Annotated in this window: 102 protein-coding genes, 2 tRNA genes, 1 pseudogene and 1 CRISPR repeat array (1 of these 106 only partly in view); of the genes and pseudogenes, 55 read left to right on the forward strand and 50 right to left on the reverse strand. The window is 69.6% G+C overall.

Annotated features, from left to right (window positions below; translation table 11 throughout):
- Positions 1–285: helix-turn-helix transcriptional regulator (locus tag KF737_RS02500; RefSeq protein WP_296450025.1), on the forward strand; the 285-nt coding region annotated here is incomplete at its 5' end.
- A 10-nt stretch (positions 286–295) separates the two neighbouring features.
- Here KF737_RS02500 and KF737_RS02505 read toward each other — a convergent pair.
- From KF737_RS02505 to KF737_RS02520, 4 genes are all read right to left on the reverse strand, one after another.
- On the reverse strand, positions 296–1429 hold the full coding sequence (locus KF737_RS02505; RefSeq protein WP_296450027.1) for an ABC transporter permease: 1134 nt from the start codon (positions 1427–1429) through the stop codon (positions 296–298).
- Positions 1430–1586: 157 nt separating this feature from the next.
- Positions 1587–2504, reverse strand: a complete 918-nt coding sequence (locus tag KF737_RS02510) for an ABC transporter ATP-binding protein (protein WP_296450030.1) — start codon at positions 2502–2504, stop codon at positions 1587–1589.
- 196 nt (positions 2505–2700) lie between these two features.
- Positions 2701–3669, reverse strand: a complete 969-nt coding sequence (locus KF737_RS02515) for an HlyD family efflux transporter periplasmic adaptor subunit (protein WP_296450032.1) — start codon at positions 3667–3669, stop codon at positions 2701–2703.
- The gene (locus KF737_RS02520) at positions 3666–4304 is read right to left on the reverse strand and encodes a TetR/AcrR family transcriptional regulator (RefSeq protein WP_296450034.1); all 639 of its coding nucleotides are present in this window, start codon (positions 4302–4304) and stop codon (positions 3666–3668) included. The genes KF737_RS02515 and KF737_RS02520 overlap by 4 nt, the downstream gene beginning before the upstream one ends.
- Positions 4305–4580: 276 nt before the next feature.
- Here KF737_RS02520 and KF737_RS02525 point away from each other — a divergent pair, with 276 nt between their 5' ends.
- Positions 4581–5252: a M23 family metallopeptidase gene (locus KF737_RS02525; protein ID WP_296450036.1), complete on the forward strand. Its 672-nt coding sequence runs from the start codon at positions 4581–4583 to the stop codon at positions 5250–5252.
- Positions 5253–5550: 298 nt separating this feature from the next.
- Positions 5551–5847 (forward strand): 50S ribosomal protein L28, encoded by a 297-nt coding sequence (rpmB, locus tag KF737_RS02530; RefSeq protein ID WP_296450038.1) that lies wholly within the window; start codon positions 5551–5553, stop codon positions 5845–5847.
- Between the two features lie 132 nt (positions 5848–5979).
- Here rpmB and KF737_RS02535 read toward each other — a convergent pair whose 3' ends face one another.
- Together KF737_RS02535 and cobT are read right to left on the reverse strand one after the other, a co-directional pair.
- Positions 5980–6975: an esterase-like activity of phytase family protein gene (locus tag KF737_RS02535; protein ID WP_296450040.1), complete on the reverse strand. Its 996-nt coding sequence runs from the start codon at positions 6973–6975 to the stop codon at positions 5980–5982.
- A complete protein-coding gene (gene cobT / locus KF737_RS02540) occupies positions 6972–8924 on the reverse strand; it encodes a cobaltochelatase subunit CobT (protein ID WP_296450042.1) in 1953 nt (650 codons plus the stop codon). The genes KF737_RS02535 and cobT overlap by 4 nt, the downstream gene beginning before the upstream one ends.
- Positions 8925–9040: 116 nt before the next feature.
- On the opposite strand from cobT, the gene KF737_RS02545 reads away from it, so the two are divergent.
- Entirely contained in the window at positions 9041–9220 is a 180-nt protein-coding gene (locus tag KF737_RS02545) for a DUF1328 family protein (RefSeq protein ID WP_296450044.1), read from the forward strand.
- 121 nt (positions 9221–9341) lie between these two features.
- Here the strand turns inward: KF737_RS02545 and KF737_RS02550 are convergent, their stop codons facing one another.
- Entirely contained in the window at positions 9342–10520 is a 1179-nt protein-coding gene (locus KF737_RS02550; RefSeq protein WP_296450046.1) for a DUF3089 domain-containing protein, read from the reverse strand.
- A 142-nt stretch (positions 10521–10662) separates the two neighbouring features.
- On the opposite strand from KF737_RS02550, the gene KF737_RS02555 reads away from it, so the two are divergent.
- Both KF737_RS02555 and KF737_RS02560 read left to right on the forward strand, forming a co-directional pair.
- The gene (locus tag KF737_RS02555) at positions 10663–13227 is read left to right on the forward strand and encodes a PQQ-binding-like beta-propeller repeat protein (RefSeq protein ID WP_296450048.1); all 2565 of its coding nucleotides are present in this window, start codon (positions 10663–10665) and stop codon (positions 13225–13227) included.
- Positions 13228–13374: 147 nt separating this feature from the next.
- Positions 13375–13650 carry a helix-turn-helix domain-containing protein gene (locus tag KF737_RS02560; RefSeq protein ID WP_296450050.1) on the forward strand — a complete coding sequence of 92 codons (276 nt, stop codon included), beginning with the start codon at positions 13375–13377 and terminating at the stop codon, positions 13648–13650.
- A 139-nt stretch (positions 13651–13789) separates the two neighbouring features.
- Here KF737_RS02560 and KF737_RS02565 read toward each other — a convergent pair whose 3' ends face one another.
- Positions 13790–16669: a DEAD/DEAH box helicase gene (locus KF737_RS02565; protein WP_296450052.1), complete on the reverse strand. Its 2880-nt coding sequence runs from the start codon at positions 16667–16669 to the stop codon at positions 13790–13792.
- A gap of 105 nt (positions 16670–16774) precedes the next feature.
- Here KF737_RS02565 and KF737_RS02570 point away from each other — a divergent pair, with 105 nt between their 5' ends.
- Positions 16775–17197, forward strand: coding sequence for a hypothetical protein (locus KF737_RS02570; RefSeq protein WP_296450054.1), 423 nt, complete (start codon positions 16775–16777; stop codon positions 17195–17197).
- Positions 17198–17412: 215 nt separating this feature from the next.
- On the opposite strand, the gene KF737_RS02575 is transcribed toward KF737_RS02570, so the two are convergent.
- The 3 genes from KF737_RS02575 to KF737_RS02585 all read right to left on the reverse strand — a co-directional run bounded on the left by KF737_RS02575 (position 17413) and on the right by KF737_RS02585 (position 18905).
- A complete protein-coding gene (locus KF737_RS02575; RefSeq protein ID WP_296450055.1) occupies positions 17413–17868 on the reverse strand; it encodes a hypothetical protein in 456 nt (151 codons plus the stop codon).
- A gap of 140 nt (positions 17869–18008) precedes the next feature.
- Entirely contained in the window at positions 18009–18557 is a 549-nt protein-coding gene (locus KF737_RS02580) for a PIN domain-containing protein (RefSeq protein ID WP_296450058.1), read from the reverse strand.
- Between the two features lie 9 nt (positions 18558–18566).
- On the reverse strand, positions 18567–18905 hold the full coding sequence (locus tag KF737_RS02585) for a hypothetical protein (protein ID WP_296450060.1): 339 nt from the start codon (positions 18903–18905) through the stop codon (positions 18567–18569).
- 337 nt (positions 18906–19242) lie between these two features.
- Here KF737_RS02585 and KF737_RS02590 point away from each other — a divergent pair, with 337 nt between their 5' ends.
- The 5 genes and pseudogenes from KF737_RS02590 to cas4 all read left to right on the forward strand — a co-directional run.
- Entirely contained in the window at positions 19243–21525 is a 2283-nt protein-coding gene (locus KF737_RS02590) for a CRISPR-associated endonuclease Cas3'' (protein ID WP_296450063.1), read from the forward strand.
- 97 nt (positions 21526–21622) lie between these two features.
- Positions 21623–22312: a type I-C CRISPR-associated protein Cas5c gene (cas5c, locus tag KF737_RS02595; protein ID WP_296450065.1), complete on the forward strand. Its 690-nt coding sequence runs from the start codon at positions 21623–21625 to the stop codon at positions 22310–22312.
- Positions 22309–24087, forward strand: coding sequence for a type I-C CRISPR-associated protein Cas8c/Csd1 (gene cas8c / locus KF737_RS02600; RefSeq protein WP_296450067.1), 1779 nt, complete (start codon positions 22309–22311; stop codon positions 24085–24087). The genes cas5c and cas8c overlap by 4 nt, the downstream gene beginning before the upstream one ends.
- 14 nt (positions 24088–24101) lie before the next feature.
- On the forward strand, positions 24102–25121 hold the full coding sequence (gene cas7c, locus KF737_RS02605; RefSeq protein WP_296450068.1) for a type I-C CRISPR-associated protein Cas7/Csd2: 1020 nt from the start codon (positions 24102–24104) through the stop codon (positions 25119–25121).
- A gap of 8 nt (positions 25122–25129) precedes the next feature.
- Positions 25130–25588, forward strand: a pseudogene (gene cas4, locus KF737_RS22430) (CRISPR-associated protein Cas4); the annotation flags it as partial.
- A gap of 67 nt (positions 25589–25655) precedes the next feature.
- A CRISPR array of direct repeats spans positions 25656–29264; the repeat unit is 31 nt; unit sequence GTCGCCCCCTCACGGGGGTGCGGATCGAAAC.
- A 139-nt stretch (positions 29265–29403) separates the two neighbouring features.
- Here the strand turns inward: cas4 and KF737_RS02615 are convergent.
- From KF737_RS02615 to KF737_RS02630, 4 genes are all read right to left on the reverse strand, one after another.
- Positions 29404–29802: a hypothetical protein gene (locus tag KF737_RS02615; protein ID WP_296450071.1), complete on the reverse strand. Its 399-nt coding sequence runs from the start codon at positions 29800–29802 to the stop codon at positions 29404–29406.
- A 31-nt stretch (positions 29803–29833) separates the two neighbouring features.
- The gene (locus KF737_RS02620; RefSeq protein WP_296450074.1) at positions 29834–31567 is read right to left on the reverse strand and encodes an amidohydrolase family protein; all 1734 of its coding nucleotides are present in this window, start codon (positions 31565–31567) and stop codon (positions 29834–29836) included.
- A gap of 14 nt (positions 31568–31581) precedes the next feature.
- Positions 31582–33312 carry a thiamine pyrophosphate-binding protein gene (locus KF737_RS02625; protein WP_296450075.1) on the reverse strand — a complete coding sequence of 577 codons (1731 nt, stop codon included), beginning with the start codon at positions 33310–33312 and terminating at the stop codon, positions 31582–31584.
- Between the two features lie 110 nt (positions 33313–33422).
- Positions 33423–34238 carry a helix-turn-helix domain-containing protein gene (locus KF737_RS02630; RefSeq protein ID WP_296450077.1) on the reverse strand — a complete coding sequence of 272 codons (816 nt, stop codon included), beginning with the start codon at positions 34236–34238 and terminating at the stop codon, positions 33423–33425.
- Between the two features lie 325 nt (positions 34239–34563).
- Here KF737_RS02630 and KF737_RS02635 point away from each other — a divergent pair, with 325 nt between their 5' ends.
- The 3 genes from KF737_RS02635 (at position 34564) to KF737_RS02645 (ending at position 38975) form a co-directional block, all read left to right on the forward strand.
- Complete coding sequence (locus tag KF737_RS02635) at positions 34564–36963, forward strand: TonB-dependent receptor (protein WP_296450080.1); 2400 nt, start codon at positions 34564–34566, stop codon at positions 36961–36963.
- Between the two features lie 142 nt (positions 36964–37105).
- Positions 37106–38398, forward strand: a complete 1293-nt coding sequence (locus KF737_RS02640) for an MFS transporter (protein ID WP_296450082.1) — start codon at positions 37106–37108, stop codon at positions 38396–38398.
- A 34-nt stretch (positions 38399–38432) separates the two neighbouring features.
- The gene (locus KF737_RS02645; protein ID WP_296450084.1) at positions 38433–38975 is read left to right on the forward strand and encodes a hypothetical protein; all 543 of its coding nucleotides are present in this window, start codon (positions 38433–38435) and stop codon (positions 38973–38975) included.
- Positions 38976–38990: 15 nt separating this feature from the next.
- Here KF737_RS02645 and KF737_RS02650 read toward each other — a convergent pair whose 3' ends face one another.
- The 7 genes from KF737_RS02650 to KF737_RS02680 form a co-directional block, all read right to left on the reverse strand.
- A complete protein-coding gene (locus tag KF737_RS02650) occupies positions 38991–39410 on the reverse strand; it encodes a nuclear transport factor 2 family protein (RefSeq protein WP_296450086.1) in 420 nt (139 codons plus the stop codon).
- A 20-nt stretch (positions 39411–39430) separates the two neighbouring features.
- Positions 39431–40894 (reverse strand): NAD(P)/FAD-dependent oxidoreductase, encoded by a 1464-nt coding sequence (locus KF737_RS02655; RefSeq protein ID WP_296450088.1) that lies wholly within the window; start codon positions 40892–40894, stop codon positions 39431–39433.
- 25 nt (positions 40895–40919) lie between these two features.
- On the reverse strand, positions 40920–42641 hold the full coding sequence (locus tag KF737_RS02660) for an amidohydrolase family protein (RefSeq protein ID WP_296450089.1): 1722 nt from the start codon (positions 42639–42641) through the stop codon (positions 40920–40922).
- Positions 42642–42652: 11 nt separating this feature from the next.
- Complete coding sequence (locus tag KF737_RS02665) at positions 42653–43999, reverse strand: MFS transporter (protein WP_296450091.1); 1347 nt, start codon at positions 43997–43999, stop codon at positions 42653–42655.
- 18 nt (positions 44000–44017) lie between these two features.
- Positions 44018–46423, reverse strand: coding sequence for a TonB-dependent receptor (locus KF737_RS02670; RefSeq protein ID WP_296450093.1), 2406 nt, complete (start codon positions 46421–46423; stop codon positions 44018–44020).
- Between the two features lie 441 nt (positions 46424–46864).
- Positions 46865–47923: a hypothetical protein gene (locus KF737_RS02675; protein ID WP_296450095.1), complete on the reverse strand. Its 1059-nt coding sequence runs from the start codon at positions 47921–47923 to the stop codon at positions 46865–46867.
- 76 nt (positions 47924–47999) lie between these two features.
- Entirely contained in the window at positions 48000–49520 is a 1521-nt protein-coding gene (locus KF737_RS02680) for a hypothetical protein (protein WP_296450097.1), read from the reverse strand.
- A gap of 201 nt (positions 49521–49721) precedes the next feature.
- Here KF737_RS02680 and KF737_RS02685 point away from each other — a divergent pair, with 201 nt between their 5' ends.
- The 4 genes from KF737_RS02685 to KF737_RS02700 are packed head-to-tail and all read left to right on the forward strand — an operon-like array spanning position 49722 to position 53419.
- Positions 49722–50288: a hypothetical protein gene (locus KF737_RS02685; protein ID WP_296450099.1), complete on the forward strand. Its 567-nt coding sequence runs from the start codon at positions 49722–49724 to the stop codon at positions 50286–50288.
- A complete protein-coding gene (locus KF737_RS02690) occupies positions 50285–51661 on the forward strand; it encodes a 7-cyano-7-deazaguanine synthase (RefSeq protein WP_296450101.1) in 1377 nt (458 codons plus the stop codon). The genes KF737_RS02685 and KF737_RS02690 overlap by 4 nt, the downstream gene beginning before the upstream one ends.
- Positions 51658–52827, forward strand: a complete 1170-nt coding sequence (locus KF737_RS02695; RefSeq protein ID WP_296450103.1) for an XRE family transcriptional regulator — start codon at positions 51658–51660, stop codon at positions 52825–52827. The genes KF737_RS02690 and KF737_RS02695 overlap by 4 nt, the downstream gene beginning before the upstream one ends.
- Positions 52828–52834: 7 nt before the next feature.
- Positions 52835–53419 (forward strand): hypothetical protein, encoded by a 585-nt coding sequence (locus KF737_RS02700; RefSeq protein ID WP_296450106.1) that lies wholly within the window; start codon positions 52835–52837, stop codon positions 53417–53419.
- Here KF737_RS02700 and KF737_RS02705 read toward each other — a convergent pair.
- Positions 53416–54396, reverse strand: a complete 981-nt coding sequence (locus KF737_RS02705; protein WP_296450108.1) for a DUF2971 domain-containing protein — start codon at positions 54394–54396, stop codon at positions 53416–53418. The two genes, KF737_RS02700 and KF737_RS02705, sit on opposite strands and share 4 nt — an antisense overlap.
- 195 nt (positions 54397–54591) lie before the next feature.
- Between KF737_RS02705 and KF737_RS02710 the strand changes: the two genes are divergently transcribed.
- The 3 genes from KF737_RS02710 to KF737_RS02720 are packed head-to-tail and all read left to right on the forward strand — an operon-like array spanning position 54592 to position 57017.
- Entirely contained in the window at positions 54592–55818 is a 1227-nt protein-coding gene (locus KF737_RS02710; RefSeq protein ID WP_296450109.1) for an RES family NAD+ phosphorylase, read from the forward strand.
- A 12-nt stretch (positions 55819–55830) separates the two neighbouring features.
- Positions 55831–56391 (forward strand): hypothetical protein, encoded by a 561-nt coding sequence (locus KF737_RS02715; RefSeq protein ID WP_296450112.1) that lies wholly within the window; start codon positions 55831–55833, stop codon positions 56389–56391.
- Complete coding sequence (locus KF737_RS02720) at positions 56388–57017, forward strand: hypothetical protein (RefSeq protein ID WP_296450113.1); 630 nt, start codon at positions 56388–56390, stop codon at positions 57015–57017. Before KF737_RS02715 ends, KF737_RS02720 begins: the two co-directional genes overlap by 4 nt.
- 7 nt (positions 57018–57024) lie before the next feature.
- Here the strand turns inward: KF737_RS02720 and KF737_RS02725 are convergent, their stop codons facing one another.
- Complete coding sequence (locus KF737_RS02725; protein ID WP_296450115.1) at positions 57025–57228, reverse strand: helix-turn-helix domain-containing protein; 204 nt, start codon at positions 57226–57228, stop codon at positions 57025–57027.
- Between the two features lie 137 nt (positions 57229–57365).
- Here KF737_RS02725 and KF737_RS02730 point away from each other — a divergent pair, with 137 nt between their 5' ends.
- Positions 57366–58253 (forward strand): restriction endonuclease, encoded by an 888-nt coding sequence (locus tag KF737_RS02730; protein WP_296450117.1) that lies wholly within the window; start codon positions 57366–57368, stop codon positions 58251–58253.
- Here KF737_RS02730 and terL read toward each other — a convergent pair whose 3' ends face one another.
- From terL to KF737_RS02745, 3 genes are read right to left on the reverse strand one after another with little or no spacing between them, the layout of a single operon-like run.
- Positions 58254–59759: a phage terminase large subunit gene (terL, locus tag KF737_RS02735; protein ID WP_296450121.1), complete on the reverse strand. Its 1506-nt coding sequence runs from the start codon at positions 59757–59759 to the stop codon at positions 58254–58256.
- Positions 59752–60153 (reverse strand): DUF5681 domain-containing protein, encoded by a 402-nt coding sequence (locus KF737_RS02740; protein ID WP_296450122.1) that lies wholly within the window; start codon positions 60151–60153, stop codon positions 59752–59754. Before KF737_RS02740 ends, terL begins: the two co-directional genes overlap by 8 nt.
- Positions 60140–61489: a DNA methyltransferase gene (locus tag KF737_RS02745; protein ID WP_296450124.1), complete on the reverse strand. Its 1350-nt coding sequence runs from the start codon at positions 61487–61489 to the stop codon at positions 60140–60142. Before KF737_RS02745 ends, KF737_RS02740 begins: the two co-directional genes overlap by 14 nt.
- A gap of 336 nt (positions 61490–61825) precedes the next feature.
- Between KF737_RS02745 and KF737_RS02750 the strand changes: the two genes are divergently transcribed.
- The 3 genes from KF737_RS02750 to KF737_RS02760 are packed head-to-tail and all read left to right on the forward strand — an operon-like array spanning position 61826 to position 64280.
- Entirely contained in the window at positions 61826–62263 is a 438-nt protein-coding gene (locus KF737_RS02750; RefSeq protein ID WP_296450126.1) for a DUF3489 domain-containing protein, read from the forward strand.
- Positions 62260–62691: a DUF2924 domain-containing protein gene (locus tag KF737_RS02755; protein ID WP_296450127.1), complete on the forward strand. Its 432-nt coding sequence runs from the start codon at positions 62260–62262 to the stop codon at positions 62689–62691. Before KF737_RS02750 ends, KF737_RS02755 begins: the two co-directional genes overlap by 4 nt.
- Positions 62688–64280 (forward strand): recombinase family protein, encoded by a 1593-nt coding sequence (locus KF737_RS02760; RefSeq protein ID WP_296450129.1) that lies wholly within the window; start codon positions 62688–62690, stop codon positions 64278–64280. The genes KF737_RS02755 and KF737_RS02760 overlap by 4 nt, the downstream gene beginning before the upstream one ends.
- A gap of 243 nt (positions 64281–64523) precedes the next feature.
- Here the strand turns inward: KF737_RS02760 and KF737_RS02765 are convergent.
- Positions 64524–64600 (reverse strand) — tRNA-Pro (locus KF737_RS02765).
- Positions 64601–64744: 144 nt separating this feature from the next.
- Between KF737_RS02765 and KF737_RS02770 the strand changes: the two genes are divergently transcribed.
- The 4 genes from KF737_RS02770 to KF737_RS02785 all read left to right on the forward strand — a co-directional run bounded on the left by KF737_RS02770 (position 64745) and on the right by KF737_RS02785 (position 67094).
- Positions 64745–64818: transfer RNA gene (locus tag KF737_RS02770), tRNA-Gln, on the forward strand.
- A 213-nt stretch (positions 64819–65031) separates the two neighbouring features.
- Positions 65032–65403, forward strand: a complete 372-nt coding sequence (locus KF737_RS02775) for a response regulator transcription factor (RefSeq protein WP_296450132.1) — start codon at positions 65032–65034, stop codon at positions 65401–65403.
- Between the two features lie 44 nt (positions 65404–65447).
- On the forward strand, positions 65448–66143 hold the full coding sequence (locus KF737_RS02780; RefSeq protein ID WP_296450134.1) for a response regulator transcription factor: 696 nt from the start codon (positions 65448–65450) through the stop codon (positions 66141–66143).
- 192 nt (positions 66144–66335) lie between these two features.
- Complete coding sequence (locus KF737_RS02785) at positions 66336–67094, forward strand: ATP-binding protein (protein WP_296450136.1); 759 nt, start codon at positions 66336–66338, stop codon at positions 67092–67094.
- Positions 67095–67230: 136 nt separating this feature from the next.
- Here the strand turns inward: KF737_RS02785 and fixJ are convergent, their stop codons facing one another.
- The 4 genes from fixJ to KF737_RS02805 form a co-directional block, all read right to left on the reverse strand.
- Complete coding sequence (gene fixJ / locus KF737_RS02790; RefSeq protein WP_296450138.1) at positions 67231–67848, reverse strand: response regulator FixJ; 618 nt, start codon at positions 67846–67848, stop codon at positions 67231–67233.
- A complete protein-coding gene (locus KF737_RS02795) occupies positions 67808–69328 on the reverse strand; it encodes a nitrogen regulation protein NR(II) (protein WP_296450140.1) in 1521 nt (506 codons plus the stop codon). The genes fixJ and KF737_RS02795 overlap by 41 nt, the downstream gene beginning before the upstream one ends.
- Positions 69329–69487: 159 nt before the next feature.
- Positions 69488–70033: a GNAT family N-acetyltransferase gene (locus tag KF737_RS02800; RefSeq protein ID WP_296450142.1), complete on the reverse strand. Its 546-nt coding sequence runs from the start codon at positions 70031–70033 to the stop codon at positions 69488–69490.
- A complete protein-coding gene (locus KF737_RS02805; RefSeq protein WP_296450143.1) occupies positions 70030–72162 on the reverse strand; it encodes a S9 family peptidase in 2133 nt (710 codons plus the stop codon). The genes KF737_RS02800 and KF737_RS02805 overlap by 4 nt, the downstream gene beginning before the upstream one ends.
- Before the next feature lie 193 nt (positions 72163–72355).
- Between KF737_RS02805 and KF737_RS02810 the strand changes: the two genes are divergently transcribed.
- Positions 72356–73210, forward strand: coding sequence for a serine protease (locus KF737_RS02810; RefSeq protein WP_296450145.1), 855 nt, complete (start codon positions 72356–72358; stop codon positions 73208–73210).
- Positions 73211–73250: 40 nt separating this feature from the next.
- On the opposite strand, the gene KF737_RS02815 is transcribed toward KF737_RS02810, so the two are convergent.
- The 5 genes from KF737_RS02815 to KF737_RS02835 form a co-directional block, all read right to left on the reverse strand.
- A complete protein-coding gene (locus KF737_RS02815; protein WP_296450148.1) occupies positions 73251–73643 on the reverse strand; it encodes a helix-turn-helix transcriptional regulator in 393 nt (130 codons plus the stop codon).
- A 198-nt stretch (positions 73644–73841) separates the two neighbouring features.
- The gene (locus KF737_RS02820) at positions 73842–74291 is read right to left on the reverse strand and encodes a MaoC family dehydratase (RefSeq protein WP_296450149.1); all 450 of its coding nucleotides are present in this window, start codon (positions 74289–74291) and stop codon (positions 73842–73844) included.
- A 70-nt stretch (positions 74292–74361) separates the two neighbouring features.
- The gene (locus KF737_RS02825; protein WP_296450152.1) at positions 74362–74655 is read right to left on the reverse strand and encodes a type II toxin-antitoxin system RelE/ParE family toxin; all 294 of its coding nucleotides are present in this window, start codon (positions 74653–74655) and stop codon (positions 74362–74364) included.
- 3 nt (positions 74656–74658) lie between these two features.
- The gene (locus KF737_RS02830) at positions 74659–74841 is read right to left on the reverse strand and encodes a CopG family transcriptional regulator (RefSeq protein WP_296450154.1); all 183 of its coding nucleotides are present in this window, start codon (positions 74839–74841) and stop codon (positions 74659–74661) included.
- A 43-nt stretch (positions 74842–74884) separates the two neighbouring features.
- A complete protein-coding gene (locus KF737_RS02835) occupies positions 74885–76426 on the reverse strand; it encodes an acyl-CoA synthetase (RefSeq protein ID WP_296450155.1) in 1542 nt (513 codons plus the stop codon).
- Between the two features lie 207 nt (positions 76427–76633).
- Between KF737_RS02835 and KF737_RS02840 the strand changes: the two genes are divergently transcribed.
- The 4 genes from KF737_RS02840 (at position 76634) to KF737_RS02855 (ending at position 80350) form a co-directional block, all read left to right on the forward strand.
- Entirely contained in the window at positions 76634–77890 is a 1257-nt protein-coding gene (locus KF737_RS02840) for a serine hydrolase (protein WP_296450157.1), read from the forward strand.
- 56 nt (positions 77891–77946) lie between these two features.
- Positions 77947–78828 carry a crotonase/enoyl-CoA hydratase family protein gene (locus KF737_RS02845; RefSeq protein WP_296450159.1) on the forward strand — a complete coding sequence of 294 codons (882 nt, stop codon included), beginning with the start codon at positions 77947–77949 and terminating at the stop codon, positions 78826–78828.
- Between the two features lie 388 nt (positions 78829–79216).
- Positions 79217–79636, forward strand: a complete 420-nt coding sequence (locus KF737_RS02850) for a MucR family transcriptional regulator (protein ID WP_296450161.1) — start codon at positions 79217–79219, stop codon at positions 79634–79636.
- A 216-nt stretch (positions 79637–79852) separates the two neighbouring features.
- Positions 79853–80350: a PAS domain-containing protein gene (locus KF737_RS02855; RefSeq protein ID WP_296450163.1), complete on the forward strand. Its 498-nt coding sequence runs from the start codon at positions 79853–79855 to the stop codon at positions 80348–80350.
- On the opposite strand, the gene KF737_RS02860 is transcribed toward KF737_RS02855, so the two are convergent.
- Positions 80347–80772 (reverse strand): SufE family protein, encoded by a 426-nt coding sequence (locus KF737_RS02860; protein ID WP_296450165.1) that lies wholly within the window; start codon positions 80770–80772, stop codon positions 80347–80349. The genes KF737_RS02855 and KF737_RS02860 overlap by 4 nt on opposite strands.
- A gap of 44 nt (positions 80773–80816) precedes the next feature.
- Positions 80817–81569, reverse strand: a complete 753-nt coding sequence (locus KF737_RS02865) for a sensor histidine kinase KdpD (protein WP_296450167.1) — start codon at positions 81567–81569, stop codon at positions 80817–80819.
- A gap of 269 nt (positions 81570–81838) precedes the next feature.
- Between KF737_RS02865 and KF737_RS02870 the strand changes: the two genes are divergently transcribed.
- Entirely contained in the window at positions 81839–83386 is a 1548-nt protein-coding gene (locus tag KF737_RS02870; protein ID WP_296450168.1) for a HAMP domain-containing sensor histidine kinase, read from the forward strand.
- Positions 83387–83662: 276 nt separating this feature from the next.
- Here KF737_RS02870 and KF737_RS02875 read toward each other — a convergent pair whose 3' ends face one another.
- Positions 83663–84514, reverse strand: a complete 852-nt coding sequence (locus KF737_RS02875) for a hypothetical protein (protein ID WP_296450171.1) — start codon at positions 84512–84514, stop codon at positions 83663–83665.
- A 180-nt stretch (positions 84515–84694) separates the two neighbouring features.
- On the opposite strand from KF737_RS02875, the gene KF737_RS02880 reads away from it, so the two are divergent.
- The 3 genes from KF737_RS02880 (at position 84695) to KF737_RS02890 (ending at position 88123) form a co-directional block, all read left to right on the forward strand.
- Positions 84695–85027, forward strand: coding sequence for a DUF1491 family protein (locus KF737_RS02880; RefSeq protein ID WP_296450172.1), 333 nt, complete (start codon positions 84695–84697; stop codon positions 85025–85027).
- Between the two features lie 65 nt (positions 85028–85092).
- Positions 85093–86790, forward strand: coding sequence for a class I adenylate-forming enzyme family protein (locus KF737_RS02885; protein ID WP_296450174.1), 1698 nt, complete (start codon positions 85093–85095; stop codon positions 86788–86790).
- Positions 86791–86872: 82 nt separating this feature from the next.
- Positions 86873–88123, forward strand: coding sequence for an LLM class flavin-dependent oxidoreductase (locus tag KF737_RS02890; protein WP_296450176.1), 1251 nt, complete (start codon positions 86873–86875; stop codon positions 88121–88123).
- Positions 88124–88132: 9 nt separating this feature from the next.
- Here KF737_RS02890 and msrA read toward each other — a convergent pair whose 3' ends face one another.
- The 3 genes from msrA to KF737_RS02905 form a co-directional block, all read right to left on the reverse strand.
- The gene (gene msrA / locus KF737_RS02895; RefSeq protein WP_296450178.1) at positions 88133–88648 is read right to left on the reverse strand and encodes a peptide-methionine (S)-S-oxide reductase MsrA; all 516 of its coding nucleotides are present in this window, start codon (positions 88646–88648) and stop codon (positions 88133–88135) included.
- 81 nt (positions 88649–88729) lie between these two features.
- The gene (locus KF737_RS02900) at positions 88730–89071 is read right to left on the reverse strand and encodes a type II toxin-antitoxin system PemK/MazF family toxin (protein WP_296450180.1); all 342 of its coding nucleotides are present in this window, start codon (positions 89069–89071) and stop codon (positions 88730–88732) included.
- The gene (locus KF737_RS02905; protein ID WP_296450181.1) at positions 89068–89304 is read right to left on the reverse strand and encodes a hypothetical protein; all 237 of its coding nucleotides are present in this window, start codon (positions 89302–89304) and stop codon (positions 89068–89070) included. Before KF737_RS02905 ends, KF737_RS02900 begins: the two co-directional genes overlap by 4 nt.
- 87 nt (positions 89305–89391) lie before the next feature.
- Here KF737_RS02905 and KF737_RS02910 point away from each other — a divergent pair, with 87 nt between their 5' ends.
- The 5 genes from KF737_RS02910 to KF737_RS02930 all read left to right on the forward strand — a co-directional run bounded on the left by KF737_RS02910 (position 89392) and on the right by KF737_RS02930 (position 95149).
- The gene (locus KF737_RS02910) at positions 89392–90999 is read left to right on the forward strand and encodes a peptide chain release factor 3 (RefSeq protein WP_296450184.1); all 1608 of its coding nucleotides are present in this window, start codon (positions 89392–89394) and stop codon (positions 90997–90999) included.
- A 7-nt stretch (positions 91000–91006) separates the two neighbouring features.
- On the forward strand, positions 91007–91912 hold the full coding sequence (locus KF737_RS02915; protein WP_296450185.1) for a class I SAM-dependent methyltransferase: 906 nt from the start codon (positions 91007–91009) through the stop codon (positions 91910–91912).
- The gene (locus tag KF737_RS02920) at positions 91909–92646 is read left to right on the forward strand and encodes a 16S rRNA pseudouridine(516) synthase (protein WP_296450187.1); all 738 of its coding nucleotides are present in this window, start codon (positions 91909–91911) and stop codon (positions 92644–92646) included. Before KF737_RS02915 ends, KF737_RS02920 begins: the two co-directional genes overlap by 4 nt.
- Positions 92647–93055: 409 nt before the next feature.
- Positions 93056–94426 carry a hypothetical protein gene (locus KF737_RS02925; RefSeq protein ID WP_296450188.1) on the forward strand — a complete coding sequence of 457 codons (1371 nt, stop codon included), beginning with the start codon at positions 93056–93058 and terminating at the stop codon, positions 94424–94426.
- Positions 94427–94483: 57 nt separating this feature from the next.
- Positions 94484–95149 (forward strand): TonB family protein, encoded by a 666-nt coding sequence (locus tag KF737_RS02930; protein WP_296450190.1) that lies wholly within the window; start codon positions 94484–94486, stop codon positions 95147–95149.
- Between the two features lie 9 nt (positions 95150–95158).
- Here KF737_RS02930 and KF737_RS02935 read toward each other — a convergent pair whose 3' ends face one another.
- From KF737_RS02935 to KF737_RS02950, 4 genes are all read right to left on the reverse strand, one after another.
- Positions 95159–95917: an ABC transporter permease gene (locus KF737_RS02935; RefSeq protein WP_296450192.1), complete on the reverse strand. Its 759-nt coding sequence runs from the start codon at positions 95915–95917 to the stop codon at positions 95159–95161.
- On the reverse strand, positions 95914–96666 hold the full coding sequence (locus tag KF737_RS02940; RefSeq protein ID WP_296450193.1) for an ABC transporter ATP-binding protein: 753 nt from the start codon (positions 96664–96666) through the stop codon (positions 95914–95916). The genes KF737_RS02935 and KF737_RS02940 overlap by 4 nt, the downstream gene beginning before the upstream one ends.
- Before the next feature lie 207 nt (positions 96667–96873).
- Entirely contained in the window at positions 96874–97869 is a 996-nt protein-coding gene (locus KF737_RS02945; protein WP_296450195.1) for an ABC transporter substrate-binding protein, read from the reverse strand.
- Between the two features lie 581 nt (positions 97870–98450).
- Complete coding sequence (locus KF737_RS02950; protein WP_296450197.1) at positions 98451–100250, reverse strand: ABC-F family ATP-binding cassette domain-containing protein; 1800 nt, start codon at positions 100248–100250, stop codon at positions 98451–98453.
- A 249-nt stretch (positions 100251–100499) separates the two neighbouring features.
- Between KF737_RS02950 and KF737_RS02955 the strand changes: the two genes are divergently transcribed.
- A complete protein-coding gene (locus tag KF737_RS02955; RefSeq protein WP_296450199.1) occupies positions 100500–100964 on the forward strand; it encodes a YcgN family cysteine cluster protein in 465 nt (154 codons plus the stop codon).
- Positions 100965–100973: 9 nt separating this feature from the next.
- Here KF737_RS02955 and KF737_RS02960 read toward each other — a convergent pair whose 3' ends face one another.
- Entirely contained in the window at positions 100974–101696 is a 723-nt protein-coding gene (locus KF737_RS02960) for a PEPxxWA-CTERM sorting domain-containing protein (RefSeq protein WP_296450201.1), read from the reverse strand.
- A 311-nt stretch (positions 101697–102007) separates the two neighbouring features.
- Here KF737_RS02960 and KF737_RS02965 point away from each other — a divergent pair, with 311 nt between their 5' ends.
- Entirely contained in the window at positions 102008–102961 is a 954-nt protein-coding gene (locus tag KF737_RS02965) for a J domain-containing protein (protein WP_296450202.1), read from the forward strand.
- 35 nt (positions 102962–102996) lie between these two features.
- Here KF737_RS02965 and KF737_RS02970 read toward each other — a convergent pair whose 3' ends face one another.
- Positions 102997–103527, reverse strand: coding sequence for a hypothetical protein (locus KF737_RS02970; protein ID WP_296450205.1), 531 nt, complete (start codon positions 103525–103527; stop codon positions 102997–102999).
- Positions 103528–103558: 31 nt separating this feature from the next.
- Entirely contained in the window at positions 103559–104065 is a 507-nt protein-coding gene (locus KF737_RS02975; RefSeq protein WP_296450207.1) for a hypothetical protein, read from the reverse strand.
- Positions 104066–104545: 480 nt separating this feature from the next.
- Here KF737_RS02975 and KF737_RS02980 point away from each other — a divergent pair, with 480 nt between their 5' ends.
- The 9 genes from KF737_RS02980 to KF737_RS03020 form a co-directional block, all read left to right on the forward strand.
- Positions 104546–104866: a hypothetical protein gene (locus KF737_RS02980; RefSeq protein WP_296450209.1), complete on the forward strand. Its 321-nt coding sequence runs from the start codon at positions 104546–104548 to the stop codon at positions 104864–104866.
- A gap of 59 nt (positions 104867–104925) precedes the next feature.
- A complete protein-coding gene (locus tag KF737_RS02985) occupies positions 104926–105618 on the forward strand; it encodes a response regulator transcription factor (protein ID WP_296450211.1) in 693 nt (230 codons plus the stop codon).
- A gap of 10 nt (positions 105619–105628) precedes the next feature.
- Positions 105629–107035: a sensor histidine kinase gene (locus KF737_RS02990; RefSeq protein ID WP_296450213.1), complete on the forward strand. Its 1407-nt coding sequence runs from the start codon at positions 105629–105631 to the stop codon at positions 107033–107035.
- Positions 107036–107114: 79 nt separating this feature from the next.
- Positions 107115–108491 carry a hypothetical protein gene (locus KF737_RS02995; RefSeq protein ID WP_296450215.1) on the forward strand — a complete coding sequence of 459 codons (1377 nt, stop codon included), beginning with the start codon at positions 107115–107117 and terminating at the stop codon, positions 108489–108491.
- 58 nt (positions 108492–108549) lie between these two features.
- Positions 108550–109629, forward strand: coding sequence for a c-type cytochrome biogenesis protein CcmI (ccmI, locus tag KF737_RS03000; RefSeq protein WP_296450217.1), 1080 nt, complete (start codon positions 108550–108552; stop codon positions 109627–109629).
- Positions 109626–110117, forward strand: a complete 492-nt coding sequence (gene ccmE, locus KF737_RS03005; protein ID WP_296450218.1) for a cytochrome c maturation protein CcmE — start codon at positions 109626–109628, stop codon at positions 110115–110117. The genes ccmI and ccmE overlap by 4 nt, the downstream gene beginning before the upstream one ends.
- Positions 110114–112081: a heme lyase CcmF/NrfE family subunit gene (locus tag KF737_RS03010; RefSeq protein WP_296450220.1), complete on the forward strand. Its 1968-nt coding sequence runs from the start codon at positions 110114–110116 to the stop codon at positions 112079–112081. The genes ccmE and KF737_RS03010 overlap by 4 nt, the downstream gene beginning before the upstream one ends.
- Entirely contained in the window at positions 112078–112530 is a 453-nt protein-coding gene (locus KF737_RS03015; RefSeq protein WP_296450222.1) for a cytochrome c-type biogenesis protein, read from the forward strand. Before KF737_RS03010 ends, KF737_RS03015 begins: the two co-directional genes overlap by 4 nt.
- 151 nt (positions 112531–112681) lie before the next feature.
- Positions 112682–113145, forward strand: partial view of a Do family serine endopeptidase gene (locus KF737_RS03020; protein ID WP_296450224.1) — the beginning only. Its footprint extends 1123 nt past the window's final position; only the first 464 of its 1587 coding nucleotides appear in the window; the start codon lies at positions 112682–112684; the stop codon falls past the right edge of the window.

Raw genomic sequence — 113145 nt, forward strand, 5'->3', positions numbered from 1 at the left:
GTGCTGGTCTGCGTGACCGACCTGGAGGCCCCTTCGCGCCTGTCCGAGCGGCGCCTGCGCGAGATCTTCGACCTCAGCCCCGCCGAGGCCCGCGTGGCCGCCGCGCTCTCCCAGGGCGACACGCCCCGCGAGGCCGCCGGGCGGCTGGGGGTCAGCTTCTACACCGTGCGCGGCCACCTGGCGCGCATCTTCGAGAAGACCGGCGTCGGCCGCCAGGCCGAGCTGGCCCGCCTCCTGGCCGCCGCCGGCGACCCGTGGCTCGGCGCCGCCGGGGCGGACGAGTAGGGGCCCGCTCCTAGTCCAGCGTCCGCCGGTAGCGGGCCATGGCCAACGCGGTGACGACGCAGACGAAGGCCGTGAGCGCCGCGAGCTCGCGCCACTGGTCGCTTAAGGCCTGGCTCTTCAGCAGCGAGCCGCGGACCACGCGCAGGAAGTGGGTCACCGGGATCGCCTCGCCGATCCACTGCGCCCACGCGGGCATGCCGCGGAACGGGAACATGAAGCCCGACAGCAGGATCGAGGGCAGGATGTAGAAGAAGCTCATCTGCATCGCCTGCAACTGCGAGCGCGCCACCGTCGAGATCAGGAAGCCCAGCGCCAGCGAGCCGGTGATGAAGAGCGCGACGCCGAGCGTGAGCCCGATCCAGCCGCCGCCCATCGGCACGTGGAACAGGACCGCCGCCATCGCCAGGATGATCGCCGTCTGCACCAGCCCCACCATCACGTAGGGCGCGAGCTTGCCGATCATCACCTCCAGCGGCTCCAGCGGCGTCGACAGCAGGGTCTCCATCGTCCCGCGCTCGGTCTCGCGGGTGACGCTGAGCGCCGTCATCATCACCAGCGTCAGGCTGAGGATGATGCCCAGCAGGCCCGGCACGATGTTGTAGGCGGTGATGGCCTCGGGGTTGTAGCGCCGGTGGACGACCACCTCGAACGGCGCGGGCGCCGGGCCGCGGGCCGCGAGCGCGCCGGTCAGGTCGTGGGCCAGCGCCTGGTCGGGCAGGGCGGCCAGCGCCGCCACCGCGCCGCCCGTCGCGGAGGGATCGGTGGCGTCGGCCTCGACCAGCACCTGCGCCTTGTCGCCCCGCGCCACGCGGCGGCTGAAATCGCCCGGGATCGTCACGGCGAACTGCGCGTCGCCCGTCCGCAGCAGCCGGTCCAGCTCGGCCGGCGAGCGGGCCTGGGCCACGAAGTCGAAGTAGAGCGAGTTCTTCAGCGCCGCGGTGATCGAGCGGGCGTACCGGCTGTCCTCCTGCATCAGCACGGCGGTGGGCAGGTGGCGCGGCTCGGTGTTGATCGCGTAGCCGAAGAGCGTGAGCTGCACGACGGGGATCGCCAGCATCATCGCGTAGGTGATGCGGTCGCGCGTGAGCTGCTTGAACTCCTTGATCAGGACGGCCAGCACCCGGTTCCAGCTCAGGCCCGTCATGCGGCCCGCTCCCGATCGTCATGGCCGGGCTTGTCCCGGCCATCCAGACACGCAGAGGGAACGAAGCCTGTCGCCGCGTGACCGCCACGGTCACACTGGCCCCGCCCGCGCTTCTGGATGGCCGGGACAAGCCCGGCCATGACGTTCATGGGGGACGTCATTGGACGTTGTCCTCGCTGCGGTCCATGAGCTGGATGAACACGTCCTCCAGCGTCGGGTGCGCCTCGGTCCAGGCGTAGCCCTGGCCCCGGAAGGGCTGGATCGCGGCCTCCAGCGCCGCGCGGTCGGTCCCGCTGACGTGGATCGCCTGGCCGAAGGCGGCGGCGGTCTCGACGCCGGGCTTGCCGGCCAGGTCGTGCGCCAGCTTGTCGGCGTTCGGCCCCTCGCCGTGGAAGGTGATGAGGCCCGAGGCCGCGATCACCTCCTCGGCCGTCCCGCGGGCGATCAGGCGGCCGTAGCTGATGTAGGCGATCTCATGGCACCGCTCGGCCTCGTCCATGTAGTGGGTGGAGACCAGCACCGTCAGGCCCTCGGCGGCGAGCGCGTGGATCTCGTCCCAGAAGGTGCGCCGGGCCTTGGGGTCGACGCCGGCGGTGGGCTCGTCGAGCAGCAGCAGCCTGGGCTCGTGCAGGGTAGCGGTGGCGAGCGCCAGCCGCTGCTTCCACCCGCCCGACAGCGTGCCCGCCAGTTGCCCGCGCCGGGAGGTCAGGCCCAGCCGCTCCAGCGCCGCGTCCACGCGCTCTCGCCGCCGGTCGAGGCCGTAGACGCGGGCCGTGAACGCCAGGTTCTCGGCGATGGTCAGGTCTTCGTAGAGCGAGAACTTCTGCGTCATGTACCCCGTGCGCAGCTTCACCTCGTCGGCCTCGGCGATGATGTCGTAGCCCAGCGCCTGGCCCGACCCCGAGTCCGGCGTCAGCAGCCCGCACAGCATCCGGAGCGTCGTGGTCTTCCCCGACCCGTTCGGCCCCAGGAACCCGCAGATCCGCCCTTCCTCGACCTGGATCGTCACGTCGTTGACCACGTGCTTGTCGCCGAAGCTCTTGTTCAGCCCATGCACGTCGATCGCCAGCGTCATCCTCCTCTCCCCCCGTGAAGCGCAGCGGAACGGAGAGGGAGAGGGCAGGGAGAGGGCGGCGCAGGCGGGCCTGCATCTCCGGCGGTTCCTCGACGGCCCTCGGGCAACCCGCAGCGCAGGGCTGAAGCGCCGAGCCGCCCTCTCCCTGCCCTCTCCCTCTCCGCTTCGCGGGGGGAGAGGAGAGGTGCGCGCCGGGTCACGACAACGGCTCCACGTCCACCGGCTGGCCGGGGTTGAGCCTCACCGACGGGCGGGCTTCCACCAGGTAGACGAGCCGGTCGCGGGCCTCGCGGCTGTAGATCACCGGCGGGGTGAATTCCGGGCGCGGGCTGACGAACTCGATCGTCGCCGACAGGCCCTTGGCGCAGCCGTCGCAGGCGAAGCGCACCACGCCGCCGACGCGGTAGGCCGACAGCGACCGCTCGGGCACGAAGAACCGCACCTTGATCCGCTCGTCCGGGAGCAGCGACAGGATCGGCTGGTTGGCGGGCGCCCATTCGCCGGCGTGGAAGAAGATGTCCTCGACGCGGGCCTTCTTCGGCGCGCCGGGCGCGACCTCGCCCAGCCGGGCGCCGGCGCCGGCGACGGCGGCCCGGGCCTGCTCGACGCGGGCGTCGGCGGCGCGGATCTGGTCCTCGCGGGCGCCCAGGGCGGCGGCGTCGCGCTGTTTCCTGGCCGCGCGCACCTGCGCGTCGGCAGCGTCGGCGGCCGCCTTGGCGTCGTCCAGCCGGGCCGGGGCGTACCAGCCCTGGCGCACCAGCGGCGTGATGCGGCGCAGGTCCGCCTGCGCGTCGCGGGCGCGCGCCTCGGCGGCGGCGATGTTGGCCTCGAGCACGGCAAGCTCGGCGGGCCGCTGGCCCTTGCGCGCATCGACGGCCTGGGCGCGGGCGGCCTCGGCCTCGGCGGCCGCCTGGTCGTAGGCGCTCTTCACCTGGGCCGGATCGACCACGAACAGCGGCTGGCCGGCCGCCACCTCCTGCCCGCGCCGCACATGGACCACGCGCACCGTCCCGGCCACCGGCGCGGCCAGGTACAGCGGCTCGCCCTCGACGTAGCCCGAGAGCGTCTTCGTCTGCCCGAAGCGGGGGAGGCCGATCAGGAACCCGACGATCACGAGCCCGGTCAGGACCAGCCCGGCCACGAGGATGCGCTGGCGGTGGTTCATGCGCGGGCGCCTTGCGTGAGCATGCCGTTCAGCAGCGTCTCGACGTGCTGGGTCATGACGGCGGGGATGTCGAAGGGCCGGGCGCCCACCGGCACGAAGGTCTCGCGCCAGAGGACGGTCATCAGCAGCGGCGCGACGAGCTGGATCGCATAGGTGCGCGCGTCGCCCGGCTTCACCTCGCCCCGCGCCTGGGCGGCCTCGATGGCGAGGGTCATGGCGCCCAGCGCCTGGGCCACCAGCTCGTCGTGCCAGACGCGTGCGATCTCGGGGAAGTTGCCCGCCTCGGCGATCACCATCTTGGCCACGCCGCCGATCGGCGTGCCCGCCACCACGCCCGCCACCATCTGCGCCACGCCGCGGATCAGGTCCGGGATCGGGCCGGGATGGGCCGCCGCCATCGCCTTCACCGCCGCGATGTTCGGGCTGACCGCCTGGGTCACGACGGCGCGGAAGATGTCCTCCTTCGTCTCGAAGTAGAGGTAGACCGCGCCCTTCGAGACGCCCGCGCGCCGCGCGATGTCGTCCAGCTTCGCCGCGGCGAAGCCCTTCTCGGCGAACACCTGCAGCGCCGCCTCGACGATCTCGCCCGGGCGGTCGGCCTTGCGGCGGCGGAATTTCGGTTCGCCGGCGTCCATCGTCCAAACGTCTAAATAACTGACCAGTCAGTAATTAACGTAGACCCGGGGCGCGCGCAACTGTCCCAGGCGCGATCGGTCGCATGGTGAATCTGACGTCGGCGCCTATTTTCCGCCCCGGTCCGCCGTCAGGACCCACATCGTTCGCCGCGTCCCCCATTCTCGCGGCGCCCCAGTCAATCCGCCTCGAAGCCGGCGTCCCGTCCGGCGAAGGCGCATCTTTGAGTAAGGGTCCTGATGCGGTTGTCAGGCGTTCGTGCGCGTCTCCGGGACCTGGTGGAAGACCGGCCCGTCCTCCTCCTCTCCATCGCCGGGATGGTCGCCGCGGGCGCCGCGGCGGCGAGCCCGCTCAGCCAGCCGGAGATCCGCGCGGGCGTCGAGAAGGCGGTCGCGGTCATCGCGCCGCAGAAGGCCGCCGAGGCCGCCGCGCCGCTGGAACTGGTCTGGCAGGGCAAGGACGTGGACGGCGACGGCCGCGACGACTTCTGCAACCCCACCGGCCGGGAGGCCCGCGGCCACGACGCCTACGGCGAGGGCGAGTTCGGCGCGCGGCGCGACGGCGGCTCGCGCCGCCACGAGGGCGTCGACTTCATGGCCAGGGCCGGCCAGACGGTGGCCGCGCCCATCTCGGGCTATGTCAGCAAGATCGGCTACGCCTATCCGGGCGACGAGACGCTGAAGTTCGTCGAGATCACCAATCCGGCGCTGCGCTACGCCGCCCGCGTCTTCTACGTGAACCCGAAGGTCCAGATCGGCGACGCGGTCGCCGTCGGCCGCCCGATCGGCACGGCCCACAGCCTGCAGCGGAAGTACCCGGGCGGCATGACCGACCACGTCCACCTGGAGATCATCGACCGGGCCGGCGACCGCATCGACGCCGCCAAGGTGATCGTGGCGGCCTACCAGCGCCCCGACGCCGCGCCGGCCAGGCTGGCCGCGGCGGACTAGGGCCGGTCCGCCTCGGGGCAAGGCTGGATGAACCTGTCGCGAGAGTCGGAACGGGGGCGAAACGAATCGCGACCGAATCACTGACTCGCAGCGATTCAGCTTCTGTTCCCTACGAGATATTGTAGTTGAGTCGCTTCGGCCCACAACGAACCGTCGCCGTCCCGCCTGATGGAGCGATGTCGCAGGGCGTTGCGGGCCGGCTCGCCTTGACGCGGGCGGGCCCTTCCTCTAAATCGCCCGCTCTTCGCGCGGATGGGAACGTCCGCCGCATTTCTATTTCTGGCTAAGGTTCTTCGTCATGTCGCGTCGCTGCGAGCTCACGGGTGTCGGCCCGATGGTCGGCCACAACGTCAGCCACTCGAACATCAAGACCAAGCGTCGGTTCATGCCGAACCTGGTCGCGATCAAGGTCCAGTCCGACGCCCTCGGCCAGACCTTCAGCCTGCGCATGACCAATGCGGCGCTGCGCACCCTGGACTTCAAGGGCGGCCTCGACGCCGTGCTCCTGAAGGCCAGGGACGAGGTGCTCTCGGCCCGCGCGCTGAAGATCAAGCGCCAGTTGAAGGCCAAGCTCGCCGAGCAGGCCGCGGCCTGAGCGCCCGACACGATCGTCGTTCCGAAGGGGCCGCCGCAAGGCGGCCTTTTCATTTGCGACTCCCCCTCTCCCGTCTACGACGGGAAAGGCAGTCGTGCCCATCTACCTCAGGACATCTTCGAGCGCCGGCCTTCACCGCTTGCCTTGCGGCCGCCAGTCGAACGCCAGGAGCAGCGTGCGCTGGCCGGTCGGCTTGCCGTCGTAGAAGCCGAAGTTGTCGTCGGCGATCAGGTAGAAGCGGATGGCGCCGTCGGGCCGGGGCACGGCCGCCAGGCCCTCCAGGTTGTCCACCGTCAGCGGCCGGGTGATCTCCATCTCGTCGACGAGGCGGCCCGCGCGATCCAGCACCTTCAGCTTGATGACGTTGCCGCGCAGGGGCGAGAACGAGCGCAGCAGGTAGGCGAGGCCGCCGCCCGGCACGTTGTCCATCGCCACCAGTTCCGAGCCGTCCAGCGGCAGGTCGCGGTCGCGTACGCAGGCGGCCGAGAGGCGGCAGAGGTAGGTGTGGCCGCTGTCCTCCAGGCCGACGCGGTAGGCGTCGGGGGCGACGTCGGGCGCGTCGACCAGCGCCTCCATGCCCTTGTTGTCGGTGTAGCGGATGTCGGGCTTGGGCGCCCCGCGCGGCGGGCCGCCGCCCGCGGGGAACACCAGCACGCGGTCATGCTGCTCGAAGCTGACCAGCAGGTCGCCGGTCGCCAGCCGCGCCACGCCCTCGGCGTCGTACTCGCGCGGGCCGCCGGCGAAGAGGTCCACGCCCTTCGGGTCCTTCAGCGAGACCAGCGTCGCGGCGGCGAGGCCCGTCAGCCGCCCGGCGCCGTCCAGCACGACCTGCGCCTCCAGCATGTCGGACTGGTCGCCCATCGCCAGCAGGCGGCCGTCCGGCGTGACCTTCAGGTCGGACATGCCGTGCAGGCGGCTGGTCTGGCGCGAGGTGATCGAGACGCCGCCTGCGTAGAGGAAGTTGCCGATGCGCTCGCGCGACGGGTTGGTGGGATCCAGCGGCACGGCCTCGGCGTCGACCTGGATCGCCGCGCCCACCGGGACGGGCGACACGGGCAGGGGCGCGACCGGCGCGACGCAGCCGGCGAGCAGCAGCAGGGCGGCCAGGAGCCCCGCCGCGGCCCTCACGCGGTGGCCCTCCGCACTTCCTTGAAGGTCGAGCGCCGCATCGAGGGGCTGCCCTGCGGCCCCTGGGTGTTCGGCGGGGGCGCGAGCAGGCTGGCGGTCTTGCGCGTCACCTTGCGGACCTCCTCGTCGAAGAGGTCGGCCAGTTGCTCGACCATCGCGCCCGCCAGTTGCTCGACGTCCACGATGGTCACGGCGTTGCGGTAGTAGCGGGTCACGTCGTGGCCGATGCCGATGGCGATGAGCTGCACCGGGCTCTTGGCCTCGATCTCGCCGATCACCTCGCGCAGGTGGCGCTCCAGGTAGTGGCCGGAGTTCACGCTCAGCGTCGAGTCGTCCACCGGCGCGCCGTCGGAGATGACCAGCAGGATGCGCCGCGCCTCGGGCCGCCCGATCAGGCGGTGGTGCGCCCACATCAGCGCCTCGCCGTCGATGTTCTCCTTCAGCAGCCCCTCGCGCATCATCAGGCCGAGGTTGCGCCGCGCGCGCCGCCAGGGCGCGTCGGCCGCCTTGTAGATGATGTGGCGCAGGTCGTTCAGGCGGCCGGGCTGGGCGGGCTTGCCGGCCTTCAGCCAGTCCTCCCGCGACGACCCGCCCTTCCAGGCGCGGGTCGTGAAGCCCAGGATCTCGGTCTTGACGCTGCACCGCTCCAGCGTGCGCGCCAGGATGTCGGCGCAGACCGCCGCCACCATGATCGGCCGCCCGCGCATCGAGCCCGAGTTGTCGATCAGGATGGTCACCACCGTGTCGCGGAACTCGGTGTCCTCCTCCTCCTTGAAGGCGAGGGAGGCGGTCGGATCGGTGATCACGCGGGTCAGCCGCGAGGTGTCCAGCAGCCCCTCCTCCAGGTCGAACGACCAGGCGCGGTTCTGCTGCGCCAGCAGCTTGCGTTGCAGCCGGTTCGCCAGCCGGCTCACCACGTTCGACACCGACGCGAGCTGCTGGTCGAGGTAGGCGCGCAGGCGCGTCAGTTCCTCGGGATCGCAGAGCTCCTCAGCCGCCACCACCTCGTCGTGCGCGGTGGTGAAGACCTTGTAGGTCACCGGCCGGTTGTCGCCCGACGGGTCGGGGCGCGCGGGCGTGTCGCCGTCGCCCATCTCGGGCGGCTCGTCGGCGTCCTCGGCGTTCGGGTCTTCTTCCGACTGCTGCATCTGGCTGTCGGAGTCGTCGGCCTCGCGCGTCTGGCTCTCGTCCTCGTCCATCGCCGACTGCTGCGGCGACTGGCTCTCGCCGTCGCCGTCCTCGTCGCTTTCGGAGGCCTCGGATTCGCCCTCGTCGTCGCCCTCGGCGTCGTCCGGCTGCTCGGGCGCGTCGGAGAGGTCGTCGCCCATCGAGAGGTCGCGGATGATGGTGCGCGCGATCCGCGCGAACGCCTTCTGGTCCTGCAGCGAGCCTTCCAGCCTGTCGAGGTCGGCGCCGGCCTTGGCCTCGACCTCGTCGCGGAACATGTCGACCAGGGCGCGCGCCATCGGCGGCGGCGGCTCGCCGGTCAGGCGCTCGCGCACCATCAGGCTGACGACGTCGGCCAGCGGCGGATTGGCCATGGCCTCGGTCTCGTTGAACACGCGCCGCTGCCAGGCGTGGTTCATCACCGCCTTCAGGTTCTCTTTCACGCCGCCCATGGCCGTCGCGCCGATCGCCTCGATGCGGGCCTGCTCCAGGGCGTCGTAGATCGGCTGGCCGCCGCCCGACGCCGGCCGCGTCTTCGCGTGCGCCGCCGGGTCGTGGTGGGCGATGCGCAGGGCCATCTGGTCGGCGAGCCCGCGGATGCGCGCCGCGTCGTCCGGCGTCAGGTCGCGCGGCGGGTGGGGCAGGACGGCCCGGTTGCCCGAGAGCTGCGGGCCCTCGCCCGAGTAGACGATCTCCAGGTCCGGCGTCTCGGCGAGCGAACGCGCGGCGTGCGCCAGCGCACGCTTGAAGGGCTCGAGGGGGCTTTCCGGGTTCTTGGCCATCTCCGCCGGTCTTAGATCACCGATGACCGGACGTGAAACAAGGAATCGTGCGGGCGGGAACAGCGGGGCCGTAGCGGCGTTTCGCAGGCCTTGGATACCTGTTCGAGGAGAGCGTCATGCTGAAGTGGGCTTTGATCTTCGCCGTCGTCGCTATCATCGCCGCGGCCCTGGGCTTCGGCGGCATCGCCGGCGCGGCGGCCGGCATCGCCAAGTTCCTGTTCTTCCTGGCCGTGATCGGCTTCGTGCTGTTCCTGGCGCTCGGCATCTTCGCCGGCCGCAAGCTGACCGGCAGGTAGCCTCCGCAAAGCCCTCTCCCCCTTGCGGGGAGAGGGTTGGGAGAGGGGGTGTCGGCTCGGCGCTTCGTCGCGTCACCCCACCCCCGGCCCCTCCCCGCAAGGGGAAGGGGAGCCGGTCGTGCTACTTCTTCGCCAGGTACGCCTTGGACTCGGCAGCCACCACGTCGACCAGGTTGCCCATGGCGATGTTGGCGTCGATCAGGTGCAGGCCCCAGTCGGCCGCCGGCCCGCCCGGCCCCATCACGTCGCCCGGAATGTCGTCGGTCCGCGGATCGGACGGGACGGCGTTCACGTGGACCTCCAGGTAGTTGAAGCCGTTCTTCGAGACGCACTGGCCGGTCAGCAGCCCCGGCAGCGCCACGAACGGCGTCTTCGGGTTCTCCTTGCCCTTCACCCACGGCGGGTTCCCGGCGCCGGAGTCCGCGATCTGGGCCGCCGTGTTCGACAGGTAGGCCTTCAGCTCGCCCTTGCCGCCCGCGAGGTTCGCCGGGTTGGTGCAGACCGCCTCCATCGCCGGGTCGTTCGCGATCCGCCCGAAGCGGCTGTTCGCGGGCGGCGGGATGGTGTCGCGGAAGGTGGCGTAGGCGATCACGCAGCCGGTCTGGCTGGCGCTCCGGCAGGTCGGGATCGACTTGAAGACGCCCGTGTCCTTGCCCTTCTCCACGCCCAGGCTCGTGCCCAGCAGCAGCGCCGAGACGAGCTGCTTCTGCACCGGCTTGCCGTCGATCTCGGCGGCGATCATCCGGGTCAGCACGCCCGAGCCCTGGCTGTGCCCGATCAGCACCACGCCGCGGCCCTTGTTCTCATGCGCGAGATAGTAGTTCCAGGCGTCGACCACGTCGGCGTAGCCCACCGCGCGGGTGGCCGGGTCGGCCGAGCCGGGCAGGGGCTTGCCGGCGATCGCCGCGCGCAGGCCCGTCAGCGTGAACTGCCGGTAGAGCGGCGCGTAGATCCGGCACTTGGACCCGAACCGCGCGAGCTGGGCCCGCACCACGTTCAGTTCCTCGTCGTTGGCGATCATGTCCGACACGACGCCCGGGTCGTTCGATACGGTCGGGTAGACGTAGAAGCAGTCGATCGGCGCCTTCGGGTCGGCCTTGAACGCCTCGACGCTCGACGAGCCGTCGGCCTTGATCACCGCGGTCGTCATGTCGACCGCGCAGGCGTCGCCGGCCTTGCCGGGCCAGCACAGCCAGGCCTGGGGCTTGCCGTAGTCGTTCGGGGTCATCTGCGCGGCGGCGGGCCCGCCCGCGAGCAGCGCCGCGCCCATCGAAGCGGCGGCCAGAATCCGAGCGGTCATCCGAGCGTTCAACATCTCCCCGAGCCCTTCTGTTTTCGAAGTTTGCGTATGATGATCGCGCGTCGGCGGCGGCCGGTCCAGTCCCCATGACGCACGCGCAAACCCTGCTAAGGTCCGCTCCGAGAGACTCGGGGAAACGGGCATGGCGACTGAGAAGGAAGCGGGCTGGCCGGCGCGCATCTGGGCGGCGATCGGCGGCGGCCTCGTGGCCCTCGTGGGCGCTCTGCTGCTCGCGGGCGGCGGCTGGCTGATCTACCTCGAGGGCTCGCCCTATTACCTGCTGGCCGGCGCGGCGGTGATCGCCACGGGCGTCATGCTGGTGCGCCGCCATCCCGCGGCGGGGCTGGTCTACGCCGCGACGCTGGCCGTCACCCTCGCCTGGGGGCTGTGGGAGGGCGGCTTCGCCTTCTGGCCGCTGCTGCCGCGCCTGTTCGCGCCGGCGGTGCTGGGCCTCTTCGTGCTGCTGGTGATCCCGGCCGCGCCCAAGGGCCGCCTGCGCACGCAGTCGGCGGCGGCCGTGGCGCTGCTGTCCGTCCTGCCGATCGGCGTCCTGGGCGCGACCCTGCCGGCCACCTTCACCTGGGGCCAGGCCGATGTCCCGGCGCCGGCGACCACGGCGCCGCCCCCCGCCGTCGCCCAGTCCGACTGGCGCTACTACGGCCGCGACCCGGGCGGCTCCCGCTATGCCCCCGTCGACCAGATCAACCGCGAGAACGTCGACGACCTGAAGGTCGCCTGGACCTTCCGCACCGGCGAGAAGCCGCAGCGCGGCAGCCAGGACCAGAACACGCCGCTGCAGGTGGGCGACACCGTCTACCTCTGCACGCCGACCAACGTGGTCATCGCCGTCGACGCCGACACCGGCCGCGAGAAGTGGCGCCACGATCCGAAGGTGAAGCCGCACTTCTGGAACCGCTGCCGCGGCGTCGGCTACTGGGACGGGACCCAGCCGAAGGTCGCGCTCGCCGGGCCGGTCACGGCGGACCTGGCGTCGAAGCCGGCCGTGAAGGGCGGGACGGTCATCGTCGGCGCCGCCGCCACGAACGCTGCGCCCGCCCCGAAGGCCGCGCCCGCGACCCAGGCGGTGACGCCCCCGGCGAAGGCCGCCGCGGCGCCGGCTCCGGCGCCCGCCGCGACGAAGGCTGCGGCCGCTGCGCCACCGGCCGGCCCGCTCTGCGCGCGCCGGATCATCTCCTCGACCATCAACGCGGAACTCTTCGCCCTCGACGCCGCGACGGGCGAGCGCTGCCCCGGCTTCGGCACGAACGGCATGGTCGACCTGAAGGTCGGCATGGGTCCGATCAAGACCGCCTTCTACTTCCAGACCTCGATCCCGACCGTCGTCGGCGACCTGGTCGTCATCGGCGGCTGGGTGGCGGACAACCAGGAGCTGGCCGAGCCTTCGGGCGTGGTCCGCGCCTTCAGCGTCAGGACCGGCGAACTGGTCTGGGCCTGGGACCTCGGCAATCCCGACATCACCAAGCTGCCGCCCGAGGGCCAGACCTACAGCCGCGGCACGCCCAACGTCTGGTCGACGCCCGCCTTCGACCCCGACCTGGGCCTCGTCTACCTGCCGACCGGCAACGCCACGCCCGACTACTGGGGCTCGCACCGCTCGGCCGCCTCGGAGCGGTACTCGTCGTCGGTCGTCGCCCTGGACGTCGCCACGGGCCGCGAGCGCTGGACGTTCCAGACCGTGCATCACGACGTCTGGGACTACGACGTGCCCAGCCAGCCGATGCTGATCGACTTCCCGCTGGCGAACGGGACCACGGCGCCGGCGCTGGTCCAGCTCACCAAGCGCGGCCAGATCTTCGTGCTCGACCGCCGCACGGGCGCGCCGCTCACCAAGGTGGTCGAGGTGCGCACGCCGCAGGACCCGGCGCCCGGCGAGTGGCTCTCGAAGACCCAGCCCTATTCGGTCGAGATGCCCACCATCGGCGTCGAGCCGCTCTCCGAGAAGATGATGTGGGGCGCGACCCCGCTCGACCAGTTGATGTGCCGCATCGCCTTCAAGAGCCTGCGCTATGACGGCGACTTCACGCCGCCGGGCGCGAAGCAGGCGTCGCTGCAGTATCCGGGCAACGCCGGGGGCATGAACTGGGGCTCGGGCGCCTTCGATGCGCGCCGCGGCCTCCTGATCTTCAGCGACGTGCGCATGCCGCAGACCGTGAAGCTGAACCCGCCGTCGGCGAAGAAGACGCCGGTGCTGTCGCTGACGCTCGCCAAGGGCCGCCCGCCCGAGTCGATGAAGGCCGTGCCCTACGAGGCCGACAACACCTGGCTGTTCAGCCCGCTCTTCGCGCCGTGCCTGCAGCCGCCGCACGGCATGCTGACGGCCGTCGACGTGAAGACCCGCCAGATCGTCTGGCAGGTGCCCTCCGGCACGGCCGAGGCGCAGGCGCCGCTGGGCCTCAGGAGCCACCTGCCGATCCCGATCGGCACCCTGGGCATCGGCGGCGCGATCACCACGGCCGGCGGCGTCTCGTTCCGCGCCGCGACCACCGACGCCTACCTGCGCGCCTACGACAACGCCACCGGCAAGGTGCTGTGGCAGGGCAAGCTGCCCGTCCCGGCCGCGGGCACGCCGATGACCTATGTCTCGCCCAGGACCGGCAAGCAGTACGTGGTCATCAGCGCCGGCGGCGCGGGGGGCATGCCCGGCGCCGCCAAGGGCGACTACGTCATCGCCTACGCGCTGCCGTAGGGGCTTCGGCGAACGATCGGGGCGGATCGGCCAGGCCTCGGAAAGCTCGGGAAAAGATCGGCGGGGCTCGGGGCATGCTCGGTCGCTCCGCCGCCGCCCCGCCGGTACCTAAGTTCCTGCGTAGCCTGGGGAATCTAGGGAATTCCGATGACCGACGTGAATGCGTTCGTTGGCCGCCGTATGAGGCGGCGGCGGCACCTGATGGGGCTGACCCAGCAGGACCTCGCCGCCGCCTGCGGCGTCACTTTCCAGCAGGTCCAGAAGTACGAGAGCGCCAGCACCCGCCTGACCGTGGAACGGCTCTGGAAGGTCGCCGGCGCGCTGCAGGTGGACGTGGCCTACTTCTTCGCCGGCCTGGCGCGGGAAGACGCGTCCCCCCGCGCCTCCGGCCGCGCGGTCGTGCGGAGCTGGAGCCCGTTCTGACTACCCGTGCGCCGCGGAGCGTGGGGTCTCGGAGACGCCCGGCGCATGGCGCCCCGGCATGGCCGCCGGTCCGGCGGGACCCATCGCCGCCACGGCGGGCGGCAGGCCTCCCATGGGCGTCCCGTTCGGGCGATAGCCCTCAGGCCGCCAGCGCCTCAGGGGAAGCTTGGACGGGCCATAGTGAGGGGATCAGCCGCGCCAGGGCCTGAACAAGGTCCGCCGCGCCGGTCGGGGTCGGTGCGGCGGCGTCCGGGCGGAGGGCTGCGAGGACGTCCGCGAGTTCGCCCGGCGCGCTGCCGGGCCCGACAAGGCTGCGAAGCCGCTCGGGGTCGGCGAGGGCGGGATCGGCCATGGCGTCGCCGTCCGCCCGGCTGCGCGCGGCGACGAGGCAGCGCAACGCCTTGTCGAGCAGCGGCGGGGCCTCCTCCGGGAATCCGCCCGCCGCCAGCACGCCGGCCATCCGGATCGACCGGTCCGCCTCGTCCCGCCATGCCCTCGGCGGAGCGACAGGCGCGTCGGGCGCATCGGCGAAGCCGGCGGCGGCGTGAAGCACCCGCGCTCCCCCACCGGCCAGTCCGACGATCCCGGCGCCGATCAGGCGCCTGAGCGAGAGCCAGGCGGCGCGATCGACGAGCTCGATCGGGACGGCGTCCTCGACCCCGCGCAGCCTCTCGGCCTCGGCCGCCAGCGCGTCGGGGTCGAGGTCCAGGACGGCCAGCATCCGCAGCTCGCCCGTCGCCGCGGCGCGCGCCTCGATACGCAGCACGTGTTCGCCGTGGCGGCGTCGCAGGTCCGCTGTCACCGCCTCTTCCGGCGGAACGATGCGGGGTCCGAGCGCCTCGGCCCCGTCCAGCATGGCTCGCATGCGCTCGATGAGCGCGCCCCGGCCGGAGGGCATCTTCAGCGCGTTGAGGTCGCCGCCGCCGCCGTCCAGCAGGCCGTCGGCAAGGGCCTGCTTGGCGTCGAGCAAATGCAGGATCGAGTGCTCGATCGTCTTCTCGGCGACCAGGTTGATCACCGTGACGGAGCGCGTCTGGTGCTTGCGCCAGGCGCGGGCGATGCGTTGCTCGAGCTTGGCGGGGTTCCAGGGCAGGTCGATGTTGATGACGGCGCTGGCCGCCTGCAGGTTCAGCCCGACGCTGCCGGAGTCGGTCGACAGGAAGAGCCGGCAGGCGGGGTCGTGCTTGAACCGGTTGATCTCCTCGCGCCGGCGGGCTTGCGGAACCGAGCCCGTGTGCCAGGCCGCCTCCACCCCCAGCTCGGCGGCCAGCTCGCGCACCATCTGGAGCATCCGCTCCCATTCCGAGAACACGATGATCTTGCGATCCGGCTCCTGCAGCAGGTCCTCGAGGACGCGCTCCAGCTCCTCCAGCTTGGGTGAGACGCGGCAGGTCGGATCGAGGATGGCCGGCGTGTCGCAGGTCATCCGCATGCAGGCGAGGAGCATCTGCATGCGGTCGAATTCCTGCTGCGTGAGGGGCCGCCTCTGAGCGAGCTGCGCGAGCCTGGCGGCCTGCTTCGAGTAGTCGTCGTAGCGTAGCTGCTGTTCCTCGGCCATGGGCACGAAGAAGGTCTTGACCGTCCGCCCGGGCAGCTCGGTCTCCACATCGGCCTTGCGGCGGCGCAGCAGCACGGGCTCGACCTGCCGGCGCAGCTCTTCGAGGTTGCGGTAGTCGACGGGGCGTCCCCGGTCGTCCAGCTCATAGAAGCGGCGGTTGAAACGGAACAGCGGGCCGACCAGCTCGGGGTCGAGGTACTGGACGATGGAGTAGAGTTCGTCGATGCGGTTCTCGACCGGCGTCCCGGTCAGCACGAAGGCGTAGGGCGAACGCAGCGACTTCACCTTGCGCGCCGTCTTGGTGTGCCAGTTCTTGATCCGCTGCGCCTCATCCAGCACCACGATGTCCGGCGCGAGCACGTCGTTGATCGCCTCGGCGTCGCCGAGCACCTGTTCGTAGTTGACGATGGTGAAGAACGGCGGATCGCGATAGGCCGCGAGCCTCGCCGGCCTGGGGCCGAACACCGGCCGGGCCGGCCGGTCGGTGAAGCGCGCGATCTGTTCCTCCCACTCGGCCTTCAGCGAGGCCGGGCACACCACCAGGACGCGCGAAACGCCCTGCCGTCGCGCCAGCAGCTCGCAGGCGGCGATGGCCTGGACCGTCTTGCCCAGACCCATCTCGTCGGCCAGCAGCGCCCGCTCCCCGAACGCCAGGTGGATCATCCCCTCGCGCTGGTAGGGCAGGAGCGGATGGCGCAGCACATCGGCCGCCGCCGGATCGCCCGCCAGCTCGGCCCGGAACGCCGAACGCGCCGCTGCGCGCGATCGTTCCCGTCGCCGCCGGTCGAGCCAGTGGCCGAAGTGACGGGAGATGCGAAGGACGTCGCGCACCGCTTTCGGCGCCTCGGCATAGGCCTGGCGCAGCGCCTCGACGTCGTCCGCGCCGCCGGCGAACCGGCCTTCGCCATCGAGGAACGGCGCGAGCCAGGATCGCGTGGCGGCCACGTGTTCGTCGTCGCGGTGCGGCCAGACGAGTGTCGCTGCCGGTTGGGCGGCGCGTTGCAGGAACAGCTCCACACGGGGAGAACCTTGCGCGGCGGCGTCGCGGAAGGCGCGGACGCCTCGGCGGCGGAGGCCCGCCAGCACGCCTTCGATATGCTTGCAGGTGCCCAGCCCGTTGACGCGGTGGTCGATGCAGCCGCAGGAGTTCCCGAACCCGCCGAGGTCGCGGATCTCCACCTCATAGGCGCCGCCGCTCTCCGATCTGACCCGGAACGCACCGAACACCGGGTGCTCCGGGTCGAGCGCCTCCACCGCCACGATCTCCGTGCGCCCCCGCCATCGCCGCAGGTCCACCTCCTGCTCGTCGCTGGTGTCCCAGCCCCGGGCGGCCGGAGGCTGTTCGGGCTTCGTCTGCGCCCGCGCCTTGCGGCGGGCGGCCTTGGGGCTGGCGGCCTTTGGGCTGGCGGGGGGACGGCCCTGCGACGGCGCACGCCGACGATTCGAATCTGTCTTCCGCATGGAGGAAGGCTAGCACCGCCGCCCGGCCCATCAACGGGCGCGGGGCGGCGGCCCTGGCGCCAGCGCCGGCGGCGTCGTGTACTCACCGGAAGAAGAGGACCGCTGGTGACGATGCGGCCGGAAATCCAGTTCAGCTCCGCCTTTCCCGACGACTCGATCGAGGATGGAGGGGACTTTGTGCAATGGCCGGGCCGCAATGTGGCCGAAGCCCTGAAAGGCGGGCTGGAAGAGAGGGGCTATCGGGTCTCCGACCCCGTCGATGCGCAACACGTAGGTTGGGAGCTGGACATCTGGCGCGGGCGCAAACGCTTCTGGCTCCGGATCTCGATACTCGAACCTGAGCTGAATTATCTGATGGCGAAGAACATGACCTTCTTCCTGTGGCCGGATGTGAAGCTGTTCCGCGCCTTCCTCGCGGACCTTCAGGCTGTCTTGGAGGCCGACCACAGGTTCGGCCAGGTTCGCTGGTTCCCAAAGAGCGGCATCGATGGGCGCGCTGCGCCAGCGTCGGGACCGTTCAACGACTAAATGGAAACGCGGATTTGATTCCCCGATTCTCCAAGTCACGGCGCGCGACCGACCACCTGGCCGGGAGCGAAGAGGTCACAGACGGCTTCGCTCCCGGCGACCGGCGTCGTCTCCGGCAGCCGATGACCGCGACCGGGCGCAAGGCCGACGCCGCGCCAGCGGCGGAATGAGTGGTCGTGGGTGCAGTCGCGATACGACATCCCTCCGACGTACCCTCAGTAGGATTCGAACGTGTCAGGCTGCAACAAGTCGTAGATCTTCGAGATCGAGCGGGTCTTCCCGATTTTTCTGATCATCGATCGGTATTCCGCCTGTCCCTCTTCTCCGTAATAGTCGATCCGGGATGTCTCCATCGCGTCACGCGCTCTCTGCTGGACCTCCTCGAGTGACACGACTGGCAGCGGCTCGAGCTCCTGCTCGATACGCGACTGTGGCGGACCGAATATCCAAAGCAGGGACAGCACGGATCCGGCGCGGCCGGTTCTGCGGACGGACAGCACCCGCCAGCGTCGACCGTCGGTGTCGATCAGCTCCATCCCATTCTGCACGCCCTCCTTGAGAGTGCGGGGACCACACTTGGTGAGTCGATCCATGTCTGGAAAACCCCAGATCTCACGATCTGGGGTGAATCCAAGAACGGGAAAACTGAAGTGCGCTTCGCTGGATTGCATGCTGCCTCCGAAGGAACAAAGATGGAACATACATTGATCCAGCTCAGCGGAAAGGTTCGGGAATCACGTCGCATTAGCGACGTAGTGAATGGTCTGCCAATCCCGCAGCAACCTGTCTCCAGTCCGGTGCAATCTTCCCTTTAGCCCTGGGGCCGGCCGACGGACGCGATGTACGCTTCGACTTGCTCCGGCCAGGGTTCGCCTCGGAGCCAGGCTGCGGCGCCATAGGTGTGGGCGATCAGGAGCTTTCGAGGGGGGTCGCGCGACAGTCCGTACCAATGGCCATCGTCAAGACGATCGACATCGCCCTGGATGAAGTCATTCAGGTTCTGGGTCACCAGGAGGTCGGCTTCGCCTGTCAAGGCGGTTTCCAGGACGTGGCGGTCTTCTTCGTCGTCCAGCGGAAGGACGCCCACGCCGCCGACGGTAGGAGAGGGGCCGTCCCGGGCCAAGGTCGCAATGATCCCCATCAAGCGATCCGCAACGGCTTGATCTCCCGTCAGACGCAGGATCACGGCGTTCAAACGGAACAGCATGCCCCATGAAATGACCAGCGCCACGGGTCCGCGAGGCGACTGACCCAAGCGTATGGCCTCGACGAGGGATTGCGCGGCGGTGTCCTGCCGGCCGTACTTCTCAGCCAGGAAGGCGCCGACCCATACATTGAGATCGAGGCAAAGGCGCAGCAACCCGTCAGCTCAGCGCCGGCGGCTGGTCAGGCGCACGGCCTTGGCCATGATCTCGTCTTCGGATGGATTGGTTCCCAGCCGGGGCTCGGCCTTGGCCATCCCGGCCTGTAGAACAGTCCGGTACTCGCGGTCCAAAAGCGCCCGGCTGACGGCCCATGACGCCTCCTGCACTTCTGTCTCTCCCAAGGCTTCGATCCGCCGGAGCGCGTCTCGGGCGCCTGAGGAGAGGCTGAGGTACCATCGCAGCGCGGCCGCGGTGATCTGGGACGTCTTGCGGTCCTCAAGTTTCGCGGTTTCAGCCATCCGTTGTGCCGTGAGCTGATCGACATGACTCGAAAGCGTGGGCATCGCGACCTCCGGATTTAGAATATATAGATCCTAAAGACTCTTCGCAATGTGAGGTTTGGGATTGGCCCGGAGAGAAGGAGCGCGAAAGGGCCATGCCGGGCCGAAAGACAGGCCCTCGGAGAGTGATGCGCGGCGCGCAACCTTCGCCATGCGGCGGAACTTGCGGGAGAATTCCGAGGGAGGAAATTCAACCCGCGTCAGCGGGAAAATGAATGGTCGTGAGTGTAGTCGTCTCCATTCACCAGCCCATAAATTCGCACAAGATTACCGGTTCCGACCGAGGTCACGGTATAGACCGTGAAGAAAGTCGTTCGTTCACCCGAGAGTATACGAAGAGATGTCGATAATCTTCGCCCACTCGGTTCCAGACGCTCCTCGCGCGGCTTGGGAGCCGCTTTCTGACCATCTCCAGAAAGTCGCGGCGCTCGCAGGGAGCTTTGCGGCTCCGTTCGGCTGGGAAAAATTGGCGCATGTCGCCGGGCTGCTGCACGACATCGGCAAGACCTCGGAGGCGTACCAGCTCTACATCTCCACGCCGCGACAGACCGGCCGGAAGGGCCCTGACCATTCCACCGCGGGCGCGCGGGAGGCGGAACGGCTCTACTCATCGCAGTTCGGGCGCTGGTTGGCCTATGCGATCGCCGGTCATCACGCCGGCCTGGCCGACTATGCGGAGTTGCGGCGTCGGCGCGACGAGAAGCCGCTGGAAGACTATCGGGGCTGGGGCGCGCATGCCGGCGACCTGCCGGGCCTTGCGGATCTGCGTCCGACGACGCAGCCGAAGACGAACGCCCACAACGGGTTCAGCGAGGCGTTCCTGGTGCGGATGCTTTTCTCGTGCCTGGTCGATGCCGACTTCCTGGCTACGGAACGGTTCTACACCGGGACGGAGCGGGAGAGCTTCGCCGATCTCGCCAGCCTGCAAGCGCGCCTGACGGCGTCCCTCGCCGGCAAGCGGCGGGACGACACCGAACTGAACCGCCTGCGCTCGCGCGTGCTGGACCACGCCGTCGATCAGGCTGCGGCGGCGCCGGGGCTCTTCACGCTGACCGTGCCGACCGGCGGGGGCAAGACGCTGACCTCGCTGGCCTTCGCCATGGAGCATGCCCGGCGGCACGGGCTGAGCCGGGTGATCTACGTCATCCCCTACACCTCCATCATCGAGCAGACGGCGGGTGTGTTCCGCGAAGCGTTGGGGACGACGGCGGACGTGCTCGAACACCACGCCAGCTTCGACTGGGAGCCGCCGCCCCGCACCGAAGACGCCGACGACGAGGGACCGGCGGGCCTCGCCAAGCTGCGCAAAGCCTCGGAGAACTGGGACGCGCCCGTGGTGGTGACCACCGCCGTGCAGTTCTTCGAGAGCCTGTTCGCGCGCCGGCCGTCCCAGTGCCGCAAGCTGCACAACATCGCCAACGCGGTGGTGGTTCTGGACGAGGCGCAGACCCTGCCGCTGCGCCTGCTGCGCCCCTGCATGGCGGCGCTGACCGAGCTTGCCGCCAACTACCGGACCAGCGTCGTGCTCTGCACCGCAACCCAGCCGGCGCTGCGCGAATGCGACGGATTCACGGACGGCCCCGACCACAAGGGCGCCGCCTCGAAGGTCGGCTTCAAGGATGTCCGCGAGCTCGCCTATGAACCGCGGATGCTGTTCGAGAAGCTTAAGCGCGTAGAGGTCGAGCGGCGGCCCGGCAAGACCGAGGACGCCGAGATCGTCGAGCGGTTCGCCGAGCAGCCGCGGATGCTGTGCATAGTCAACAGCCGCCGCCACGCCCGCGAGCTGTTCGACGCCCTGAAGGCCGATCCGCGCACGGCCGAGGGCGCCCGGCACCTGACCACCCTGATGTGTCCGGTCCATCGCCGCGCGGTGCTGGCCGAGGTGCGCCAGCGGCTGGCTGACCGGCAGCCGGTGCGCCTGGTCGCCACGTCCCTCATCGAGGCGGGCGTCGACATCGACTTCCCCGAGGTCTGGCGCGCCGTTACCGGCCTGGACGGCGTTGCGCAGGCCGCGGGCCGCTGCAATCGCGAGGGCCGGCTGAGCCGTGGCCGCACGGTGGTGTTCGAGCCGGCCGAGGGCGCGGCGCCGCCCGATCTGCGGCCCCTGATCGAGTCCGCCGACGGCGTCTTCCGCCGGGGGCTGGACCCATTGTCCCTCGAGGGCGTCCAGGCCTACTTCAGCGAAGTCTACTGGCGGCGCGGCGCCGAGGCGATGGACTTGCCGACGCTGGACGGGCGCCCGTGGCCGATCCTGCAGTCGATCGCTGAGCGGGCGCAGGATCGCGAGTTCGATCTGGAGTCGATCGCCCGGGCGTTCCGGCTGATCGACGACGTCCAGGAGACGGTGATCGTTCCCTACGACGAGGCGGCCGAGGCGCTTCTGGCCCACGTCGCCCGCGTCGAGCGGCCTGCCGTCGGCGACCTCCGCAAGCTGCAGCAGTACGCCGTCTCCATCCCCAAGCGCGACCGCGACCCCTGGCTCGCCGCCGGCGTGCTGCGGCCTGTACATCCGGGGCTCGGCGAAGCGCTCCTGCGTTTCGAGGACAATGGCCACTACCGCAAGGACACCGGTGTGGATCTGAAGGAGCCCGAGCGGCGAGACGCCGCGGGCAACATCTTCTAGCTCAGAGGTCAGGAGCCGCTACCTCGTCGCCCTCCATTCCTGACTTGCTCCCTGCGTGTCGAGGTGATTTCCTCGCGCAGGGGTTGGGGGGATTTCGATGACCTATGGCGTGCGCCTCCACGTCTGGGGCGAGCGGGCGTGCTTCACGCGCCCGGAGATGAAGGTCGAAAGGGTCTCCTACGATGTGATGACCCCTTCGGCCGCGCGGGGCGTGCTTGAAGCCGTCTACTGGAAGCCCGCGATCCGATGGGCGGTGGACCGCATCCATGTGCTGAAGCCGATCCGGTTCCAGTCGTTCCGGCGCAACGAGGTGGGGGCGGTCGCCTCCGGCCAGCTCGCCAGGTCGGCGATGAAGCGGGGCGACGTCAACGGGCTCGGCCTCGTGGTCGAAGACAACCGTCAGCAACGCGCCACACTGCTGCTGACCGACGTCGCCTATGTGATCGAGGCGCATTTCGAGCTGACCGACCGCGCCGGCACGGACGACAAACCCGCCAAGCACGTCGCCATGTTCCAGCGCCGGGCCGAGAAGGGGCAGTGCTTCCATCGCCCGTGCCTGGGCGCGCGGGAGTTCCCGGCCGACTTCGCGCTGCTGGGCCAGGGCGAGCCCCTGCCGCCCGGCGCCTTGCCGACCGACCAGCGCGACCGCGACCTCGGCTGGATGCTGCACGACATCGACTTCCGCCCCGACGGGACGGCGGAGCGTTCCAACTTCTTCCGGGCGCGGCTGACCGACGGCGTGCTCGACGTCCGCCGCAGCCTGGAAGAGGAGGGGCTGGCCCGATGATCCTCCAGGCGCTCGACCGGTACTATGACCGGATGGCCGCGCGGGGCGAGGCCGAGCCACCCGGCTGGGCGAAGGCGCCGATCGGCTGGGCGATCGAACTTTCCCCTGAAGGCGAGCCCTTGGCGGTGCTCCAACTGACCGATCCGGCCAGCAAGAAGCCGCGCCCGGCGCTGCTGTCGGTTCCGGCCCCGGTGAAGCGCACCGTCGCCATCGCGCCGAACACGTTTTGGGACAAAACGGCCTATGTACTGGGACGCACTGCCGGCGAGGGCAAGCGGACGGCCGAGGAGCACGCCGCCTTCAAAAGCGCGACCTTCGACTTGATCGGCGACAGCGACGACGAGGGCCTGCTGGCGCTGCGCCGCTTCCTGGAGCGCTGGAGGCCGGAGCAGTTCGACGCCGCGCCCTTCCAGCCGGAGATGCTCGACGGCAACGTCGTCTTCCGGTTCGCCGGCGAGCATGGCTATATCCATGAGCGTCCAGCGGCCAAGGCCCTGCTCCGGCGGGAGGCGGCCGAGCCGACCGAGGATGCCGAAATCTGCCTGATCACTGGCGTGCGCGCGCCGCCGCACCGGCTTCATCCTACCATCAAGGGTGTGAACGGGGCGCAGAGTTCCGGCGCCTCGCTCGTCTCGTTCAATCTCGACGCCTTCAAGAGCTATGGCCGCGAACAAGGCGCCAATGCGCCGACCTCCGAGGCCGCGGCGGAGCGATATGGCGCGGCGTTGAACGCCATGCTGGCGTCCGGCGAGCGCAGCCGGCTCCGGCGGGGCGTCGGCGATGCGACGGTGATCTTCTGGGCCGATGCGGCGGAAGCGGCGGCCGGCGCGGCCGAGGCGGTGTTCGCCGACGTCTTCGCGCCGCCGCAGGACGATGGCGACATCGGCGAGACGGCCAAGCTCCGCGACGTGCTGGCCGCCCTCGCTGAAGGCCGGCCGCAAGCGGCGTGGCCCGATCTTCGGCCCGGCGTGCGCTTCCATGTGCTGGGGCTTTCGCCCAATGCCGCGAGGCTGTCGGTCCGCTTCTGGCTGTCGGATAGCTTCGACGCCTTCGCACGCGCGATCCTGCGCCACATGGACGACATCGCGATCGACCCGGCGCCCCGCGGCTGGACAGGCAAGAAGGGACCGCCGGAGATCTGGCGCCTGCTCGTCAAGACCACCGCCCTGCAGGAGAAGTTCGAGAACGTGCCGCCGCTTCTGGCCGGCGAACTGGCGCGGGCGGTGCTGGGCGGCGGCCCCTATCCCCGCGGCTGGCTGACCGCCGCGATCATCCGCCTGCGCGCCGGCGACGACGCGTCTAGCGGCTGGCATGCGGCGGCGATCAAGGCCTGCATCAATCGCAACCCCAAGGAAGAGGACCTGCCCGTGGCGCTCGATCGGGAGAACCCCAGCCCTGCCTATCAGCTCGGCCGTCTGTTCGCCGTCTGCGAGGCGGCTCAGTACGCCGCCCTCGGACGCGTGAACGCCACGGTCGCCGACCGCTACTATGCCGCGGCCTCCTCGACGCCCGCCCGGGTGTTCGCCGCACTGCTTCGGAACGCCCGCGCGCACATCTCCGACGCCAGGAAACGCGGCGGCGGCCTGTGGATCGAAAAGAAGCTCGACGAGATCGTCGGCCGCCTGCCGCCGGACCTGCCCACCACGCTCAGGTTGGAGGATCAGGGCCGCTTCGCCGTGGGCTACTACCACGAGCGCGCCGCCTCGCGGCCCGCCGCCAGTCCCGCCGAAGTGACCGAAGACCCGGACGCCGAACCGGCGACCGCCGAAGGCTGAAGGAAGGATCGCCGATGACCCGCCCCGCTCCGCTGGCTCGCCGCCACGAATTCGTCCTCTATTTCGACGTCGCCGACGGCAACCCGAACGGCGATCCCGACGCCGGCAACATGCCGCGCCTGGACCCCGAGACCGGCCACGGCCTGGTTTCCGACGTCTGCCTGAAGCGCAAGATCCGCAACTATGTGGAGCTGGCCAAGGGCGATGGGCCGCAGTTCCGCATCTACGTCACCGAAGGCGCGATCCTCAACGACAAGCATCGGGAAGCCTATGTCGCAGTGCGGCCCGACGATCCCGCCGTCAAGGATGCGAAGACCAAGAAGCTGTCGCCCAACTCGGACGAAGAGGCCGCCAGGCTGCGCCGCTTCATGTGCGACAACTTCTTCGACATCCGCACCTTCGGCGCAGTGCTGTCCACCGGCATCAACGCCGGCCAGGTGCGCGGCCCGGTGCAGATGAACTTCGCCCGCTCGGTGGAGCCGGTGCTGCCGCTCGAGATCTCCATCACCCGAATGGCCGCCACCAATGAGGCGGAGAAGAAGACGCGGCAGGAGGGCGACGAGGGGCCGGAGGGCAAGCGCGGCGATGCGCGCACCATGGGGCGCAAGCATGTGATCCCCTACGGCCTCTATCGCGCCCACGGCTACGTCTCCGCGCCGCTGGCGTCCCACCCCGTCAAGGGCACGGGCTTCTCGGACGAAGACCTGGACCTTCTCTTCCAGGCCTTGCGGGACATGTTCGAGCATGACCGCTCCGCCGCCCGCGGCGCGATGGCGACCCGCAAGCTGGTGGTGTTTCGTCACGCCGGCGAATTGGGCAACGCCCACGCCGACAAGCTGTTCGCGCGCGTGGGGCACGCCCGCGCCGGCGCCGATGGACCGATCCCGATCGGCGACCCGAGGCTCGACAACGCCCGCCCGGCGCGCAGTTTCGACGACTATGTGATCACCGTCGACCGCAGCGCCTTGCCTGAGGGGATCGAAGTCTTCGAGGATGACGAGGTCTTCGGCGCCTCGCGCCTGGCGGCCGAGTAGGGGGCCGTTTGGCCGCCGCCCCGCCTCTGACGTCGGCCGAAGTCGAGGACCGGCTGATCCCGCTCTCGGCCCTGCAGCACTGGCTGTTCTGTCCGCGGCAGGCGGCGCTGATCCACGTCGAGGGCCTATGGGCGGAGGATCGCGCCACGGCGGAAGGGCGGCTGCTGCACGCCCAGGTCGACGCCGGAGGCGCTGAGAGCCGGCCCGGGGTGCGCATCGCGCGCGGCGTTCAGCTTCGCTCGCTCGCCCTGGGCGTGTCGGGCAAGGCCGATGTCGTGGAGTTGCACGGCCGCTCGTCTGCGCCGTTCCCGGTCGAGTACAAGCGCGGCAAGCCCAAGAGCCACCGCGCCGACGAGGTGCAACTCTGCGCCCAGGCCATCTGCCTGGAGGAAGCGTTCGATGCTCCTGTGCCCGAAGGCGCGCTGTTCTACGGCGAGAAGCGCAGGCGCACGCTCGTGGCGTTCGATCCCGAGTTGAGGGCCCTTACCCATCGTGTCGCGGCCGAGGCGCGCGAAGCCATCCATATCGACCGCGGTCGCCCCCTCACGGGGGTGCGGATCGAAACAGCTGCGGCTTCCAGCCCGATGCGGACGGCGCCTGTCGCCCCCTCACGGGGGTGCGGATCGAAACGGGTTCGGGTCGATGCCATCCGTGAGCAGCTCGCGTCGCCCCCTCACGGGGGTGCGGATCGAAACAAGTCGCTGACCGGCGGGCGCGGCGACCGCAACGTCGCCCCCTCACGGGGGTGCGGATCGAAACATAAGCCGGGTCGGCCATTGCGGAAATTCGTTCCCGTCGCCCCCTCACGGGGGTGCGGATCGAAACACGTCGCACGGAATTAAATTCTACATGCGCGGCGGTCGCCCCCTCACGGGGGTGCGGATCGAAACACCCTCAACCGCAACGCCGTCGAGGACGTGCAGAGTCGCCCCCTCACGGGGGTGCGGATCGAAACCCCGAAACCGAGGAGACGCGCCCATGGCCGCCGACGTCGCCCCCTCACGGGGGTGCGGATCGAAACATGGTCATCTCGAACACGAACTCGTCGCCAGCGAGTCGCCCCCTCACGGGGGTGCGGATCGAAACTCGTCCGGCCGCAGCGGCGCGTTCAGAGCGTCGAGGTCGCCCCCTCACGGGGGTGCGGATCGAAACTGGATTTCGAGGAAGCGCAGCAATGGGCGCGCCGGTCGCCCCCTCACGGGGGTGCGGATCGAAACTTGCAGGGCCTCCGGGGGGAGCCGCCACTTGGCCGGTCGCCCCCTCACGGGGGTGCGGATCGAAACACCTTCTCCGTTAATTGCTCCGCATCCGCCCGGCGTCGCCCCCTCACGGGGGTGCGGATCGAAACGCGACGAGGTGGGCGCTGCGTTGGCCGACCATGGTCGCCCCCTCACGGGGGTGCGGATCGAAACCCGCCCGAACGGGTCCATCGGCAAGGAAAGCCGGTCGCCCCCTCACGGGGGTGCGGATCGAAACGTGAGCAAGGTGGCCGGTCCGCTTCAGAACGGCCGTCGCCCCCTCACGGGGGTGCGGATCGAAACCTCGAGGGTGGACAGCGCGGCGTCGAGGCCCAGCGTCGCCCCCTCACGGGGGTGCGGATCGAAACAGCCTCGTCGCGACCTGGTTGGAACAGGCGAACGTCGCCCCCTCACGGGGGTGCGGATCGAAACACCGAGGAACGGCAAACCTGGGAATCGCAACGCGTCGCCCCCTCACGGGGGTGCGGATCGAAACTTGTCGGACTTGCAGAGCGCGGCCGGCGCTGGGGGTCGCCCCCTCACGGGGGTGCGGATCGAAACAGGAAAACGACCTTACGCCCTTCCTTGACCGCTATGTCGCCCCCTCACGGGGGTGCGGATCGAAACGTCCCCCATGACGACGGCTACGCCACCCGCGGCGTCGCCCCCTCACGGGGGTGCGGATCGAAACCGACAACCTTCCCCAGGAGTCCCCATGAAGCTCGGGTCGCCCCCTCACGGGGGTGCAGATCGAAACAGCAAGAACGGCAAGCCCTGGAAGAGCTCGACCGTCGCCCCCTCACGGGGGTGCGGATCGAAACTCGTTGCGGCCATTGGTCTCGAGCACGGCGGCCGTCGCCCCCTCACGGGGGTGCGGATCGAAACTACCGGATCCTGCAGCGCCACTATGTGGCGTTCCGTCGCCCCCTCACGGGGGTGCGGATCGAAACGAGAACGACGGCGCCTACCACGAGCTGGGCGGCAGTCGCCCCCTCACGGGGGTGCGGATCGAAACAATGTGGAGGCCGCGTGACCCCGCTCCCGCTCTTGTCGCCCCCTCACGGGGGTGCGGATCGAAACAAGTTCGCCGACCTCGACAGGCCCGATCCGAAGGGTCGCCCCCTCACGGGGGTGCGGATCGAAACATGCGCCCCACGGTCGCGGAGAAGCAACGCGAGGTCGCCCCCTCACGGGGGTGCGGATCGAAACACGGAGCCACTTGAACCAGGTCGTGACGCTCGGGAGTCGCCCCCTCACGGGGGTGCGGATCGAAACTACGTGGACGAGCGCGCGCCGCTCCAGGTCCGCAAGGTCGCCCCCTCACGGGGGTGCGGATCGAAACTTGAAAGCCGGTCAGGGCTTCCTTGGCCTCCCCGTCGCCCCCTCACGGGGGTGCGGATCGAAACCATGGCAAAGGCCCGCGTCAACGCCCTCCCCGGCCGTCGCCCCCTCACGGGGGTGCGGATCGAAACCCACCATGCCGCTATCTAGCGACAGGAGGCGCACGCGTCGCCCCCTCACGGGGGTGCGGATCGAAACGCGTCACGGCCTGGGGGAACTCCACCGTCACGGCCTGTCGCCCCCTCACGGGGGTGCGGATCGAAACACGTCGCCGCCGGGGTACTGCCCGTTGCCGGGATGTCGCCCCCTCACGGGGGTGCGGATCGAAACACCAGACCGTCGAGCCGATGGTCGCCGTCCAGCAGGTCGCCCCCTCACGGGGGTGCGGATCGAAACTTCCGCTCCCCCTTTGCTGCGACGGGCGACCGCGGTCGCCCCCTCACGGGGGTGCGGATCGAAACCAATGCAAGGGCGCCAAGGGGTGGGAACGGAAGAGTCGCCCCCTCACGGGGGTGCGGATCGAAACCTCGACGACGCCGAGGTCGACGATCTGGCGAAGGTCGCCCCCTCACGGGGGTGCGGATCGAAACACCATGCCCCGCCCGAAGAACACCAAGCTGCGCGTCGCCCCCTCACGGGGGTGCGGATCGAAACTGATGATCACGGGCGTGCGCGAGGGCGAGAGCGGTCGCCCCCTCACGGGGGTGCGGATCGAAACTTGGGAATGCAGACGCGGAACAGCCGCCAATCGCCGTCACCCCCTCACGGGGGTGCGGATCGAAACACCGCCTCGCGGTAGGCAGGCGACGGCGGGACGGGTCGCCCCCTCACGGGGGTGCGGATCGAAACAGGTAGCTGCACTTGTGGCCGGCGACCGGCGACACCGTCGCCCCCTCACGGGGGTGCGGATCGAAACAGGACAAGAAGAACCACACCATCGACGCCTGCCGGTCGCCCCCTCACGGGGGTGCGGATCGAAACTGGCGTCAGGTCGGCAAGGTCATGGAACTGGCCCTGTCGCCCCCTCACGGGGGTGCGGATCGAAACCCGCCCGGACAGCAATTGCACAATCAGCGCGTCGTCGCCCCCTCACGGGGGTGCGGATCGAAACTCTTCGGGAATGACGGGGCGGTCTATGTTCTCGACGTCGCCCCCTCACGGGGGTGCGGATCGAAACTGGTTCTTGGTGGCGGCCTCGCCCTTGCCCATGGTCGCCCCCTCACGGGGGTGCGGATCGAAACAACCACTACGACGCCATGGCGGGCGCAACGCCGGGCGTCGCCCCCTCACGGGGGTGCGGATCGAAACTGCATGGTGCCGAAGAAGAACTCGAAGACGACCGTCGCCCCCTCACGGGGGTGCGGATCGAAACCGGCGCACGGTCGAGCCCGCGAAGCCGGCCCGGCCGTCGCCCCCTCACGGGGGTGCGGATCGAAACACCGACACTTGGTCGATCGTGCCGTTGTCGATCGTCGCCCCCTCACGGGGCGCGGATCGAAACATGGATAACGACCGCGGGAACGCGGCCCAGCCAGTCGGCCCCTCACGGGCCCCGGATCGAGAGCTCGTGAACCAGATTGACGAGCTGAGCGCATATGGCCGAGTTCCTCGTGGAAGGGGTGGAACCGTCGCCCGCCTCCAGGAGGGTCAGCTCGACGCCGTTGCCCCGCAACGTCCGCTCTTCGAACACCACCATGCCCGACTCATTTCTGCCGGTGCGGCATCACGCCCGTGGCGGCGCTGTCGTGATAGGCGTCAATCCGCGTGACGCGTCCGTCCTTCACCCAGCCGATGCAGCAACAGACGTCGCGGATGCTGCGGTTCGGCGTCTTCACGATCAGGGTGTGCTGCTGCACGAAGCTGGTCGGCGGGGGTTCGCGGTTGACATCGACGTAGCGGAACTCGCTGGCCGCGCCTCGAATCGCCTTGAGGGTCCTGACCGTCCCCTCGACGTCGACCAGCATCTCGTCGGTGTTGTGCCAGACGACCGCGCCATGGGCGAGGACGCCGCGCAAGTCGTCCAGGTCGCCGGTCTCGCAGATCGAGAACAGCTTTTCGCACGCATCCAACGGGGCCTTCGCGCTGGCCCAGGGATCACTCATCGCTTCCTCCTCCGCGCCTTTGCAGCGTCGTTTACTCAGCCGCGATCGCCGTGGGGGCCGCCTGGGCGCCGCGCACCAGCCGGCCGGGCAGGGCGCCCGTCGGCTGGCCGTCGCGATAGGTCACTTCGCCGGCCAGGATTGTCGCCGTGTAGCCCTCGGCCCGCTGCACCAGGCGCCGCCCGCCCATTGGCAGGTCGTAGGCCACCTGCGGGCTGCGCAGCTTCAGGCCGTCGTAGTCGATGACGTTCAGGTCGGCCCGGTGGCCTGGCGCGATCACGCCGCGGTCGTTCAGGCCCATGATCCCGGCCGTGAAGCTGGTCTGCTTGCGGACCATCTCCTCCAGCGGAAGCTTCGGTCCGCGCGCCCGGTCGCGGGTCCAGTGGATCAGCATGGTGGTCGGGAAGCTGCCGTCGCAGATGGTGCCCACGTGCGCGCCGCCGTCGCCCAGGCCGGGCGCCACGGCCGGGTGGCTCAGCATCTCATGCACCACGTCGAGATTGCCCGACAGGTAGTTCGCAAAGGCCAGGTAGAGCACGCCGTGGCCGTCCTGGCTCAGCATGTGGTCCAGCGCCACCTCGGCGGGACTGCGGCCCTGGCGCGTGGCGATGGCGGCGACGGTCTGGCTGGGATCCTGCTCGTAGTCGGGCTCGTCGCCCATCAGGTACATCTTGCCCCAGTCCTGGAGGTCGATGACGCGGACCTTTTCACCGCCGTGCTCGGCCAACAGCTTCGCGCGGAACGCCGGGTCGCGCAGGCGCGCCACCCGGTCGCTGAGCGGCAGGTTCTGGACCTCGGCCCAGGCCGGGTACTGCAGGAACGGGTTCAGCGTCAGCTCAAGGCCGAACAGGATGCCGATGGCCCGCGGCGCGACCTGGGCCGACATCGGCAGGCCCTCGTCCAGCGCCTCGGTGAGCTTGTCCAGCATCACGCGGTAGTTCTGCGGCCGCTCGGTGATCTGGGCGAGGCCGAACGAGACCGGGCGGCCCGTCTGCTCCACCAGCCGGCGCAGCATGGCGAACTCGCCCGCCGGGTCCATGTAGTCGCCGATGTATTCCATCAGCCCACCGCCGGCCGCCTTCAGCCCCATGGCGATGCCGATGAGTTCGTTCTCCGAGGCGTCCAGCGTCGGCGTGTGCTCGCCGGCCTTGGTGCGGTGGTTGAGCGTCTTGGAGGTTGAGAAGCCCAGGGCGCCGGCCTCGACCGCCTGCCTGGCAATGTCGGCCATGGCGGCGATGTCGGTTTCGGTGGCCGGCTCGCGCCGCGCCCCGCGTTCGCCCATCACCCAGACGCGCACGGGCGCGTGCGGCAGGAGGCTGCCCAGGTCCATGTCGAAGCGGCGGCCGGTCAAGCTGTCGAGGTACTCGCCGTAGGTCTCCCAGTTCCAGGGGAGACCCTCGGTCAGCACCGGGAACGGGATGTCCTCGACACCCTCCATCAGGCGCATCAGCCGCTCGCGGTCGCCGGGTTTGCAGGGGGCGAAGCCGACGCCGCAGTTACCCATCACCGCCGTCGTCACGCCATGCCACGACGTGGGCTGCATACGGGTGTCCCAGGTGGCCTGGCCGTCGTAGTGGGTGTGGATGTCGACGAAGCCCGGGGTGACCAACTGGCCCTTGGCGTCGATCTCCTCGGCGCCCGGGGCGGCGAGCTTGCCGACCGCGGCGATCCGGCCGTCCTTGACGCCTACGTCCGCCTCGAAGGCGCGCGCGCCGGTTCCGTCGACGACCGTGCCGCCGCGGACCACGAGATCGAAAGCTTTTTCCATGGTCGCGCCTCCTCTCAGCGCTGCGGGATGTTGGCGTAGTAGGGGATCGGCACGCCGTCCGCGCCGCTGGTGTCGCCCACCATCATGCGGGTGCGCGGGTGCATCACCTCGGCGTCGGTGATGACGTTCAGGCACCGCGGCTTGCCGGAGGCGAAGGCCTCGACGATCGCCGGCGCCAGGTCCTCGTAACGGTCGATCCGCACCGACTCGACGCCGAAGCCGGCGGCGACCTGATGGTAGGCGGTATCGCGCAGGGCCACGATGGCTTCGCGGTTCTTGCCGTAGAGCAGGTTCTGCGCGTTGCGCGACATGCCCCACTCGGCGTTGTTCAGGATCACCGTCACGATCGGCAGGTCGTGCCGCACCATCGTGTCGAATTCCTGGATGTTGAACCCGACGCCGCCGTCCCCGGCGAAGCAGACGACCCGGCGGCTGGGGTCGGCGCGGGTGGCGCCGATGGCGAAGCCCGACGAGATGCCCAGGCTGCCCAGGTAGCCGCAGCGCAGGAACTGGCCGGCCCCGGCCGAGCGTACGAGGTCGCCCACCCAGTTGCCGGACTCGCCGCCGTCCGCGATTACCGCGGTGCCTGCGGGCATGGCGTCCATCACCGCGGCGACCGCGTGGCCGGGATGGATGGCTCCGAGCTTGGTGTTCTTCGGCGCGTCGGCGAAGGCCTTGCGGGCGTTGCCGCGGAAGCTGCGCAGCAGGGCCGCCCAGTCCTCGCGCTTGGCCCAGCTCTCGCCGGACGCCTTGGCGATCAGGGCGTCGAGCGTGGCGGCGGCGTCGGCCACGATCGGCAGGTCGGCCATGCGCACGCGGCCGATTTCCTCGGGATTGCACTCCACCTGGGCGACGTAGGCCTCGGCCGGGATGATCGCGCCCATGGCGCCGCCCAGGAACATGCCCATCCGCGCGCCGACCAGCAGGACCGCGTCGGCGGGCTGGCCCGCGCCCGCGGCGGCGGCCAGGCCGGCCGCGGCGCCGGCATAGTAAGGATGGTCGTCGGCCAGCGCGCCCAGGGCCTTCTGGCTGGCGATGACCGGCGCGCCGACCAGCTCGGCCAGCTGGCGCAGGCGCTCGCCGGCGTTGCTCAGCACCGCGCCGCCGCCGGCGATGATCACCGGCCGCTCGGCCTTGCGGAACATCGCGAGGACGGCGTCCACCGCCTCCGGCGTCGGGCCGGGCGGGGTGGGGCGCTTCCAGGTGGAGATATTCGGTACGGCCTGTTCCGTCGGCCAGAACATCACGTCGATCGGGATCTCCAGGAATACCGGACCGGGCGGCCCGGCGAGCGCGATCTCGCCCGCGCGGCGCACGAACTCGACGATGCGGTCCGGCTCGCCGACCCGATGCGCCCACTTGGTGATCGGCCGCGCCATGGCCACGGCGTCGAAGCCGCCCTGCAGGGTGTTGCCTTCGGCCTCGCGCATCGGCGCGGCGCCGGCGATGAATAGCGTCGGGATCCGATCCAGGTAGGCGTTGGCCATCGCCGTCAGGCAGTTGGTGAAGCCGGGGCCTGCGGTCACCGCGCAAACGCCCAGCTTACCGTTCGAGGCCCGCGCATAGGCGTCGGCCGCGTGCCCGGCGGCCGCTTCGTGACGGGTGTCCGTCAGCCGGATGCCGAACTCCTCGCACGCCAGGTACAGGGGATCGAGATGGCTGCCGTGGAGGGCGAACACCTCCGTCACGCCGAGGCCCGCCAGGGCCGCGGCGGCGAGTTCGCCCGCGGCGCGCTTCTTCGTCATGTTTCCCCCAAGGTCATCCTTTTGGCCGTCGTTGACGGCGGGGGCATCCTGCTCAATGCGGCGCGTCGGTGGCTACCCGCCGCCATCACTCCTGTGATTTCGCACGCGCCTCAGGCGTGCGGAATCAGGTACTCCGCGACGGTCTGGCGGAGCGTCGTGACCAGCTGCTTCTCTCGCGGCTCCATGTCCCGCAAGCGTCCGGCGATGGCGATGGCGAAGCTGCGGCTGGGCTGGTCGAGGCCGGCTGGGAGCGGCATGGCGATCGAGCCCACGCCCGGCGTCACGAGCCCGCGCGAGAAGAAGTAGCCCGAGCGCCGGAGCTGATCGAGGCCGGACTTCACCCGCTGGTAGTCAATCACCGCGCCGTTGGTCGCTTCGGCGTTGGCGCGGCGGCAGAGCGCCTGCACCAGCTCGTTCGGCTCATCCTTCAGCAGCGCCAGCCCGGCGCCCGACCACACCGCCAGGCGGCGCAGACCCTGCGGCACCGAGAGCGCGTCGGGCCCGCGGCCCTGGATCACGCGGACGTCCTGCGCATAGAGGCCGTTTCGCGTGGCCAGCACGATGGCCTCCCCGGTCCGGCCGGCCAGCTCGTCCATCATCCGGATGATGCTGCCGTCGCGCATCGGCCCGCCGCCCACCCAGCCGCCGAGCAGCGCAATGCGCGGCGAGGGCAGGAAAGTCCGGCCGTCCGGGTCGTAATCCATGAAGCCGAGCTCGATCAGCGACTTCAGCAGGACCGAGGTGGACGATTGCGGGAAGGTCAGGCGCTCGGCGATCTCGTGGACCTTCGCCGGCCGCTGCACCTCGTCGAAGAAGTCGAAGATCTGCAGCACGCGGGCCGCCGACTTGACGAGGGACGGCATCGAGGGCTCGCGACTGACGACGATGTCGTCATCACCGAAGCCCGAATAGTCCGAGACGCTCATGGCGTGTCCCAATGCGTATCGCCCGGAGGCGAAGACCAGAGACTATATGGAAGACGCGAACTGACATAGCGGAAGTCCATAGCGGCCGAAGCGACGACGTGTCGCTTTCCGCCCCGGCCATCGCGCGCCAAGGCTGTGCTCGCGCTCGAGGCCACCGGAGGGCCTCGCGGGCCCCGGATTCGCGAAATTAGATATGTGATCCGGTTCCGTTGTCGCACCTGACGGGTTCGGAAAGGATCGCCCCCAATCGAAGGGGGGCAAACCCCCGCCGCGAATTTGCGGCGTCCAGGAAGGCCTCATCAAGGGCCGACGTAGGGGGAAGATTATGAGCGCTCGGTCGAACCTGTTGGTGTTGCTGGCCACCACCAGCCTCCTGGGCCTGGCGGCCCCCGCCATGGCCGCCGATGCCGACGGAGCAACCATCGACGAATTGGTCGTCACCGCCCAGCGGCGCGAGCAGAGCCTGCTGGATGTGCCCCTTTCCATGGCCGTCGTCAGCGCCGACACGCTGAAGAACGCCAACATCGCAAGCGTCACCGAGCTGACCCAGCTCGCGACCGGCCTGACCTACAACACCAACTTCGGCGGCGGCTTCCAGGTCCGCGGCGTCGGCACCCAGTCGGTGCTGATTTCGAGCGAGCAGAGCGTCTCGGTCGTAGTCGACGACATTGTCCAGGGCCTTCCGGAAATCGCCTTCGCCGGGCCCTCATACCAGGCGCTGACCGACATTGAGCGGGTGGAAGTCCTGCGCGGACCGCAGGGCACGCTGTTTGGGAAGAACTCGTCGGCCGGCGTGCTGCAGATCATCACCAAGAAGCCGAGGTTGGGTGAGTACGCGGGCGACGTCACCGCCTCCTACGCCACCGACAACGAGGTGCGGCTGAACGCCAATCTCAATGTGCCGATCGGCGAGAACGCGGCGTTCAAGATCTCGGGCTTCGTGCAGCGCCGCGACGGCTTCGTGCATAACCGGTTCACCGGCGAGGACGTCTCTGGCTACAGCAACCGCGGCGTGCGCGCGAAGCTGCTCTGGAAGCCGAGCGAGAAGCTCGAACTCTACGTCATCGGCGCCCACATCGAGAACAGCGACAGCGGTAACGGCGTCTGGACCCTTCGTAGCTGCGGAAGCGGGCTGAACGGCACGCAGGGACGCTATCTTCCCTGCGACGAGGCGGCGAAGTTCGGTGTTGTCGCCGGGCCGAAGAACCTGTCGGGCTCGTGGGACGGCGCGCTCGGCGTCAAACAGACGAACGACAGCATCTCCGCCCGGGTGACCTACGATCTGGGCGGCGGCGCTCAGCTCAAGGCCATCACCGGCTATTATGAGGTCGACGTGAACGAAGACGTCGACGTCGACTCCTCGCAACGCCCGATCGTCTCGACGAACATCAGCCGGTTCATCCAGTCGCAGTTCACCCAGGAAATCCGCCTGGAAGGGACGTTCAACGACAACATCGACTACACCATCGGCGGTTTCTACTACCGCTCCGAGAACGCGACGCGGGCCGTTCAAGGCGGCACATACCACAATCTGCCCGATGGCTCGCCGATCACGCTCACCACCACGTTCGGCCCCGTGCGCTGCTGCCTGGCGGCGCTCGACTCGGACACGAAGAGCCTCGCCGCCTTCGGTCAGGTGACGGTGCGGCTGCTCGACGACCGCCTCTCGATCACCGGCGGCCTGCGCTACACCGACGACAAGGTGTCGCTGCAAAGCCGGGCTCTGGATCGCGCCAACACCTGCCAGGTGTCGTTCGCCACGGCGGGGGCGGCCTGCAAGCCGGTGGCGAGCTATCCCAGCCCAGCGGTCATCTCGAAGAACGACGCCACCGACCTCTCCGGCAAGATCACGGTTCAGTACGAGGTGGCGGCGGACGTCAACGTCTATGCCACCTACTCGACAGGCTACAAGGGTCCGCTGATCTCCTACGCCCGCGGCCAGCCCTTGTTGCCGGTGGATGAGGAGACGGTCGAGAACTATGAGATCGGCCTGAAAGGCGCGTTCCTCGATCGCCGCCTGATCGCCACCGCGGCCGCCTTCCGGTCGCGCTACACCGGCTTCCAGGGCCAGACCACGGTCGTCGACCCGCTCAACCCCGCGATTCGCAGTCTGACCACCACCAACGCCGGCGGTCTGAAGACCAAGGGGTTCGAGTTGGACGCCACGTTCAAGGTGACGCGGGAACTCACGCTGCGGGGCGGCTACGCCTACATCCCGACGGAGTTCGTCGACTTCGCCATCCAGTGCAACGACCGGTTCACGAACCCGGCCACCGTCCCCGGCCAATGCACCTACATCAGCGAAAAGGCGCCCGGCCTGCTGCAGTTCAACGCCGGCGGCTACCCGCTGATCTACGCGCCGAAGAACAGCTTCAACCTGGGGCTCAACTATGAGCGGGCGGTGATGGGCGACCACGTCTTCGGCGTCGCGGTAAACTACAACTGGCGCGACAAGGCCTATACAGCGGCGGCCGATCCCAACAGCATCCTGCCGTCGTACGGCCTCCTGGGCGCGAACATCAGCTTCGGCCCGGAAGACGGCCAATGGCGGGTCAGCGCCTTCGCGCGCAACCTGCTCGACAAGTACTTCGTCACAGGCATCTTCAAGACGCCGCTCGACAGCGGAACGGCGGGTTCCACGCCGCTGTCGACGATCGGCTACGCCAACATCCCGTCCATCGAAAGCAGCCGCACGCTGGGCGTGAAGGTGGAGGTGAACTTCTAAGGTCTGCAACGACCTCCCCGCAGGCGATCCTGGAGGAGCGGTCTCGCGGCCGCTCCTCATTCGTCCAGTCCCACGGGCGTTGCGCGCGTAAGGTACGGCCATGACGGCAGGCACGGTGCAACAGGCGGGGAGCGCGAAACGCGTGTCCGGCGCCTATGGGACCTACATGATGGTCCTGCTGACGTCTGCCTTCGCGCTGAACCTGCTGGACCGCCAGATCCTCAACGTCCTGGCTGAGCCCATCAAGCGCGACCTGCAGCTCGCCGACTGGCAACTCGGGGCGCTGACCGGCCTCTCCTTCGCCTTGCTCCACAGCGTCGCCGCCCTGCCGATCGCGCGGCTGGCCGACCGCTCGGACCGTGTGAAGATCATCGGCGTCGCGATCCTGGCCTGGAGCGCGTTCACGGCCGCCTGCGGAGTGGCCGGAAACTTCGTCCAGCTACTCCTGTTGCGGGTCGGCGTGGGGGTCGGCGAGGCCGGCTGCCAGCCGCCGTCACAGTCGCTGATCGTCGACCACTATCCGCCCGAGAAGCGCTCGGGCGCACTGGGCAAGTTCGGGTTGGGGAAGCCCGTGGGCGCCGCCATCGGCCTGGCCGCCGGCGGCCTCCTGGCCGAGGCGGTGGGTTGGCGCTGGACGCTGGTGATCGCCGGCGCGCCGGGCCTCCTCATCGGCCTCCTGGTGCTCTTCACCCTGAAGGACCCGCGCCAGGGCGCGGCGGCCCCCCTGCGACCGCCGCAGGCGCCCTTGGGCTCGGTCCTGCGCGATCTCGCCCGGCGCCGGTCGTTCCTGCTCTTCATGCTGGGCATGGCGCTGCTCTCGTTCATGAGCTACGGGGCCAACGCCTTCGCCGCCTCGTTCTACCTTCGGGTCCATGGCCAGGACATCGCCCGGATCGGCGCGGCCATCGGCGTCGGCCCGCTGGCGGTTGTCGGGCTGGGCATGGGACTGATCGGGGCCACCTCGGGCGCCATCGGCAGCTGGTTCGGCGGGCGGCTCGGCGACCGCTGGGGCGCGCGTGACGTCCGCGCCTACGCGCTGATCCCAGCCATCGGTGCGACGCTGGGCGCGTGCTCGTACGTGGCGATGTTCACCGTGCCGGTCGGCGCGCTGTCGCTGGCGCTCTACATGGCGCCCGCGTTCCTCAACAACGTCTGGAACGGGCCGGCCCTGCTGGCGATCCAGAACCTCGCCGGCGAACAGGCGCGGGCCACGGCCGTGGCCCTGGTGCTCTTCGTCGGCAGTGCGCTCGGCATGGGCTTCGGCCCGCTCACCATCGGCGCCATGAGCGACGCTTTTGCGACCACCATGGGCGAGGGCGAGGGGCTGCGCCTGGCGATTGTGCTGGTCGCCGTCGTCGACCTCGTGGCCGGCCTCGCCTTCTGGCTGGCCAGCCGCCGCATCAAGGACGACCTCGCCGCCGTCGCCTCAAGCTAACCTCGAGACCACTGGCCGACAGGAGCCACGCGCCATGACCGAACAGACCACCAAGTTTCAGATCTTCCGAGCCGCCACGGCGCCTACGCTCGAGCAGACCGACGTGCTGCGCTACGAGGGTGTGACCCCCGAGATCGCCGCGGGCCTGAAGGTGGCCGGCAAGGGCGGGATCGGGGCCGGCAGCTTCGCCAAGATCCTGATCAACGTACCGGGCTTCAGCCTCGCCTACGCTTGGCACAAGAGCGACTTCCCGCTCCCGCTGCACAGCCACGACGTGGACTGCTGCTACCTCGTCATCGCGGGCGAGATGACGGTCGGGACCGAGACGCTGAGCAAGGGCGACGGCATGTTCGTGCCGGCCGGCTCGGCATACACCTTCTTCACCGGCGAGGAGGGCGTCGAGTTCATCGAGTACCGCCACGCCAATTCCTGGAACATCGTCTTCAAGCAGAAGAGTCCGGCCGCCTGGGAGAAGATCGCCGCCCGCGCCAGCGCGCGCCGCGAGGCCTGGGAGACCGAGAAACAGCCCTTCGGCCTGGTCGAGCCGGTGCAGAACCCGGATGCGGTGGTGGCCTGAGTGGCTCCGGCGGCCCTACTTCTGCAGGGTCGCCAGATACTCGGCGCGATACCAGAAGTCGGCTGGGTTCACGTACATCCAGTAGCGGCGCACGAGCCCGTCCTCGCCGAACTCGAACACCGACGACCCCGGTACACGCACCTCCTTGCCGCTGTAGCTGCCCTTGATGGTCCAGGTGATGCAGGCCATCGGCGGCTCGATGATCATGTGCTCGAAGTCGCGGTGATAGTCGGTTAGCGCGCCGAAGCCGATCCGCTCGGCGGCCCGCTCGGTGGCGCGATCGGCCACGAACGTCCCGTTGCGCCAGCCATGCACGTCCGGCGACATCACCTTGTCGATGCGGTCGCTGGTCTCCTCGACGGTCGAGGTCGGGCGGCTGTTCTCGGCGGCGTTCAGCTGGTGCAGCGCGGCGGCGATCCGGTCTCGGGTGATCATGGCGTTCTCCTCAGGCGGCCTTATCGGGTCTCGAAGTCGTGCATCTTCGGCGTGGCCATCTCGTCGACGAAGCGGCCGTAGGTGAAGGTCCACGAGGCCGGCACACCCTGCTTGTCGAGGTACCAGCTGTTGCAGCCGGTGACCCAGACGGTCCGCTTGGCGGCCTCCTGCCGCTCAGTCTCGAAGCGGTCCAGCGCCGCCTGGGTCGCGCTCACCTCGCCGTAGTCGCCGGCGCTGAGGCCGTCGATCAGCCGCAGGATGTAGGCGAGCTGGTGTTCGCAGACCTCGATCAGCGAGAAGTTGCCGACCGGGCTGTTCGGCCCGCCCAGCATGAAGAAGTTCGGGAACTCCGGCACCGTCACCGCCAGATAGGCCACCGGCGCGTCGGCCCACACCTTGTCGAGGTCGATGCCGCCACGGCCGTAGACCTTGGCGGGGCGCACGAAGCGGTCGGTGTGGAAGCCGGTGGCCAGCACCAGCAGGTCCAGCTCGTGCAGCACGCCGTCGTCGGTGCGCACGCCCTCAGACTCGATCCGCTGGATGCCCGCGGTCACCAGTTCGGCGTTCGGCTGCTGGATCGCCGGGTAGAACTCGCTGGAGATCACCAGTCGCTTGCAGGCGGCCCGGTAACCGGGCGTGAGCCTGGCGCGCAGCTCGGGGTCGCGCACCGTAGCCAGGTTCTCCGAGCACAGCCGCTGGATCTCGGCGAGCTCCGGGGAGTCGTAGTCGAGCACCGCGGTGGCGTAGCCCTCGATCGTGCGGGTCCGGTACTGCTGCACCAGCCTCTCGAGCGCCGCCGGGTCGGCGCGGAATGTCGCCTTCTCGTCCTCGGAGTAGACGATGTTCGGCCGCGGCATCACCCACTGCGCCGTGCGCTGGAACAGGGTGAACTTCGACGCCCGCGGCACGAGCGCGGCGGTGATCTGCGCCGCCGTCGAGCCGGTTCCGACGACGCCGATGCGCTTGCCGTCGACCGGCACGTCGTGGTCCCAGCGCGCGGAATGGAAGACCGCGCCCTTGAAGGTCTCCAGCCCGTCGAACTTCGGGATGTTGGGGTGGTGCAGCACGCCTGTCGCGGCGATCACCACGTCGAAGCGGTCCTGATGCCCGGACGCGGTCGTCACGGTCCAGCGGCCGTCGAGATATTCCAGTTTCATGACCTCGTCGCCGAAGCGGATTTTCTGCTCCACGTCGAACTGGCGCGACATGCGCTGGAAGTAGTCGAAGATCTCGGGGCCGGCGGCCAGCAGGCTGCCCCACTCGGGATTGCGGGCGAAGGAGTAGGTGTACCAGTGGGCCGGCACGTCGCAGGCCAGCCCCGGGTATGTGTTCTCGCGCCAGGTGCCGCCCACGCGGTTGGCCTTCTCGAACACCACGAAGTCGAGGCCCTGCTGCCGCAGTCGGATCGCGGCCAGCACGCCCGACATCCCGGCTCCGATCACCGCCACCCGGATCGCCCGCGCCGTCTGTTTGGCCTTGCTCACCTGCCTACTCCTCCAACACTTGCGATCAGGCGGCGGCCGCGCCGCGGACCAGCCGGCCGGGCAGCGCCCCGGTGGCCTCGCCCTCGCGATAGGTGACCTCGCCCGCGACCATGGTGGCCACGTAGCCGCGTGCCCGCTGGCGGAAGCGCTTGGCGCCGCTCGGCAGGTCGTAGGCGATCTCGGGCGGCGCGCAGTCGAGGCGGTCGAAGTCGATGACGTTGATGTCGGCCCGCATGCCCGGCGCGATCACGCCACGGTCGCTCAGGCCCACCGCCCTCGCGCAGTCGGAAGTCAGCCGCTTGACCAGGAGCTCGACGTCGAACTTCGGCCCCTTCCGGTCGCGGCCCCAGTGCGCCAGCAGGAACGTGGGCTGCGAGCCGTCGCTGATCAGGCCCACGTGGGCGCCGCCGTCGCTCAGGCTGATCAGCGCATTGTCGGCCGAGATCATCTCGTGGCAGGCGTCGAGGTTGTGGCGGGCGTAGTTAATCACGGTGACCAGGAAGAAGGTCTTGCCGCCGTCGGCCACCGTCAGGTCGTAGGCCAGCTCGTGCGGGCTCACCCCGGCCCGCGCCGCGCGGTTCAGGATCGAGTCCCGCAGATCCGGCTCGTAGTTCGGCGGGTCCGATAGCGGGAACATCATCGAATAGAGGGTGTGGTACTTCTCCGACGCCTTCTCGGGCGGCATCACCTCGGCCTCGGCCAGCACCTCGGCGCGGAACGCCGGGTCGCGCGCCCGGGCCAACCGCTCCCCGAACGGCAGGCCCGCGATCCGCTTCCAGGACGGCAGGTGGCTGAACGAGGTGGCGCTGCCTTCCAGCCCCAGCAGCAGCCCGATGGCCCGCGGCGCGATCTGCGCCCGCATCGGCAGGCCCTCGGCGTTGGCCGCGTCGATCATCGCCATCAGGTCGCGCCAGCCGTCCGGGGCGCTGTGCTTCTGCACCACCACCACCGACATAGGCCGGCCTGAGGCGCGGACGATGTTCTTCAGACCGTCGAAGTGGCCCTTAGGATTCTGCCCGAAGTCGGTGACCACCTCGATCACCCCCGAGCCGGCGTCGGCCATGCCCATGGCGATCGCCATCAACTCCTCGTCGCTGGCGCGAAGCGTGAAGGTGGGATCGCCCTTGGACGTCTGGTGGTTCAGCGAACGGGAGGTGGAAAAGCCCATGGCCCCGGCGCGGACGGCGTCCGCCGCCAGCCGCCGCATCTCAGCCATGTCCGCCTCGGTTGCGGGCTCCAGCCGCGCCGCGCGGTCGCCCATCACGTAGAGCCGCAGCGCCGCGTGCGGGATCTGGGCGCAGAGGTCCATGTCGCGCGGCCGCGATTCCAGCACGTCGAGGTACTCGGCGAAGCTCTCCCAGTTCCAGGCGATGCCTTCCTGCAGGACGATGCCGGGGATGTCCTCGACGCCCTCCATCAGCTCGACCAGGGTGTCGCGGTCGGCGGCGCGCACCGGCGCGAAGCCTACGCCGCAGTTGCCCATGACAGTGGTGGTCACCCCGTGCCAGCTCGAGGGCTGGAGCTGGCTCTCCCAGGTTGCCTGGCCGTCGTAGTGGGTGTGGATGTCGATGAAGCCCGGCGTCACCAGCAGGCCGCGCGCGTCGATCTCCTCGGCGCCCCGGCCCTCGACCACGCCGACCGCGGCGATGCGGCCGCCCGTGATGGCCACGTCGGCCTGCCGCGCCGGCGCGCCGGTCCCGTCCGCCACCTGCCCGCCCCGGATCACGCAGTCGTACGCCACAGACATCGTTGGTCTCCTCACTTCGCCGGGTCGTTGGCTTCGGCGATGTCGCGCGCCAATGTACGCCCGGCGGCCGCGAAGCAGATGGCGCCCAGAAGGCCGGTCACCAGGCAGATCAGGATGGCCATGCGCAGGCCCTCCGCCGGGCCCAGGCTGGGCGCCAGCGCGTCGCTGACCAGGCCGGTCGCGACGGGGCCGATCCCCAGGCCGATGCCTGAGGCGATGAAGGTCGTGACCGCCAGCGCCGTCGCCCGCGCGTTCGCGCCGGCCACCTGCTGCAGCGCCAGCGAGCCCGGTCCGCCGAACAGGGCGATGAAGAAGGCGGCCAGCGCCGACAGCACCAGCGACAGCGTCACGTCCGGCACGGTGAACATCGCCGCGTAGCTGATGGTGCCGAGCAGCATCCCGGCGGCCGGGATCAGGGTCAGCGCGCGGACGTCGCGGCGGCCCATGCGGTCACCGAGCCAGCCGCCGGCGAGCGAGCCGGCGGCCCCGCCCACGGCGCCGAAGAGGCCCAGGCCCAGGCCGATCACCGCCAGCGGGCGCATGCCGAGGCTCGCCGAGAGCTGCGCCAGGTCCGCGGCATGGCTGCGCAGGTAGAACGATCCGGCGAAGGCGCCGGCAGTATAGCCGACGAAGCCGATCGAGCCGAAGGCCAGCGACACCAGCACGAACGACGGCCGCTTCAGCAGCATGCCCAGCACCTGCATTAACGGCTGCTGCGCCGGGCGGTCGGCGGGCGCCTGATGCCGCCGCGGATCGGTCAGCGTCAGCAGCACCAGCGCGCCCACGATCAGTCCCGGGACCCCGGCGCACACCAGCGTCCAGCGCCACCCGATCATCTCGCCCAGCACGCCGCCCGCCACGAGGCCGAGCGCCCCACCGATCGACTGCCCGGACATGAAGATCGCCAGCGCGCCCGACCGCCGCTCGGCCGGGAACTCGTCGACGATCAGCGACTGGGCCGGCGGCGCGCAGCCGGCCTCGCCCACGCCCACGCCGATGCGGCACAGGAACATCTGGATGAAGCTGCCCGCCGCCCCGCTGAGCGCTGTGAACGCGCTCCACGCAAAGGCCGCCACGCCCAGCACCCGCACCCGGTCGCTACGGTCGGCGATCCGCGCGATGGGCAGGGCGGCGGTGCAGTAGAGGAGGGCGAACGCCAGTCCGGTCAGGGCGCCCAGCTGGGCGTCGCTGAGGTTCAGCTCGTGTTTGATGGGCTCCGCCAGGATGTTGATGATCCGGCGGTCCAGCATGTTGAGCGCGTTGGCCGCCGTCAGCAGCCCCAGCATCCAGAGGCCGTAGCCCGGCTGCACCGCCGGGGCCGGTGGACGTTCCGCCGTCTGGTCGATCGACTGGGCCAACGCGCTACGCTTGCTCCGCTACTGTCCGAATTTGACGTTCAGCTTCACGCCCAGCGTGCGCCGCGCGTCCAGCGCCGGGATGTTCGAGTACCCCCGCGTCGAGACCGGGTTGGTGCCCGCGAGGCCCGAGTCCAGCGGCGTCGTGAAGATGCCGGACACGAAGTACTCGTTCAGCAGGTTGCGGGCGAACACCGCCACCCGCCAGCGGCTGTCCTCGGGCCCATAGCCGACCTCGGCGTTCAGGATGCCGTACGAGCTGTTGAGCGTGTTCGGGTCGGCCACTTCGCCGTAGGTCTTGCTGCGCCAGTTGTAGGCCGCGTGCGCCGTCAGCGTGTGATCGTCGCCCATCGGCAGCGTGAGGTCTGCGCCCAGGTTGAAAGACCACTTCGGCGAGTAGACCAGCGGGTAGCCGGCGGCGTTGAACTGGTTCGGCGTGCCCGCGGGCGAGCCCGGCGGGATGAAGTTGCAGAGCCCCGGCGTCGTGCCCGGGTTGGTGAAGCCGTCCTTGCACTGGATGGCGTAGTTCACGAACTTCGTCGGGATGTAGGCGACGTTGCCGTTCACCGACAGCAGCGAGTTGATGCGGGCGAACAGGTCGGCTTCCACGCCCTTGGTCTGCAGGCGGCCGGCGTTGGTGGTCGTGTAGAACGACGTGGCCGGGTTCGGCGAGATCCTCTGCTGGCCCTGGAAGTCGATGTAGTCGACCTTGAACACGTCCATGTTCAGGATCACGCGACGGTCGAACAGCTGCGACTTGATGCCGATCTCGTACGACTTCGACAGCTCGGGCCGCACCAGCTGCTGGGGCTGGCCCGACGGGTTCGAGATCACCGGGCCTTTGTAGCCGGTGCCGTAGCTCGCATAGAGGTTGATGTCCGGCGTCAGGTCGTACTTGGCGGTGATCTTGTAGGTCACCTTGTCGGCGTTGGTCTTGGCCGAGAACGGGCCCGGGATGCCGCCGGCCGGGTGGCAGGCGCCGGTCGCCAGGAACGTCGCGGCGGCGCACATGCCGGGCGTGTCGTAGTAGGCGATGCGCTGGCGCACGTGGTCGTTGGTGTAGCGGCCGCCGAGGATCACCGTGAAGGCGTCGGTCACCTCCGCTTCGACCTGGCCGAAGAAGGCGTAGCTCTCAACCACGCCCTTGGCGATCGGCGAGTAGCCGCTGGCCGTGCCTGGCCCGACCGAGTTGTTGGAGAAGATGATGCCGGTGTCGTCCGGCACGATACCCAGGGTGCCGCCGTCGGCGTTCTCCTGGAACGGCGTCGCGCGATAGTAGAAGCCGCCCAGGGTGTAGTCGAAGATGTTGATCTTGCCGTTGACGCGCATCTCGTGCGTCCACTGCTCGCCGCCAGAGATCGTCGGGTTGAAGCTGTAGGCCTGCTTCGGCGAGGCGTCGGTGTCGATCGCGATGTCCTGGTAGAGGTCGCGGAAGGCCGTGATCGAGGTCAGGGTCGCGGGGCCCAGGTCATAGTCGACCCGCAGCGAGACGAGCTTGCTGGTTTGGTCCGAGAACGACTTGCCGTCGAGCGCGGTGGCGCGGTTCTTCGGGCCGGCCACGATACCGTAGGGCGCCACCGCATCGCAGGCGCGGTAGAGCGTGGGGCCGGCCACGGCGCGGCGGAAGCCCGAGCCGCAGACGCGCAGGGTCCACTCGCCATTGCCGTCGTCCTCGGCCGAGCGGTACTCGCCCGCGAGCAGCACGCTCAGCCTGTCGTTGGGCTTCCAGAGCAGCTTTCCGCGTAGCGCGTAGCGGTCGTACTCGTAGATATCCTTGCCGGTGAACCGGTTGGGCAGGAAGCCGTCGCGATGCTGGTAGACCGCGCCGAGGCGCAGGGCGACCGTATCGCCGAGCGGGATGTTCGCGTTCGACTGAAGGCCGATCTCGTTGTCGGTTCCGTACGAGACCACGCCGTCGGCGCTGTAGACGCCCAGCACCGGCTTCTTGGTGATGATCTGGATGATGCCGGCCGAACTGTTCTTGCCGAACAGCGTGCCCTGCGGGCCCTTCAGCACCTCGATCCGGTCGAGGTCGGTCAGCGACTGGTAGCTGGGGCCGGAGAAGGCGATCTCGGGCAGTCCCTGGACCACGTCGTCGATGACGAGGCCGACCGACTGCTCGCCCGTGATCAGGATCGACTGGGTGCCGACGCCGCGGATGTTGAAGCCGCCGCCGAAGTTGCCGTTGTAGTTCACGCCCGGCGACAGGAATTGCAGGTCGGCGATCGTGGTGACGTTGGCGGATTCGACCTGCTTGGCGCTGACGACCGAGATGGCCACGGGGACGTCCTGCAGCCGCTGTTCGCGGCGCTGAGCCGTGACGACCACGTCCTCGACCGTGTTCACGCTGTCGTCCGACGCGCCGCCGGATGCGGCGGTCTGGGCGGCCGCGCCGCCAGCCATCGCCAGGATGCTGCTGCTCGCCAACAGCGCGCAAAGAGCGCGAGTTGTTTCCATAAGGCCCCTCGTTCGTTTCCGCCCAGTGTGTTGCGCGAAGTAATCCCGCGCTTTCGATGCACCGACGGCCGATCAACTACGCAAAAACCGAAAAGGTCTGCGAACGTCAGTGTCCGGCGATTGGTGGGGTTAGTTTTGCTGAGCTGCGTCTGTAAATGAAGGCGACTTCATCACGTATATGATCAAGCGTCGTACGATGGTCGCTTGTCTTCCCACCGCCTGGTTTTTCCCGACAACCTGGTCGTGAAGAACGTCCGCCAACGCCCCGGTATGACCGCCACCCGGGGGAGGGGCGACGCGCCGGTTCGCGTCTGCAACCATGCGCGCGGCGTGGCTGTCGATGCGGTCGTCGTCGCGCTTGCGCAGCTTGGGGAAAGCTCCCCGTCTATCGGGGTGTGCAATCGCGCTGAGTTACGCGGGGTAAGCGCGGTTTCCGTCCTCGCGGATATAGGCGAAGGCGGTGAGGTGCGGGGCCGAGGAGGTGAACACCAGTTTGTACTCGATCAGTGGCTGGAACTGCTGCGGGCGGGGGCCTCGCGTCACGACGCGTAGATTTGCGACTGCGTGCTCGTCTTGGAAGCCGACGCCGGTGCAGACGAGGTGGAGCTGGCGACCGAGATCCGGGTTGTGCAGGATTTGTTGAAGTTCGCTCTCCGCATTCGCGCTCGGCGGACGAGCCCCCAATACCGAGTGGGTGGCCATGGCGAGGTAGGACGTCTTTGCCGCCGATGGAAACGCGCCGGTCATCCGCCGCATCTGGGCGGCGATCAGCCGTTGGAGCGGCTCCGCAGCCGGGTGCATGAGAGCCAGGTCGCGGACGGACACCAGGAGTTCGCGATGGCTAATCAAGCGGTAGACGACGTCGCGCGGCTCGGCCCCCTCCACCGCCGTGATACGTCGCGCATCGAAAGGCCGGGCGAAGAGAGGTTGATCACCTACTTGCCGCGAGGGCGTATCGATAGGGTCGTCCACGCGTGTCCAAAGATCGATGGCGCCCTGGGGGCCTACGATCTCGTAGGGACCGAGCGCCCCTTCCTTCACTCGGCAGGCCCGATGTTCCAGAACCGCAAGCACGACCTGGGTGTGGATCTGCTGCACGGCGTTGTCGTGCAAGCGATGGAGTCCGCCTACAAGGAGGCCGCAGGCGCCGGTACGTCGCGGGCGTCCAGTGGGCGCCAACTCCATCCGTCGGACGTGCGGGAACATCGTGTCGATGACCTCGCCGAGGGCCGGGTCATCGTTGCCGCCGCCGGTGTAGAACCGATGGCCGGGTGCGCCGACGGCGCCCAGCCGCGCGAGCTTGCCGTAGGCCTGGCACCATCCATCCAGGGCGGGGCTCGGTCCTGCGCCCGCGCCCTGCACATAGAGCTGCGTTTCCGGGCGCCCATGCGGGCCGAGTTCCTCCTCTTGAGCCAGGAGGGCGGCGGCGAGGTTGCGGACAGCGGTAGCGACGGCGCCGCTGCCGAGCATGCCGTTGAGGACGCGTGGCGCGTCGAGGGCGACACAGGGCCGCGGGAGGTCTTCCAGTTCCTCCGCCTGGGGAGGTCTAAGGCTCGCCGGTCGAAGCGCGATGTGGACTTCGCCAGTCGGGAGGTGGTGGATGACCGTCCAGAAGCCGCCCGCGAGCGCTGATCTTGATCGTCTGGCCATTCAGCTTCCAGCGGCCCGCCTTCATGTCCCGGGCGTACCGCTCGACGACGGGCCCCGAGATCCGACGGTTCAGGCTGTTCGCCTGCAGAAGACGCTCTGCGATCTCGGGTGTGATCTCCTCAACCTGTGCGGTCAGTCCTGCCTTGCCGATGGCCGCGGCTGAATCGCCTTCAGCATCCAAGTGACGGTCGAAAAGAGGTGTTTCGGGCTCTCTGAGTCCGCTGATCCTCGGGAAAGGCTCTCGCTCAGGCGCGTACCGCAGCAACTTCAGTGGCTTGCCGGCGCTGAATGCGTTCCAGGCCTTTATGCAGACCGCGAGGACGTAGGCCTGCTTGCGGTTGCCGCCTTTCCCGCGCAGCTCCGTCAGAAGCCGCCTGAGCTGAGCTATCGGGCCATGGGCGTCGCTCAGAGTCTCATTGGAAAGTTCAGTGAAGAAGGCGTCGCATTTCGCAGGATTTGCGAGGCCGAACAGATAGTGGAGCGCAAGCCCCGTGCCGTGGGGCAGGAGCGGGGCCGTACGGAGGCTGGGCAGGATGCTGTCCCGGATTTCGGGATGATCCTCGATCAGTCCCAGCAAGGTCATGGACGACGGCTGCCGCGGCGTCGGCAGCGTGCGAGTGCGGTAGCCCCAGATGATGCGAAGCGCGGCGGCCAGAGCACGGCCATGCTGGATCTGCCGGATGGTCAGAACATCGGCAAGCGTGCGCTTGCGTAGCGCGTCCATGGTCTCAAACGCTGACGGCTCGATCCCTTCGACAACGAGAGCCTCGAACGGTCGTCCCGCCTCGATGCAGGCGAGTATGCGTGCTCGACCGTCCAGCACTTTCTGATCGCTGGAAAGTACAATCGACGCTCCGTTGAGCAGCCAACGACCACTGCGCATGTCATCTGCATAGGCCCGAACCAGGGTGGGGCTGACCTTGCTGGTCGCGAAGAACTGCGTCGCCAGTTGTCTAGCGTCTTCCGGTGTAATCACCGAGGTGTGCGACGTGATCAGATCGTGTGTCATCACAAGGCCTCCCCTCACATCAAAAGTGAGAGACAAGCCGATCAGCCGGCAACCCCATAACGTGCACTCCCGCGCCTTCTGAACCACCGAACGGGCGCGATATTCATCCTGGGCGAGGTGGAAGTCTTGCCAGTCGGCGGCGATCTCAATGATTCTGCGTACGACTTGACCCTCACGCTCTAGCGCCCCGAGGGCCTCCAGGATCACGGTGCCAGCTTCGCGCTTCGAACGCTTCTCGCCGGTAGTCGGGTCGCGCTCATTTAGGAAGCGCTTCACCAGTTCGGCCGGGACGCCGGCAGGCGTCAGCACGCGCTCGGCTGCGGTCCGCTTGATGTTGACCAGCGTTGCGATGACCTCAAGGGCGAGCCGCCGTGCGTCGGCATCAATGAAATGACCGGCTTCAGACAACTGTGCTCGTCAACCCCCGCTCATGGACCGGCACCCTTAAGATAGTGACGCCGGCCGCGTTTGTCCCTTGTCGAGCCGCATTCGCCCGTCGCCTGTCCAGAGCAGGTGCAGGCGAAAATCTGACATTGTCAAAAAGGTAGCGGTGAAATTTGACATTGTCGAGAGACTCGGGCATCCATTCTGACATTCGAGGATGCCTTCATGAGCGACGGTCCCTACAAGACGCTGAAGATGAGCCCGAAATGGCGGGCCCTGGCGAAGCTCGCGGGCAACGGGGCCCACAGCGCTGCGGAGGTGGCGGAGGCCGTGCCGGCGGCGCTGGCCGCCGACTGGCGCGAGATCGGGCAGCCGTTCTTGCGCCAAATGCGTGCCGCCCTCGGGGACGATGATCGCGGCATGCTTCTCTCCGAAGTCGCGAAGCAGGAGGTGGGCCGGCTGCGGGCCCAGGCCAGCAATCCGATGGAAGCCCTGCTTGCTGACAACGCCATTGACGTGCTGCGCGACGGCTATCGGGGTGCCGCAGCGTTCGAGGAAGCGGCCGCTGCGACTATCGCCGAGCGCGCCGATCGCGGCCAGCGACAGGTCGAGGAGCACTACCGGCGCGAAGCCTCCCAGGGTAAGGCCGCGGACATCCGCGTTCGTCTGACCGACTCGATGGCGGCCGCCAATCTGCGAGGCCTCGCGTCGGCGCTCGTCGCCGGTGTCCCGGTCCGCGACCTGACTCCGTCGGTCGATCGGTCCGGTCTCGATGAAGGAGTGAGCTTGTGACCGCCCTCGCCACCCGTCTGGTCGACGAGCCGATGTTCGTTGACGTTTTGGAGCCCGGCGTCCGGGTTCGCGACGGGGCCGAACTCGCCGCGCTCGGCGACGCCATTCGGCTCTCGACCGAAGGTCTCGAAACCTACTTCTTCTCCAATTGGCGCCCCGTGCTGTTCGATCTGCTCGTGGTCGCCGCGGCTGCGGAATACTGCGATGCGGCCAAGGCGCGCTCGACCGTCTCCTGGTCACGGATTTTCGACGTGCGTGTAGCTGTCCACGACGTTGAGCTCTGGTCCTCGCCGGCGGTAACGGCGGCCCTGGAAGACGCGCTGACCTTCCTGACCGGCGACACCTGGTCCTTCAGATTTGTCGCTCGCCGTCAAAGCGCTGAAACTACCCGCCCCTTGAGCCTCGAATTGCCGGCCGGGGCCAAGGCCATCATGCCCTACAGCGACGGTTTGGACTCGCGCGCCGTTCACGCCCTTACCGCCCAGGCGCTGGGCGCATCGGCCTTGGTGCGCGTACGCCTGGGATCGGTCGGAGTCGATGACCCGCAGCGCGAGCGACGCCGCGCGGCCTTCACCCTCGTGCCGTACAAGGTTCAGGTTCCGCAGAGGAAGGAATCGTCGGCCCGATCCCGCGGCTTCAAGTTCGCCGTCGTCACTGGCGTGGCTGCGCAGATCGCTGGCGTCGATCGGATCGTCGTCACCGAGAGCGGCCAAGGCGCCTTCGGCCCCATGATGGCCGTGAGTGGCCAGATCTACCCTGACTACCGTGTCCATCCGCTCTTCACCGCACGCGTCGAGCACCTGTTTGAAGTCCTGGCCGGATCAACCGCGCGCTACGAGTATCCGCGTCTTTGGTCCACTAAGGGGGAAACCCTGGCTGAAGCGGCGGCGTTGCCCAATCCACCGACCTGGGACGACACCCGCTCCTGCTGGCAGCAATCGCGTCATGCCTCCGTTGACGGCCGCCGTCGTCAGTGCGGCATCTGCGCGGCCTGCATGCTTCGGCGCATGAGCATGTTTAACGCTGGCCTTCCGGAGTCAGCCGACGCCTACATTTGGGAGAACCTCTCGGCTCCGACCATCGAGGCTGGTGTGGCGGAAGGCTTCACGGGCGTCACCGGCGCCATGCGCGAACATGCGATCGCTGGGGTCCTGCACTTGGATCACCTGGCTGACCTGGCGACTGCCCCGAGCGCGGCGCGTGCGGTGCGGCGCATCGCCCGCGAGACCGCCGAGGTCCTCCATGATGACCCGGTCGCGATCGAGGCGCGGTTGCGCTCCCTCCTTAGCCGTCACGCTGCCGAATGGCACCGGTTCCTTGACGCCCTGGCGCCAGAGTCCTTCGTTCGGGGCCTTTCGGCGAACCAGCCATGACCGAGGCGCTTTCCCCCCAGGAAGTCGGCGAGCGCCTGCGGATCGCGCGGGAGGCGGCGAAGGTCACCCAGGCCGCCGCCGCCGCCGCCCTTGATGTCGCGCGAACCACCGTGGTCGCCATCGAACAGGGCCATCGCCGCGCCAAGCTGGACGAGTTGCAGCGCTTGGCGTCGCTATACGGCGTGTCTCTGAACGCCCTGTTGCGCCGTGAAGCAGTTCAGGTCGACCTCAAGCCCCGCTTTCGACGCATGGGTGAGCAGGATGACGGCGTCGATGACGCCGTGGCCCTCCTAACCACCCTTGTCCAGGCCGAACTCGAACTTGAAGATCTCCTCGGCGTGCAGCGATCACGAAACGATCCGCCTGAACGCCCCCTAATGCCGGGTGATGTGGTTCTGCAGGCCGAACATGATGCGGCCGAACTGCGCCAGTGGCTCGGTATCGGCCAAGCGCCGATCCACGACATCGTCTCGCTGCTCGAACTGCAGCTCGGCATAAGGGTGTTCGTTCGCCGGCTGCCGGCCAAGATTTCGGGCCTCTACGCCTACGATGAGGCGGCCGGGCCGTGCATTCTCTTGAACGCTGCCCACCCTCGGGAGCGTCGAGCCCAAACCGGCGGGCACGAGCTGGGACACCTGATCTCGACCCGGCGCGCACCCGACGCCCTGTACGATGGATCCCCAGAAGCTAGCCGCGAAGAGCGCTACGCTAATGCTTTTGCCCGGGCCTTTCTAACCCCAGCGCGCGCCGTCATGGCGATGTTCCGCGATGTCACCGCCGGAAGCTCTCAACTCACCAGGCGGCATGTCATTGTTCTGGCCCATGGGTTTGGTGTGGCGCGCGAAGCCATGGTTCGCCGCCTAGAAGAGCTCGACCTAACGAAGGCCGGGACTTGGGACTGGTTCGAGCACAATGGCGGCATCACCAACGAGCAGGCGCGCCAAGTCCTTGGCGACGCCTGGAGTGTCGATGCCCGAAAAGCGGACGCAGCTCGGCCGGTGTCGCTTCGCCTCGGCATGCTTGCTCGTGAGGCCTGGAAGAAGAACCTCCTCAGCGAGGGCCAGTTGGCCGGGCTGCTGCAGCTCGATCGTGTCGAAATCCGCGAGTTGATTGACGCCTTCGAGGACGAGGAGGTCGACGACGCGACCTCCCGTCCCATGTTCTGAGACGCGCATGGCCGTTGCCGACGCGAGCGTCTGTATCAACCTCGCTGCCACTGGCTGCGGAGATAGGATTCTCCGTCTCTATGATGGCAGGCTGGAAATCACCCAGACCGCTCTATCCGAGCTGGAGCGTGGGCGAGAGAAGGGCCGCCAGGCCGCTGATCACGTGGCGACCTGGCTGCACCTCGGGTTGATGCAAGTAGTCGAACTCGATCCTGAAGATGAGGATCTGTTCCTAAGCTTGGTGGCTGGCGACGCGGCGCAGACGCTGGATGACGGTGAAGCGGCGACCCTGATACATGCCCAACGGGTAGGAACGACGGTCTACATCGACGAGCGCAAGGCAACCTCACTCGCGGCCGCACGCTTCCCGAGCCTCGTGGTCGCCTCGACGGTGGACTTGCTGTTCACGCCCGATGTCCGTGGCGGCCTCGGGGAGGCGGACCTGGGAGAGGCGCTATTCGGAGCGCTGGTGGACGCCAGGATGCGGGTGGCTGCACACCGCGCGGCGGAGGTCATCGCCTGCATTGGCCGTGATCGTGCTGAAGGCTGCACCAGCCTTTCGGCTAGCGTTCGTCGCGCGCTCAAGGCCTAGCTAGGGCTGTCGGGGTCTGGAGGGGCTGCGCTGTCGTCTGAAAGAACAATCTCGGCGAATGCTTCTTGGATTGACCGCGCCCGTCGCGGCCAGGTCGCCAGAATCTCATCCATGTCGGCGCTCGCTTTATGCAGCAAGAACGTCCCGCGCTTCTGGCGGACTTCATAGAGCTTGACTGCGCGGTCTCGCTCGGCGAGCGCTTTGGCGACTGCGAACTGCACAGCAAGGGGGCATCGCATCCCGAACACTACTTCCTCAAGTTCGAGTGGAGAGTCGCGCAGGCCGCGATCACCGATCAGCCGCCATTCGCGCTCGTAGCGCCAATCGCGCGCCTTCTTCAGGAGGACGGCATCATCGACGCGCCGAGCCGCCTCTGCGTCGCCGTCCACCATGGCCTTCACGATGCTCGCCCTCACGCTCCGGTCGCCCCCGTAAGCGACGGGTTCCAGCTTCACGTCGGCCGGCGCGGAGTAACCTATGCAGACGCCTCTATGCTGATCACCGTAGTGGCTCCACATCAGCGGACAGTTCGCGCGCTTTGCGAAGGACACGATTCCTCTGTCGTAACGTCGGATCACCTCTTGGTGGACGTGTTCTCCAAGGAGGTACTGAAGCGGGTCGACGATCTCGTAGTCGGGATTAGTGGCGTTGTAGCGGATATCAGCCAGCAGATCCTCTGCCGCGCGACGAGCATGCTTCTCGATGTGCTCCACCGTTCGGGGTCCGCGATAACGGATCTTCCGCGCCGCCGACTGCATCTCGTCCGTCACGCGGCGTTCGACCAACTTCCGCAGCACACCTTCTAGGTCGGGCACTGGAAGGTCGGTTTCAAACGACGGTTTGGCATCGAGGGGATCGTTGAAAGTCGACGGGTCTGCAAAGAAGAGCTTGTCTTCGACGAGCATCTCCAGGCTGAGCGCGCTGAAAGCCCGATACTTATAGATGCGGCGAGGCTTCGACTTGGGCGACATGAGCATGCGCCGCAGAGAACGCGCAGTGACCTAGCCTGTCCACTGCAGAGCTGCCAGAGTCCGCTCGAGAGTGGCGCATACGCCCGTGGACCGGCCCGCAGTGCCGTGGGTTCCGCGTTTCTGCCCGGGCAGAAGCTTGTCGGTGGCGCCGTCGTGGAGATTGCATCTTGCGCGCCGTCGCGCTGGACGCTTCAGAAAGGGATGGCTGATCCCCTCTACGAGGATTTCGACCCGGAGGTCGACTTCACCCGCATGACACTATGCGAGGCTTGCGCGAAACACGACAGCCTCAAGCGCTTCGTGGCCAAGCATGCTGTCCTGGGCCCAGTTTGCGGCATCTGCCAGCGTGTGGACACGCCCTACGGCGCTTGCGACGTCGGGCAGAAATTTCAACTGACTAACCTCGTGAAAGCGCTCGTGCGGTTCTTCTACCACGAGTACGAGTACAACCATCACTGGGGCGGCGATCATCAGCCCGAGGCGTTGCTTGCCACGGCCAATCCCATTCTCGAGGACACCCACGGGCCGGGGTTCGAACGCTCCCCCGGCAAGAGTGCGGACTTCCTCTATGACTTGTTCTCGGCTGAACCCTACCCGCCGGTCGACAAGGGCGTCTCGGTCTACGCGGGTTTCGGCCCCAACGGAGAGCGCCACCTAGCGTTCGCGATCAGCGACAGCCCGAGCTGGATGCTGCGGGACCTGAGCGAGCGTCTCGCGTCGGAAAATCCATTCGACGTCGAGCCTGAGGTCGATGCGATCATCGAGAGGATCGGGACGCGCATCGACAAGCGCGTGGTCGTCGGCTCCTCCTTCTACCGATGCCGGATCGGCACGGCGAAGCGCTGGGAGCGGCATACATGGGATTGGAAGCCAAACATCCGCCACCAGCCCTACCAGGCGGGCGAGCTCGGGGCGCCCCCACCGCCAAGCGCGAATTCCGGCCGGCTCAACCGTGAGGGTGTCGCCTTCCTTTACTTGGCGTCGGACCAGCACACCGCCGCCGCAGAGGTACGTCCCCATCCGGGGCATCTACTCTCCGTAGGTCAGTATCGCGCCGCACGAGATGTCAGGATCGCAGCCTTCGAGGCTGACATCGCCGAGTTCTGTGGCAGCGAAGCCGATCTCAACCTGTTTCACTTCATCCACGCAGTGGACCAGACCATGGCGCGCCCCGTCCTTCCCGGCGCAACGGGCCGCTACACGGTCACCCAACTAGTCGCAGATTGCCTGCGGCGTCGCGGGTTCGACGGGGTGTCGTTCCAAAGCAGTGTCGCCAACGGTCAGAACCTTTGCGTCTTTCGCCCCGACACCTTCGCCTACGTCGAAGACAGCGCCGCAGTCCTCTCGGTGAAGGCCTTGGCCTACACCCTCGAGGACGCGCCCATGCTGCTGGCGCCTGAAGACGGCGATTACGACCTTGAAAGCTGATCGGTGGGAATCATGGGGCAAGGCGTGATTGACCCGGTTGCGCTGGCTGCCGCCGCTGGCGCCGCTATTGCGCATTGGACGGAGGTTGCGACTGCTGCCGCCGCGTTGGTGGCGCTCGCGCTCTCGGCGAGAAGCAACGGTACGGCACGCAAGGCGCTGCGCCTCGCCGAAGTGCAGGAGGCGCGGCGGCAGCCGCGCGTCGCGACCTACCTTCGCGCACATCACCAGCAAAGTATCCCAGGAGGCAGGACACAATATGCCTTCGACGTAACGATCAGCAGCCAGTCAGACGCCGACAATGCGATTGTGGAGGCGACGCTTCACCTCAGCTACCGGGTCAGCGAGGTGCCGATCGTCGCGAAGATCCCGCAGGATCCGGGCCGTGCGGACGGCGCGCTGGGACTTCCCGTAAAGCTGGGCGCCCGCGACGCCATCTCAGGATGGTGCAGGTTCGCCGTGGATGATGGCGTCCTGGACGGCGCGATGGCCGATCTCCTCGCGGTAGTCCTGACCGACAGCTTCGGAAATGAATACCGGGTCGAGGCACAAATCCTGCGGGCGCCGCCCCGATGAGAAAGGTGCGCCCCCGCGTCTTGCGGCTCAATCACCCGAGGGAAGGAACGTCGCTCACGATCGTGGGCGACGGGTCCATCGGCACAGCGGAGGTTGGCGAAGGCCGGATGGTGCCGCTCGTCATCCTTGACACAACCTACCGGCCGGACCTCGAGGAGTTCATCCGGCTGCATCAGTTCGTCAGCGCCGGCGATGTGGCTGTGAGCTGGAACAAGTTCGGCCGGGGCCCCGACGTGATCTCGCTTGTGCTGCGTTTCACAAAGCCTGCGGACGTCATCGCGATTATCGATTTCGACCTGAGGAAGGATCACGCGATCCTCGTCGAGCAGGTCCTGGCGAGCCGCGGGCTCTACATCCAGGCGGGCCGCCCAGGCGACCGCCTGAAGCATGATCCAAACCGTCCTAAGGTGATCTTGGAAGTGCCAGACCTCGGCTTCGGCCCGGCGTGGGAAAAGATGCTGCGAGGGCACGCGGTCCGGAAATACCGCAACATGGGCCTCGATCGCACGGCAGCGCGCGCCGCCGCCACCGAGTTCATGACCTCGATCCGAACCATCGCGCAAATTCGTCCACCGTTCATGAGGTCCGAGCAGGGCGACGACAAGGACCGCCTAGCCCCCACCTAGCCGACCTTCAGTCGGCGAGCGTTCCGATGGAGACGCCCAGCGCGTCGGCAAGCCGTTTGACGTTGGTGATTGTGGGGTTTCGAACCGCTCGCTCGATTCCCGAAACGTAGGTGCGGTCGACGCCCGCCTGCTCGGCCAACTCTTCCTGCGACCAGCCCTTCGCCTTGCGCTCGCGGCGCAAGTTTGCTGCGAAGTGGCGGAGGAAATCCATCGCAGCGAGGACGCCAGCGATGTGGTCTATCCATCCACGGTGTATGAGTCCCATTTTGGGTTGACTGGTCGGCGGCCCGATGGCCAGTCGGCAATATGAATGAGACGCATAGTCCACAGCCGAGTTCTCCCGCGGCGGTGCGCTACATCAAGCTTGGCGAGGGCGGAGCTTGGCTACGCGAGTGCCTCCAAGCGGACCAGCTTCTCTTTCAGGACCTCGTGCCGCATGAGGTTGCCGCCGGCGGCGACTGGGATACGGCGCGGCGCCTCTACGGCGACGATGACCGCGCTCAGATCGGCAACGACCTGCGGGAGATCAGAGACTTCTATAAACAGCCGACAGACTGTCTCTGGATCACATTCGGCCAGGGGCGGCTTTGGTGGGCTTTTGCAGAGGCCGAGGTGACCATGCGCGCGGACGGCGTGCGGGTCCGGAAGACGCTGAAGCCGTGGTCCTGCCAGGACCGGGCAGGGCGGGAGCTGCTGATTTCAGACCTCTCCACCAGCCTCACCCAGACCGCGTCGTATCGGCGGACGATCTGCTCGGTGGCGGCGGAAGCCTACCTGCTGCGGCGGCTGAATGCCGAGGCGGACCCGCTGGTGGAGCGGGCGGAGGGGCTGACGGCGGATCTGACGGCGGTGGCGGGCGAGATGATCGCGGGGCTGCACTGGCGTGATTTCGAAGTGCTGGTGGACCTGATTTTCTCGCGGAGCGGCTGGCGGCGGATCGCGGCGGTGGGCGGGTCCGGGCAGCCGGACAGCGATCTTATCCTGCAGCAGGCGGTCACCGGCGAGCGGGCGTTCGTGCAGATCAAGTCGAAGGCCACCGCCGCGACGCTAAGAGACTACCTGGCGCGGTTCGAGGCCTATCCCGACATGGACCGGTTCTTCTTCGCCTGCCACAGCCCTGCCGGACGGCTGGAGGGGCCGGTCGATGCACGGGTCAGGCTTTGGCTGCGGCCGGAGCTGGCGGCGCAGGCCATGGAGGCGGGCCTTACCGGCTGGCTGATGGACAAGCGCCGCTGATCACCACTCCATTGGCTCGTCGCTGAGGCCGAGGCTGCGCAGCGTCCACGGGTCTCCGAAGACCTCGGCGTGGCCCGTGTCGCGGTTCATCGTGAACGCCACCGGGCCAACAGGCAGGCTCGGCTCACGGTGTCCGGTCTGCCAGTTGAGAAGCTGGGACAGGGCGTCCACCTGGTCGTCGGTGCGGGTGTTTGGAAATCCCAGAAGCTCGCGTTCAAAGTCGGCCCGCCAGGCCGCCTCGGCGGGCAGGAGCAGTTCCCCCGCTTCGATGCGCGGGCACGCCTGGGAGAGCCGGGTGACCTTGTCGAGCTTGACCGTGATGGCGATGGGGCGCGGCACGCTCTGTGGACGCTCGGCGCGGAGAAGCTGGATCAGCGCGGTTCCGCTGGCGGTGTCTTCGACCAGTAGCGTGTCCGGTCGGAAGGCGGTGGCGAGCGCGACCACCTGCCGCTGGAGGTCGTTCATCAGAACCTGGCCGCGCCAGACGTGAAGCACATAGACGTCCCGGCCCCGGACCAGCGCGGTCACGCAGGCGGAATAGTCGTTGAGCGCCCCATCCTTGCCGGCGCAGTCCCAGGACTGAACGATGCGGTCTCCCGGGAGGCGCTCCGGTGGCTGCGCATAGCTGCGCAGCCACTCACGCCGGACCATGGCGCCGCCCTCCGGGACGGGCGCCTGCTGATACTGCGCCGCGAAGTTTGCGGAGCCCATGCCGGCCTTCAGCCTGTCCAGTTCCTCTATGGGCTCGCGGGAAGGGTGCAGCAGATCGCCGGTCCGCCGCTGATGCCACTCCCCGTCGCCGATGGGGATCGCTTCGTCGAGTTCGGCGATTGCCGGCAGCGCCAGGAGGTCCCACCCGCCGCCTTCCAGGAGGTGGCCGCTCAAGTCCCCTTCATGAAGCCGCTGCATCACGAGGACGATCGAGCCATTCACCTTGTCGTCCAGGCGGGACTGGAGGGTCGCGCCAAACCATTCGATCGCCTTCGCCCGCTCCACGACGGAGGCTGCGTCGCCGGGCTTGGTGGGATCGTCGATGATGATGACGTCGCCCCCGCGGCCCGTCAGGACGCCGCCAACCGAAGTGGCGAAGCGGCCGCCACCGGCGCTGGTCTCAAGTTCGCCCTCGACGGCGCGGGTCAGCTCTGTCTCCGGGAACGCCCTGCGGTACCAGTCGGACAGCATGATCTCGCGGCAGTCCCGCGCGAGCTTGAGGGAGAACTCCTGCGCATAGCTGACGCAGATGAACCTGAGGGTGGGATCCCGCCCCAGCCGCCAGGCCACATAGGCCACCGAGATGCTGATCGACTTGAGCGATCGGGGCGGCACATTGATGATCAGCCGGGCGCCGCCACGCTCGACCGCCTTGAGATAGTGCTCGATCGCCCGCAGGTGCCAGGTTGGCTGAAAGGTCGAGCGTCCGTTGAGGTGGATGAAGGTCCGGCGCAGGAAGGCCTGGAAGTCGTTGCGGAGGGCCGCGTCGAGAAGGCGGCGGTCGGCATCACCCATGGTGGTTCCTCAGTCTCTGGGCCAGTTCGGCTTTGAAGGCGTCCAGCACCTCCTGGTCCTCGGCGGTAAGGGGCTGCTCCGCGGCTTCCGGCTCGGTCGTGACGCCCATGGTGCGGGCCATCAGGTCGATCATCTGCTGGGTGGCGTGGCGGTCGCCCTTCACGGCCCGGGACACCACGGACTTCACGAACAGGCGCTGTTTGGTGAGCGTGAGCTCGCGGCCGTTCTCGGTGACGGTGACCTCGCTCCGGAGTTCCGCCTCAAGATCGGCGACCAGGCTGACGGAGCCCTTCGGCCGTCCGGAGGGGTTGCCTGAGCGGCCTTTCTGGAAGCGGGTCGCCACCGGCGGCTTGCCCTTCCCGATCTCGTAGTCGCCGACCTTACGCCTGGGCATCGGTGGCCTCCGTGCGCGCGGCGCCGACCTCGTCGAAGGTCTGGCCATCGCCCGTGAGGATCGCCGGCTGGCCGGTGAGCTGGCTCCAGCGGCGGCAGATGGTGTCGCAGTAGAGCGGGTCGAGTTCGACCAGCCGGGCGTGGCGGCCGGTGCGTTCGGCTGCGATCAGGGTCGAGCCGGATCCGCCGAAGGGATCGAGGACGATCTCGCCGCGGCGGCTGACGTCGCGGATAGCGTCGGCGACCAGCGCCACCGGCTTCACCGTGGGGTGCAGCGCCAGCGTCGCGTCGCGGTCTTTGCCGAAGCTGGTCGCGCCCGGATAGCTCCAGACGTTGGTGCGGTAGCGGCCGGTGCCGCCGAGCCCGAAGTTGTTGACGTGCGCCGCCGTGCCGACCTTGAACGCGGCGATGAGCTCGTGCTGGGAGCGGTAGAACGCGCCCATCCCCGCGTTGGCCTTCACCCAGGCGATCAGGTTCTTGAGTTCGGCGTAGACGCCGTCGCCGACGTGGATCAGCGGGGCAATCGAGCGCCAGTCCATGCAGACGAAGTGGATCGCGCCGTCGAGGCTGACCGCGGCGGCGCAGGTCAGCACCTCGCGGAGAAACACTTCGAACTCGGCCGCGGACATCTCGCCGCTGGCCATGACGAAAGGCCGCCGTGCGATCCTGCCCTTGCCGCCGACGTGCCCATCGATCGGGACATTGTAGGGCGGATCCGTGAAGACCATCCGCGCCGCCTCGCCTGGCATCAGGGCGGCGTAGGTCTCAGGTGTGCGGGCGTCGCCACAGATCAGGCGATGAGGCCCGAGTGTCCAGATGTCACCGACGCGGGTGATCGCCGGGCCTGTGGCTTCGGGAATCTGATCGTCGTCGTCATCCGCTGTCGCCGTATCGAGCAGGGCGTCCAGCTCGGCGCCGTCGAAGCCGGTGAGCTCCAGATCGAAGTCGAGATCGAGGGCAGCGAGCCCTTGCAGTTCGATGGCGAGCAGGTCGCGATCCCAGCCGGCGAGTTCGGCCAGCCGGTTGTCGGCGACGACATAGGCCCTCCGTTCCGCGGCCGAGAGATGGCTGAGGCGGATGGTCGGCACATCCTGGAGGCCCAGCGACTGCGCCGCAGCCAGGCGGCCATGCCCGGCGATGACGCTGTTGTCGTCGGCCAGAAGAATGGGAGATACGAAGCCGAACCGCCGGATCGACGCTTCGATCTGGGCCAGCTGCTTCCGGCTGTGGGTGCGGGCGTTGCCGGCGTAGGGCGTGATCGCTGCGATGGGCGTCTGCTCGACCCGCAAAGCCAGGGCGGTCGGCAGTCTCAGCTCGTCCGCCGGGCCATCGCCCATGCGAACGCGAGCGCCGTCAGGCGCGTCCGGAAACCGAGGCACAACTCAACTCCTTTCAGTTGGTCGCGCGAGCGACCGGGTTATCGACACCTCAGTTTCTGTCCGGCAGCAAAGAACGCGACATCCGGCAATGTAAAGGGAAATTCATAGAACAATTTTCGCGGGCCAAATGCTGAGCGGGGATAAGTTCGAGCTTATCCCCGGTGCTTATCCCCGCTTTCCGACGCTTCGCTGTGGACTTGGCGCCGAAAGGAAGCGTTGGTCTGACCACGCCCGGCGGCCGCCCGGGCTCGCTCCGGTAGGGCCGCATTCGGCGGCTCCATAAGGAGCAGACCAATGACCAAAATCACCCAACGCCAACAGGAGGTGCTGGACCTCGCGGCAAAGGCCGATGGCGGCATGATCGACGCCGCCAGCGTTCCCGCCGCCGTGGCGAAATCCCTGATCCAACGTGGCTTCATGCTTTCGACGCCCCGCAGTGATGGAGGGAGCCGGCTGCTGCTAACCGCTGCCGGCCGGAGCGCTCTGGGGCTGCCGGCCGTCGACGCGGCAGGCACGGTGTCCGCGAAGGGCAAGGTCGGCATCCTGATTGATCTGCTCCGGCGGCCGGGAGGCGCAACAGTCGAAGCAATGATGGCGGCGACCGGCTGGCAGGCGCATTCGGTGCGTGGCGCCATCTCCGGGGCGATCAAAAAGGGGAAGGGCCTGACGGTCACCGCAGAGGCGACTGAGGCCGGCCGGGTCTACCGGATCGCAGAAGGAGCCGGCGCGTGAGCGCCGGCGATCTACTCGCGGGGCTGGAGGCCATGGATGTGCCAGCGCTCCGGCAGACTTGGACCGAGCGGCTGGGCGAGGCGCCGCCCGCGCTCCGGACCAGGGAGCTGCTCAGCCTTGCCTTGGCCTACCGCCTGCAGGCGCGGGTCCATGGCGACATGCGCGGCGCCTCGCGGCGGAAGCTGGCTGAGCTGGGCCGGCGATTTGCGGCCGACCGCAACTATACGCCGACGCCGGGGCCGGTCCTGAAGCCCGGCTGCTCGCTGATCAAGGAGTGGCGGGGCGTTCGCCACGAGGTGCGGGTTCTGGAGGCGGGCTTCAGCTACCAGGGCCAGCGGTTCGGGTCGCTGAGCGAGGTGGCGCAGCACATCACCGACACCAAGTGGAACGGCCACGTCTTCTTCGGCCTGAAGGCGCGCAACCGGTGAGCGGCCGCCTGCGATGCGCGATCTACACGCGCAAATCGACCGAGGAGGGGCTGGAGCAGAACTTCAACAGCCTCCACGCCCAGCGCGAGGCCTGCGAGGCCTACATCCTGTCGCAGACCGGCGAGGGCTGGAGCGCGATCGGGACCGCTTATGACGACGGCGGCTACTCCGGCGGATCGATGGAGCGGCCCGGGCTGAAGCAGCTGATGGCGGATATCGCGCGCGGGCTGGTGGACGTGGTGGTGGTCTACAAGGTGGACCGCCTGACCCGTTCGCTGGCGGACTTCGCGAAGATCGTCGAGCTGTTCGATGCGCGGGGCGTGTCGTTCGTGTCGGTGACGCAGGCCTTCAACACCACCTCCAGCATGGGGCGGCTGACGCTGAACGTGCTGCTGTCGTTCGCCCAGTTCGAGCGCGAGGTCACCGGTGAGCGGATCCGGGACAAGGTGGCCGCCTCCAAGGCCAGGGGGCTGCGCATGGGCGGCCAGCCGCCGCTGGGCTTCGACATCGTGGACGGCCGGCTAGCGCCCAATCCTTCCGAAGCCGAGCGGGTGCGGACCATATTCAGACGCTATCTGGAGCTAGGGTCGATCAAGGCTCTGGAGCGCGATGGCGTGCGGTCAAAGCGGTGGACGAACAAGGCCGGGGTCGAGGTCGGCGGGGGGCTGATGACCAGGGGCCCGCTTCAGTACCTGCTTCGCAACGTCGCTTACCGGGGTGTGACCCGGCACAAGGACAGGCAGTACCCCGATACCCATCCGGCCATCGTCGAGGAAGAGCTCTGGGTCGCGGTGCAGGCGAAGCTCGATGAGGCGCCGGCGTTGCAGCCGAAGAGCGAGCTGCGCGGGGAGGGCGCGCGGCTTGAGCGGAAGGTGTTCGATGACCGCGGCCATCCGATGGTTCCGGTCCACACCAACCGGCGCGGGCGGCGCTACCGGTACTATGTGTCCCGCGCCAGGCTGACGGGCGACGGCGAGGCGGGGAGCCTGCCGCGGGTTTCAGCGGGGCTGCTTGAACAGTTCCTGGCGGAGCGGATCAACCCGATGCTGGCGTCGTCCTGGCGGCCGCCGGCGGAGGCGATCGAGCGCGTCGGTCCGGCCTGCGAGGCGATCACGCTCAGCGACGATCAGATCGTGGTGCGGATTTCAGAGGCGGCGCTGACGCCCGAGGCGCTCGACGATCCGGCCGTGGGTCCCGGCGCCGATGGGGTCTGCATTGTGCGACTGCCGTTTCACATGCGCCGCCGGCGCGGGGAGCTGATCCTGGACGGTGACACGCCCGCCGAAACACCCGGCCGGATGGATCGCGCTCTGGTGCGGGCGCTGGTTCTGGCCAGGGGCTGGGCGCGGGAACTTGAGCTTGGCGACGTGGCGTCGATCAGGGCGCTCGCGAAGCGGGAAGGGCTCTGCAACCACTACACCGCCCGTCTGCTGCCGCTGGCCTACCTGGCTCCCGACCTGACGGATACGATCCTCGCAGGACGGCAGCCGCGGAGCGTTTCGCTGGCCGCGTTGACGGCTCACCCGCTGCCGATGGAGTGGGCCGCGCAGCGGGGTCTCTTCACGACCTTGGGTTCCGCGGCTCGCTGAATCCGAATCCGCGCCGCCGGCAGGTGCCGGTTTTCCCTGTTATTTTCCCTGTTAGCAGGGAAGGGCGTGACCGGAACGTACACTTCCATTTCGGGCCTGGAGAGAAAGCCAGGGAATGGCCTGAAAAGTGCGGCTTGGGGCCGCCCGGAGAGGCAGGCGTGCAGAGCCGTACCCGCCTAAGGGGCGGACTTCTTGTAGCTATTGGCGGGAAGGGTATCTCCCCTGGTTAGCGGGGAGAGTAGATGGTCGGAGTGGCAGGATTTGAACCTGCGACCCCTGCGTCCCGAACGCAGTGCTCTACCAGACTGAGCCACACTCCGACTTGGAGGCGCGCTTATAGAGGAGGGTTCGCGGGCTCGCAAGCGGGGGAAAACGTCGCCTGTTCAGGGGCGTTGCATCGGCCGGTCCGGTACGCTATTTCCCCCGCTCCCCGAGGGCTCCGGCCCTGCGGCGGCCGTTCCTGCTGGGGAATGGTGTAATGGTAACACTGCGGTTTTTGGTACCGTCATTCTAGGTTCGAGTCCTAGTTCCCCAGCCACGGACGTCCCGGCGCTCTTACGTCCCCTCTCGCGCGTCGCGCGATAAGGCTCGCCCCGGACGCAGCGGGATCGTTGAGCGCAACTCAGGGTTTCTGCGACAGCCCGTCACACGTACATCTACCTAAGGACTCGTCCGGGATTTCCAGCCCCCGAATCACTGTGGTTCTACTCGTTAACCATAGTGAACACCGGCTGAAGGACGAGCGGCGGACGTGGGCGGCAAGGTTCTCATCATCGACGACGATCCGGCGCTGCTGCGCCTGATGTCGATGGCGTTCCAGCAGGCGGGGTTCGGCGTGGTCGCCGCGGACAACGGCCGCAAGGGCATCCGCATGGCGAGCGCCCACAGGCCGGACCTGGTGGTCACCGACATCGTCATGCCCGACATCGAGGGCATCGGCGCCATCCGCGCCATCAAGCAGGGCGCGCGGCCGCCGAAGGTCATCGCCATCTCGGGCGCCGGCCGGGCGCGCGGCGCCGACTACCTCTCCTGGGCCAGGCACCTGGGCGCCGACGAGGTGCTCGCCAAGCCCTTCCGCATGTCGGAGCTCATGAAGATCTCGCAGTCGGTCATCGCCGGCTGATCACCCGGACATCCGCCAACGCTCTCATTGCAAGGGGTCACGCAATGCACATCCTGATCGTCGAAGACAACGCCGCCACCGCCCGCAGCCTCGAGCTGATCCTGAATGCCGACGGCCACAACGCCTCGGTGACCGCCTCGGGCGAGGAAGCCATCGAGCTGGCCGAGCTCTACGACTATGACGCCATCCTGATGGACCTCGACCTCGAGGACATCCCGGGCGCGGACGCGCTCCGCGAGATGCGCGTGCGGAAGCTGACGGCGCCGGTGATCATCGTGTCGGGCTCGACGGAGGTGGACACCAAGATCGGCGCCCTGGCCGCCGGCGCCGACGACTACATGACCAAGCCCTTCCACAAGGGCGAGCTCTCGGCCCGCATCAACGCCGTCGTCCGCCGTTCGCGCGGCCACACGGACTCGGTCATCCGCACCGGCGCGATCGCGCTGAACCTCAACACGCGGACGGCCGAGGTGAACGGCGTGGCGATCCACCTGACGCCCAGCGAGTACAAGATGCTGGAGCTGCTCTCGCTCCGGAAGAACAGCGTGCTCACCAAGGAGCAGTGCCTGAACCACCTCTACAACGGCATGTCCGAGCCCGAGATCAAGATCATCGACGTCTTCATCTGCAAGCTGCGCAAGAAGATCGCCGCGGCGGCCGGCGGCGACAGCCAGATCGAGACCGTGTGGGGCGGCGGCTACATGCTGCGCGACGCCAGGCCCGCCGCGCTCGCGGCCTGAACGCCACGCGGATCGGCGCCTCAACGGCCGGCTCCCCCGGGAGCCGGCCGTTCTTTTGCGTGGATGCGGGGTGCGACGGCCGGTCCTAGGTATGTGTACTTAGGTAGTCGCGCCGGGGTGATTCCCACCCTGGCGTGTGCTCTTGATTCGCTCGGCCACGTTCTGGCCAGGCGTGGGGCAGGGGGCGCGGCGGTGGCGTTCGACGGCGTGGCAGGCAAGCGGGGCGTCCGGCCGTCGCCGGAGCCCGAAGCCGAGGCCGCGGCGCGCCAGCGCCAGGCCGCGGTGCTGGCCCACGACTTCAACAACCTGCTGAACGTGATCCTGGCGGCGAACGAGGCCCTGGCGGGCCAGTTGCCCCAGGGCTCCGACGCCCGCGAACTGGCCCGCATCAGCCTGGAGTCGGCCGAGAAGGGCGGGGAGATGCTGCGCCGGCTGGTGGAGCTGTCGCAGGACGCCCTGCCGGCCGCCGGGGAGATCGACTGCGCCGAGGCGATCATCGGCGCGGCGCGCCTGGCCAACGTCTCGACCGCCGCCGGCGTCACCTGCGTGGCCATGGCCATGGCCGAGCCGCTGGCCTGCCGCGCCGACCGTGCGGGCCTGGACTCGGCGCTGCTGAACCTCTGCGTCAACGCGGGCCATGCGCTGCCGGCGGGCGGCGCGGTGCGTCTCGAGGCGGCGGCGGAGGACCTGGACGGCGAGGCCGCCCGGGCGCTGGGCGTCGCACCCGGCCGCTACGTCGCGCTCTCGGTCGCCGACCGCGGCGTGGGCATGAGCCCGGCCGTGCTCGCGCGCGCCATGGACGCCTGGTTCACCACCCGCGCGGGCTGCGGGGGCACGGGCCTGGGCCTGGCCGGCGCGGCGGAGTTCTGCCGCTCGGCCGGCGGTGCGCTGCGCCTGGTGTCGACGGAAGGCCGCGGCACGACCGCGACCCTGGTCCTGCCGCGGGCGTAGACGTCCGCGCTTCCCCCTCTCGGCGTCATCCCCGGCTTGTCCGGGAGACCCATCGGGCTGGGCCCCCGGACAAACCGGGCCATGACGAAGGAGGGGAAACGGATCGGGCTCGGCGCGGCTGCGGGTGCGCTTCGGCTCACGCCGCGCCGGCCGTGAGGGTCGAGCGGATGAGGTCGGACAGGCTGTCGGCGCGCATCTTGGACATGACGTTGGCGCGATAGATCTCGACCGTGCGCGGGCTGATCTCCAGCCGCGCGGCGATGACCTTGTTGCTGGCGCCCTCGACGATGAGGTCCAGCACCTGCCGCTCGCGGGCCGTGAGGCTTTCGAGGCGGCGCAGCACCCGGGTCCTGGCGGCGCCCGCGTCCACCGCGGCGTCGTTCTCCTCCATGCAGGCGCGGACGGCGCGCAGGATGAGCTCGCTGTCGAAGGGCTTCTCGATGAAGTCGGTGGCGCCGGCCTTCATGGCGTCGACGGCCCGGCCGACGTCCGCGTGCCCGGTGATCACTATCACCGGTAGTATGCAGCCCACCCCCTTGAGCGCCCTGATCAGCTCGATCCCGTCCATGCTGGGCATGCGCAGATCGGTGACGATGCAGCCGCGCGCCTGGGCGTCGAAGGTGGCCAGGAAGTCGTGGGCGGAGGCGAAGGGCCGGGCGATCAGGCCGTCCGACCTGAGCAGCATGACGAGCGAGTCGCGCGCAGCATCGTCGTCATCGACGACGAAGACCGTCCGCTCGGTCGCTGACGTCACCATCTGCACCTGCCCGCGCCAATACAAAACAGAAAGCGGCGCCACCCAGACGGCTTGGTCCAGCCCAAATCCGTCCCCTGTGGTTTTCGACTATAGCACTGGAAATCGACAGGCCCAGCCCCATTCCCTCGGGCTTAGTGCTCGCCAGAGGCTGGAAAAGCCGGTCTGCGACGCCCGGTTCAATGCCCGGACCACTGTCCTCGACAGTCGTGAGAATGCGATCCTGAGAATCCAATTTCGTCGAAATGTGAAGCTGGCGGACCGGGTACTTGGTCACAGCTTCGATGGCGTTGCGGGCCAAGTTGACGACAAGCTGCTGAATCTGAATGCGATCCGCCATCACCGTGTCATCGCCCTTGTACAGATCATAGACGACGCGGACGTTCGCATCGCGCGCCATCAGGGCGATGATGAAATCGACCTCGCCGATGATGGCCGAAAGGCTCTCCGGCTTCTGGAGGGTTCCGCCGCGGGTCGCAAGGTCGCGCATGGTGCGGATGATCTCGCCGGCGCGCACGGCCTGGTCGCCGGCGCGGGCCACCGCGTCGATCAGGTCGTCGTCGTCGAGCTCCAGCCGGGCGATCAGGTTGCGGGCCGCGCGCAGGTAGTTCGTGACGGCCGACAACGGCTGGTTGAGCTCGTGGGCCAGGACCTGGGCCATCTCGCCCATGGAGTTGGCGCTCCAGACCTGGGTGAGCTGGGCGCGCAGTTCCTCCGAGCGTCGCTCGGCCTCGTGGGTCGAGGTCAGGTCGCGCACCACCACGGTGAGCAGGCGGCCGCTCTCGATGTCCACGTGCCCGACGCGGACCTCCATCGGGAAGGTCCCGCCGTCCTTGCGCAGGCCGGTCAGCTGGCGGGTCGAACCGCTGACGTCGGCGCCGTCGCCGCCGCCGGTCAGGGCGGCGTCCTCGCCGGGGGGCATCAGGCGGCTGAAGTTCTGGCCCACCAGCTCGGCGGCGTTCCAGCCGAAGATCCGCTCGGCGGCGTGGCTGGCGCTCTGGATCACGCCGCGGTCGTCGATGACGGCCAGCGCGTCGGCGACGATCTCGAGGCTGGCCTGCAGCAGCGCCTCACGCTCGGCCTGGTCGGCGATCAGTTCGGCCGCGGCGCGGCGCTGGGCGAAGATGCGGCCGACGCCGGCCGCTGCGCCGGCGCCCACGCCCAGGAACAGCAGGCCGCGCAGCACCCGCTCGATCAGCGGGATGTCGGCCAGGCCGTCGATCCAGAAGCCTCCCAGGGTCATCAGGACCGCGGCGGTCAGCGCGCCCGGCGGGCCGCCCACCCACGCACATGCGAACAGCGCCGGCGCGCCGAGCATGTACACCGAGTGGCCGAGAAACGGTCGCGCGGCATAGACCGCGGCCAGCACGACCGCGGACAGCCCCACCGCCAGAACCTGGCCCCGGAAGATCCGGAAGCGCAGGGTCGAATCCGTGGTCGAATTCGTGGCCAGCCCGGTTGTGTGATTTCCCGTCCACAACCTTGCCATGTATTCTACATTCCGCGTCGGTCCCCGCCGACGCCCTGAGTCTGCGGAAAAAATTCCAGCTAAGCAATTACGTAGAAGTACATATGGGCAAGCGTGCGCCCTTTCAGGCGTATGTTTTGCCTCTGCTTTCGCCTGTCGGGCGAAGACTTGTCAGCGACCTGACAGACGGACGCCCGGGCCTGCGGGAGACGTGAGGTCCCCGCCGCCGAGCGCCTTCTGCATCCAGACGATGTCGACCCAGCGCCCGTGCTTGAAGCCGAACGCGCGGCCGACGCCCTGGTGCGTGAAGCCGAGCGCGGCGTGCAGGCCGATCGATGCGGCGTTTCCGCTGTCGCCGATCACGGCCACGAGCTGGCGCACGCCGAGACCTTCGCAGGCCTCGATCACCGCGCCCAGCACCGCGCGGCCCACGCCTTTGCCGATGGCGTCGGGGGCGATGTAGACGCTGTCCTCCAGCGTGTAGCGGTAGGCCGGGCGCTGCCGGAACGGGCCGGCGTAGGCGTAGCCCAGGACGACGCCGTCGTCCTCGGCCACGAGGTAGGGCAGGCCGAGGCCGGCGATGTCCGCCAGGCGGCGCGCCATCTCGGCCGGCGGAGGCGGCTCCTCCTCGAAGGTGCCGAGGCCGTGCCGCACGTGATGGCCGTAGATGGCCGCCAGCGCCCCGGCGTCGTCGGGTGTCGCCGCCCGGATGATCATTCCGCCTTCCAGCTCCCGTCCACCGCCCAGATGGCGAAGGCGTAGTCCAGGGCGATCTCCTTCAGGAAGTCGAAACGGCCCGAGGCGCCGCCGTGGCCGGCCTCCATGTTGATCTTGAGCAGGATCGGGGCGTCGCCCGTCGTGGACTCGCGCAGCCTGGCCACCCACTTGGCCGGCTCCCAGTAGGTGACGCGCGGGTCGGAGAGGCCGCCGGTGGCGAGGATCGGCGGATAGGGCTGGGCCGAGACCCGGTCGTAGGGGCTGTAGCCGGCGATGCGGTCGTAGGCCTCGGCGTCCTCGATCGGGTTGCCCCATTCGGGCCACTCGGGCGGGGTGAGCGGCAGCGAGGTGTCGCTCATGGTATTCAGCACGTCCACGAACGGCACCGCGGCGATGATCGCGCCCCAGAGGTCGGGCCGCAGGTTCGCGACCGCGCCCATCAGCATGCCGCCGGCCGAGCCGCCGTAGGCCGCGATCCGGCCCGCAGACGCGTAGTTCCCGGCGACCAGATGCTCGGCGCAGGCGATGAAGTCGGTGAAGGTGTTGGCCTTCTTCTCCTTGCGGCCGTCGAGGAACCAGCCCCAGCCCTTGTCCGAGCCGCCCCGGATATGCGCGGTGGCCCAGATCCAGCCGCGGTCGACGAGGCTGAGGTTGCGGATGGAGAAGCTGGGCTCCATGGCGTGGCCGTAGCTGCCGTAGCCGTAGAGCAGGAGCGGGGCCGAGCCGTCCTGCGGCGTGTCCTTCAGCATCAGCAGCGTGATCGGGATTTCGGCGCCGTCGGCGGCCCTGGCGGTGAGGCGGCGCGCGACGTAACGGGCGGGATCGTGGCCGGACGGGATCTCCTGCGTCTTGCGCAGCGTCCGCGCGCGGGTGGCCATGTCGTAGTCGAAGGTCTGCCGGGGCGTCGTCGGCGACTGGTAGACGAAGCGGGTCGTGGTGGTGTCGTACTCGTAGCCGCCCTCGAGGTTGAGCGCGTAGGCCTCCTCGTCGAAGGCCACGATGTGCTCGGCGCCCCTTTCGCTTCCGGGGGCGCGGTCCATCACGACGAGGCGGTCCAGGGCGTTCACCCGCTCGGCGCGGACCAGATGGCCGGCGAAGGCCGCGAAGCCGGTGATGTAGCGGCCGGGCTCGTGGGCGATCCAGTCGCGCCAGGTCGCCTTGGCCGGGACCGCGGCGTCGGACGTGCAGAGCTTGAAGTCGACCGCGCCGTCGTCGTTGGTGCGGATCACCCAGCGGTCGGTCCAGTGGTCGAGGCTGTACTTCACGCCGACGCGGCGCGGCTCGGCGACCACCGGGGCGGCGGTGGTGTCAGCGGCCGGGATCAGCAGGATCTCGGTGGTCTCCTGATTGCCGACATGGATCAGGACGTGGCTGTCGTCCGACGCCACGCCGACGCCCAGGAACATGCCGTCGTCCAGCTCCTCATAGACCAGGGTGTCGTCCCCGCCCCCGCCTGGACCTGGGCGCGCCGGGCGGCGGAAGACCTTGGCCGGCCGGGCGTTCTCGTCGCGCCAGATCCAGAAGATCCACCGGCTGTCGGGCGAGAAAACGAAGTCGCCATAGGCGCTCTCGATCGGCGGGCCGACCTCCTGGCCGGTCGCCAGGTCCTTCACGCGGATCTGATAGTACTCGCTGCCCTGTTCGTCGGCGGCCCAGCCGAAGAGGGCGTGGTCGGGGCTGTGGCTGGCGGCGCCCACCTGGAAGAAGGCCTTGCCCTTGGCCAGCGCGGGCTCGTCCAGCAGCACCTCCTCGCCCTCGGCCGACCCACCCCCCTTGTGGCTTCTGGGGCGGCGGCCGTGGATCGGGTGCTCGGCGCCCAGGTCGTAGCGGACGTAGTAGTCCCAGGGGCCGTCGGGCGAGGGGACGGATGAGTCATCCTCCTTGATGCGCCCCTTCATCTCGGCGAACAGCCGGGCCTGCAGGTCTTCCGTGCCGGCCAGCACGGCCTTGGTGTAGGCGTTCTCGGCGTCGAGGTGGCTGCGGATGTCGGCCCGCAGCACCTTCGGGTCGCGCAGCACCTGCTGCCAGTTCTCGTCCTTCATCCAGGCGTAGTCGTCGACCCGGACGCGGCCCAGTTGCTCGATGCGATGCGGGACCTTGGCGGCGACGGGGGCTTTTGTGGCGCTCATGCGGCGCTAGATGCGGCCTCCGGCGCGCCCGCTCAAGCGTACAATCCCTTGCCGGGTGCGCGTTTCCGCGCGCGGCTCACGGCCGCAGGCGAATGTGGCGGCTTGTTGGCCACAGTCGTTCCGTGATTCACTACTTGTGCATCGAGATCGCGCATCAAAGACGCGAGGGGCTAGTCGAGTTGAGGGGCCACCCATGGTCATGGACCTGGCGGTTGATCTGATCCACGCGACTGTTCAGCTTGAACAGCCGCTGGGCGACGGGACACGCACCGTCGGAACGGGCTTCCTGATCTCCGCGCCGGGCGCCGACGGCAAGCCGCGCACGGTGCTCGTCACGGCCAACCACGTGTTCCAGAAGATGCCGGGCGCGACCGCCCGCATCGGCTACCGCATCGCCAATCCGGACGGTTCGTGGAGCTACTCGCCCCAGCAGTTGAAGATCCGCGACGGCGACGGCCGCGAACTGTGGACCCACCACCCGAACCGCGACGTCGCCGCCATCACCATCAAGGCGCCGGCCGAGTTCGCGAAGGCGGCGCTGCCGATGAACTACCTGGCCGCCGACGACACCTTCGACAAGTACCAGGTGAGCGCCGGCGACGAGATGATGGCGCTGGGCTTCCCGCGCGGGCTGTCGGCCAATTCGGCGGGCTTCCCGATCCTGCGTTCGGGCCGGGTGGCCAGCTATCCGCTGGCGCCGGCCAAGGTGTTCCCGACCTTTCTGCTCGACTTCTCGGTCTTCCCGGGCAACTCGGGCGGGCCGGTGTTCGTCAGCCGGGGCGTGCGGCCACTGGCGTCGGGCGTCCAGCAGGCGTCGAATGCGGCCGAGGCCGCGCCGGCCGACGACGGCTTCATCGCCGGCCTGCTGACCCAGCAGGTCGAACTGAACAACGAGCGCCTCGAGATCGGCATCGTCACCCACGCCCGCTACATCCGCGAGACCATCGGCCTGATGCAGAACCCGCTGACGCAGACGACGCTGGCCGAGGGCATGACCGCGGTGACCGGCAGCAAGACCGCGTCGGCCGAGGAAGCCGCGCGCGAGTAGCCGCTCAGATACGCCGCCGATTCCCAGGCCTCCGCCGGGCTCAGCAGCACCCGTCGGGACGGTCCTTGCCGATCTCGCGGCCTTCGTCGTCGCCGCCCGCTGAGCAGGCCTCGAGCAGCTTCGCGAAGAACGGGGCGCAGAGTTCCGGCCTGCCGCCGCAGCAGTCCTGCACGAGATACTCCAGCAACTCGCCGAAACGGCCATGCGCGACGCTGTAGATGATCGACCGGCCCTCGCGATGCGAGCGGATGAGGCCGGTCGAGGCGAGGATTCCCAGATTGCTGGACGAGGTGTTCTGCAAGGCGCCGGTGCGGCGGGCCACTTCGCCGGCAGGCAGGCCTTGGGGCCCGGCCTCGACCAGGAGGCGGAACGCCAGGAGGCGACCCTCGTGGCCCAGCGCGGCGAACGACTTGGCGGCGGTTTCGGCGTCCATCGAACCACATCGAACGGTCGATCGCCAATGAAGATGCGAACGACTCTCAAGTCGTTCATCTAGCGCCAGTTCGCCGCCGCCGTCGAGCGCAGGAACGCGCCGCGGGCGAAGTTTCGGTTGGATCGCCCGGCGACGCGCGGCGCCGGCGTCGCGGCAGGGATGCGCGGAGGGCCTTGAACGGCCTCCGCCACCGACGTCTCAGCCGCCGTACAGGACCGAGATGGTCTCGGCGATGCAGGCGGGGCGGTCCTCGCCCTCGATCTCGATGGTGCATTCGTTCTTGATCTGCATGCCGCCGGCCTTGGGCTCGGCGCCGATCAGCTTCTGGCGCATGCGCACGCGCTTGCCGACGCGGACCATGTTGGTGAAGCGCACCTTGTCCGAGCCGTAGTTGATGCCGCGGGTCACGCCCTTCACCGGCAGCATCCCGGCGCCCAGCATCGGGATCAGGCTCAGCGTCAGATAGCCGTGGGCGATCGGGCCGCCGATCTCCTTCGTCGCGCGCTCGACGTCGACGTGGATCCACTGGTGGTCGCCGGTGGCGTCGGCGAACTTGTTGACGCGGTCCTGGTCGATCGTGACCCAGTCCGACACGCCCACCTCCTGGCCCACCAGTCCGGGCAGGTCCTTGATCTCGACCGGGTTCATTCGTTCGCTCCTCGATGTTGCGGGTGTGGTGGTAGGTGTCGGACGATCCGGGGGCAAGGCGGACGCGGGGTCAGCGACGCGTCGGCGGGGGTCCGAAGCGGGCGCCGTGCCAGACAGCCACTATCGTCACCCTGTCGATCGTTGGTTCGTAGCGATAGCTGATGATGCAGGGGCGCACGAAGGTCAGTTCACGTAGCCCGCCAGCGGCCGGTCGGCCGCGCTCCGGCAGCGTCTCGAGGCTGTTTCCCGCATCCAGGATCGCCTGCGCAAAGGCGTCTGCGGCGCGGGGCCTATCGGCAGCGATCCAATCATAGATATCCTCGACGCCGCAAAGCGCGTCCTCAGACCAAATGACGGTCGCCAATGCTCAGCGTGACCGCGGCCTAGGCGCACGCTCTCCGCGCGCGAGCTTCTCAAGCCATAGCTTCACTTCGCTGTGCGGCACCACACGTCCCGCTTCCGCGTCGGCCAGGCCGCGCGCGATAGACGCCTCAAGGGTGTCGGGCTGCTCGCGGCGGGCGGATTCGATCTCGGCTCTGCGCTGCTTCATGGGTCGATTGTATCACGGGATCCGCCGAGAACAAAACAGGACTCTACACGATCCGCGAGCCCGCCTTGCCCCAGTAGGCGTCGCGGATGAGGCGCTTGTAGAGCTTGCCGGTGGCGTGGCGGGGCAGCTCCTCCATGAAGTCGAGCTTGCGGGGCGCTTTCACGTGGCTGAGGCCGGCGCGGGCGAAGGCCATCAGTTCGTCGCGCAGCGCATCGCCCGCCTCGGCCCAGTCGGCGGGCTGGATCACCGCGATCACCTGCTCGCCCATCTCCTCGTGCGGGCCGCCCACCACGGCCACGTCGGCGACCTTGGGGTGGCCGATCAGCAGGTTCTCGATCTCCTGCGGATAGATGTTCACGCCGCCCGAGATGATCATGAAGCTCTTGCGGTCGGTCAGGTAGAGATAGCCCTCCTCGTCGACCCAGCCCACGTCGCCCAGCGTCGTCCAGCCGTGGCGGTTGGTGTTCTCGGCCACCTTCTCGGGGGCGTTGTGGTAGGCGAGCGGCGGGCCGTTGGCGAAGTGGACCACGCCCTCGGAGCGGGGCGGCAGCGCCTCGCCGTCCTCGCCGCAGATCCTGAGTTCGCCGATGATCGCGCGGCCGACCGAGCCCTTGTGCGCCATCCACTCGGGCGCGGTGATGTAGCAGAAGCCGTTGCCCTCGGTGCCGGCGTAGTACTCGTAGATCGCGTCGCCCCACCAGGCGATCATCTGCTCCTTCACGGGCACGGGGCAGGGCGCGGCGGCATGCACCGCCGACTTCATCGACGAGACGTCGTAGCGGTCGCGCACTTCCTGCGGCAGCTTCAGCATGCGCACGAAGTGGGTGGGCACGAACTGGCCGCAGTCGCACCGGTGCTTCTCGATCAGGGCCAGGGCCTGTTCGGGGTCGAACTTCTCCATCACCACGACCGTCCCGCCCTGGCGATGCACGCCCATGGTCCAGCGCAGGGGGGCGGCGTGATAGAGCGGCGCGGGCGACAGGTAGGTCGGCGTCTCGGGGAAGCCGAACAGCATCTGGGCGATGCTGCCCATGCCCGGCGTCTGGTCGATGGGCAGGCCGGTGAGCGGCGGCTTGATACCCTTGGGCCGGCCGGTGGTGCCCGACGAGTAGAGCATGTCCGAGCCCGAGGTCTCGTCGGCGATCGGCGTGGTCGGGAAGCCGGCGATGGCCGCCTCCCAGCTTTCGTAGGGCGCCCGGGCCGGGTCGGTCATGTAGAGCTTCACCGACTTCGGCAGCACGCCCGGCAGTTCGTCGACCACGGCGCCGACGCCCGGGGACGTGACCAGCAGCCGCGCCCCGCAGTCGCCCACGATGTACTCGACCTCGCCGGCGGTGAGCTTGGACGAGATGCAGGTGTAGTAGAGCCCCGCCCGCTGCGCCGCCCAGGCGATCTCGTAGTAGCGGGGGTGGTTCTCCAGGAAGATGGCGATGACGTCGCCCACCTTCAGGCCCAGCGACCGGAACAGGTGCGCCGCCTGGTTCGAGCGCTCGTCCAACTGGCGGTAGGTCACCGTCTCGCCCGAGCCGGCCATGATGTAGGCGGCCCGGTCGGGATGGGTCTTGGCATGGATCGCCGGATGCATGGACGCGTCGCTCCCGTGGGCTTGCGGGTCTGTGGCGCCCGCCGTTTCGGCGAGTGAGCGGCGTTGACGTGGCGGGCGTCAAGCGGGGCGCTGCGCGCCGGGGGCGCCAGCCGGAACCGTCGCCGCGTCGAACGGCGCCGGCGGCTTGCAGTCGCCGCGCGATAGGGATGGGATGGCGGCCCGTTCGCCCCGCCGAAGGACCGCGCCATGCCCGATTCCGCCCAACCCGCGCCGACCGCCGCCTCGACCGATCCTGTCGCGCTGGGGGTGATGCAGGGCGTTCCGCCGCCGGCGGAGAAGACCGTACGGGCGTCGGACAGCACGAGCTGGCGGTTCCCGAACACGCGCTGGAGCTTCAGCCACCAGCGGGAGCTGGGCCCGTCGGCGGGCATCCGGCGCGGGCCGGGCGCGGCGGCGGCGCTGCCCCATGCGCTGCGCGACGACCTGGACGCCGTGCCGTTCACGACCCAGGACGGGCGGGCGATGACCTGGGGCGAGAGCGTCGCGGAGAATTTCACCGACGGGCTGGTGGTGCTGCACCGCGGGCAGGTGGTCTACGAGACCTATCGCGGGGCGCTGACGCCTGAGCGGCCGCACCTGGCGATGTCGGTGACCAAGTCGTTCTGCGGCCTCCTGGCGGCGATGCTGGCGCACGAGGGCGCGATCGACCCGGCGGCCCTGGTGACGGCCTACGTGCCCGAGCTGGAGGGCAGCGCGTTCGGCGACGCCACGGTCCGCCACGTGATGGATATGACCACCGGCGTCCGCTACCGCGAGGACTACGTCGACCCCGACGCCGAGGTGCGGTTCTACGGCGTGGCGGCGGGGTGGTCGCGGCCGCCGGAGGGCTATGCCGGCCCGACGACCGTGTTCGACTTCCTGAAGACGCTGAAGAAGCAGGGCGAGCACGGCGAGGCCTTCGCCTACAAGACCTGCAACACCGAGGTGCTGGGCTGGATCGTGCAGCGCGCGGCCGGGCAGGCCTTCGCCGACCTGCTCTCCGAGCGCATCTGGCGGAAGCTGGGCGCGGAGGAGGACGGCTACGTCATGGTCGACGGCGCGGGCTTCGCGCTGTGCGGCGCGGGCCTGAACGTCACCACCCGCGACCTGGCGCGGTTCGGCGAGATGATGCGGCTGGGCGGGACGTTCAACGGCCAGCGGGTCGTGCCCGAGGCGGTGGTGGCCGACATCGCGGGCGGGGCGCGGACCGAGGACTTCGCCAAGGCCGGCTATGTGACCCTGCCGGGCTGGAGCTACCGGAACCAGTGGTGGGTGAGCCACAACCGCTTCGGCGCCTATACGGCCCGCGGCATCCACGGCCAGGTCTGCTACGTCGCGCCGGGCGCCGAGATGGTGATCGCGCGCTTCGCCTCGCACCCCACGGCGGCCAACGGCAACGGTCCGCTGGATCGGGTGTCGCTGCCGGCCTACGAGGCGATCGGGGCGCACCTCTCGGGGGCTTGACCACCCTACCGTCAACCGCGCCCGAGTGGCGGGGACTGACAACGAGGACCCCGAGCATGGCTGCCTACGAGACCCTGATCCTGGACGTCGAGGACGGCGTCGCGACGATGACGCTGAACCGGCCCGACAAGCTGAACGCCTTCAACACCCAGATGATGAAGGACATGATCGCCGCGTTCGACGAGACCGACGCGCGCGACGACGTCCGCGTGGTGATCGTCACCGGGGCGGGCCGGGCGTTCTGCGCCGGGGCCGACCTGTCGGCTGGGGCCGAGACCTTCAACTACGACGCCCGCAGCGCGGCGGACCAGCAGGCGCGCGCCGGGACGGGCGGGGTGAACCGCGACGGCGGCGGCCTGCTCACCCTGCGCATCTTCGAGAGCCTGAAGCCGGTGATCTCGGCCTGCAACGGCGCGGCGGTGGGCATCGGGGTCACCATGCAGTGCGCCATGGACATCCGGCTGGCGTCCGAGAACGCCCGCTACGGCTTCGTGTTCGCGCGGCGCGGGCTGAACCCGGAGGCGGCCTCGTCGTGGTTCCTGCCGCACCTGGTGGGCGTCCAGACGGCGCTGGAGTGGTGCTACACGGGCCGGATCTTCCCGGCCGCCGAGGCGCACGAGAAGGGCTTCGTGCGCTCGATCCACGCGCCGGACGACCTGCTGCCGGCCGCCAGGGCGATCGCCCGCGAGATCGCCGACAACACCGCGCCGGTGTCGGTGGCCATCACGCGCCAGTTGATCTGGCGGATGGCGGGCGCGGCGCACCCGATGCACGCCCACCAGGCCGACAGCCGCGGCATCCAGGCCCGCGGCAAGTCGGGCGACGCGCGCGAGGGCGTCACCTCGTTCCTGGAGAAGCGGCCGCCGAACTATCCGGACAAGGTCTCGCAGGACCTGCCCGACATCTGGCCGCACTGGACCCGACCCGAGTTCAGTTGATCCCAGGGCGCGTCGGGCGCCCGATTTTTCGAACCGCGGAGACCGCGGAGATGCGCAGAGAGGCGGCGGGAGCTTCGGACTCCTCCGCGAATCTCCGCGATCTCCGCGGTTTTTTGCTGCGCCTGCGGCGTCCAAGGCGGTTGAGGGACGTGGCGATGTTCGCGCATGCTGCGGCGCACGCGAAGAGGGCAGGTACAGCGGACAGGCTTACTGGAACGGGGGTTTGCGATTGCTGGCGTTGCGCGGATCTTCTGCTCTCGCAATAGGAGAGGGCGGTTTTTCTCTATTTCCCGGTTGTCCACAGCGTCCGATGCCGATAATGACGGCGCACTCATCTTATGAATCAATCAGCGTCCTCTGTTGGCGCGAAACCTTTGGAACCCGATAAATGGACGAGAAATCAGAAGTCATCGAGATGACGGTGGACATTGTTTCCGCCTACGTCAGCAACAACACTGTCGCGGCCGCCGATCTGCCGGGCCTGATCCAGAGCGTCCACCGGGCGCTGGCCGGCGTCTCGTCGGGCGTCGAGGCCGTCGAGGCCGCGCCGAAGGAGCCGGCCGTGCCGATCCGCCGCTCGATCACGCCGGACCACCTCGTGTGCCTGGAAGACGGCCGCAAGTTCAAGTCGCTGAAGCGGCACCTGCGGACCAAGTACAACATGAGCCCCGAGGAGTACCGCGCGAAGTGGGGCCTGGCGAAGGACTATCCGATGGTCGCGCCGAACTACGCCAAGGCGCGCTCGGACCTCGCCAAGCAGATGGGCCTGGGCCAGGGCGGCCGCCAGGCGCCGAAGAAGAAGCGCTGATACCGCTCATCCCGCGGACGCCGGGATGAGCGGGGAGCGGGAATGAAATCGAAGCGCCCGCCGGACCTCCGGCGGGCGTCTTCGTTCCGGGCGCGGCGACGGGGCGCCGCTTCACCGGACTTTCGCATCGCGTTAACCACTTTCAGCTTGCCGCCGATTCGCGGGTCAGCGATTGTGATTCGTCATGAATCCAAGCGACTATCGGCGTAACTGAAGATGGCGGCGCAGATCGGACCCCCGACCGCTGCGATCCGGGCTCACGAGGAGCTGTTCGCCTATTGGCGCTCGCTGTGCGGGGACGGCGCCGCGCCGCCGCGCCGCAAGGTCGACCCGGCGCACATGAAGCGCCTCTTGCCCACCGTCAGCCTGATCGAGACGCCGGAGGTGACCGGCGAGGACTACCGCGTGCGCCTGGCCGGGACCGGGCTCTACAGCGTCTACGGCCGCGAGATCACGGGGCGCTCGTTCGGCGAGGTCTACAATTCGGCCGCCGCCGACTACTGGCGCGGCGAGCTGGACAAGGTGGTCAGCGACCGGAAGCCCGGCGTGGGCGTACACAGCCTGGCCTGGCGGGGCGCCTCGCACCTGTCGATCCTCTGGATCCGCCTGCCGCTCGCCACCGACGGCGACGGCGTGGGCATGATCCTGGGCTACGACGCGGTCGTGGGCCTCCCGGCCGCCGCCAACCTCAGCGGCATCCGCCCGGCAGCCTAGGCCGCCTGCGCCAGTTCCGCGTCGCGGCGGATACGGGCGACCATCGAAGCCAGGCCGTTGGAGCGCTGCGAGGAGAGCGCGCCGGTGAGGCCCAGCTTGTCGAAGGCGGCCCTGGCGTCGAAGGCGAGGATCTCGGCGGGCGTCCGGCCGGAATAGAGGCGCAGCACGATGGCGATCAGGCCGCGCACGATGTGGGCGTCGCTGTCGCCGCGGAACCGCAGCGTCCCGTCGGCTTGCGGCTCGGTCACCAGCCACACCTGGCTGGCGCAGCCGCGGACCTTGGTGAGGTCGTTGCGTTCGACGTCGGAGAGCGGGGCGAGGTCCCTGCCCAGCTCGATCACATAGCGATAGCGCTCCTCCCAGTCGCCCAGGAGGTCGAACTCGTCGGCGAGTTCCGAAAGCGCGTCGTCGATGCCGGCCATGTGCGGCGGGAGTTAAGGGGCAGGGGGCCGAGGCGCAACCGGGTTCACCCCGCGGGCAGGCGCACGACGGCGGTGAGGCCCTGGCCGGGCGCGGAGACCAGGCGCAGGCGCCCGCCCATGGCGCGGCAGGTGAGGTCGGCGATCGGCAGGCCCAGGCCCGCGCCCTCGGCCTTGCGGGTGAGCGCCGTCTCGGCCTGCTCGAACGGCGCCATCAGGCGCGGGATCTCGTCGGGATCGACACCTTCGCCCTCGTCGCGGATCGAGAGCTCGACCATGCCGTCCTGGGCCTGGGCCGACGCCCGGATCACGGAGCCCTCCGGCGAGAAGGCGATGGCGTTCTGGAGGAGCTGGGTCAGCACCTGGCGCAGGCCGCGGTGGTCGGCCATCACGCACGGGAGCGGCCCGGCGATCTCGATGCCGACGCTGCGGGCGGCCATCTCGGGCCGCAGGCTCGGCAGGACGTCGTCGAGGGCGGTGTCGAGGGGTTCGCTGGCGGCGTCGAAGTCGATCGTGCGGCCTTCGAGGCGGGCGATCTCCAACACCTGATTGACGAGTTTCAACAGTTTATGGCCGCTGGCGTGGATGATCCCGGCATATTCCTTGTACTGGGGAGCCCCCAGGGGGCCGTACAGTTCGGAATTGAGAATTTCCGAGAACCCCAGGATCGAGTTCAAGGGGGTGCGTAGCTCATGACTGACCATCCGCAGAAACGATCGCTTCTGCTCGTCCATGGCCGCCTCGAGGCGGGCCTGGGCTCGGCTGGCGCCGCTGGACGGGGAATCGGCTTCTTGAGCCATGGGTCGGCGGCGCGCCTGCAGGGTCGAGGGCCGCAAGCTGGCGCAAGGCGGTTGCAAAAGTCTTGCGCGACGGCCGTGGCCCGCGCGTACGCTCGCGCGAATCTGGCCCCACGGCTAGTCTCGGCCTCCGAACCTGACGGGGCTGTCTGAGGTTCTCCATGGCCGGGGCCCGCCCGACATCGGCGAAACGGCGCCGCCGCGGTGACGCGGCGCCCCTTTTCGCGCACGGCGGACTCGCTTGGCATGGCGGCTGGGCGCTGGCGGTCGCGGTGACGACGGGTCTGCTCTCGGCGCGCGGTCTCCTGCCGGTCGGCCCCGAGCTGACGGCGCTGGCCGCCGGTGGCGCCGCGGCCGTGCTGGGGGCGCTGCTGTCGACGCTGGGCCGCGGGGGCCGTGCGGTCTCGGTGCTGATCTGGGGCGTCGCGGGGGCGGCGGCCTGCCACCTGACCGGCGGACCGGCCGGGCCGCTGGCGGCGTGGTGCCTGGCGCCGGCCGCCGCCGCCACGGCCTTCCGCACGCGCGAGACCCTGGCCCTGGGCGCCGCCGCCGCGCTGGCCGCCGCGGCGGTCTCGACCCTGGACGCGGCGCTGATGCCGCTGCCGGTGGCCGACCCGACGCTGGCGCCCTGGCTGGGCCTGCTGGCGCTGGCGACGGTGACCCTGGGCTTCGCGACCGGGCTGGTGGGCTTCCAGGGCATGGTCGCCCGCGACAACCGCCGCCGCGACCGCGCCGAGCAGGTGCTGGAGATCCTGGACGCGCAGCCGCTGCTGCTGGCGTCGCTGGACAGGGCCGGCCGCGTGCTGGCCGCCGCGGGCGCCACCGTGGGCGGCTACGCGCCGCGCGGGCTGGAGGGCCGGAGCCTGGGCCACCTGGTGGCCGAGGCCGACCTTCCGGCGCTGGCCGGCGCGCTGCATGCCGCGGTGCGGGATGGCCGCGCGCAGGTCTATGTGGCGCAGGCCGGCGACGGCGACGGCTGGCTGGAACTGACGCTGCGCGCCACCGAGGCGGGCCGGCTGGTGGCCGCGGTGCGCGACGCGCGCGAGCAGTTCGCCCGCGAGAAGCGCCTCGACGCCGAGCGGGTCACCGCCGAGCAGCAGAACGCCGGCAAGTCGCGCTTCCTCGCCAACATGAGCCACGAGCTGCGCACGCCGCTCAACGCCATCATGGGCTTCTCCGACATCATGCGGCAGCGCCTGTTCGGGCCGCTGGGCGACCGCTACGCCGAGTACGCCGAGCTGATCCACGAGAGCGGCACGCATCTTCTGGAGCTGATCAACGACGTGCTCGATATGTCGAAGATCGAGGCCGAGCGGTTCGAGCTGTCGATCGAGACCTTCGACGCGCGCGACGCGATCTCGGCGGTGCTCAGGCTCATGCGGGGCCAGGCCGACCGGGCGGGGGTGAACCTGCGCGGCGTGCTGCCGATCGCGCCGCTGGAGGCCGAGGCCGACAAGCGCGCGGTGAAGCAGATCGCGCTGAACCTGATCTCGAACGCGCTGAAGTTCACGCCGCGCGGCGGGTCGGTGACCGTCACCGTGCAGGGCGACGGCGACACCCTGGAGCTGGTGGTGGCCGATACCGGCGTCGGCATCGCCCGCGACGACATCGAGCGCCTGGGCCGTCCCTTCGAACAGGTGGGCGAGCAGGAGAAGAAGCTGGAGGGCACGGGCCTGGGCCTTTCCCTCGTCCGCGCCTTCGCCCGCCTGCACGGCGGCGACATGGCCCTGGAAAGCGAGATGGGCCAGGGCACGAGCGTCACGGTGCGCATGCCGGTCCTCACCGGCGCCAACGCCGAGCCGATCCGGCGGAAGGGGTAGTCGGAAGGCGGTCCTTCTCCCCTTGGGGGAGAAGGTGTCAGCCGCAGGCTCCGGAAGTGAGGCCGCGCTGAGCCGGCGACGTTCTGCGCGCCGCAGGCGCTGTGATTTCGAACCACCAAGGCCACCAAGAACACCAAGGGCGACGCCAACCTCTTTGTGACCTTGGTGGACTTGGTGTCGAACAGGCGGCGCTGACGCGCCCTTGCGATTGGAGGGCGCGAACGCCCCTCATCCGGCATGCTACGCGCCACCTTCTCCTCAGGGAGAAGGGCGTCGTTAGCGCGAGGCGATCTGGAGGAAGGCGCGGCCGGCGGCGAAGTCGCCCACCTCGACGTAGGCCGTGCGCGAGCGGCCGCCCGGCAGCATGAACTCGACGGCGACGGCCTCGCGGGGGTCGAGCTCGCTGAGGGCCTGCACCGCGGCCGTGGGGAAGCGGAAGGCCCAGCCGCCCGCATAGCCCTTGGGCAGCAGCTCGGTCTCGGCGCCGGCGCGGGCCTCGGCGATGTAGCTCCGGGTGGCCGACGACGGGGGCAGCTTCTTCGACAGCGGCTGGCGGCCGGCGAGCAGGTAGGGGCCCATGGTGCGGCCGGTGTCGCGCATGACGAGGCGGGCCGAATAGGGCGCGGCCTTGTCGGAGAAGGCGCCCACGGCGACGAGGGCGCTCTGGTTGTCCTGGCGGCCGGCGAGGCCGAAGATCATGCGGTTCGAGCCGAAGTCCGCGCTCTGCGACAGGCGCCAGCGCGCGGTGCGGCCGACGCCGCGGTCGGCGCGCCATTCGGTGAGGTCGCCCGGATAGACCATGCGCTGGATGCGCGCGTAGCTGCCGTAGGCGGCCTGGATGCGGGCGGCCTGGCTGGCGATCAGCGGGCTCGCGCAGTCGATCTGGGCCGCGCGGCCCCTGGCGTTCTTCTCGATGGCGGCCAGCGACTTGAGGTCGGCCCCGGCGCGCAGGGCCGCGCCCCGGGCCTGGGCCGCGCCGGCGGCCAGCGCCGAAGACACCGCGGGCGTGAACAGGTCGCAGCGGCTGTCCGCCGCCGTCATCACCGTCCGCTCGAAGAAGAGGTCCGCCGGCTGGGCCAGCGCCGCCGCAGGGAGGGCGATCGCCGCCGCGGCCCCTGCGAACCCCAACACCCGAGACGTCGGCCCGGCGCTTCTGCGCGAGCTCATGCGTCCTCAAATCCACCATCGTTCGCGGCCGTGGTTCCGGCCGTCTGACGGACGCGGCTTACCCTCGGGACGGTTGAGGCCCGGTGGACGGACAGGGTTAACGATTTCAAACGGGCGTTAGACGCGCTAACTGCATCGCCGATGCTGCTGTCCACCGACATCTGGGTCGGCGCCCTCATCCGCCGCGTCGAGATCGGCGGCGGCTTCGCCGTCGTGGCGCGCAAGGGCGACCCCCGGGCCGGGGCGGTCCTGGTGAAGGTGCTGAATCGGACGGACGGGACGGCGCGGCTTCTGTCGGAGGCCACGCGCGGCGACGGCGACCGGGTCTGGATGGAGCCGGCGGCGTCGCGGGAAGAGGGCGACCTCGACCGCTACATCGAGCGCGCGGTCCGGATCGATCCGGACGTCTGGGTGGTCGAGATCGAGGATCGTGAGGGCCGCCACTTCCTGGTTGAGCCGGTGGAGAAGGCCTGAGTAGTTTTTGTTTGCAACCAACGGCGCCCCAAGACGCCGGCACGAGATCAAGGGATGAAAACGGAATGCACTACGCGGAACTGAACAAGGCCTGGGACGAGCTGACCGGGCCGGGCGCGCCGCTGGAGGTGGTGGACGTCGAGGTGCGCGGGGTTCCCGTGCGCGCCTTCAGGAACGCGCCGCCCAGCGTGCGGGCGCTGTGGCTGTCGTCGGCCCAGTTCGCCGACCGCGACTACCTGGTGTTCGGCGACGAGCGGATCACCTACGCCGAGGCGCACCGGCGGGTGGCCTCGACGGCCAACTGGCTGCTGGCGAACGGGGTGAAGCCCGGCGACCGCGTGGCGGTGGCCATGCGCAACTATCCGGAGTGGATGCTGATCTACTGGGCCTGCGCCTGCATCGGCGTGGCGTGCGTGGGCATGAACGCCTGGTGGACCGCACCCGAGATGGCCTACGGCATGAAGGACGCCGCGCCCAAGGTGCTGTTCGCCGACGCCGAGCGGATCGCGCGGCTGAACGAGCAGCCGGAGATGCTGGGCGGCGCGATCCTCGTGGCGGTGCGGACCGACCCGCCGGCCGGGGCGGTCGCGTGGTCGGACGTGGTGGGCCATGGCGGCGCGCTGCCCGACGTCGGGATCGATCCTGACAGCGACCTCTGCATCTTCTACACCTCGGGGACCACGGGCTTCCCGAAGGGCGCACAGCTCACCCACCGGAGCTGCATCAACAACCTGATGAACATGATGTTCGCGGGCCAGGTGACGGCGCTGGCGACCCAGCGCGGCATGGGCGTCACGCCCGATCCGACCGTCGCGCCGCCGATCCCGGTGAGCCTGGTGACCACGCCGCTGTTCCACGTCACGGCCAACAACTGCGCCGCCTACGCCACCACCGCCGCCGGCGGGAAGATGGTGCTGATGTACAAGTGGGACGTGGTCGAGGCGCTGAAGCTGATCGAGCGCGAGCGCTGCACCTCGGCCGGCGGCGTGCCGGTGATGGCGCGCGAGATGATCATGCACCCCGACTTCGCCAAGTACGACACCTCCAGCCTGCTCACCATGGGCGGCGGCGGGGCGCAGTTGCAGCCCGACCTGGTGGACAAGATCGACAAGGCCGTCGCGACCGCGCGGCCGAACACCGGCTACGGCATGACCGAGACGTCGGGGATCATCACCTCGATCTCGGGCGACTTCTTCGTGGACAAGCCCGCGAGCTGCGGCCGCGCCATGCCCACCTTCGAGGTGCAGGTGGTGGGCGACGACGGCCAGGCGCTGCCGGCCGGCCAGCCGGGCGAGCTGTGGGTGCGCGGCGCCTCGGTGATCAAGGGCTACATCAACCGCCCCGACGCGACGGCCGAGTCGATCACCGACGGCTGGCTGCACACCGGCGACGTCGCCTACCTGGACGAGGAGGGCTTCATCTATCTGGTGGACCGCAAGAAGGACATGGTCCTGCGAGGCGGCGAGAACATCTACTGCGTCGAGGTCGAGGCCGCGGTGCATCGCGATCCGGCGGTGGCCGAGTGCTGCGTGTTCGGCGTGCCGGACGACCGGATGGGCGAGGAGGTCGGCGCCGCCATCGTGCCGCAGCCGGGCCAGACGCTCACGGCCGGGCAGGTTCGCGCGGCGGTCGGCGCCCAGATCGCGAAGCACAAGGTGCCGCGCTACATCTGGATCCTGCAGGATCTGATCCCGCGCAACGCCAACGGCAAGTTCCTGAAGCGCGAGCTGCGCGAGACGCTGCAGGTGGCCGAGGCGGAGTAAGCCGCCGCCGGTTGACGTTGGGTCGGTATGGCCAAGTGATCAGCCGTCACTTACGAATTCGGGAAACCCTGGGAGGGGACAAATGGCCCGTATGAAGTTCGGTGCGTTCCTGGCGCCGCATCACCCCATCGGCGAGCACCCGATGCTGCAGATGCGCAACGACATCAGGTTCGCGGCGCACCTGGACGAGCTGGGCTTCGACGAGTTCTGGGTGGGCGAGCACCACTCGACGGGCTGGGAAGTCATCGCCTCGCCGGAGATGTTCCTGGCGGCGGTCGCCGAGCGCACGCAGCGGATCCGGCTGGGCACGGGCGTGGTCTCGCTGCCCTACCACCACCCGTTCAACGTGGCGCAGCGGATGGTGCAACTGGACCACATGAGCCGCGGCCGGGTGATCTTCGGCACGGGCCCCGGGGCGCTGCCGTCGGACGCCTACATGCTGGGGATCGACCCGATGACCCAGCGCGACCGCCAGGACGAGGCGATCGGCGTGCTGCAGCGGCTGTTCCGCGGCGAGCGGGTCACCCACGAAAGCGACTGGTTCACCCTGAAGGACGCGCGCCTGCAACTCTTCCCGCTGCAGGAGGAGCTGCCGATGGTGACGGCCTCGTCGATCAGCCCGTCGGGCATGACGCTGGCGGGCAAGTACGGCATCGGGGTGCTGTCGATCGGCTCGAACTCGGACGCGGGGCTCGCGGCGCTGCCGACGCAGTGGGGCTTCGCCGAGCAGGCCGCCGCCAAGCACGGCAAGACCGTGAGCCGCGACAACTGGCGCGTGCTGATGACCTGGCACATCGCCGAGACGCGCGAGCAGGCCATCGCGGAGTCGGCCCAGGGCCTCATGCACTGGCACAACGAGTACACGGTCGGCACGCTGATGCGGCCGGGCGCCGAGGTGTTCAAGTCTCCGGAGGAAGCCGTCGAGCAGACCGCGTTCGCGCCGGGCTCGGCGGCGGTGATCGGGACGCCGGACGACCTGGTGGCGGCGATCCGCAAGCTCGCGGCGTCGGCGGGCGGGTTCGGGACCGTGCTGGGCTTCGCGCACGACTGGGCCAACCGCGAGGCGACCAGCCGTAGCTGGGAACTGGTGGCGCGCTACGTGATCCCCGAGATCCACGGGCTGCTCGACGGCTACCGGGATTCACGCGCCTACGTGATCGAGCACCGCGAGTCGTTCGAGCGGGCGGGGCAGGCGGTGCTGGCCAAGATCATGTCGCACGAGGGCGCGGCCAAGGCGCTGCAGGAAGGCATGCAGGCCCAGACCGCCATGCGCTCGCCCAACGCGCCCGACCTGAACAAGGCCGCGAAGGACGCCGCGAAGGCCACGAAGTAGGTCTCCGGCTCAGCGCGCCTCGGCGCGAACCGGCAGGCGCCAGTTCGGGCGGATGAAGTGGCAGGTGTAGCCGTTGGGGATGCGCTCCAGGTAGTCCTGGTGCTCGTCCTCGGCCTCCCAGAACGGTCCGGCCGCCGTCACCTCGGTGACGACCTTCCCCGGCCACAGGCCGGAGGCATCCACGTCCGCGATCGTCTCCAGCGCGACGCGCTTCTGTTCGTCGCTCGTGTAGAAGATCGCCGAGCGGTAGCTGGGGCCGATGTCGTTGCCCTGCCGGTCCTTCGTCGTCGGGTCGTGGATCTGGAAGAAGAACTCCAGGAGCTGGCGGAAGCCGATCTGCGCGGGGTCGAAGATGATCTCGATCGCCTCGGCGTGCGTGCCGTGGTTGCGGTAGGTGGCGTTGGGCACGTCGCCGCCCGAGTAGCCGACGCGGGTCTTCAGCACGCCCGGATGGCGGCGCAGCAGGTCCTGCACGCCCCAGAAGCAGCCGCCGGCGAGGATGGCGGTTTCGGTCGTGGCGGTCATCGGATGGTCCTCCTGTCGGGCGCGATCCTCAGATAATGCTCGCGGACCGAACTTGAAGCCACCGCCCCGGCGACGAGGCCCTCAGCGGCCCAGGACGACGTCGACCCCCGCCAGGATGAGATCGAGCTGCCGCCGGGTCACCGCGCCGACCCGTTCGGTCAACTGGCCCTTGTCGACTGTGGTGATCAGCGAGACGTTGGCCACGGAGTCGCGGTCGAGGCCTGTCGCGCCGGCCGGCAGGCGCACGTTGCCCGGCGCGTCGCCCCACTTCAGGTTGCTGGTCAGCGGCACGCACACCACCGTGCCGATCCGGCTGAGGTTGAGCGCGTCGCCCTGCACGACGACGACGGGCCGCCGATAGCCGGGCGCCGAGCCGATCGGTTCGCCGAGGTCGGCCCACCAGATCTCGGCCTGGGCGATCACCACTCGGTGCGGCCGAGCGCCCGGCGCGCCGCGGCGCGGGAGAAGGCGTCGTCCTCGGCGCCGACGTCCTCCACCACCCGGTTCATGAGCGCGGTGACCCGCTCGGGGGCGTGGTGGCCGACGAACTCGGCCAGGGCGCGGGCATAGACGTCGCTGCGGGACGTCCTGAGCGTGGCCACGAGCGCCTCGGCGTCTTCGAAGATGGCGTCGGGCAGGGAGACGGTGACTTTCATACCAAAAGTATGACCGCCCGGCGCGCCGCGTTCAATGCTTGCGGAAAGTGGTGTGCGGCCCCGGTTTCGTGCTAGGCGCGGCGCCCCATGAGCAACTCTCCCGCCGCCGAGGCCGCGCGCCGCCGCACCTTCGCGATCATCAGCCACCCGGACGCCGGCAAGACCACGCTGACCGAGAACCTGCTGCTGGCCGGCGGGGCGATCCGGGCGGCGGGCGCCGTGCGGGCGCGGGGGGAAAACCGGCGCACCCGGTCGGACTGGATGAAGATCGAGCGCGAGCGCGGGATCAGCGTCTCGGCCTCGGTGATGACGTTCGACCACGACGGGCTGATGTTCAACCTGCTGGACACGCCGGGCCACGAGGACTTCTCGGAGGACACCTACCGGACGCTGACGGCGGCCGACGCGGCGGTGATGGTGCTGGACGCCGCCAAGGGCATCGAGCCGCAGACGCTGAAGCTGTTCGAGGTGTGCCGCATGCGCGACATCCCGATCATCACCTTCATCAACAAGATGGACCGCGAGGCGCAGGACCCGTTCGAACTGCTGGACGAGGTGGCCTCGAAGCTGGCGCTGGACCCCTCGCCGCTGTACTGGCCCGCCGGCTCGGGCGGCCGCTTCAAGGGCATGCTGGACCTGCGGCGCGACAGGTTCCTGCCGTTCGCCCGGAAGACCGGCGGCGCGAAGGACGAGGACGAGGGCCATCCCGACGCGATCCCGTTCCGGGGCAATGCGGTGGTGAGCTACCTGGAGCCGGACGAGCAGGAGGAGCTGTCGGAAAACGCCGAGCTGGCCCTGGGCGGGCTGAAGGCGTTCGACCCGCAGGCGTTCCTGGAAGGGCACATGACGCCGGTGTTCTTCGGCTCGGCGCTGCGCCATTTCGGCGTGGACCAGTTGCTGGAGGGCCTGGGCGCCTATGCCCCGCCGCCGAAGGCGGTGGCGGCCAGGAGGGGCGGCGACGACACGCATGTGGCGCCGGGCGACCGCGAGGTGACCGGCTTCGTCTTCAAGGTCCAGGCGAACATGGACCCCAACCACCGCGACCGGATCGCCTTCCTGAAGCTGTGCTCGGGGCGGTTCAGCCGCGGCATGAAGCTGAAGGTGCAGAACACGGGCAAGCAGCTCAGTGTGAACGCGCCGATGATGTTCTTCGCGTCCGACCGCGAGCTGGCCGAGGACGCGTTCGCGGGCGACGTGATCGGCATCCCGAACCATGGGGTGCTCAGGGTCGGCGACAGCCTGTCGGAGAGCGGGACGCTGCGGTTCGCAGGGCTGCCGAACTTCGCGCCGGAGATCCTGCAGCGGGTGCGGGTGAAGGACCCGCTGAAGGCCAAGCACCTGAAGAAGGCGCTGGAGAGCCTGGCCGAGGAGGGCGTGACGCAGCTCTTCCGCCCGAGCATCGGCGCCGACTTCATCGTGGGCGCGGTGGGCCAGCTCCAGTTCGAGGTGATGGCCGACCGGCTGCGCGAGGAGTACCAGCTCGACGTGATCTTCGAGGCGAGCCCCTTCGCCGAGGCGCGCTGGATCGTGGGCGAGAAGGCCGACCTCGAGGACTTCATGGGCAAGCATCGCAGCGCCATGGGCAGCGACATCGACGAGCAGCCGGTGTTCCTGGCCAAGTCGGCCTGGGAGGTGGGCTACGTGTCCGAGCGCTTCCCGAAGGTGCGCTTCGAGCGCTCGAAGGAACGGGCGTAGGGCGGCCGTGACGGGGACCATCCTCTATGGCGCGCCCGCGCCGGGGCTGGTCGAGGTTCCCGCCGGCGCGACGCAGGTCTCGCCGCTGATCCCTGGATCGCAGGACCTCGCGGCGATGGCCGACGCCAGCGTCGAGCGCGCGGTGGTTCTGGCGCCCGGAGGCGTACTGGAGCGGGACCATGTGCTGGCCCACGCGCTCCGGGTGCTGAAGCCCGGCGCGCCGCTGCTGGCCTTCGCGCCGAAGGACAAGGGCGGCGGGCGGCTGAAGAAGGCGCTGGAGGCGTTCGGGGCGAGCGTCGGCGAGGACGCGCGGCGGCATCACCGGTTCTCGCATACGGTGCGGCCGCAAGCGCCGACGGGGCTCGCCGAGGCGGTCGCGGCCGGCGCGCCCCGGCTGTCGCCGGGCCTGGGCGCCTGGACCCAGCCGGGCGTCTTCAGTTGGGACCGCGTCGATCCGGGCAGCGCGCGGCTGATACAGCTCCTGCCGGCGCTCTCCGGGCGCGGAGCGGACCTGGGCTGCGGCCTGGGGCTGCTGGCGCAGCGGGCGCTGGCCTCGCCGGCGGTGACGGCGCTCATCGGCATCGACATCGACCGGCGCGCGGTCGAATGCGCGCGGCGCAACCTCGACGACCCGCGGGTCGCCCTCGCCTGGGCCGACGTGCGGCAGGTTCCGGCGGGCGGCGACCTCGACTTCGTGGTGATGAACCCGCCGTTCCACGACGGCGGCGTCGAGGACCGGACCCTGGGCGTGGCGTTCGTGACGAAGGCGGCGGCGATGCTGCGGCGGGGCGGCGCCTGCTGGCTGGTGGCCAACCGCCATCTGCCCTACGAGCAGACCCTGTCGACGGCGTTCGGGAGCTTCGCGGTGCGCGACGACGCCCAGGGCTACAAGGTGATCGAGGCGCGGCGATGAACGCCAGGGTCCCGATGGCGCGGCTGGACCGCCTGCTGGCCAACCTCGGCTACGGCTCGCGGCGCGAGGTGGCCGACCTGGTGAGGCATAAGCAGGTGGTGCTGGACGGCGAGGTCCTGAAGGACGCTGGCGCGAAGGTCCCGGTGGTCGCTGACCTGCCCGAGCGGATGACCGTGGCCGGCAAGCCGGTCGATCCGCCCGCGCCGCTGACGCTGATCATGCACAAGCCGCTGGACGTGGTCTGCTCGCACAAGGAGCCCGGCCGCAGCGTCTACGAGCTGCTGCCGCGCCGCTGGCAGGCGCGGATGCCGGGGCTGTCCACCATCGGCAGGCTCGACAAGGACACCACGGGCCTGCTGCTGATCACCGACGACGGGGCGTTCCTGCACCGGGTGATCGCGCCGAAGAGCCACGTGGCCAAGCGCTACCGCGCCACGCTGGACCGGCCGCTGGAGGGCTGGGAGGCGGAGACGTTCGCCGGCGGCAAGCTGATGCTGGACGGCGAGACCGATCCGCTGGCGCCGGCGGTGCTGGAGCCGATCGGCCCGCGCGAGGCGTTCCTGACCATCACCGAGGGCCGCTACCACCAGGTCCGCCGCATGTTCGCCGCGGTGGGCAACCACGTGACCGCCCTGCACCGCGACCGCATCGGCGGCCTGGCGCTGCCCGACGACCTCGCGCCGGGCGCGTGGCGGCAACTGACGCCCGAGGAGCTGGCGGCGATCTTCCGCTGAGGCGGCAGGAGCGGTCCCACCTTCGCCACCCCCTCACGAACGTCATTACCGGCCTTGTGCCGGGGATCCATGGCACCGCTCGCTGAGCGCCCTGCGGCGGACCGCGCCGCGCGGTCCGCCGCAGGGCCTTTGCGGCTGAACGATGGATCCCCGGCACAAGGCCGAGGATGACGTTCATATCAAGGGGGAGGGAGCTTGGCGCCCGGTCCGCCTTGAGCAAGAAGCGTGCCAGAAATTAACGAAATCGAGTTTCCATGACTTTGTTTTACTGACGTTTCTTTGATGTCGCATTAACCATGTCAGTAGAATTAACCACTTGTTAAACCTTGCGGCTCCGGCTTTGCTTGGGACCTGACAATGCCTGTGAGGGGCGTTCCATCGTGGGACGCCGTGGGGCCGGAGCGGGTCTATGTTCGAGTTGGGTCGTGAGCTGCGGCGCTTCTTCGCCGCCGACCGCTCCAAGGGGGCGCCGCAGGATGGCCTGACGGGCGGTGATTCCTCGCTCCTCGAGCTGCTTGACTGCCGGATGCTCGCGCAGGAGGCCAAGGCGGCCGACATCGCCGCGGGCCGGATCAGCGCCAAGGACAAGCCGCGCCGCCGTCTGGAAGCCGCCATCGTCTGGCGCGAGGTCGCGCGCCGCACCGGCGACGCCGTGGCGCTGCGCAAGGCCGCCGCGGGCGCCGAGACCGCCGCCGCCGGGTTCGAGACCGCGCACCGCCGCGACGGGTGGGCGCGCGCGCGCTGCGAGCAGGCCTTCTCCGCCCTGCTGGGCGCCGAGATCTTCGGCGACCCGGGCCTGAACGCCGCCGCCGAGGCCGCCTTCAAGGAGGCCCGCACCAGCGTGAAGGGCGGGCTCGCCGCGCCGCTGGCCGACGTGGGCCTGCTGGCCATCGAGGGCCGCCGCGGGCTGGACAGGCTGGACGCGCCGGAGGCCGTCGCCTTCGCGCAGCGCTTCACCCTGCCGATCACCGCGCTGGACAACATCGCCAAGCGGGTCACGGCCGCCCGCGCCCTGGCCGCCGAGGCCCGCCTGATCCGCGCCGACCTGCTGTGCGGCTTCGGCGCGCGGCTGAAGGACGGCGACATGCTGGACGCCGCCGCCCGGGAGGCCGCGGACGCCGCGGAGCGCCTCGACAACGCCTACGAGCCGCTGACCTGGGTGCGCTCGAAGATCCTGCACGGCCAGGCGCTGGCCCTGAAGGGCGAGGCCGTCGGCGACGTGGACGCCCTGGCCGCCGGCGCCGGCGCGCTGGCCATGGCGCTCGACAACCTGACCCGCGAGCACAGCCCGCTGGATTGGGCCCGCACGCAGGTGGCGCTGGCCCAGGCGCTGCAGGCGCTGGGCGAGGCCTCCAGCGACGCGCGCGCCTTCGAGCACGCCGTCTCCTGCTACGATCGCGCCGGCCTGGTGCTGAAGGAGACGCCGACGCTGCCGCTGCGCGGCGCCGCGGCCGGCTCGCGCGCGGTGTGCCTGGCCCGCCAGGCCGAGCTGACCGGCGACCGGGCCGTGCTGGACGCGGCCGAGGCGGCCATGAAGATCGAGCTCGCCAACCTCTCGCCGCGCCGCGATCCGGTGGGCTGGGCGCTGGCGCAACTGCACCTGGCGCGCCTCTACGAGGCCCGCATGGGCATGACCGGGCGGGAGACCGGCGAACGCGCGGCGGCCCTGATGGCCCTGGACGCCGCCCTGGACGTCTTCGCCGACCACGGGCTGCGCTCGCTGTCGGTGCTGGCCGCCGAGGCGATCGAGAGGATGAGCGAGCGGCGGGTCCGTCTCTGAGGCTTCACAAGTCCGGGTCGGCGGGCGCATCTTTCCCGGGGCCCGGGAGGACCTGCCATGTCACGCAGCTTCGCTTGCCTCGCCGCCGTGGGCGCGCTGGCGACGGCCGCGCCGGCGGCCGCCGAGATCACCTGGATCATGGCCCCGACCAACGCCGAGATGGCGGCGGCCTATCCCGGGAAGGCCAGGGCCGCCGGGCTCGGCGGCGGCGTCGAACTGGCCTGCACCTCCACGCGCACGGGCGACATGACCGACTGCGACGTGCTGGGCGAGTCGCCGCGCGGCTATGGCTTCGGGCAGGCGGCCCGCAAGCTCGTGAAGGCGATGCGCGGCGCGGACCTGCGCAAGGACGTGGAGGTGCGCATCTCCATGACCTTCGCGCCCGAACTGGCCAGGGGGCAGCCGGTGACGGTGAAGACGCCCCGGTGGACCGCGCTGCCCAGCGTCGAGGACATGCAGGCCGCCGCGCCGAAGGGCGACGCCGGCGGGCCGAACGACGTGCGCGTGACGCTCCTGTGCGACGTGCAGGCGGGCGGCGTGCTTTCGGGCTGTGTCGTCGACCGCGAGATTCCGGCTGGCCAGGGCTTCGGCCCCGCGATCCTGGCCCTGGCGCCCAAGTTCCGCGTCGGCCTGATGAGCGCCGAGGGCATGCCGACGGTGGGCGCCAAGGTGCGCGTGCCGGTGCGCTTCGACCTGAAGCCGGCGCAGGCGGCGGCGAAGTAATCCGAGAGGTTAGCGGCCCCGCCACCATTTGAGGCCGGCGCGTTCGGCGGCTTCCAGGAGGGCGTGGAGGGCGACGCCCATGGCGCCCAGGACGACCAGGGCGGCGATCATGCGGGCGGTCTGCAGCTTGTTGCCGGCGTCGAGGATCTGCCAGGCGAGGCCGCGCACCTGGCCCGAGCCGGCGACGAACTCGGCCACCACGGCGCCGATGAGGGCCAGCCCCGCGCCGACCTTGTGACCTTCCAGCAGGTACGGCACGGCGGCGGGCAACCGCAGGCGCAGCGCGCGCTGGACAGGGGTCGCGCCGTAGAGGTCGAACAGCCGCTCCAGGTCGGGATCGGCGGACTTCAGCCCGGTGACCGCCCCCGAGAAGATGGGGAAGAAGGCCACGAGCACGGCCAGGCTCACCAGGGCCCGCTCGGGGTGGTCGATGCCCGCCCAGATGACGACGAGGGGCGCGATGGCCACGACCGGGGTCACCTGGATCACCGAGGCCAGCGGACGCACCGCGCGGTCGGCCACGGGGCTCAGCGCCGTGACCAGCGCCAGGGCCTGGGAGACGATGCTGGCCACGACCAGGGCGATCAGCGCGACGGCGAGCGTGCTCCAGGCGGCGGCGATCAGCGTCGGGACGTTGGCGCCCAGCGCGACGGCCACGGCGCTGGGCGCCGGCAGGAAGTAGGGCGGGACGGCGAGCGCCCGGCACGCCGCCTCCCAGGCGGCGAGCAGGAGCGCGGTCAGCGCCAGCGGCGGCCAGAGCCGGCTCATCCGACTTCGCTCCTTGCGGAGCCGACCCCTTCGGCGAGGGCGGCGGAGACCTGCTCGGCGGTCTGGCGGAAGCTCGCCTCGGTGCGGAAGTGGGCGGGGCGCGGCATCGGGCCGTCGACGGCCACGTCGGCGGCGGTGCGGCCTGGACCCTTGCTCAGCACGACCACGCGCGAGGCCATGTAGACGGCCTCCTCGACGTTGTGGGTGACGAAGACGATGGCGGGCTTGGTGGCGGCCCAGAGGGCGAGCACGTCGTCGGCGAGCGTGCGCCGCGTGATCTCGTCGAGGGCGGCGAAGGGCTCGTCGAGGAGGAGGAGCTTCGGCTCGGTGACGAGCGCGCGCGCCAGCGAGACGCGCATGGCCATCCCGCCGGAGAGCTGGACGGGCCGGGCGGCTTCCGCGCCCGCGAGGCCCACGCGGGCGAGGGCGGCGTCGGCGCGGGCGGCCGCTTCGGCCTTGGCGACGCCGGCGAGCTCCAGCGGGAGCGCGACGTTGGCGCGAGCGGAGAGCCAGGGGGCCAGCGTCGGGGCCTGGAAGACGACGGCCGTCTCGCCGCGCCCGGCGGCGCGGGCGACGCGGCCCCGCGTCGGCTGTTCGAGCCCGGCCAGCAGCCGCAGCGCCGTGGACTTGCCGCAGCCGGACGGGCCGACCAGCGCCACCGTCTCGCCCGCGCCGATGGCCAGGCTGAACGGCCCGAGCGCCCGGCCCCGGTCGTAGTCGACCTCGACGTTCTGAAGCTCCGCCACCAACGCCTTACCTCCCCTGCGAAGCGGGGGAGGGGGACCGCTCGCCGAGCGTAGCGGAGAGCGAGTGGTGGTGGGGGCGAGCGGCGACGTCGGCGGATCGACCGGGCGCCCCCGGCTCAGCGGATGGCGCTCGCCCCCTCCACCATCCGCTCTTCGGCGGACGGTCCCCCTCCCCCGCTTCGCAGGGGAGGTAATAGGCGCTGCGGGCGCTCACTTCGGGACGAACTGCAGGGTGTAGGCGCGCTTCCAGTCGAGGGTCCTGGGGTAGACGCCCTGGCCCGAGGCGACATCGAAGAAGGCCTGCCAGCGGGCGTCGCTCATGGACCCCGTGGGCGCGCCCTGGTCGCCGTCGACGATCCTGTAGGCCTTCAGCTTCTCGCGGGCCTGGTCGAGGACGTCCTGGGTCATCTCCGGGTTGTCCTTGCGGATCAGGGCGTCGGCGGCGGCCGGATCGCCGGTCAGGTAGTCGCGCCAGCCCTTCGCGCTCGCCTCGACGAAGGCCTGCACGGCCTTGGGATTCTTCGCGATCAGCCCGTCGGTCGCCAGCACCATGGTGGCGTAGCCGGGGTAGCCCTCGTCGGCCAGGAGGAAGACCTTGGGCTTCAGGCCCGCCTGCTTCTCGATGGTGTAGGGCTCGCTCGTCACATAGCCCTGCTGGGCGGCGCGCCTGTCGGCGAGGAACGGCGCGGCGTTGAAGGTGTACTTGCGCACCTGGTCGTCGGTGAACCCGTACTTGGCCTTCAGCCAGACCCAGAACGCCGTCACCGAGGCGTCGGAGAGCAGGATCGGGTGGCCCTTGAGGTCGGCGATCTTCTCGACGCCGGTGTCCGGGTGGGCCAGCAGGACCTGCGGGTCCTTCTGCATGTAGGCGGCGACCGCCTTCAGCGGCACGCCCTCCTGGGCGAGGTTCATGACGATGAAGCTGTTGGAGCCCATGCCCAGGTCGACGGCGCCCGAGGCCAGGAGCTGCGGCACGTTCACGCCGGGGCCGCCCTGCACGATCCTCACGTCTAGGCCATGTCGTGCGTACTCGCCGGAGGCGAGCGCTTGATAGAATCCGCCGTGCTCGGCCTGGGCCTTCCAGTCGGTGGCGAAGCGGATGACCACGGGGGCGTCGGCGGAGGGCTCCGCCTGCTCCTTCTTCCCCGGCGAACAGGCGGCCAGCAACGCGGTCGCGGCGATGACCAGGGTACGCAGGAGCTTCATGGGATCCCTCGACTTGAGCGCGCGAGGGTAGGGCGCTGCGGCGGCGCTTCCAAGGGCGCAACAACCACCAAGCACACGAAGAGCACCAAGGGGACCGGAGCGCCTTGGTGAGCTTGGTGCTCTTTGTGGTTGAAAGCGCCTGCGGCGCGAAGGGCGTGGCCCAATAGCAAGAGGGCGGCGCTTCGGTCGCCCGTAGCGTCGCCCTCTTTTACAGATCCGTTGGGGGATCTGCGCCTCCAGGCCGTCCGCCAGTTCGGTTGCGGGTCGCCCCGCGGTTTTCCCTGGCCGCCGGCTTCAGACCTTCCGGTTCCAGTCCCGGGTCGCCCCGGTCCCTTGTCCCTTGGACCTGCCGCTCCGCCCGCTTGCTCGGGGTCCTGGTGTCGCCACCTCTTCCCTCCGCCGCGCCGCAGTTCCTGTCGGCAGGGGGACGGTGCGCCCGAACCCGTGCGGGCACAAGCGGGTGGTGTCGCGGAAGCGTCCCAGACCTGTCGGAAAACAGTGACTTAGCGGTGGATAAGTGCCTGAGGGCGGCAGGTTTCCCTAAGGGAATCAAAGGCTCCACGTCGTCCACAGGAAAGGCCTCAGCGGCCGGCTTCGAGGGCCTCGCGACGCGCCTCCAGCTCCAGCCATTCCTCTTCCGCCGCCGAGAGTTGAGCGCGGGCGGCTTCCAGCGCGCGGCTGAAGCGGTCGAAGGCGCCGGGGTCGCGCGCGTAGAGGTCGGGATCCCCCATCGCGATCTCCAGCGTGGCGATCTTGCCGGGCATGTCGTGGAGGAGCGTGTCGAGCTCGCCCAGGCGCCGCTGGTCCTTGAACGAGAGCTTCGAGGCGGCCTTCGGAGCGGCTGCGGCCGGCCTCGGCGCCGGCGCGGCCTTGGGCGCCGACAGCCGCGGCGCGGCGAAGAAGCCCGGGTTCTGGCCGACGAAGTCCTGCCAGCCGCCCGGCGTCTCGACCGCGCGCCCGGTCCCGTCGAGGCCGATGGTGGAGGTGGCCAGCCGGTCGATGAAGTCGCGGTCGTGGCTGACCAGGATCAGCGTGCCCTCGTAGTCGGCCAGCAGGTCCTCCAGCAGGTCCAGGGTGTCCATGTCGAGGTCGTTGGTGGGCTCGTCCAGGACCATGACGTTGGCGGGCCTGGCCAGCGCCTTGGCCAGCAGCAGGCGGTTGCGCTCGCCCCCCGAGAGGCTCTTCACCGGCTGGCGCAACTGGGCCTCGGTGAAGAGGAAGTCCTTGGCGTAGGCGTTCACGTGCCTGGGCTGGCCGCGGACCAGCACGCTGTCGCCGCCCAGCGGGAGCAGCACGTCGCGGAGCGTCATGTCGGGCGAGAGCGCCCCGCGCGCCTGGTCGATGTAGTTGATCTCGAGGTTGGTCCCCAGCGTCACCTCGCCGGCGTCGGGCGCGATCTCGCCCAGCAGCAGCTTCACCAGCGTGGTCTTGCCCGCGCCGTTGGGGCCGACCACGGCCACGCGGTCGCCGCGCAGGATGCGGGTGGAGAAGGCCTTCAGCAGCGTCTTGTCGCCGAACGCCTTGCAGAGCCCCTTGGCCTCGACCACGCGCTTGCCGGAGAGGCCGGAACTCGCGATGCCCATGTTGAGCTCGGCGCGGGTGTCCTTCAGGCGGTCTACCTTGTCCTGGCGCAGCGACTCCAGGCGGCGACGGCGGCCCTCGTTGCGGGCGCGGCGCGCGGTGACGCCGCGGGCCATCCAGTGCTGCTCGCGCTCGATGTAGCGGTCGAGCCTCCGCGCCTCCTCGGCCTCGGCGGCGGTGATCTTCTCGGCCCACTCGTCGAAGGCGGCGAACCCCTGGTCGAGGCGCTTCACCTGCCGGTACTCCAGCCAGAACGAGCGGCCGGTCGTGCGCTCCAGGAAGGCGCGGTCGTGGCTGACGATCAGGGCGGCGGCGCGCGAGGCGGCGAGCTCGGCTTCCAGCGTCTCGATGGCCAGGATGTCGAGGTGGTTGGTGGGTTCATCCAGCAGGATCACGTCCGGGTCCTCGGCGAAGGCGCGGGCCAGCGCCGTGCGCCGGATCTCGCCGCCCGAGAGGCCGGTCGCAGGCTTCATGGGATCGAGGCCGAAGTCGGCGAGGGCGGCTTCCGCGCGGTGTGCCGGCGCGCCGCCGGCGGTCGCGTGGTCGAGCAGCGTGGCGCCGACGATCTCCGGCTCCTGCGGCACGAAGGCGATGGTCGTGCCGGCGGTCACGTTGCGCTCGCCGCCGTCGGGCTCGATCTGGCCGGCGAGGATGCGCAGCAGCGTCGACTTGCCCGCGCCGTTGCGGCCGACCAGGCAGGCGCGGACCCGCGCGTCGATGGCGAGGTCGACGCCGTCGAACAGCATCAGCGGGCCGTCCGCCAGCCGGACGTCCTTCAGGGCGAGGATGGGTGCGCGCATGGGCGGTGGGGTTTAGGCGAAAGCGAGAGCGCGCACCACACCCTTCCCTCCCCTTCATGGGGAGGGTGGCGAGCGGAGCGAGACGGGTGGGGAAGCGTCGGCTGGAACGCCGGCGCGCGAAGATTAGCCAGCCCCTTACCTCAGAGTTTGGATCACACTTCCCCACCCTGACCGCTGCGCGGTCTGTCCCTCCCCATGAAGGGGAGGGAAGGTGGTGCGCGTTCGCCGACTTTCCCCTAAACCCGCCGCATGGCCGGCGAACCCTTCTGGCGGCGCAAGACGCTCGAACAGATGACGGTCGCGGAGTGGGAGAGCCTCTGCGACGGGTGCGGCCTGTGCTGCCTGGTGCGCTTCGAGGACGAGGAGAGCGGCGAGGTCATCCCGACGCGGGTGCATTGCAAGCTGTTCGACGCCGCCGTCTGCCGCTGTTCCGACTACGCCGACCGCCACCGGTATGTGCCCGACTGCATCAAGCTGACGCCGCACAACATCGAGGCGCTGGAATGGATGCCGAAGAGCTGCGCCTACCGCCGCCTGCACGAGGGGCGCGAGCTCGCCGACTGGCACCCGCTGATCAGCGGCGACCCGGAGAGCCCGCACCGCGCCGGCATATCGGTGCGCGGCCAGACCATCAGCGAGGCGGCGCTGAAGGACCCGGAGGACGCGCTCGACTTCGCGGCCTGGGACCTCGTGGTCGAGCGCGGCGACGACTAGGGCCGAAACTCAGGCCGTGGCTTGCGCGCGGCGGGCGCGGCGGGCGCGGCGGGCGCGCAGGGCCTGGCCGGCGCCGGCGAAGCCCAGGATCAGGAGCGCCCAGGTCGCCGGCTCGGGAACATTGCCCACCGGCGGCGGCTCTGGCGGCGGCTCCGGCGGGGGCAAGACCACCTGCACGCCCACGCTGGTCCCGCCGCCGAGGTAGCGGTAGCCCTGGCCCACGCCGCCGGAGCGGGTGATGCGGAACTCCGCGTTGCGCTGCTCCAGCGAGGCGGGGTCGATGGTGTCGGGCAGGGACCCGCCGCCGCCCGTCAGCCCGCCCTGGTTGTCGACCAGGGTGAAGGTGATCTGGCTGGTGTAGGTCAGGCTGCTCTGCTGGTAGTCGAGCCGGTACAGCCGGAAGTTCAGGATGTTGCCGCCGCCGCCCAGGATCGAGGCCGTGTAGTCGGAGAAGTCGGTGATCGAACCCGCCTGGCCGGAGAGCAGGGTGACGGGAAAGGCGCCGCCCACCTTCACGGCGTCGGGGTCGTACTCGAACGTGAAGCTGAAGGTCGGGTTGGCGCCCAGCGCGTCGAGCAGCGCCGTCTGCTGATCGAAGTAGGTGGGCGGCCCGAAGGCGTTGTAGCCAAGCCGGTCGCTGCCGCTGAACGTCACCTGGACCGGCGTGGCGGCCTGGGCCGCGCCGAAGGAACACGCGGCCGACGCGAGTGCGGCCAGGAACAGTTTACGCATGGTCGAAGATCCCCCCTTGTGGATCGGCGGCGCGAACAGGCCGCCCGCGCAGGAAAGTCCGGCCGGACGGCGTGGGCACCCCCCCATTGGGGGTGATGCTTTGCTTCAACCTGCGGGGGAAACTGAATTTATTCAGATGTTTATGGGGAACTTCGTTTGCGGGCGACCGCGTGGGACCAGCGCAGCCTTGCGTCGTCCTTCCCTGGCGGCGGGCGTGATGTTTTTGCCACAGTCACCCTTGCGGGCTGGCAGCCGTCGCCCAATCTAGTACTCACACCATCAGCATGGGCATTTGAGGGACTCTGACGAGCTTGGCGCGCGACCCGTATCAGGAGCTGGGCGTGGCCCGCACCGCGAGTGCGGACGAGATCCGCAAGGCGTTCCGCAAGCTCGCCAAGCAGAACCACCCCGACCAGAACCCCGGCGACAAGGCGGCCGAGGAGCGGTTCAAGAAGGTCTCGGGGGCGTTCGACATCGTGGGCGATCCCGAGAAGCGGAAGAAGTTCGACGCCGGCCAGATCGACGCCGACGGCCGCGAGACGCACATGGGCGGCGGCTTCGGCGGCGGGCCGTGGGGCCAGGGCCATCCCGGCGGCGGCTTCGGCCAGGGCCGCCAGGGCGGCGGCGGGTTCCGCACCGAGACCTTCGAGGGCGTCGATCTCGGCGACATCCTGGGCGAGATGTTCGGCGGCGCGCGCCAGGGGCGGCCCGGCGGCGCGGGCGGCGGCTTCGGCGGCTTCTCCCAGCGCGGCGCCGACACGCGGGCCAGGCTGGAGATCGACCTCGTCGATGCGATCCGCGGCGGCAAGCAGCGCATCGCCTTCTCGGACGGGCGCACCATCGACGTGACCATCCCGAAGGGCGCGCAGGACGGCCAGACCCTGCGCCTGAAGGGCCAGGGCCAGGCGGGCCGCAGCGGCCCCGGCGACGCCTTCATCGAGATCGCGGTGGCGCCGCACGCCGTCTTCAGGCGCGAGGACGACCACCTCGTCATGGACCTGCCGATCACGCTCTACGACGCGGTGCTGGGCGGGAAGGTCGAGGCGCCGACGCCCGACGGCCCGGTGAAGATCTCCGTGCCCAAGGGGTCGAACACCGGGGCGCGCCTGCGCCTGAAGGGCAAGGGCCTGTCGGACGCCAGGGGCCACCGCGGCGATCTCTTCGCGCGCCTGGTGGTGATGCTGCCGGAAGGCGGCGACGCGGCCCTGGAGGCCATGGCCGAGGAGATGAAGGCGAAACGGCCCTATTCGCCGAAACGGCGATAGTCGAGGAGAAGGCGTGGCGCCTACCGGACCGACGCTTATGACGGCCAGAGCTTTTCCAAGCCGTCGAAAATCTCCGCCACTGAATGTGCCCGCATGACGGCCGAACGCGAGGCGCTTGCGAGATCGCTGGCGCCTCCGTTCTCCAATTCGGCCTCCAGCCACTCCTCATCATAGCGATCGATTGACGCACAGACGCGCCGCTGAACCTCCGCCAACGAGATCGGTGGTCCATTCGTCAGCTCCAAGTCGAGGCGAAGCATGACGTCTCCGGCCTGGCCAACGAGGAACAGCAAGAGGCGCACCAGAGACGAGGTCTGGTACCCCATCCGGCGAACTGTCTCGACCCGGTAGCGGTGGCCTGCTGTGTCGATGAGTTCAGCATCACGCAACAGGCCACTCCGCAGCTCATCCCGCGAAACGGAACAAAGTTCAGCCGGCGAGACGAACTTGCGGAATCGCTCCGGTCCGCATTGACCGCTTCCCTTGAGCGGCTTCCAGAATCCAATCACCGGATAGTTCAGTGCGCTTAGGCCTACTTTGCCTTCAGCGCCATTCGGGTGGGTCATTGGACGGGTTGCCGCTCAGCAGAAGTGTTGACTATCGACGCTGGTAACTCGTGGCTCTCGGCGGCTCGGGCTTACGAGGAAGTGACTGCTGCTCATCCCGTCGCGAGAGATCGGTCGCGCCTTTCATAATCATTGCTTTGAAATAGGCCGGCGTCCCATACCAGAGCTGTTCCAAGGCATTGAATTTGGGTAACCATTCGCCGTCGACCTTGGCGCGACTATGCACCCGTCGATGAATTATCGGATCCAATCCCTTGATGTTCCAAGGCTGGTTCTTGATGAAGTCAGGAAAGTTCTTTCCCCACCCATTTTGCGGGATAGCCCAGTGATGTCCCTGTTCGCCAGGGTTGACGAAGCCATTCTCCTCCAACCATCTCCTGGTGCCGGGCTGTTTCCATGGCGGCGTGTGCCAGTCATAGGGACCGAGGTACTTGGCGCCGCCCTTCTTAAGCGCCCCTTTAGCGGCGCCGGCGACCAGGAAGGAGTCCGGTCCCTCCAGCATTCCGTCCACCATTGCACCAACCTTGTCCCCGTTCACCCACTTCTCTCTGGCTCGTCGGGCTGATCCGAGGGCATTCACCAGCCCAGCCGTGATTGCGTCCGGTAGCGAGTTCTCGGGATCGCCTGCTCGACCTGAGGCCTGTGGGGATGCGACGCGACTCGTCTGTGGACCATGTTGCTTGTCGTTGTGTGCGCGTTGCTTGCGCATTGCCTCGTCATAGGGACCCTTTAGGTCGTCCGGGACCGAGCGCGGTTGATCGCCTCGGGCGTATGAGCCTGAGCTGGCCAAAGTTCTCTCCTTGTCACGTGTTGCTGCCGAGCGGAGCGTTGTTCGTCGCGCTGGCAGCCTCACAACGTACTGCAGCGCCGCTTCTGAGTCAAGAACAAAGGGAGAACAAAATGAGGTCGCGGAGGTGAACGACCGTGTGGCGAGGCCCCAACGGCTAGGCTTCGGCCCAACGTCCGGTTAGATCAGCGTTCAGCGGGGGTTCAGTCCCGCGCGCGTAGTCAGGGTCGCATGAAACGTCTCTTCGCCCTCGCCGTGCTGGCTGCGGCCGTGACGACGCCGGTCGTCGCGGATGCGCAGGACGGCCGCCCCGTGCTGGGCGCCGGACGCGACCAGGACCAGGCCCGCGAGGGCCGGGGGCGCCAGGCGCCGCTTTCGCGCGTTCTGGCCACGCTGGCCCAGCGTTATCCCGGCCGGCACCTGAACACGACCATGGGCGACGCGGGCGGGCGGCCCGCCTATTTCGTGCAGTGGCAACTGGAGAGCGGCCGCGTGGTGGTTTTCGTGGTGGATGCCGAATCCGGGCAGGTCATCGGCCGGCAAGGCGGCTAGTAAGGCCGAGCGTAGAAGTCCTGGGGGGCCAGGATCAACTGGAAGAGGGACGCGGACACGTGCGTATCCTGTTAGTCGAAGACGATCCGGACCTGTCGCGCCAGCTCAAGCTGGCGCTGGCGGACGCCGGCTATGCGGTCGACCACGCGCCGGACGGCGAGGAGGCCCAGTTCCTGGGCGAGACCGAGCCCTATGACGCCGTGATCCTCGACCTGGGCCTGCCCAAGGTGGACGGGGTGTCGGTGCTGGAGCGGTGGCGGCGCGAGAACATGACGACGCCGGTGCTGATCCTCACCGCGCGCGGCGCGTGGAGCGAGAAGGTGGCCGGCTTCGACGCCGGGGCCGACGACTACCTGACCAAGCCCTTCCACACCGAGGAGCTGCTGGCGCGGCTGCGCGCCCTGCTGCGCCGTTCCGCGGGGCATGCCACGCCCAATCTGTCGTGCGGGGGCCTCAGGCTCGATCCGCGCGCGGCGCGGGCCAGCGTGAACGGCGAGCCGCTCAGGCTCACCTCGCTCGAATACCGGCTGCTGCACTATCTGATGATGCACCAGGGCCGGGTGATCAGCCGCACCGAGCTGGTCGAGCACCTCTACGACCAGGACTTCGACCGCGACTCGAACACCATCGAGGTGTTCATCGGCCGCGTGCGCAAGAAGATCGGCTCCGACCGCATCGAGACGGTGCGCGGCCTGGGCTATCGCCTGATCTGCCCGGCCGACGAGGTCGACGCGGAGGCTGCGAAGACGTGACGGCCCCGAGATGAGCCGTTTGGGGGCGGGCGCGCTGGAGCGGCTTCGGCGGCCCTCGCTCGCCCGCCGGCTGGTGATGCTCGCCGTCGGCTGGAGCTTCGCGGCCCTGGTGATCTCGGCCGTGGTGCTGGCGCTGCTCTTCCAGCAGGCGGCGCTGCGCCGCTTCGACGCCGGCCTGTCCGACCTGATCGACAACCTGATCTCGGGCTCGACGGTCGAGGGCGGCGAGGTGCTGGCGCCGGCGCTGACGGACCTCAGGGCGCTTCGGGCCTATTCCGGCCGCTACTGGGCGATCACCGAGCCCGAGCCGGAGGGCGGCGTGCGCACCCTGACGCCCTCGCGCTCGCTGTGGGATTCCGAGCTCACCGTCCCCAGGGACCTGCCGTCGCGCCTGCAGGCCGCGCCCTCCAAGCCGATCGCCTTCGACGGGCCGGGGCCGCAGCCCGGCGAGCGGATCCGCGCGGTGGCGCGCTGGACCACCATCCCCGGCCGCGAGGCGCCGCTGATCTTCATCGCCGCCGAGAACCGCGGGCCGGTCGACCGCGAGGTGCGCAACTTCGTGACGGCGACGGCCGTGTTCTTCGCCCTGCTCAGCGCCGGCCTGATCGTGGCGGTGTTCGTGCAGGTGCGGGTCGGCCTGGAGCCGGTGTTCCGCCTCGGCGCCGAGGTGGCCGACGTGCGCCGCGGCAAGGCCGAGCGGCTGGCCGGGACCTATCCGACCGAGCTGCAGCCGCTGACCGACGAGCTGAACGCGCTCGTGGCGCACAACCAGGAGACCGTGGAGCGCCAGCGGACCCACGTGGGCAACCTGGCGCACGCGCTGAAGACGCCGATCTCGGTGATGATGACCGAGGCGGCCCAGCGGCCGGGGCCGCTGGCGGAGGTGGTGACGCGGCAGGCCGACGTGATGCGCCAGCAGGTCGACCACCACCTGCGCCGCGCCCGCGCCGCCGCGCGCAGCCAGGGCCAGGGCGAGCGGACGTCGGTGGCCGAGGTGCTGGACGAGCTGTCGCGCACCCTGGAGAAGATCTTCCGCGCCAAGGGGGTCGAGATCGACTGGGACGCGCCCGACGAGCTGTTCTTCCTGGGCGAGCGGCAGGACTTCATGGAGATCGCCGGCAACGCCATGGAGAACGCCGGCAAGTTCGGCAACCGCAGGGTCCGGGTGCGCGCCGAGGCCTCGGGGCCGGAGAAGATGCGCCTGACCGTGGAGGACGACGGGCCGGGGCTGACCCCCGGCCAGCGCGAGGAGGTGGTGCGCCGCGGCGCCCGCCTGGACGAGAACGCGCCGGGGTCCGGCCTGGGGCTCTCGATCATCGACGAGCTGGCGCGGGCCTACCGCGGCGCCCTGACGCTCGGCGATTCCAGCCTGGGCGGGCTCGCGGTGGTCGTCGACCTGCCCGGGGCGGAATCCTGAAAATCCAGTTTTCGTAAAGCCTTAACTGCCGCTACGTCATATTCCCGGTAACGACGTTCCGTCGGGATTTGGGAACCACATGGCCGCGCTGAACGAGCGCAAGATCGCCATCGTCCGCACGCTGGTCGAGACCGCGCCCGACAAGGTCGTCGGCGGCCTCCAGGCGGCGTTGGCCGAGACCGGGGCGGATACGGCCCTGGGGGGCGTGCGGCGGCTGGTCGAGGCCGAGGTGCGCGAGCGGACGCTGCGCAACCTCGTGCTGCAGCCGATCGTGCCGATGTGCGTGGGCGGCGGCGACGATCCGCGGCGGCTGACCTTCCCGTCGAAGGCGCTGGGCCACGTCTGGCGCGCGCTGCGCCTCAGCCACGGCGAGACGATCGCGCGCGTGCAGACCGACCTGGACGAGCAGGCGCCGGTCCACACCATCATGGCCGCCTTCGACGACCTGTCGGCGGCCGCCGTCGCCGGCCTGCGCGCGGCGGCGACGCCCGACGACCTGGCCGCCCTCGCCGCCTGCGACCAGGGCCGGCCGGGGGGCGGCGAGATGTTCGTCGCCTGCCTCGACATCGCGCCGGTCGTCCGCCGCGCCACGCAGCGCCTCCCCGAGTGGCTGGCCCACCCCGGCGGCGAGACCAGCGCGGCGGCGCGCCTCGCCTACAAGGACGCGGTGGCCATCTCGGAGGACTCCGGGCCGCGCTTCTTCGAGATGCTGGCCGCCCAGATGGCCCAGCCCTGGATGGTGCTGCGCGTCATCTCGGCGGTGATGGACAAGCCGACCGAGCGCTACCTGCGCGACTCCGAGCTGGCCGGCTTCGGCGAGCACCTGCTGGCCGACATCGACGCCTCGCTCTCCGCCATCGGCGCCCTGAAGGCCGACGACGGGCCCGGCGCGGGCCAGGAGGCCGCGCGCCGCGCCGACCTCGTCGTGCAGCAGATCCTGGAGGTGGAGACCTCGCTGGACCTGCAGCGCGAGCAGGGCTGGGGCCAGCGGGTGTTCAAGCAGCGCGCCAGCCTGGCCGCCGTGGTCGAGGGCCGCCTGCGCGAGGCCGAGAAGGCCGCCATCGAGGCCCTGCCGACCCACACGCCGCGCCAGCAGCGGGTGCGCCGCCCGGCGCCGCGCCTGAGCGACCCGCCGCAGGACAAGCTGGTCAACCGCGCGATGACGCTGCTGTCGTTCTCGGACGAGCTGCGCTCGACGGCCAACTACGGCGGCTTCTCCTCCACCCGGAACAAGCTGATCGAGAAGCTGGGCGAGCACCTCGACCACTACGTCGAGGAGGTGCTGGAGCTGATCCGCACCGACGAATGCGAGAGCCTGGAGAACGCCCAGGCGTTCCTGGAGATCGCCGCACGCTGCAACCAGCACATCCGCGGCGACAAGGCCGCCGAGATCGTGCGCCGTCGCGCCCACGCCGCCACCTGCCCCGACCCGCCGGCGATGGCGGCGGAGGGCTGAGCGGCCGCGACCGCGAGTCCGCTCGCGCGGGTCGGCGCTTTCGGCTACACGCGCGGGCATGTTGTTGTTCTGGGCCGTGGCCGGGGTGCTCGCCGCCGCTGCGGCGGGCCTGATCCTGATGCGCGCCGCGGGCGCGGCCGGCGAGGCGGCGGCCGCCGACCCGGCGCCCGTCCTCTACAAGCGCCAGCTTTCCGAGATCGGCGACCTCGTCGACCGCGGCCTGATGGGCGAGGCCGAGCGCAAGGGTGCGGAGGCGGAAGCCGCGCGGCGGCTGCTGGCGGCCAGCGACCGGATCGAGGCGCCGTGGAGCGCCGATCCGCGGGCGCGGGCGGCCGTGCTGGTCGCGGTGTGCGCGGCGCCGGCGCTGGCGCTGGGCCTCTACCTGAAGCTGGGCGCGGCGGGCTTGCAGGACCAGCCGTACGAGACGCGGGTCGCCGCGTGGCAGGGCGCCAATCTCGACAGCCTGACGCCGCCGCAGCTCGCGGCGGTGATGCGCAAGGTGACGTCCGAGCGGCCGAACGACCCCGAGGGCCTGCGACTGCTGGGGATGGTCGAGAGCGCGTCGGACAATCCGATCGCGGCGGTCCGGGCGCTGCGGCGCGCGGCCCAGCTCGCGCCCGGTAACGCCGACATCTGGCGCCAGCTTGGCGAGGCCGAGGTGGTGGCCGGCGGCGGCAAGATGGGCGCGGGCGCGGAGACGGCGTTCAATCGCGTGCTGGCGCTCAGCCCCGGCGACGCGGGCGCGCGGTTCTACCTGGCGCGCGGCAAGGCGGAGGCCGGCAGGACGGCCGAGGCGGTCGCGGACCTGCGGGGGCTGCTGGCGGCCATGCCCGCGGGCGATCCGCGCCGCGCGGTGGTGGAGCAGGAGGTCGCGCGCATAGAGGGCCGCCCGGCCGGCCCGACGGCCGATCCGCAGCAACTGGCGATGATCCGGGGCATGGTGGCCAGCCTCGCGGCCAAGCTGGAGGCCGACCCGGACAACCCCGACGGCTGGGTGCGGCTGGTCCGCGCCTACGCCGTGCTGGGCGATACGGCCAAGCGCGACGCGGCCTATTCGAAGGCGCGGGCGAAATACGCCGGACAACCGGCCGTGCTGCAACAGCTCGACGAGGCCGCCCGCGCGGAGACGATGCGATGAGTTTCCTGCCGAAATCCCGCAAGGCGCGGACCCGCCTGCTGCTGCTGTCGATCATCGCGCCGGTGGTGATCGCCGCCGTGGGCCTGTCGCTGTGGGGCATGCGCGACTCGATCTCGCTGTTCTACACGCCCTCGCAGGCGCAAGCCGCGAACCCGCCGCCGGGCCGCTCCATCCAACTCGGCGGCCTCGTGACCGCGGGCTCGGTGCTGAAGCATCCCGACGGGCGCGTGGAGTTCACGGTCGCCGACAACACGGCTTCGGATCGCGTGGTCTACCAGGGCGACCTGCCGGACCTCTTCCGCGAAGGGCAGGGGATCGTGGCCGAGGGTTCGTACCGCAAGGACGGCGTCTTCGAGGCCAAGCGCGTGCTGGCCAAGCACGACGAGACCTACATGCCCAAGGCCCTCGCCGACGAGCTGAAGGAGAAGGGCGAGTACCGCGGCGCCGGGACGACCTCGGCGGCCACCGGCGCGGGCCCCGGCCGATGATCGCGGAGATCGGCGCCTTCGCCCTGATCCTGGCGCTGGCGCTCTCCGTCGCCCAGGCCGGGCTGTCGTTCGCCGGGCGGATGCGTCGCTCCAGCGCCCTGGCCGGGGCGGGCGAGGGCGCGGCGATCGCGGCGTTCCTGGGCGTGGCCGGCGCGTTCGCGGCGCTGATGCACGCCTTCGTCGTCTCGGACTTCTCGGTGGCGAACGTGGCGATGAACTCGCACTCGGAGAAGCCGCTGCTCTACCGCGTCGCCGGGACCTGGGGCAGCCACGAGGGCTCGATGCTCCTGTGGTGCCTGGCGCTGACCGGCTTCGGCGCGGCGGTGGCGGGGCTGGGGCGCACGCTGCCGCGGGGCCTGCGGGCGCTGACGGTGGGGACGCAAGGGCTGCTGGGGACGGTGTTCCTGGCCTACACGGTCTTCGCCTCGAACCCGCTGGCGCGCGTGCTGCAGCCGCCGGTCGAGGGCCGCTCGCTGAACCCGCTGCTGCAGGACCCGGCGCTCGCGGTGCATCCGCCGTTCCTCTACGCGGGCTACGTCGGCATGTCGGTGGTGTTCTCGCTGGCGGTGGCGGCGCTGATCGAGGGGCGCGTCGATGCGGCCTGGTCGCGCTGGGTGCGGCCCTGGGCGCTGGCGGCCTGGAGCCTGCTCACCGTCGGCATCACCCTGGGCTCGTTCTGGGCCTACTACGAGCTGGGCTGGGGCGGCTGGTGGTTCTGGGACCCGGTGGAGAACGCCAGCTTCATGCCCTGGCTGATCGCCACCGCCCTGCTGCACAGCGCGATCGTCACCGAGAAGCGCGGCGCGCTGGCGGGCTGGACGGTCTTCCTGGCGCTGGCGGCCTTCACCTTCTCGATGCTGGGCGCGTTCCTGGTGCGCTCGGGCGTGCTGACCAGCGTGCATGCGTTCGCGGTGGACCCGACGCGGGGCGTGCTGCTGCTGATCATCCTGGGGCTGACGTCCGGCTCGGCGTTCGCCCTCTTCGCCTGGCGTGCGCCGACGCTGGGCCAGGGCGGGATGTTCGCGCCGGTCAGCCGCGAGAGCGCGCTGGTGCTGAACAACATCCTGCTGGCGGCGGCGACGGCGACGGTTCTCCTGGGTACGCTCTATCCGCTGATCCGCGAGGCGATGTCGGGCGAGGCGATCTCGGTGGGGCCGCCCTACTTCAACCTGACGTTCACGCCGCTGATGGCGGCGCTGCTGATCCTGCTGCCCATCGGCCCGCTGCTGGCCTGGAAGCGCGGCGACGCGGGCGGGGCGGTGAAGCGGCTGCAGATCGCCGTGGCCGTGGCGGTGGTGGCCGCGGTGGCGGTGGGCCTGCTGGTCGCGCCGCGCAACACCTGGGGCGCGCTGGGCGTGGCGCTGGGCGGCTGGCTGATCGCCGGCGCCCTGGCCGAGATCGCCGAGCGCACGCGGGCCTTCCGCGCGCCCTGGGCCGAGACGCGGCGCCGGCTCACCGGCCTGCCGCGCGGGGCGTGGGGCATGACGCTGGCGCACCTGGGCCTGGGCGTCTTCGTGCTGGGCGCGGTGTTCGAGGTGTCGTGGAAGGTCGAGGCGGCCGAGGCGCTGCCGGTGGGCGGGGCGCTGGACGTGGGCGGCTATCACGTGCGCCTGGCCGCCGTCCAGGGCGTGAACGGCCCCAACTACGACGTCGACCGCGGGACCGTGGTGGTGACCCGCGCGGGCGCGCCGGTCTGCGAGGTGCAGCCCGAGCGGCGGCTCTACCTCGCCGGCGGCCAGACGACGTCCGAGGTCGGCATCTGCTACCGCGGCCTCAGCCACCTCTACATCGTGCTCGGCGAACAGCGCGACGGGGGCGCGTTCCTGGTCCGCGCCTACTGGAACCCGTGGGCCAGCCTGATCTTCCTCGGGCCGGTGATCATGGGGCTGGGCGGGCTGGTCTCGCTGTCGGACCGGCGGCTGCGGCTCGGCGTCGGGCGCCGCCGCAAGGAACCCGCGACGTGAGGCCGCGCCTCGCCTTCGCCGCCCTGGCCGGGGTGTTCTGCCTCGCCGCGGCCTCGGATCCGGCCGAGCGGCTCCCCGATCCGGCGCAGGAGGCGCAGGCCCGCGCCGTCTTCCGCGACGTGCGCTGCCTCGTCTGCCAGAACGAATCGATCGACGACAGCGAAGCCGATCTCGCCCGCGACCTGCGCCAGATCGTGCGCGAGCAGGTGAAGGCGGGCCGCTCGGACGCCGAGATCAAGCGCTTCCTGACCGACCGCTACGGCGAATTCGTGCTGCTGACGCCCGCGTGGTCGGTGGGCAACCTGGTCCTCTGGGGCGGGCCGTTCCTGGTGGTCCTGGCGGGCGCGGCGCTGCTATGGCTCAGGTTGCGGGACCGCGCGCCGGAACCCGAACTCACGGATGTGGAACTCGAACGGCTCGGCTCGATGTCCAAGGACGAAACGCCCTGACACGATCCCGCCAACAAATGGACGCGAAGCCGGTCTTTAGGGTGGACCGAAAGTAACTTGCGGGGGCGTTGCACTTCGGTGCATCCGACCTAGGTTGTTTGAGCGCCGTCCGACCCCGGAAACAGGGGCGCGCGCAGGGAAACGAAGGCTGATGACTTCCAAGAAGACGGGTTACCTCCTGGGCGCCGTGGCCGGCGCCGGCGTGATGGCCGCCGCCGTGGCGGGGGCGGGCATGCGATTGCCGTCCGCCCACGCGGAGCTGGCTCCGGGCGGGCTGATCAAGGCTTCGACCGCGCCGATCTTCGCGCCGCCGCCGGGCGCGCCCATGTCGTTCGCCGACATCTTCGACCGCGTCTCGCCGGCCGTGGTGTCGATCAACGTGACCAGCCGGGTCGACGCGAGTGCGCTGAGCCGCATCCCCGGCCTGCCGTTCGGGATCATCCCGCGCGGGCCGCAGGGTGGGCAGGACGACGACGATGGTCCGGGCCGCGGCGACCCGGGCGGCCGCACCGAGCGGGGCCAGCCGCGCCTGCCGACGCAGCAGTCGTCGGGCTCGGGCTTCTTCATCTCGGCCGACGGCTACATCGTCACCAACAACCACGTCGTCGAGAACGC

This window comes from Phenylobacterium sp., assembly GCF_019636135.1.
Taxonomy (GTDB): domain Bacteria; phylum Pseudomonadota; class Alphaproteobacteria; order Caulobacterales; family Caulobacteraceae; genus Phenylobacterium.

Coding starts and splice junctions, on each gene's coding strand:
- KF737_RS02720 (WP_296450113.1), top strand. CDS start 56,388: ATGAGAAAGGTGCGCCCCCGCGTCTTGCGGCTCAATCACCCGAGGGAA.
- KF737_RS02710 (WP_296450109.1), top strand. CDS start 54,592: ATGGCTGATCCCCTCTACGAGGATTTCGACCCGGAGGTCGACTTCACC.
- KF737_RS02505 (WP_296450027.1), bottom strand. CDS start 1,429: ATGACGGGCCTGAGCTGGAACCGGGTGCTGGCCGTCCTGATCAAGGAG.
- KF737_RS02925 (WP_296450188.1), top strand. CDS start 93,056: ATGTTCGAGTTGGGTCGTGAGCTGCGGCGCTTCTTCGCCGCCGACCGC.
- KF737_RS02955 (WP_296450199.1), top strand. CDS start 100,500: ATGGCCGGCGAACCCTTCTGGCGGCGCAAGACGCTCGAACAGATGACG.
- terL (WP_296450121.1), bottom strand. CDS start 59,759: ATGGGTGATGCCGACCGCCGCCTTCTCGACGCGGCCCTCCGCAACGAC.
- KF737_RS02995 (WP_296450215.1), top strand. CDS start 107,115: ATGGCCGCGCTGAACGAGCGCAAGATCGCCATCGTCCGCACGCTGGTC.
- KF737_RS02685 (WP_296450099.1), top strand. CDS start 49,722: ATGAGCGACGGTCCCTACAAGACGCTGAAGATGAGCCCGAAATGGCGG.
- KF737_RS02910 (WP_296450184.1), top strand. CDS start 89,392: ATGAGCAACTCTCCCGCCGCCGAGGCCGCGCGCCGCCGCACCTTCGCG.
- KF737_RS02695 (WP_296450103.1), top strand. CDS start 51,658: ATGACCGAGGCGCTTTCCCCCCAGGAAGTCGGCGAGCGCCTGCGGATC.
- KF737_RS02550 (WP_296450046.1), bottom strand. CDS start 10,520: ATGACCGCTCGGATTCTGGCCGCCGCTTCGATGGGCGCGGCGCTGCTC.
- KF737_RS02860 (WP_296450165.1), bottom strand. CDS start 80,772: ATGGCCGGCATCGACGACGCGCTTTCGGAACTCGCCGACGAGTTCGAC.
- KF737_RS02970 (WP_296450205.1), bottom strand. CDS start 103,527: ATGACCCACCCGAATGGCGCTGAAGGCAAAGTAGGCCTAAGCGCACTG.
- KF737_RS02625 (WP_296450075.1), bottom strand. CDS start 33,312: ATGACGAAGAAGCGCGCCGCGGGCGAACTCGCCGCCGCGGCCCTGGCG.
- KF737_RS02810 (WP_296450145.1), top strand. CDS start 72,356: ATGGTCATGGACCTGGCGGTTGATCTGATCCACGCGACTGTTCAGCTT.
- KF737_RS02585 (WP_296450060.1), bottom strand. CDS start 18,905: ATGCCCACGCTTTCGAGTCATGTCGATCAGCTCACGGCACAACGGATG.
- KF737_RS02745 (WP_296450124.1), bottom strand. CDS start 61,489: ATGGGCGATGGCCCGGCGGACGAGCTGAGACTGCCGACCGCCCTGGCT.
- KF737_RS02630 (WP_296450077.1), bottom strand. CDS start 34,238: ATGAGCGTCTCGGACTATTCGGGCTTCGGTGATGACGACATCGTCGTC.
- KF737_RS02545 (WP_296450044.1), top strand. CDS start 9,041: ATGCTGAAGTGGGCTTTGATCTTCGCCGTCGTCGCTATCATCGCCGCG.
- KF737_RS02855 (WP_296450163.1), top strand. CDS start 79,853: ATGGCGGCGCAGATCGGACCCCCGACCGCTGCGATCCGGGCTCACGAG.
- KF737_RS02840 (WP_296450157.1), top strand. CDS start 76,634: ATGCCCGATTCCGCCCAACCCGCGCCGACCGCCGCCTCGACCGATCCT.
- KF737_RS02650 (WP_296450086.1), bottom strand. CDS start 39,410: ATGATCACCCGAGACCGGATCGCCGCCGCGCTGCACCAGCTGAACGCC.
- KF737_RS02835 (WP_296450155.1), bottom strand. CDS start 76,426: ATGCATCCGGCGATCCATGCCAAGACCCATCCCGACCGGGCCGCCTAC.
- KF737_RS02885 (WP_296450174.1), top strand. CDS start 85,093: ATGCACTACGCGGAACTGAACAAGGCCTGGGACGAGCTGACCGGGCCG.
- KF737_RS02635 (WP_296450080.1), top strand. CDS start 34,564: ATGAGCGCTCGGTCGAACCTGTTGGTGTTGCTGGCCACCACCAGCCTC.
- KF737_RS02930 (WP_296450190.1), top strand. CDS start 94,484: ATGTCACGCAGCTTCGCTTGCCTCGCCGCCGTGGGCGCGCTGGCGACG.
- KF737_RS02590 (WP_296450063.1), top strand. CDS start 19,243: ATGTCGATAATCTTCGCCCACTCGGTTCCAGACGCTCCTCGCGCGGCT.
- KF737_RS02515 (WP_296450032.1), bottom strand. CDS start 3,669: ATGAACCACCGCCAGCGCATCCTCGTGGCCGGGCTGGTCCTGACCGGG.
- KF737_RS02905 (WP_296450181.1), bottom strand. CDS start 89,304: ATGAAAGTCACCGTCTCCCTGCCCGACGCCATCTTCGAAGACGCCGAG.
- KF737_RS02740 (WP_296450122.1), bottom strand. CDS start 60,153: ATGCCCAGGCGTAAGGTCGGCGACTACGAGATCGGGAAGGGCAAGCCG.
- KF737_RS02705 (WP_296450108.1), bottom strand. CDS start 54,396: ATGCTCATGTCGCCCAAGTCGAAGCCTCGCCGCATCTATAAGTATCGG.
- KF737_RS02850 (WP_296450161.1), top strand. CDS start 79,217: ATGGACGAGAAATCAGAAGTCATCGAGATGACGGTGGACATTGTTTCC.
- KF737_RS02950 (WP_296450197.1), bottom strand. CDS start 100,250: ATGCGCGCACCCATCCTCGCCCTGAAGGACGTCCGGCTGGCGGACGGC.
- KF737_RS02980 (WP_296450209.1), top strand. CDS start 104,546: ATGAAACGTCTCTTCGCCCTCGCCGTGCTGGCTGCGGCCGTGACGACG.
- KF737_RS02920 (WP_296450187.1), top strand. CDS start 91,909: ATGAACGCCAGGGTCCCGATGGCGCGGCTGGACCGCCTGCTGGCCAAC.
- KF737_RS02750 (WP_296450126.1), top strand. CDS start 61,826: ATGACCAAAATCACCCAACGCCAACAGGAGGTGCTGGACCTCGCGGCA.
- KF737_RS02510 (WP_296450030.1), bottom strand. CDS start 2,504: ATGACGCTGGCGATCGACGTGCATGGGCTGAACAAGAGCTTCGGCGAC.
- ccmE (WP_296450218.1), top strand. CDS start 109,626: ATGAGTTTCCTGCCGAAATCCCGCAAGGCGCGGACCCGCCTGCTGCTG.
- KF737_RS02620 (WP_296450074.1), bottom strand. CDS start 31,567: ATGGAAAAAGCTTTCGATCTCGTGGTCCGCGGCGGCACGGTCGTCGAC.
- KF737_RS02945 (WP_296450195.1), bottom strand. CDS start 97,869: ATGAAGCTCCTGCGTACCCTGGTCATCGCCGCGACCGCGTTGCTGGCC.
- KF737_RS02645 (WP_296450084.1), top strand. CDS start 38,433: ATGACCGAACAGACCACCAAGTTTCAGATCTTCCGAGCCGCCACGGCG.
- KF737_RS02820 (WP_296450149.1), bottom strand. CDS start 74,291: ATGAACCCGGTCGAGATCAAGGACCTGCCCGGACTGGTGGGCCAGGAG.
- ccmI (WP_296450217.1), top strand. CDS start 108,550: ATGTTGTTGTTCTGGGCCGTGGCCGGGGTGCTCGCCGCCGCTGCGGCG.
- KF737_RS02520 (WP_296450034.1), bottom strand. CDS start 4,304: ATGGACGCCGGCGAACCGAAATTCCGCCGCCGCAAGGCCGACCGCCCG.
- KF737_RS02565 (WP_296450052.1), bottom strand. CDS start 16,669: ATGCGGAAGACAGATTCGAATCGTCGGCGTGCGCCGTCGCAGGGCCGT.
- KF737_RS02805 (WP_296450143.1), bottom strand. CDS start 72,162: ATGAGCGCCACAAAAGCCCCCGTCGCCGCCAAGGTCCCGCATCGCATC.
- KF737_RS02725 (WP_296450115.1), bottom strand. CDS start 57,228: ATGGATTTCCTCCGCCACTTCGCAGCAAACTTGCGCCGCGAGCGCAAG.
- KF737_RS02780 (WP_296450134.1), top strand. CDS start 65,448: ATGCACATCCTGATCGTCGAAGACAACGCCGCCACCGCCCGCAGCCTC.
- KF737_RS02555 (WP_296450048.1), top strand. CDS start 10,663: ATGGCGACTGAGAAGGAAGCGGGCTGGCCGGCGCGCATCTGGGCGGCG.
- KF737_RS02660 (WP_296450089.1), bottom strand. CDS start 42,641: ATGTCTGTGGCGTACGACTGCGTGATCCGGGGCGGGCAGGTGGCGGAC.
- KF737_RS02990 (WP_296450213.1), top strand. CDS start 105,629: ATGAGCCGTTTGGGGGCGGGCGCGCTGGAGCGGCTTCGGCGGCCCTCG.
- KF737_RS02800 (WP_296450142.1), bottom strand. CDS start 70,033: ATGATCATCCGGGCGGCGACACCCGACGACGCCGGGGCGCTGGCGGCC.
- msrA (WP_296450178.1), bottom strand. CDS start 88,648: ATGACCGCCACGACCGAAACCGCCATCCTCGCCGGCGGCTGCTTCTGG.
- cobT (WP_296450042.1), bottom strand. CDS start 8,924: ATGGCCAAGAACCCGGAAAGCCCCCTCGAGCCCTTCAAGCGTGCGCTG.
- KF737_RS02830 (WP_296450154.1), bottom strand. CDS start 74,841: ATGAAGCAGCGCAGAGCCGAGATCGAATCCGCCCGCCGCGAGCAGCCC.
- KF737_RS02575 (WP_296450055.1), bottom strand. CDS start 17,868: ATGCAATCCAGCGAAGCGCACTTCAGTTTTCCCGTTCTTGGATTCACC.
- cas5c (WP_296450065.1), top strand. CDS start 21,623: ATGACCTATGGCGTGCGCCTCCACGTCTGGGGCGAGCGGGCGTGCTTC.
- KF737_RS02865 (WP_296450167.1), bottom strand. CDS start 81,569: ATGGCTCAAGAAGCCGATTCCCCGTCCAGCGGCGCCAGCCGAGCCCAG.
- cas8c (WP_296450067.1), top strand. CDS start 22,309: ATGATCCTCCAGGCGCTCGACCGGTACTATGACCGGATGGCCGCGCGG.
- KF737_RS02615 (WP_296450071.1), bottom strand. CDS start 29,802: ATGAGTGATCCCTGGGCCAGCGCGAAGGCCCCGTTGGATGCGTGCGAA.
- cas7c (WP_296450068.1), top strand. CDS start 24,102: ATGACCCGCCCCGCTCCGCTGGCTCGCCGCCACGAATTCGTCCTCTAT.
- KF737_RS02700 (WP_296450106.1), top strand. CDS start 52,835: ATGGCCGTTGCCGACGCGAGCGTCTGTATCAACCTCGCTGCCACTGGC.
- KF737_RS02815 (WP_296450148.1), bottom strand. CDS start 73,643: ATGGACGCCGAAACCGCCGCCAAGTCGTTCGCCGCGCTGGGCCACGAG.
- KF737_RS02890 (WP_296450176.1), top strand. CDS start 86,873: ATGGCCCGTATGAAGTTCGGTGCGTTCCTGGCGCCGCATCACCCCATC.
- KF737_RS02675 (WP_296450095.1), bottom strand. CDS start 47,923: ATGCTCGGCAGCGGCGCCGTCGCTACCGCTGTCCGCAACCTCGCCGCC.
- KF737_RS03010 (WP_296450220.1), top strand. CDS start 110,114: ATGATCGCGGAGATCGGCGCCTTCGCCCTGATCCTGGCGCTGGCGCTC.
- KF737_RS02880 (WP_296450172.1), top strand. CDS start 84,695: ATGCTGCTGTCCACCGACATCTGGGTCGGCGCCCTCATCCGCCGCGTC.
- KF737_RS02960 (WP_296450201.1), bottom strand. CDS start 101,696: ATGCGTAAACTGTTCCTGGCCGCACTCGCGTCGGCCGCGTGTTCCTTC.
- KF737_RS02935 (WP_296450192.1), bottom strand. CDS start 95,917: ATGAGCCGGCTCTGGCCGCCGCTGGCGCTGACCGCGCTCCTGCTCGCC.
- rpmB (WP_296450038.1), top strand. CDS start 5,551: ATGTCGCGTCGCTGCGAGCTCACGGGTGTCGGCCCGATGGTCGGCCAC.
- KF737_RS02845 (WP_296450159.1), top strand. CDS start 77,947: ATGGCTGCCTACGAGACCCTGATCCTGGACGTCGAGGACGGCGTCGCG.
- KF737_RS02560 (WP_296450050.1), top strand. CDS start 13,375: ATGACCGACGTGAATGCGTTCGTTGGCCGCCGTATGAGGCGGCGGCGG.
- KF737_RS02715 (WP_296450112.1), top strand. CDS start 55,831: ATGGGGCAAGGCGTGATTGACCCGGTTGCGCTGGCTGCCGCCGCTGGC.